Annotated in this window: 108 protein-coding genes, 6 pseudogenes and 1 riboswitch (2 of these 115 running past the window's edge); of the genes and pseudogenes, 37 read left to right on the top strand and 77 right to left on the bottom strand. The window is 50.2% G+C overall.

Annotation, left to right across the window (positions count from 1 at the left end; translation table 11 throughout):
- Window positions 1-60: the end of an LTA synthase family protein gene (locus EV294_RS04270; RefSeq protein WP_132304118.1), read on the top strand. It extends 2,013 nt beyond the left edge of the window; 60 of the gene's 2,073 nt are visible here — the last part of the coding sequence; its start codon lies beyond the left edge, outside the window; its stop codon occupies window positions 58-60.
- A gap of 75 nt (window positions 61-135) precedes the next feature.
- Here EV294_RS04270 and EV294_RS04265 read toward each other — a convergent pair whose 3' ends face one another.
- From EV294_RS04265 to EV294_RS04210, 13 genes are all read right to left on the bottom strand, one after another.
- On the bottom strand, window positions 136-1,560 hold the full coding sequence (locus tag EV294_RS04265; RefSeq protein WP_132304116.1) for a PDZ domain-containing protein: 1,425 nt from the start codon (window positions 1,558-1,560) through the stop codon (window positions 136-138).
- A gap of 201 nt (window positions 1,561-1,761) precedes the next feature.
- Entirely contained in the window at window positions 1,762-2,064 is a 303-nt protein-coding gene (locus EV294_RS04260) for an iron-sulfur cluster assembly accessory protein (protein WP_127496923.1), read from the bottom strand.
- 61 nt (window positions 2,065-2,125) lie between these two features.
- On the bottom strand, window positions 2,126-2,362 hold the full coding sequence (locus tag EV294_RS04255; protein ID WP_132304114.1) for a hypothetical protein: 237 nt from the start codon (window positions 2,360-2,362) through the stop codon (window positions 2,126-2,128).
- Between the two features lie 75 nt (window positions 2,363-2,437).
- Entirely contained in the window at window positions 2,438-3,334 is an 897-nt protein-coding gene (locus EV294_RS04250) for a M14 family metallopeptidase (RefSeq protein WP_132304112.1), read from the bottom strand.
- Between the two features lie 113 nt (window positions 3,335-3,447).
- Entirely contained in the window at window positions 3,448-4,680 is a 1,233-nt protein-coding gene (locus EV294_RS04245) for an MFS transporter (protein WP_132304110.1), read from the bottom strand.
- A 147-nt stretch (window positions 4,681-4,827) separates the two neighbouring features.
- A complete protein-coding gene (locus tag EV294_RS04240; protein ID WP_132304108.1) occupies window positions 4,828-5,307 on the bottom strand; it encodes a MarR family transcriptional regulator in 480 nt (159 codons plus the stop codon).
- A gap of 115 nt (window positions 5,308-5,422) precedes the next feature.
- Window positions 5,423-6,232: a glutamate racemase gene (gene racE, locus EV294_RS04235; protein WP_132304106.1), complete on the bottom strand. Its 810-nt coding sequence runs from the start codon at window positions 6,230-6,232 to the stop codon at window positions 5,423-5,425.
- Between the two features lie 180 nt (window positions 6,233-6,412).
- A complete protein-coding gene (locus EV294_RS04230) occupies window positions 6,413-6,820 on the bottom strand; it encodes a YtxH domain-containing protein (protein ID WP_132304104.1) in 408 nt (135 codons plus the stop codon).
- A 27-nt stretch (window positions 6,821-6,847) separates the two neighbouring features.
- Window positions 6,848-7,309 carry a DUF948 domain-containing protein gene (locus EV294_RS04225; RefSeq protein ID WP_165930572.1) on the bottom strand — a complete coding sequence of 154 codons (462 nt, stop codon included), beginning with the start codon at window positions 7,307-7,309 and terminating at the stop codon, window positions 6,848-6,850.
- A 112-nt stretch (window positions 7,310-7,421) separates the two neighbouring features.
- Window positions 7,422-8,102 (bottom strand): helix-turn-helix transcriptional regulator, encoded by a 681-nt coding sequence (locus EV294_RS04220; protein WP_132304100.1) that lies wholly within the window; start codon window positions 8,100-8,102, stop codon window positions 7,422-7,424.
- Between the two features lie 49 nt (window positions 8,103-8,151).
- Complete coding sequence (locus EV294_RS04215; protein ID WP_132304098.1) at window positions 8,152-8,598, bottom strand: DUF86 domain-containing protein; 447 nt, start codon at window positions 8,596-8,598, stop codon at window positions 8,152-8,154.
- A 4-nt stretch (window positions 8,599-8,602) separates the two neighbouring features.
- Window positions 8,603-8,725, bottom strand: coding sequence for a hypothetical protein (locus EV294_RS30880; RefSeq protein ID WP_015843681.1), 123 nt, complete (start codon window positions 8,723-8,725; stop codon window positions 8,603-8,605).
- A 25-nt stretch (window positions 8,726-8,750) separates the two neighbouring features.
- Window positions 8,751-9,038 (bottom strand): Dabb family protein, encoded by a 288-nt coding sequence (locus EV294_RS04210; protein WP_127496932.1) that lies wholly within the window; start codon window positions 9,036-9,038, stop codon window positions 8,751-8,753.
- 109 nt (window positions 9,039-9,147) lie between these two features.
- Here EV294_RS04210 and EV294_RS04205 point away from each other — a divergent pair, with 109 nt between their 5' ends.
- On the top strand, window positions 9,148-9,405 hold the full coding sequence (locus EV294_RS04205; RefSeq protein ID WP_132304096.1) for a hypothetical protein: 258 nt from the start codon (window positions 9,148-9,150) through the stop codon (window positions 9,403-9,405).
- A 46-nt stretch (window positions 9,406-9,451) separates the two neighbouring features.
- Here EV294_RS04205 and EV294_RS04200 read toward each other — a convergent pair whose 3' ends face one another.
- The 9 genes from EV294_RS04200 to EV294_RS04160 form a co-directional block, all read right to left on the bottom strand.
- Window positions 9,452-9,841, bottom strand: a complete 390-nt coding sequence (locus tag EV294_RS04200) for a cupredoxin domain-containing protein (protein WP_015843678.1) — start codon at window positions 9,839-9,841, stop codon at window positions 9,452-9,454.
- A 144-nt stretch (window positions 9,842-9,985) separates the two neighbouring features.
- A complete protein-coding gene (locus EV294_RS04195; RefSeq protein ID WP_132304094.1) occupies window positions 9,986-10,381 on the bottom strand; it encodes a YhjD family protein in 396 nt (131 codons plus the stop codon).
- Between the two features lie 74 nt (window positions 10,382-10,455).
- Complete coding sequence (locus EV294_RS04190; protein WP_243711582.1) at window positions 10,456-10,851, bottom strand: phage holin family protein; 396 nt, start codon at window positions 10,849-10,851, stop codon at window positions 10,456-10,458.
- A gap of 92 nt (window positions 10,852-10,943) precedes the next feature.
- A complete protein-coding gene (locus tag EV294_RS04185) occupies window positions 10,944-12,554 on the bottom strand; it encodes an extracellular solute-binding protein (RefSeq protein ID WP_132304092.1) in 1,611 nt (536 codons plus the stop codon).
- Between the two features lie 10 nt (window positions 12,555-12,564).
- Window positions 12,565-14,928 carry a helix-turn-helix domain-containing protein gene (locus EV294_RS04180; protein ID WP_132304090.1) on the bottom strand — a complete coding sequence of 788 codons (2,364 nt, stop codon included), beginning with the start codon at window positions 14,926-14,928 and terminating at the stop codon, window positions 12,565-12,567.
- A 210-nt stretch (window positions 14,929-15,138) separates the two neighbouring features.
- On the bottom strand, window positions 15,139-16,269 hold the full coding sequence (locus EV294_RS04175) for a glycoside hydrolase family 88 protein (protein ID WP_132304088.1): 1,131 nt from the start codon (window positions 16,267-16,269) through the stop codon (window positions 15,139-15,141).
- A gap of 42 nt (window positions 16,270-16,311) precedes the next feature.
- Window positions 16,312-17,193 (bottom strand): carbohydrate ABC transporter permease, encoded by an 882-nt coding sequence (locus EV294_RS04170; protein ID WP_132304086.1) that lies wholly within the window; start codon window positions 17,191-17,193, stop codon window positions 16,312-16,314.
- 11 nt (window positions 17,194-17,204) lie between these two features.
- Window positions 17,205-18,059, bottom strand: coding sequence for an ABC transporter permease (locus tag EV294_RS04165; RefSeq protein ID WP_243711581.1), 855 nt, complete (start codon window positions 18,057-18,059; stop codon window positions 17,205-17,207).
- A 116-nt stretch (window positions 18,060-18,175) separates the two neighbouring features.
- The gene (locus EV294_RS04160) at window positions 18,176-19,819 is read right to left on the bottom strand and encodes an extracellular solute-binding protein (RefSeq protein WP_132304082.1); all 1,644 of its coding nucleotides are present in this window, start codon (window positions 19,817-19,819) and stop codon (window positions 18,176-18,178) included.
- Window positions 19,820-20,172: 353 nt separating this feature from the next.
- Between EV294_RS04160 and EV294_RS04155 the strand changes: the two genes are divergently transcribed.
- Window positions 20,173-20,622: a hypothetical protein gene (locus EV294_RS04155; protein WP_132304080.1), complete on the top strand. Its 450-nt coding sequence runs from the start codon at window positions 20,173-20,175 to the stop codon at window positions 20,620-20,622.
- Between the two features lie 103 nt (window positions 20,623-20,725).
- Here the strand turns inward: EV294_RS04155 and EV294_RS04150 are convergent, their stop codons facing one another.
- From EV294_RS04150 to EV294_RS04080, 15 genes and pseudogenes are all read right to left on the bottom strand, one after another.
- Window positions 20,726-21,958, bottom strand: coding sequence for an ABC transporter substrate-binding protein (locus EV294_RS04150; RefSeq protein ID WP_132304078.1), 1,233 nt, complete (start codon window positions 21,956-21,958; stop codon window positions 20,726-20,728).
- A gap of 81 nt (window positions 21,959-22,039) precedes the next feature.
- On the bottom strand, window positions 22,040-23,644 hold the full coding sequence (locus EV294_RS04145) for a response regulator (RefSeq protein WP_132304076.1): 1,605 nt from the start codon (window positions 23,642-23,644) through the stop codon (window positions 22,040-22,042).
- A 15-nt stretch (window positions 23,645-23,659) separates the two neighbouring features.
- Window positions 23,660-25,486: a sensor histidine kinase gene (locus tag EV294_RS04140; protein WP_132304074.1), complete on the bottom strand. Its 1,827-nt coding sequence runs from the start codon at window positions 25,484-25,486 to the stop codon at window positions 23,660-23,662.
- 58 nt (window positions 25,487-25,544) lie between these two features.
- The gene (locus tag EV294_RS04135) at window positions 25,545-26,357 is read right to left on the bottom strand and encodes a carbohydrate ABC transporter permease (protein WP_132304072.1); all 813 of its coding nucleotides are present in this window, start codon (window positions 26,355-26,357) and stop codon (window positions 25,545-25,547) included.
- Window positions 26,358-26,367: 10 nt separating this feature from the next.
- Window positions 26,368-27,276 (bottom strand): carbohydrate ABC transporter permease, encoded by a 909-nt coding sequence (locus EV294_RS04130; RefSeq protein ID WP_132304070.1) that lies wholly within the window; start codon window positions 27,274-27,276, stop codon window positions 26,368-26,370.
- Between the two features lie 94 nt (window positions 27,277-27,370).
- Complete coding sequence (locus tag EV294_RS04125; RefSeq protein WP_132304068.1) at window positions 27,371-28,678, bottom strand: ABC transporter substrate-binding protein; 1,308 nt, start codon at window positions 28,676-28,678, stop codon at window positions 27,371-27,373.
- A 232-nt stretch (window positions 28,679-28,910) separates the two neighbouring features.
- Complete coding sequence (locus EV294_RS04120) at window positions 28,911-29,774, bottom strand: RNA polymerase sigma-70 factor (protein WP_132304066.1); 864 nt, start codon at window positions 29,772-29,774, stop codon at window positions 28,911-28,913.
- The gene (locus EV294_RS04115) at window positions 29,752-31,053 is read right to left on the bottom strand and encodes an NAD(P)/FAD-dependent oxidoreductase (protein WP_132304064.1); all 1,302 of its coding nucleotides are present in this window, start codon (window positions 31,051-31,053) and stop codon (window positions 29,752-29,754) included. The genes EV294_RS04120 and EV294_RS04115 overlap by 23 nt, the downstream gene beginning before the upstream one ends.
- A 126-nt stretch (window positions 31,054-31,179) precedes the next feature.
- Window positions 31,180-31,860: an HAD family hydrolase gene (locus EV294_RS04110; RefSeq protein WP_132304062.1), complete on the bottom strand. Its 681-nt coding sequence runs from the start codon at window positions 31,858-31,860 to the stop codon at window positions 31,180-31,182.
- The gene (locus EV294_RS04105) at window positions 31,850-32,149 is read right to left on the bottom strand and encodes a hypothetical protein (RefSeq protein ID WP_132304060.1); all 300 of its coding nucleotides are present in this window, start codon (window positions 32,147-32,149) and stop codon (window positions 31,850-31,852) included. The genes EV294_RS04110 and EV294_RS04105 overlap by 11 nt, the downstream gene beginning before the upstream one ends.
- 15 nt (window positions 32,150-32,164) lie before the next feature.
- Complete coding sequence (locus EV294_RS04100) at window positions 32,165-32,638, bottom strand: GNAT family N-acetyltransferase (protein ID WP_132304058.1); 474 nt, start codon at window positions 32,636-32,638, stop codon at window positions 32,165-32,167.
- 15 nt (window positions 32,639-32,653) lie between these two features.
- A complete protein-coding gene (locus tag EV294_RS04095) occupies window positions 32,654-33,106 on the bottom strand; it encodes an NUDIX domain-containing protein (protein ID WP_132304056.1) in 453 nt (150 codons plus the stop codon).
- 348 nt (window positions 33,107-33,454) lie between these two features.
- Window positions 33,455-34,192, bottom strand: coding sequence for a DUF3221 domain-containing protein (locus EV294_RS04090; protein ID WP_132304054.1), 738 nt, complete (start codon window positions 34,190-34,192; stop codon window positions 33,455-33,457).
- 394 nt (window positions 34,193-34,586) lie between these two features.
- On the bottom strand, window positions 34,587-36,449 hold the full coding sequence (locus tag EV294_RS04085; protein ID WP_132304052.1) for an ABC transporter ATP-binding protein: 1,863 nt from the start codon (window positions 36,447-36,449) through the stop codon (window positions 34,587-34,589).
- Window positions 36,446-36,766, bottom strand: a pseudogene (locus tag EV294_RS04080) (ATP-binding cassette domain-containing protein); the annotation flags it as partial. The gene EV294_RS04085 and the pseudogene EV294_RS04080, both read right to left, overlap by 4 nt.
- Window positions 36,767-36,788: 22 nt before the next feature.
- On the opposite strand from EV294_RS04080, the pseudogene EV294_RS04075 reads away from it, so the two are divergent.
- Both EV294_RS04075 and EV294_RS31060 read left to right on the top strand, forming a co-directional pair.
- Window positions 36,789-37,205: pseudogene (locus EV294_RS04075) on the top strand (ATP-binding cassette domain-containing protein); the annotation flags it as partial.
- Window positions 37,202-37,420, top strand: a pseudogene (locus EV294_RS31060) (ABC transporter ATP-binding protein); the annotation flags it as partial. The pseudogenes EV294_RS04075 and EV294_RS31060, both read left to right, overlap by 4 nt.
- 9 nt (window positions 37,421-37,429) lie before the next feature.
- Here the strand turns inward: EV294_RS31060 and EV294_RS04070 are convergent.
- Together EV294_RS04070 and EV294_RS04065 are read right to left on the bottom strand one after the other, a co-directional pair.
- Window positions 37,430-38,161: pseudogene (locus tag EV294_RS04070) on the bottom strand (ABC transporter permease); the annotation flags it as partial.
- Complete coding sequence (locus tag EV294_RS04065; protein WP_132304050.1) at window positions 38,155-38,640, bottom strand: MarR family winged helix-turn-helix transcriptional regulator; 486 nt, start codon at window positions 38,638-38,640, stop codon at window positions 38,155-38,157. The pseudogene EV294_RS04070 and the gene EV294_RS04065, both read right to left, overlap by 7 nt.
- Before the next feature lie 307 nt (window positions 38,641-38,947).
- On the opposite strand from EV294_RS04065, the gene EV294_RS04060 reads away from it, so the two are divergent.
- Window positions 38,948-39,436 (top strand): C40 family peptidase, encoded by a 489-nt coding sequence (locus EV294_RS04060; RefSeq protein WP_243711559.1) that lies wholly within the window; start codon window positions 38,948-38,950, stop codon window positions 39,434-39,436.
- A gap of 107 nt (window positions 39,437-39,543) precedes the next feature.
- A complete protein-coding gene (locus tag EV294_RS04055) occupies window positions 39,544-40,047 on the top strand; it encodes a GNAT family N-acetyltransferase (RefSeq protein WP_132304046.1) in 504 nt (167 codons plus the stop codon).
- Window positions 40,048-40,165: 118 nt separating this feature from the next.
- Here EV294_RS04055 and EV294_RS04050 read toward each other — a convergent pair whose 3' ends face one another.
- Window positions 40,166-41,095 (bottom strand): manganese-dependent inorganic pyrophosphatase, encoded by a 930-nt coding sequence (locus EV294_RS04050; RefSeq protein ID WP_132304044.1) that lies wholly within the window; start codon window positions 41,093-41,095, stop codon window positions 40,166-40,168.
- Window positions 41,096-41,309: 214 nt separating this feature from the next.
- Between EV294_RS04050 and EV294_RS04045 the strand changes: the two genes are divergently transcribed.
- The 3 genes from EV294_RS04045 to EV294_RS04035 all read left to right on the top strand — a co-directional run bounded on the left by EV294_RS04045 (window position 41,310) and on the right by EV294_RS04035 (window position 44,010).
- Window positions 41,310-42,086: a Cof-type HAD-IIB family hydrolase gene (locus EV294_RS04045; protein WP_132304042.1), complete on the top strand. Its 777-nt coding sequence runs from the start codon at window positions 41,310-41,312 to the stop codon at window positions 42,084-42,086.
- A gap of 331 nt (window positions 42,087-42,417) precedes the next feature.
- Window positions 42,418-43,305 (top strand): VOC family protein, encoded by an 888-nt coding sequence (locus EV294_RS04040; RefSeq protein ID WP_132304040.1) that lies wholly within the window; start codon window positions 42,418-42,420, stop codon window positions 43,303-43,305.
- Between the two features lie 12 nt (window positions 43,306-43,317).
- The gene (locus EV294_RS04035; RefSeq protein ID WP_132304038.1) at window positions 43,318-44,010 is read left to right on the top strand and encodes a metal-dependent hydrolase; all 693 of its coding nucleotides are present in this window, start codon (window positions 43,318-43,320) and stop codon (window positions 44,008-44,010) included.
- Window positions 44,011-44,338: 328 nt separating this feature from the next.
- On the opposite strand, the gene EV294_RS04030 is transcribed toward EV294_RS04035, so the two are convergent.
- Window positions 44,339-46,006 carry an ABC1 kinase family protein gene (locus EV294_RS04030; protein ID WP_132304036.1) on the bottom strand — a complete coding sequence of 556 codons (1,668 nt, stop codon included), beginning with the start codon at window positions 46,004-46,006 and terminating at the stop codon, window positions 44,339-44,341.
- Between the two features lie 14 nt (window positions 46,007-46,020).
- Window positions 46,021-46,320, bottom strand: a complete 300-nt coding sequence (locus EV294_RS04025; protein WP_132304034.1) for a phasin family protein — start codon at window positions 46,318-46,320, stop codon at window positions 46,021-46,023.
- Between the two features lie 195 nt (window positions 46,321-46,515).
- Between EV294_RS04025 and EV294_RS04020 the strand changes: the two genes are divergently transcribed.
- Both EV294_RS04020 and fabV read left to right on the top strand, forming a co-directional pair.
- Window positions 46,516-46,722, top strand: coding sequence for an alpha/beta-type small acid-soluble spore protein (locus EV294_RS04020; protein WP_132304032.1), 207 nt, complete (start codon window positions 46,516-46,518; stop codon window positions 46,720-46,722).
- A gap of 194 nt (window positions 46,723-46,916) precedes the next feature.
- Entirely contained in the window at window positions 46,917-48,107 is a 1,191-nt protein-coding gene (fabV, locus tag EV294_RS04015; protein WP_132304030.1) for an enoyl-ACP reductase FabV, read from the top strand.
- A 327-nt stretch (window positions 48,108-48,434) separates the two neighbouring features.
- Here the strand turns inward: fabV and EV294_RS04010 are convergent, their stop codons facing one another.
- Window positions 48,435-49,454, bottom strand: coding sequence for an LLM class flavin-dependent oxidoreductase (locus EV294_RS04010; RefSeq protein ID WP_132304028.1), 1,020 nt, complete (start codon window positions 49,452-49,454; stop codon window positions 48,435-48,437).
- Window positions 49,455-49,724: 270 nt separating this feature from the next.
- On the opposite strand from EV294_RS04010, the gene acnA reads away from it, so the two are divergent.
- The gene (acnA, locus tag EV294_RS04005; protein ID WP_132304026.1) at window positions 49,725-52,433 is read left to right on the top strand and encodes an aconitate hydratase AcnA; all 2,709 of its coding nucleotides are present in this window, start codon (window positions 49,725-49,727) and stop codon (window positions 52,431-52,433) included.
- Window positions 52,434-52,481: 48 nt separating this feature from the next.
- Here the strand turns inward: acnA and EV294_RS30875 are convergent, their stop codons facing one another.
- The 3 genes from EV294_RS30875 to aroC form a co-directional block, all read right to left on the bottom strand.
- Window positions 52,482-56,162, bottom strand: a complete 3,681-nt coding sequence (locus tag EV294_RS30875) for a rhamnogalacturonan lyase family protein (protein WP_132304024.1) — start codon at window positions 56,160-56,162, stop codon at window positions 52,482-52,484.
- Window positions 56,163-56,430: 268 nt separating this feature from the next.
- Window positions 56,431-57,120: a TerC family protein gene (locus tag EV294_RS03995; protein ID WP_481856029.1), complete on the bottom strand. Its 690-nt coding sequence runs from the start codon at window positions 57,118-57,120 to the stop codon at window positions 56,431-56,433.
- A gap of 102 nt (window positions 57,121-57,222) precedes the next feature.
- Window positions 57,223-58,278 carry a chorismate synthase gene (gene aroC / locus EV294_RS03990; protein ID WP_132304022.1) on the bottom strand — a complete coding sequence of 352 codons (1,056 nt, stop codon included), beginning with the start codon at window positions 58,276-58,278 and terminating at the stop codon, window positions 57,223-57,225.
- Window positions 58,279-58,385: 107 nt separating this feature from the next.
- On the opposite strand from aroC, the gene EV294_RS03985 reads away from it, so the two are divergent.
- The 5 genes from EV294_RS03985 to EV294_RS03965 all read left to right on the top strand — a co-directional run bounded on the left by EV294_RS03985 (window position 58,386) and on the right by EV294_RS03965 (window position 61,976).
- Entirely contained in the window at window positions 58,386-59,279 is an 894-nt protein-coding gene (locus EV294_RS03985; RefSeq protein ID WP_132304020.1) for a LysR family transcriptional regulator, read from the top strand.
- A gap of 189 nt (window positions 59,280-59,468) precedes the next feature.
- Window positions 59,469-60,389: an oxygen-dependent tRNA uridine(34) hydroxylase TrhO gene (gene trhO / locus EV294_RS03980; protein ID WP_132304018.1), complete on the top strand. Its 921-nt coding sequence runs from the start codon at window positions 59,469-59,471 to the stop codon at window positions 60,387-60,389.
- Between the two features lie 6 nt (window positions 60,390-60,395).
- Complete coding sequence (locus tag EV294_RS03975) at window positions 60,396-60,650, top strand: DUF1450 domain-containing protein (protein WP_132304016.1); 255 nt, start codon at window positions 60,396-60,398, stop codon at window positions 60,648-60,650.
- Between the two features lie 4 nt (window positions 60,651-60,654).
- The gene (gene trhO, locus EV294_RS03970; RefSeq protein WP_132304014.1) at window positions 60,655-61,539 is read left to right on the top strand and encodes an oxygen-dependent tRNA uridine(34) hydroxylase TrhO; all 885 of its coding nucleotides are present in this window, start codon (window positions 60,655-60,657) and stop codon (window positions 61,537-61,539) included.
- A 209-nt stretch (window positions 61,540-61,748) separates the two neighbouring features.
- Window positions 61,749-61,976, top strand: coding sequence for a hypothetical protein (locus EV294_RS03965; protein WP_132304012.1), 228 nt, complete (start codon window positions 61,749-61,751; stop codon window positions 61,974-61,976).
- A gap of 14 nt (window positions 61,977-61,990) precedes the next feature.
- Here EV294_RS03965 and EV294_RS03960 read toward each other — a convergent pair whose 3' ends face one another.
- A complete protein-coding gene (locus EV294_RS03960) occupies window positions 61,991-62,512 on the bottom strand; it encodes a GNAT family N-acetyltransferase (protein WP_132304010.1) in 522 nt (173 codons plus the stop codon).
- A 147-nt stretch (window positions 62,513-62,659) separates the two neighbouring features.
- On the opposite strand from EV294_RS03960, the gene EV294_RS03955 reads away from it, so the two are divergent.
- A complete protein-coding gene (locus EV294_RS03955; RefSeq protein ID WP_132304008.1) occupies window positions 62,660-63,034 on the top strand; it encodes a MerR family transcriptional regulator in 375 nt (124 codons plus the stop codon).
- Complete coding sequence (locus EV294_RS03950) at window positions 63,031-63,792, top strand: SDR family oxidoreductase (protein ID WP_132304006.1); 762 nt, start codon at window positions 63,031-63,033, stop codon at window positions 63,790-63,792. Before EV294_RS03955 ends, EV294_RS03950 begins: the two co-directional genes overlap by 4 nt.
- Window positions 63,793-64,082: 290 nt before the next feature.
- Here the strand turns inward: EV294_RS03950 and EV294_RS03945 are convergent, their stop codons facing one another.
- Together EV294_RS03945 and EV294_RS03940 are read right to left on the bottom strand one after the other, a co-directional pair.
- Complete coding sequence (locus EV294_RS03945; RefSeq protein WP_132304004.1) at window positions 64,083-65,696, bottom strand: response regulator; 1,614 nt, start codon at window positions 65,694-65,696, stop codon at window positions 64,083-64,085.
- On the bottom strand, window positions 65,693-67,525 hold the full coding sequence (locus EV294_RS03940) for a cache domain-containing sensor histidine kinase (protein ID WP_132304002.1): 1,833 nt from the start codon (window positions 67,523-67,525) through the stop codon (window positions 65,693-65,695). Before EV294_RS03940 ends, EV294_RS03945 begins: the two co-directional genes overlap by 4 nt.
- A 190-nt stretch (window positions 67,526-67,715) precedes the next feature.
- On the opposite strand from EV294_RS03940, the gene EV294_RS03935 reads away from it, so the two are divergent.
- From EV294_RS03935 to EV294_RS03920, 4 genes are all read left to right on the top strand, one after another.
- A complete protein-coding gene (locus EV294_RS03935; RefSeq protein WP_481856047.1) occupies window positions 67,716-68,543 on the top strand; it encodes a carbohydrate ABC transporter permease in 828 nt (275 codons plus the stop codon).
- Window positions 68,544-69,374 carry a carbohydrate ABC transporter permease gene (locus tag EV294_RS03930; RefSeq protein WP_132303998.1) on the top strand — a complete coding sequence of 277 codons (831 nt, stop codon included), beginning with the start codon at window positions 68,544-68,546 and terminating at the stop codon, window positions 69,372-69,374.
- A gap of 232 nt (window positions 69,375-69,606) precedes the next feature.
- Window positions 69,607-70,929: an ABC transporter substrate-binding protein gene (locus tag EV294_RS03925; RefSeq protein ID WP_132303996.1), complete on the top strand. Its 1,323-nt coding sequence runs from the start codon at window positions 69,607-69,609 to the stop codon at window positions 70,927-70,929.
- 140 nt (window positions 70,930-71,069) lie between these two features.
- Entirely contained in the window at window positions 71,070-72,014 is a 945-nt protein-coding gene (locus tag EV294_RS03920) for a ribose-phosphate diphosphokinase (protein WP_132303994.1), read from the top strand.
- A 256-nt stretch (window positions 72,015-72,270) separates the two neighbouring features.
- Here EV294_RS03920 and EV294_RS03915 read toward each other — a convergent pair whose 3' ends face one another.
- The 4 genes from EV294_RS03915 to EV294_RS03900 all read right to left on the bottom strand — a co-directional run bounded on the left by EV294_RS03915 (window position 72,271) and on the right by EV294_RS03900 (window position 76,576).
- On the bottom strand, window positions 72,271-72,837 hold the full coding sequence (locus tag EV294_RS03915; protein ID WP_132303992.1) for an NUDIX domain-containing protein: 567 nt from the start codon (window positions 72,835-72,837) through the stop codon (window positions 72,271-72,273).
- A gap of 249 nt (window positions 72,838-73,086) precedes the next feature.
- Complete coding sequence (locus EV294_RS03910; RefSeq protein WP_132303990.1) at window positions 73,087-74,073, bottom strand: Gfo/Idh/MocA family protein; 987 nt, start codon at window positions 74,071-74,073, stop codon at window positions 73,087-73,089.
- Window positions 74,074-74,149: 76 nt separating this feature from the next.
- Window positions 74,150-75,082: a DMT family transporter gene (locus EV294_RS03905; RefSeq protein WP_132303988.1), complete on the bottom strand. Its 933-nt coding sequence runs from the start codon at window positions 75,080-75,082 to the stop codon at window positions 74,150-74,152.
- Between the two features lie 179 nt (window positions 75,083-75,261).
- Window positions 75,262-75,423, bottom strand: a riboswitch (FMN riboswitch).
- 91 nt (window positions 75,424-75,514) lie between these two features.
- Complete coding sequence (locus EV294_RS03900) at window positions 75,515-76,576, bottom strand: LLM class flavin-dependent oxidoreductase (RefSeq protein WP_132303986.1); 1,062 nt, start codon at window positions 76,574-76,576, stop codon at window positions 75,515-75,517.
- A 568-nt stretch (window positions 76,577-77,144) separates the two neighbouring features.
- On the opposite strand from EV294_RS03900, the gene EV294_RS03895 reads away from it, so the two are divergent.
- The 5 genes from EV294_RS03895 to ptsP all read left to right on the top strand — a co-directional run bounded on the left by EV294_RS03895 (window position 77,145) and on the right by ptsP (window position 82,148).
- Window positions 77,145-78,005 (top strand): PRD domain-containing protein, encoded by an 861-nt coding sequence (locus EV294_RS03895; RefSeq protein ID WP_207918096.1) that lies wholly within the window; start codon window positions 77,145-77,147, stop codon window positions 78,003-78,005.
- A gap of 41 nt (window positions 78,006-78,046) precedes the next feature.
- Complete coding sequence (locus tag EV294_RS03890) at window positions 78,047-78,532, top strand: PTS sugar transporter subunit IIA (protein WP_132303984.1); 486 nt, start codon at window positions 78,047-78,049, stop codon at window positions 78,530-78,532.
- 24 nt (window positions 78,533-78,556) lie between these two features.
- Window positions 78,557-80,008, top strand: a complete 1,452-nt coding sequence (gene nagE / locus EV294_RS03885; RefSeq protein ID WP_132303982.1) for an N-acetylglucosamine-specific PTS transporter subunit IIBC — start codon at window positions 78,557-78,559, stop codon at window positions 80,006-80,008.
- A 100-nt stretch (window positions 80,009-80,108) separates the two neighbouring features.
- Window positions 80,109-80,372: an HPr family phosphocarrier protein gene (locus EV294_RS03880; RefSeq protein WP_207918095.1), complete on the top strand. Its 264-nt coding sequence runs from the start codon at window positions 80,109-80,111 to the stop codon at window positions 80,370-80,372.
- A 12-nt stretch (window positions 80,373-80,384) separates the two neighbouring features.
- Window positions 80,385-82,148 (top strand): phosphoenolpyruvate--protein phosphotransferase, encoded by a 1,764-nt coding sequence (gene ptsP, locus EV294_RS03875; protein ID WP_132303980.1) that lies wholly within the window; start codon window positions 80,385-80,387, stop codon window positions 82,146-82,148.
- A gap of 57 nt (window positions 82,149-82,205) precedes the next feature.
- On the opposite strand, the gene EV294_RS03870 is transcribed toward ptsP, so the two are convergent.
- The 7 genes and pseudogenes from EV294_RS03870 to EV294_RS03845 form a co-directional block, all read right to left on the bottom strand.
- Entirely contained in the window at window positions 82,206-87,953 is a 5,748-nt protein-coding gene (locus tag EV294_RS03870; protein WP_132303978.1) for a DUF7507 domain-containing protein, read from the bottom strand.
- Window positions 87,954-88,229: 276 nt separating this feature from the next.
- The gene (locus tag EV294_RS30595) at window positions 88,230-88,613 is read right to left on the bottom strand and encodes a hypothetical protein (protein ID WP_243711580.1); all 384 of its coding nucleotides are present in this window, start codon (window positions 88,611-88,613) and stop codon (window positions 88,230-88,232) included.
- 45 nt (window positions 88,614-88,658) lie between these two features.
- Window positions 88,659-89,612: pseudogene (locus tag EV294_RS30590) on the bottom strand (dihydrolipoyl dehydrogenase family protein); the annotation flags it as partial.
- 17 nt (window positions 89,613-89,629) lie between these two features.
- Window positions 89,630-90,655 (bottom strand): zinc-binding alcohol dehydrogenase family protein, encoded by a 1,026-nt coding sequence (locus EV294_RS03860; RefSeq protein WP_132303976.1) that lies wholly within the window; start codon window positions 90,653-90,655, stop codon window positions 89,630-89,632.
- A 191-nt stretch (window positions 90,656-90,846) separates the two neighbouring features.
- Window positions 90,847-91,287, bottom strand: a complete 441-nt coding sequence (locus tag EV294_RS03855) for a winged helix-turn-helix transcriptional regulator (protein ID WP_132303974.1) — start codon at window positions 91,285-91,287, stop codon at window positions 90,847-90,849.
- 607 nt (window positions 91,288-91,894) lie between these two features.
- Window positions 91,895-92,374: an AAA family ATPase gene (locus tag EV294_RS03850; protein WP_165930571.1), complete on the bottom strand. Its 480-nt coding sequence runs from the start codon at window positions 92,372-92,374 to the stop codon at window positions 91,895-91,897.
- Window positions 92,375-92,445: 71 nt separating this feature from the next.
- Window positions 92,446-93,417, bottom strand: a complete 972-nt coding sequence (locus tag EV294_RS03845; RefSeq protein ID WP_243866889.1) for a helix-turn-helix transcriptional regulator — start codon at window positions 93,415-93,417, stop codon at window positions 92,446-92,448.
- A gap of 91 nt (window positions 93,418-93,508) precedes the next feature.
- On the opposite strand from EV294_RS03845, the gene EV294_RS03840 reads away from it, so the two are divergent.
- Together EV294_RS03840 and EV294_RS03835 are read left to right on the top strand one after the other, a co-directional pair.
- On the top strand, window positions 93,509-93,988 hold the full coding sequence (locus EV294_RS03840) for a hypothetical protein (protein ID WP_132303969.1): 480 nt from the start codon (window positions 93,509-93,511) through the stop codon (window positions 93,986-93,988).
- Between the two features lie 27 nt (window positions 93,989-94,015).
- Window positions 94,016-94,495, top strand: a complete 480-nt coding sequence (locus EV294_RS03835) for a GyrI-like domain-containing protein (protein WP_132303967.1) — start codon at window positions 94,016-94,018, stop codon at window positions 94,493-94,495.
- A gap of 148 nt (window positions 94,496-94,643) precedes the next feature.
- On the opposite strand, the gene EV294_RS03830 is transcribed toward EV294_RS03835, so the two are convergent.
- The 10 genes and pseudogenes from EV294_RS03830 to EV294_RS03785 form a co-directional block, all read right to left on the bottom strand.
- Window positions 94,644-95,351 carry an AraC family transcriptional regulator gene (locus EV294_RS03830; RefSeq protein ID WP_132303965.1) on the bottom strand — a complete coding sequence of 236 codons (708 nt, stop codon included), beginning with the start codon at window positions 95,349-95,351 and terminating at the stop codon, window positions 94,644-94,646.
- Between the two features lie 98 nt (window positions 95,352-95,449).
- Window positions 95,450-96,178 carry a hypothetical protein gene (locus EV294_RS03825; protein WP_132303963.1) on the bottom strand — a complete coding sequence of 243 codons (729 nt, stop codon included), beginning with the start codon at window positions 96,176-96,178 and terminating at the stop codon, window positions 95,450-95,452.
- Between the two features lie 80 nt (window positions 96,179-96,258).
- The gene (locus EV294_RS03820) at window positions 96,259-96,900 is read right to left on the bottom strand and encodes a hypothetical protein (protein ID WP_132303961.1); all 642 of its coding nucleotides are present in this window, start codon (window positions 96,898-96,900) and stop codon (window positions 96,259-96,261) included.
- An 81-nt stretch (window positions 96,901-96,981) separates the two neighbouring features.
- Window positions 96,982-97,146 carry a hypothetical protein gene (locus EV294_RS03815; protein ID WP_207918094.1) on the bottom strand — a complete coding sequence of 55 codons (165 nt, stop codon included), beginning with the start codon at window positions 97,144-97,146 and terminating at the stop codon, window positions 96,982-96,984.
- A 136-nt stretch (window positions 97,147-97,282) separates the two neighbouring features.
- Window positions 97,283-97,735: a VOC family protein gene (locus EV294_RS03810; RefSeq protein ID WP_132303959.1), complete on the bottom strand. Its 453-nt coding sequence runs from the start codon at window positions 97,733-97,735 to the stop codon at window positions 97,283-97,285.
- A 625-nt stretch (window positions 97,736-98,360) separates the two neighbouring features.
- On the bottom strand, window positions 98,361-98,975 hold the full coding sequence (locus EV294_RS03805) for a methyltransferase family protein (protein ID WP_165930570.1): 615 nt from the start codon (window positions 98,973-98,975) through the stop codon (window positions 98,361-98,363).
- A 128-nt stretch (window positions 98,976-99,103) separates the two neighbouring features.
- Window positions 99,104-99,553, bottom strand: a complete 450-nt coding sequence (locus EV294_RS03800; RefSeq protein ID WP_243711558.1) for a GNAT family N-acetyltransferase — start codon at window positions 99,551-99,553, stop codon at window positions 99,104-99,106.
- Window positions 99,554-99,694: 141 nt separating this feature from the next.
- Window positions 99,695-99,877: a hypothetical protein gene (locus EV294_RS03795; RefSeq protein WP_132303955.1), complete on the bottom strand. Its 183-nt coding sequence runs from the start codon at window positions 99,875-99,877 to the stop codon at window positions 99,695-99,697.
- A gap of 209 nt (window positions 99,878-100,086) precedes the next feature.
- A pseudogene (locus EV294_RS03790) lies at window positions 100,087-100,389 on the bottom strand (hypothetical protein).
- Between the two features lie 41 nt (window positions 100,390-100,430).
- Window positions 100,431-100,886 carry a type 2 periplasmic-binding domain-containing protein gene (locus tag EV294_RS03785; RefSeq protein ID WP_207918093.1) on the bottom strand — a complete coding sequence of 152 codons (456 nt, stop codon included), beginning with the start codon at window positions 100,884-100,886 and terminating at the stop codon, window positions 100,431-100,433.
- Between the two features lie 79 nt (window positions 100,887-100,965).
- Here EV294_RS03785 and EV294_RS03775 point away from each other — a divergent pair, with 79 nt between their 5' ends.
- From EV294_RS03775 to EV294_RS03760, 5 genes are all read left to right on the top strand, one after another.
- Window positions 100,966-101,151 (top strand): hypothetical protein, encoded by a 186-nt coding sequence (locus EV294_RS03775; RefSeq protein ID WP_207918092.1) that lies wholly within the window; start codon window positions 100,966-100,968, stop codon window positions 101,149-101,151.
- Between the two features lie 296 nt (window positions 101,152-101,447).
- Entirely contained in the window at window positions 101,448-101,621 is a 174-nt protein-coding gene (locus EV294_RS30210) for a hypothetical protein (RefSeq protein ID WP_165930569.1), read from the top strand.
- Between the two features lie 626 nt (window positions 101,622-102,247).
- The gene (locus tag EV294_RS03770; RefSeq protein WP_132303953.1) at window positions 102,248-103,132 is read left to right on the top strand and encodes a pirin family protein; all 885 of its coding nucleotides are present in this window, start codon (window positions 102,248-102,250) and stop codon (window positions 103,130-103,132) included.
- Window positions 103,133-103,243: 111 nt separating this feature from the next.
- Window positions 103,244-104,509 carry an oxalate decarboxylase family bicupin gene (locus EV294_RS03765; protein WP_243711557.1) on the top strand — a complete coding sequence of 422 codons (1,266 nt, stop codon included), beginning with the start codon at window positions 103,244-103,246 and terminating at the stop codon, window positions 104,507-104,509.
- Window positions 104,510-104,575: 66 nt separating this feature from the next.
- On the top strand, window positions 104,576-105,280 hold the full coding sequence (locus EV294_RS03760) for a cupin domain-containing protein (protein WP_243711556.1): 705 nt from the start codon (window positions 104,576-104,578) through the stop codon (window positions 105,278-105,280).
- 98 nt (window positions 105,281-105,378) lie between these two features.
- On the opposite strand, the gene EV294_RS03755 is transcribed toward EV294_RS03760, so the two are convergent.
- From EV294_RS03755 to EV294_RS03745, 3 genes are read right to left on the bottom strand one after another with little or no spacing between them, the layout of a single operon-like run.
- The gene (locus EV294_RS03755) at window positions 105,379-106,464 is read right to left on the bottom strand and encodes an ABC transporter ATP-binding protein (RefSeq protein WP_132303951.1); all 1,086 of its coding nucleotides are present in this window, start codon (window positions 106,462-106,464) and stop codon (window positions 105,379-105,381) included.
- Window positions 106,461-108,155 carry an ABC transporter permease gene (locus tag EV294_RS03750; protein ID WP_132303949.1) on the bottom strand — a complete coding sequence of 565 codons (1,695 nt, stop codon included), beginning with the start codon at window positions 108,153-108,155 and terminating at the stop codon, window positions 106,461-106,463. Before EV294_RS03750 ends, EV294_RS03755 begins: the two co-directional genes overlap by 4 nt.
- On the bottom strand, window positions 108,155-109,294 hold the full coding sequence (locus EV294_RS03745; protein WP_132303947.1) for an ABC transporter substrate-binding protein: 1,140 nt from the start codon (window positions 109,292-109,294) through the stop codon (window positions 108,155-108,157). Before EV294_RS03745 ends, EV294_RS03750 begins: the two co-directional genes overlap by 1 nt.
- A 168-nt stretch (window positions 109,295-109,462) precedes the next feature.
- Here EV294_RS03745 and EV294_RS03740 point away from each other — a divergent pair, with 168 nt between their 5' ends.
- A complete protein-coding gene (locus EV294_RS03740; RefSeq protein WP_132303945.1) occupies window positions 109,463-110,350 on the top strand; it encodes a LysR family transcriptional regulator in 888 nt (295 codons plus the stop codon).
- Between the two features lie 66 nt (window positions 110,351-110,416).
- Here the strand turns inward: EV294_RS03740 and EV294_RS03735 are convergent, their stop codons facing one another.
- The 4 genes from EV294_RS03735 to EV294_RS03720 all read right to left on the bottom strand — a co-directional run.
- Window positions 110,417-111,274: a TolB family protein gene (locus EV294_RS03735; protein ID WP_132303943.1), complete on the bottom strand. Its 858-nt coding sequence runs from the start codon at window positions 111,272-111,274 to the stop codon at window positions 110,417-110,419.
- Between the two features lie 75 nt (window positions 111,275-111,349).
- Complete coding sequence (locus tag EV294_RS03730; protein WP_132303941.1) at window positions 111,350-111,955, bottom strand: pentapeptide repeat-containing protein; 606 nt, start codon at window positions 111,953-111,955, stop codon at window positions 111,350-111,352.
- A gap of 180 nt (window positions 111,956-112,135) precedes the next feature.
- Window positions 112,136-112,522, bottom strand: coding sequence for a GIY-YIG nuclease family protein (locus EV294_RS03725; RefSeq protein ID WP_132303939.1), 387 nt, complete (start codon window positions 112,520-112,522; stop codon window positions 112,136-112,138).
- A gap of 178 nt (window positions 112,523-112,700) precedes the next feature.
- A protein-coding gene (locus EV294_RS03720; protein WP_132303937.1) for an S-layer homology domain-containing protein crosses the window boundary here: on the bottom strand, window positions 112,701-115,343 show its 3' portion. 1,203 nt of this gene lie beyond the right edge of the window; 2,643 of the gene's 3,846 nt are visible here — the last part of the coding sequence; its start codon lies beyond the right edge, outside the window — the gene reads right to left on this strand; it ends in the stop codon at window positions 112,701-112,703.

The following is a 115,343-nucleotide window of genomic DNA, read 5'->3' as shown; positions in this document are numbered from 1 at the left end:
GAGGCAAGCGCGGATGGCGGCGCGGCAACCGCCGTGAATACAAACGGCGCAGGCAAGTAGCGCCGGCGCAAACGCAGCAAAGACAAAGGGCTGTTCCCTCGGGTCAATGGAGACCATGTGGGGACAGCCCTTTCCTTATTCCTTCGCGTGTGCCTTCAGCCAATCCAGCACCTCGTCAATGGTTCTCACCGGCACGATGTTAAGCCCCGGCGCCGCCTCCTTCGCTTCATCCAGCGATGCCGCCGGCACGAAGAACACATCGGCATCGGTGCGGCTGACGGCGTAAGCCTTCTGCGGGATGCCGCCAACAAGGCCTATCGAGCCGTCCGGCTCAATGGTGCCAGTACCGGCTACACGCACGCCATGCGTGACTCCGCCCGGCGTCAGCTGATCCAACAGCGCGAGCGTCAGCATCGCGCCATGCGAAGGTCCGCCGATATGCGCAATGTAGTGGTGGTACGCAATCTGGCGCGGGATATCCGCATGCCAATCATTTTCCGCTCCGATGCCAAATACGGCACGCTTCGGCAAGTCTCCCGACGCCTCGCCTTCACTCGTCGGCACCTGAACCTCGAGCGTTTCTTTGCCGCGCCGGAGCGTTACTTCAACCTGGTCGCCAGGCTTGACCTGGTTCACCATATAATCCGTCAGCTCGGCCATATTGCTGATTGGTTTGCCGTTTAACGCGATAATGACATCGCCGGCCTTAATCAAGGATTTAGCCGGGGCGTTGTCCGCAACGGCAAGCACGCGGGCTCCGGTTAGCTCAATTCCCTTGCCTATCCCCGCCTTGCCCATTGCGATAGCCCCCGCTACGTCATCGGCCCCTTGCTTCATCTGCACTACCTCGGTGTAAGATTCCGTTAACGGCGGTTCATTCCTGCTCCTCTTCTCGAAGCTGTACATCGGCAGCAGCTTGGCATACAGCCAATCCGCCGGCACGGCAATACGCTCAAAGACAAGCACGCCGCTGATGCTGCCTACCGGCTTGCCTCCGTCTACATGCGCGTAACGGTTCATGCCCATCGTCAGACCCGGATAAGTGACGTTATAGGACGTAGGAAATGCCAGCCCTGCAAACAGCGCAGCCGTCAGGACAAGTCCAGCCAGGCTCCGCCAAGGCCATCTCACACTCTCTCCCTTTCCCGCAAGCCTTCGGTATACGGCATCACTCCAGATCAGGTCAACGAACAGCAGAATCAGGCCAATTGCGAGCACGCCAAGCCCGATAAGGAGATCATCCGGTTTTACGAGCAGAAATGCTGCTCCCGCCGCGCTTACCGCAAGAAGCAGCATGCGGACGGTAAGCAGCAGCCTTCTTCTTTTTCTCCCGCCTAATCGGCCCTGCTCCGCCCGTAACCTTCTGATCCCGATCAGCGCACCGATGCCCCATAACAACGGGATAACGGCAAGCCCGTACAGCAGATCGTCGATCATATCGATCCAGAGCATGCCGGAGGAGGTCCGCAGCGGGGCCGGAAGCCAGATCAGCTCTGCGGCGAGGATAAACAGCATGACTGCAAGGATTCCGGCCAAATAATAACGAGCATGACGAACCATCTGTACGTACCTTCCCCTCAATTGAGAAAACCTCTATCGAGGCCTCTCGAAGATGAGCGACCGCGTTTATAGGTAGGTTTTATCGCCAAATTGAAATTCAGTTTTCAACTGTTATCCAAACTTTTAAATTCTATTGTGGTAATAAAAAGACTCAACATCTGATGTTGAGTCTTTCCAATCCATTCGTATCTATGCCGGCTCTTAGTGATCGCCGCTGTTGCCTTTGGACGGGTTCGTTACCGCAAAGCCTTCCTCCGGCACGTAGAAGTAATCAATACGCACGCCGTCGAGGAACTCGTTGTCCTTCTCGAGGATCACGTCGATCTCTTTATCCGTCGATACTACAACGTCCTTCTCGTTAGGCTCGTCAATCGCCATGCCGTAATGCGCATGGTCCCCATGCGAATGCGTTACGTATACGCGAAGCTTCTTGCCTTCGTTCTCGGGCTTGTCCAATTCCAGTTTCAGTACTTTTGCCGCGTTGCGCGTAATTTTGACATTCATTCTATTCCACTCCTAAAAAAGAATTTGATTTCGTAAACATCTGCCAACCGAATGGTTAACATTACCTGATCCTATTATACTTCTTCTCCATTCTCCGGGCAAACCATTCGGCGAGCAGCATCGTCACCGCAATATCGTCTATGGGGAGAAAAGGCAGCGCGTCGGGCAGCACCCAATAGAGAATAACCGGCACCAGAAATAATAATTTGTCGGTTATGGAAACCTCTCTCGAGATAATCAGCTTGTATATTCGGACAAATGTGCTCTTCCAATGCCGAAGCGATAACCATTTACGCATGAGGCACACCACCTTCATCAGCTTTTGCCGATCATTATAGCACAGGTGTGCCCCCGGAATCATCTTTGCGTCTCGTCAGCGGTGCAGCCGCAAAAATTCGGTCAGCAAGGGGCCGATCTTCGAATAGATGCCGTTAAATTCCCCGGGAGGCAGCGGATTCGCGCCGTAACCCGCTTCAACCGTAAAGCCCGGCCTGCGAAAACGTTGGATGAACCAGTCCTTGTACCCGGCATCGCTGCCCGTAAGCTTCACCGGCTTGTAGCCGCTTGCCTCGCCCAGACGTTCCGCAAGGCCTTCAGCGTGCTCCGGCTCGTATTCCCGGTAATTCCAGTAGATCTCCTCGCCTTGCGTATGCAAGGCAAGCACGGAGTCGAATTGCAGCGTTTGCGTCAGACGGGCAAGTGCCTGGGCTTCAGGCTCGCTTAACGGATACAGCCCCGGAAAGTCCCGGGGACCCGGCCCCTCCGTTCCTCTGCGAAGCCGCTCCTCCTCCCAGTGGGCAGGAAACTGGTCATTCAGGTCCACTCCGCGTATATTCGCCTTCCATTGATCGAACTGCCCGGAGCCTTTATTCCACAGCAAGAGCTGCTGCCGGAACGGATTCGCCTCATCAATGCCATCGAGCGCTAGCTGAACGCCGTCGGGATTCACCATCGGAACGATCCACGCTTCCGTCTCCCGGTACAGCTCACAGGCCTGTTCCCCGAACAGAGCGCCGTTTTGCACGCATGCCTCCGCCCATTCTTCAACAAACCGCATGAGCAGCGGAGTCGTAATCCATTCATTCGCATGGAAGGAAGCATTCAAATGGACCCGGCGTGCGCCCTCCCCGCATTTGAGCGCTACTATGGGTCTGCCCAACACGCTATGCCCTATAACGTATCCCCGGACAAAAGGATAAGTGCGCATCAGTCTGTCGCAATCCGCTACCGTTTCCCGGTACCCGTATTGCCCGTTTACGAGCTCTTTCATGCCGCTACTCCCCCTTATTATCGAACATTGGCTGTAATCTTTTATCATGCTATTCATGCGGACGGGTGCACATGCCAACGCCGGGGCTTATCATCCAAGCAAAGCAAAGATCGTCATGCAGCCTGCGTACTCCGATATAGAACGGGTATTGCCGCTGCTATAAGAAGCATCCCCATAAACGCAGGCGCGGCGTGGCCAAACGTCACATAGATTTGACCTCCGGCGATCGGGCCGATCACTCTTGCCAAAGCCTGAATCGATTGGCTGCCCCCCTGGATCCTTCCCTGCTCGCTGGCATCGACGGACTTGGAGAGCATCCCGTTGAAGGAAGGGCCGTAGATCGAATCGCCAAAACCGAATATGAACATGCCGGCGATAAGCAGAGGATAATAGGAGAATAATGCCGATGCTGCAATAAAGCCGTACCCGATCATCTCCGAGACCATCCCGAGGACAGCGATCTGTTTATCATGAAGCTTCTTCAAAAGCCTCGGCATGATGAAACCTTGCGACAGGATATCCTGGATGCCCAAAATGGAAAACATGAGTCCTATTACGGCGGGCTTCCAGCTGAAGGTATCCATCGTGAATTGCGAAAAAACGGCCTGCAAGGATCCGCTCGGGATCCAGAGCAAGAAAGCGGAGACAAGCAGCCTCTTTAAGTTTTTCACGCTTAGCAGATTTGCAAGCTGCATAAAAGGATTCAATCTGACAAAGGAAATCCGTACCAATCGATGATGCTTGTTAAGACTCTCCGGCATAAACAGGTATCCATACGCCACGTTCAACAAAGTAATTCCGGCTCCGAAATACATCGGGGCGGAATAGCCAAGCTTGGCCATCAACCCGCCGAGCGTCGGGCCAATTACGGTACCGGCTCCTACAACCGCGCTCACCCATCCGAAATATTTGGTCCTCTGTTCCGAAGGAATAATGTCGGCAAAGTAGGCGAAGATCGTGCTGATGCTCCCGCCAGTTATTCCTTCTATGATACGCCCGGCAAAAAGCACCCATAAGGCACCGCCTAAGCCAAATACGAAGTATCCGATTGCGGAACCGAGCAGACATAGCAAGAGCAGCGGACGACGGCCGTATTTGTCGCTCAAAGCGCCCAGCACGGGGGCCGCAAAAAACACGCAGACGGCGTAAACGGAAGTTAGAAGCGTAACATAAATCGCTTGTTCGCCTGGCGTGCTGGCGTAAGGCTGTACTAAGAATGGAACGACCGGCGTTATCATACTAAACCCTAAACCGCAAAGAAAGACGGATACAAGTCCGAATAGCAGGGCGTGCTTGTCTACGGCTGCTTCTGGTTTAGATGCTTGATTCGATTTGTGTATGGTCACTTGAATTCTCCTTGGCATGCGTATTATTTCTTCCTTGGAAGCAAAAACATCGTAACGCGATTTTGCTTCCTTGTCAACAAAAATTCGGCAATAAAAAAGCAGCCCGTTCTCGAAAGAACCGGACTGCCTGCGTTTGATGCTTCTTCTTTATTCATTTTCCGACTTCATATCCAACCCTTGTTTCTTTATTTCCGCATCCAAATGCCTGCTGTATTTTTCGACGAATCTAAGAACGCCATCGAACTGTTCGTCCGTAACCAACTCGAATACGGCTTTATCCCGCTCTTGAAATTCTTTATGAAGATCATAGTGGATTTTGTCAATGGCTTTTCCTTGCTCCGTAAGCCGGAAATAGATTTCCTTCTTGTTTTCCGGCTTCTGATAGCTCTCGATCAATCCCTTGCTCATGAGCTTCTTCGTCATTTTGCTTATGGCGCCGCTTGTCATATAAAAGGATTCCGCAAGCTTGGTCACGTTGGAATCCGGGTTTCTTCCAATATATTCGATGCAATGCACTTCAGAAGACTTGTAACCTTTAAGACTGACTTCCATCTTCGTTTTATTAAGCCAAGCCAGCTTGTTGTATAATTCTCTGAAACCCATTATGACCTGATCTTCCTTATTCATGGCTTGTCCTCCTATCCGTCGGTGCCTTCTCTATTAGATTATGTATGATTGCAATGGTTAAAGGCTGCCCTTATCGCTTTCGCCCGGGAACGCGAATCAGGACAGCCGTTATTTGTTATCCGATCTGAGGCACCTGCCATACGACAGGCGTCAGCTCAATTTGCTCCCCAAGCCACTGCTGGGCAATCGATTTGAACATTTGCGGCTCCCCGCTGCAGAAAAATTGATGCACCGGCAGCTCCTCTTCCTGGGCCAACATCCTTTTATCATGCAGGATAAGGCTTACTTCGCGCGCAGTCTCGTCGGCGGAATTGATCAGGTGAATGTCGGGACCAACAACCTCCTGAATGACATCGGCGAGAAACGGATAGTGGGTACAGCCCAGAATCAAGCTGTCCATCGGGAACTTGCGCAGGTGGCCGATCGAACTGCGGATGGTTTCATAGGTTTGCAGAGAGCGGAAATTCCCTTTCTCTACAAGCGGAACAAAAAGAGGGCACGCTTCGCTAATGACACGCACATCAGGAGAGATTTCAAGCAAAGCATGCTCGTAAGCGCCGCTATTTATCGTACCTTCCGTGCCGATTACTCCGATACAGCCTGTAATCGTCCGGCCAAGCGCCGCTCTTGCTCCCGGCTTAATGACGCCAACTACGGGAATATCCACGATTGCGCGTATTTCCTCCAAAGCAAATGCGGTTGCGGTATTGCAAGCAATAACAATCATTTTAGGACGAAAATGAACCAAATAATCAACGATTTCACGCGTAAAACGAGTCACAACCTTCGGGTCGCGCGGACCGTAAGGAGCTCTGGCGGTATCGCCAAAATAAACGATTTTTTCACGCGGCAGCTGGCGCATGACCTCTCTGGCAACGGTAAGGCCGCCTACGCCTGAGTCTAGTATCGCAATCGGTTGCTGCACAAACACACCGCTTTCTTGAACTTAAGATGTAAATGAGACCTTAAAGCTTCAATACTATATGAAACGAGGCACGAAAATGTACCTCCATCATCTTATCTCAATTCCATATAAGGTTCAAGGAAATCACAGGGATGCCAGAGGTGATTGCAGCAACCGATTCCGGTACGTCTTAAGGTTTAATTAGTTGATGGTTTGAAGCTCTTTTGCGTCTTCGAAAACCTCTTCCGCCGCTTCTTCAAAAGAATCCGTTACTTCATCGGCAGCTTCATCGGCAACTTCATGTGCAGCTCCCGCCAGCTCGGCCCGGCGTTCTCTCACGCTCGATACGGCCGCTCCGGCTGCTGCTTTTGCCGTATCCGCCAGCTCAGTCGCCTGATTGCCGATTTGCTTCGCGATTCTAACCGTTGTATCGGATACTTGACCAGCCGCTCTAACCGTCTGCTCCTGTACTCTTCTTGCGCCTTCCGAAATGTCATGACGCAGCTCCTTGCCCGCTTTGGGCGCGAACAATAATGCCGTCACCGAACCAATGATGCCTCCCGCGATTGCGCCCAGCAGAAACCCTTTTGTTTGTTTACTTGATGCCATAAAAAAATCGCTCCCTTCAAATTAGAACTATTCACCCTGCCCGTTGTTGGAGGGTTCATAACGTTTACGGTTAGTCTGCCATTGCTGCCAGAAAGCCATACCAAGCTCCATCCATTCCAGCACGGAGCTCGCCTGCCGCTCTGCCGCCGCACTTTCCGCATGCTTGACTGCGGATTGCGAAATCACGCTGGACACGCGATGAATCGCCGTTGTCGTATGCCCGATCGTATCCCCGATCTGTCCCGCCGCTTCAAAAAGCCGGTTCGCCTGCTGCAGTTGAAGATGCGCGGTGCTCAGCGTTTGCTGGGCCGTATCGGCAAATACTCCCACTTTGGCGGAAGTCTGCCGGATATCCGCCTGCATCGCTTCCGCCTGAAGCTGCAGCTGCGACAGTCTCACTAACGCAGTACGGACGCCGATCAAGAGGCCCGCAGCAAGAATTACAAACGTGATGGCAGCAATCAGCGCACTCCATTCCATAACCGTCATGACCATTCCCTCCTTTTGCTTAAGCGGGCGAATGCCCATTTCGTATTGCCATTATAAGCAGCATGGGCTTGACCTGACACAAGAAAAGCAAATAAAAAAGGCTAACGGTCCGTTAAGAACCGTTAGCCTGATGTTCAACTCCAATGGTATAGCTGCATCTTCCCCCGCCTTTGGCAAGGCATTCCGTCCGCTCCACCTTCGTCTGGAGCAAGGACTCGAACAAGGAAAGCTCGCAGCTGCAAGCCTGCTCGTATTTGCCCGCAACTTGCGCAATCGGACAGTTATATTCATGGAGAACGAATTGACCGTTATCCTTGTCTTCTACCTTAGCCATGTAGCCGCCGGCATTTTGAATTGCTTCCAGCTCCGTTACTTTCTGCGCAAGGTTTTTGCCGGTCATCCTTGGCTCATACCGGTCAAGCAGCTTCTGCTGGCGTCCCTCGAACATCCGGGTAATAAGCCCTGCTGTCTCGGGGTTCTCCGCCAGCTCCTCAAGCAGATCAAGCGCAAGGACATTATAATTTTTCGGAAACCGGTCATCGGAAAGCCGCGTCAGCTCGTAAGCGTGAACCGGCCGCCCCATCCCCTGCTTGACGGAGACGATGCTGATGCTGCCTTCACGCTCAAGCGCGTACATATGCCGCCTTACTGCCATTTCGGTTATTCCAAGCTCTCCGGATAGCTGTCCCGCACTCAAACGACCGTTTGTCTTCAGCAAGAACAAGATCCGGCCCCGCGTTGTTCCTTCCACGCTGCGGGATTCCGCTTCCATCGCGCGCTGCTTCTCCAGCATCAACCCATCACCACCTTTGCAGGCATTGTTAGGGTCATTGTAACGTATTTCAATCTTTTCGTAAATCGGATTCGCCTGGCAGCTCGCGTTCCAAATACTGCTGAACAGACCGACCGAACAAACGAAGCTGCTCCGGAATCTCTCTCGTCAGGGGATGCAGCTCGGCTCTTGGCCAGCTGTAATAATCCTGGACAAGCGGCTTGCGAAGCTTGACCAGCTCGATCAGCAGCGGCTGCATCGCCTCCGGGAAAGCACCCGCTTCCCCGGAAATCTCTACAATATCCTCGTAGCTGCTTGCGTCCCTTAAAATAAATCCGTCAATCAGGTAACTGCCTACATCGGTGACGGTCTCAATCGCAAGGTGCAAAGCACGCTCCTGGGCCAAGCCTTCGAGCAGCGTTCCTTGCCAGCTTGATGCCAATGCTTCTAGAGCCGATGCGATATCCGGAATAGCCTTTAATCTGACTGCAATTTGTTCTTGATTCACATAATACATGCTTTTATTCGCCCGCTTTCAGCCTTGCTTTCTTCTTTTTCCCTTTTTTCTTCAACCATGCCACCATCACAACGCTGCTGATGAGGATCACGATCAAATAAGTCATAATCTCAAAGACGTCTCCCATGAACGGTTCGCGCTCCCCTGTCCCGTTAGCTTACGAAGTCAACGGCGACAACAGCTTCGCGAACTTCGTTAATATGCTCGATAACCTTTTTATGTACGGGATGAACCTGGTACGCTTCAAGAGCCTCCATCGATTCGAATCTCGTGATAAGAGCGATGTCGTACGAGCGTGCCGAATGAATAACGTCAAGCCCAACCTCGATCGATTTCAGCTCGTCTATTTTGCCTTCCATATCCCGCAATACCTGAGCCGTGCGTTCCACGTTTTCGCTGCTTCCGTCCTTCAGCTTGAACAATACGATATGCGTAATCATAAATGGTCATGCTCCCTTCAACTTGTCGAATGACAAATATCCTTTTGTCACATAATAACCCAAGCAGTCGCATCACGGCAACATTAGCCTGAGAAAGGATCGGTACGTTATGCGCTATCCCGTTATGTTTGTGGCTACCTTCATAGGTCTTGCCCTATGCGTTTATAATTCAACCGGCTACGACCCGCATAATTTCGTGTTTTTTATGTTTAGCCCTCCGGCATGGATCGCGGACATGTTCGTTGACATCCATAAGGTAAACGTTCTTCTTATGTACGTACTCACCGTCGCGACATGGGCCCTTCTCGGGTATATTGCCGACAGACTGATTGAACGCGGCAGAAGCCGCGACCGCGATACAGCGTGAATACAAATCGAAAGAGGAGCCCTCGGGCTCCTCTTCCTTATGATCATTATGCCGCGTCTACAATAAGCTTCGCTTTCATATCCGCATGACCTGCGCCGCATGGGACGGAGCAATGCATCACGTATTCGCCTGGCTTGTCGAACTCCAGGTTGGTCTCGAGATTGTCGCCTTCGAGATCTACGTTCAGATCTTCGATCTTCAAACCATGGATACCGCTTTTATTCTGCAGCTTCAGGATAACTTTGTCGCCAACCTTCACATGGTATTCCTCTTGACCGTAAGTAAAGTCGCTGTTCGCTTCAACTTTAACGAGTACCGTACCTTCAGGAAGTGAAGCAGATTCGTCTACCGGTTTGGCTGGGAGGCCGAATGTCAGCAAGTATACCCCGAGAAGAGATGCCGCTGATAATAGTACGAACATGATCCATTTGTGCATTGCTACGTGCTCCCCTTTGCGATCTTATTGTCTTAGTGTTTAATTCTTATATTACATAAGATCGTCCGAAGTTCTCAACATTAAACTGCAGATTCAGGAAAAGTTTTTTCCCGAATATGACAAAACAATGAACTTTTTGTGACTTTAACTTTTAAAGTATTGCTTGATCGCCTGCTCCGATTCCGCCTTCAAATAGCTCCATGGCAGATAGCAGCGCTTTGTGCTGCCTTGGCATATGTAGACCGTCTCCATGCCATCCTTCAGCCTGCGTTCCTCCATCAGCTTGATGCCCGCCTTCCTGAACCGCAGGCGCAGCGCGGCCTGCTCCAGCAATACCCGATCCTGTATGCCGCGGAGCAGCGATTCATACAGCCTCGGAAGCTTTATAGCCCCCGTACCCATTACCCTTATATCATGATCCAATACGAGCATCACGATTCCAAGCAGGATATAGCGCTGCACAAGCGTTGTTTCGTCCTCTGCCGAATAGCCCGGAGCTTCGCGCTCGCGCACCTGCTCATCAGCATACCGGATAGCCATTTGCTATCGCCCCCTATAAATCGAACATTTGTTCCCATTATAGCGAAAACCGCTTGTACAACGCAACCCTAATGTTACTTGCCTTTATCCTTCAGCACTTCAATGATTTTGCGGATTCGGTCGGGAAGAGGAAGACCAATCCGGCCATAGTTCTCTATAATTGAAATGATTTCATTTGCTATATAGAAATAGATGGCTGCCCCCATGGTGACATTATCCAGCTCAAGCAAAATATCGATGCGATGCGCAAGAAGAATGACGAGGAGCATCATGCCTTTGCGCGCCAGCCCCCAGGCTCCGAAGAAGCTGTTCAACCCTCTCCCTTCTTTAATTGATGCGGTTATGCCTGATACGTAATCAATGCCCATCGCCACTACCAATAGAGTTAATGATTCCATCCATCCGCCGAATGCAAACGTAATCACAGAGCCGATAATCCCGCTAACCGAGCAAACCATGACTAACTGCAACACTCGCCACCCCTTTCTGCAAGTAATCTATCTATCTTATGCAGCAATAATAGGGGGTGACTGTTCAAATGTTATACATTCTATCAAATGGGCTAATTGGCGTTGTAGCGGTCAAGCGCCGCCTTCTGGATGGCAATCGCCCGGTCGATATTCAGCGCTTTTAACTGGGCAACATCATCCTCGAACGAATCGAGAGGATCAATTCCCAGAATAATGCGCAGGGACATTTCGTCCACGAGCGTCGTCGCATCCTGCATAATAGCCGAGAATTCAGCGCTTTCCCTCTCGGTCTTCTGTATCGGCGGCAGCATGTATTTCCCGGCATCGGTATCCGACCATATATTCACGGCTTCCTTCTGCTCGGGCAGCATGTAATACTGCTCCATGTACTCCACGTCCTGGACAAACGGGCCAAAATAACTCGCCCTGCTGTACATCGCGATCGCCTGTGAGGGAGCAAGCTTATCCGGATTATGAAGAATCAGATCCGTGTAGATCGGCTTACCGTTCCGCATCGTATAACTGATGCCTTCAATCCCGAAGTTAAAGAGCAGATGCCCTTCTTCTCCATAGCCGTAATCCAGCATCCTGACCGCCTCTTCCGCATGGCTGCTTTTCGTCGAGATCGCCACTCCGCCGCTGCTCATGTAAGGATTCACCCTTTGGCCGAACATCGGCCGATCCCCTTGATGAAGGACCGGATAAGGCGCAGCCACAAATTCGGCCTTCGGGTCCTTCTCCTTAAGCAGCGGCAGCCACGTCCCGATGCCGGACCCGGCATTCCAGATGCTCGCGCCGCTTCTGCCGTTCAGCATGCTGGAATCGATCGTCCTTGTGTCAACCGTGGCAATGTTGCGGTCTATAAGCCCTTCGGCGTACCAGTCGCGGAACAAAGCAAGGAACTGCTTGTATCCCGGCTCGATTGGGCCGAATTTGACCTGCCCATCCTTCAGATAGAACCCTTTCTTCACGCCAAACGCCCCGACAAAGGCGCCGTTCTCCACGCCAAAGAGCGGACTAGGCGTGCTGAGAAACGTGAGCGGCGCCTGCACGCCTTTCTTTTCCTTGAATGCCTTCAGCACCGTATGCCAGTCGTCAATCGTCACCGGAACGGACAAGCCCAGCTCGTCCAGCCAATCCTTGCGGATAATGGGGCCTTGGTAAGTCTGCAGGCGGGCATCTCCCTGAATAAACGGGAACACGTAATAGCTGCCGTCGGCCGTCTTGATCTGCTTGTCAATGTCCGGATGCTCGCTTAAATACCGCTTCAGATTCGGAGCGTATTGATCGATCAGATCGTTCAGCCTCAGGATATAACCATCTTTAATGGCTTTTTCCGGCCCGCCCGGAAAGGTTGCCCATTCGTATTCGATCATGTCCGGAAGCTCTCCCGATGCCAGCATGACATTCAAAGCCTGCTTCGCCTGATTGGCGGGGGGCTGAATAAATTTCAATTTCACTCCCGTACGCTTCTGCCATTCCTGGAAAAAAGGAATGTCCTGAAACCGCGGCTTTACGCTGGCCGCGTTGCCGTTTAATTCCGCCCAATACGTCAAGGTATCGCCTACGGCCGTAGATTGCTTTTCCTCCATCTCGCGGGCGGCGGCATGTTGTCCGTTATTGCCCGTCTGCTTGCAGCCGGCCAGACAGCTAAGCGATATGGCGGTGATCAGGAGGATGGGAATGATGCGATAGTTCTTCATTATGAGCCCCCTAATTCATTTCCTTGTATTTGCCTGGTGTTATGCCTTCGTACTTCTTGAATACCCGGATAAACGTTGCGGCATCGTTATAACCAACCGCGCGCGATACTTCATTGACGGATTCCTGAAGCTCCGTCATCCGCCGCTTGGCTTGTACAATCCGGTATTTGTGCAGATAGTCCAGCAGCCCTTCGCCCGTCTGCGTCTTGAACAGCTTGGACAAATAGCTGCCCTTCAAATCGAAATGCTCGCCTATCGTATTTACGTTCATATTGGTATCGCCGTAATTCTCTTCAATGTAACCGGCCACGCGGGCCGACAAATCGCGGATGGATTCGGCACGCTCATGCGTCATGTTGGATTCTAGCCTTGCCGAGGCGAAAGCGCATACATCCCTTAACAAAGCATGAAGCTCCTGCCGCATCTCCTGAACCGTGTCGCAAGCCATAATGCTGTTCATCCAATTCGGATTATCGTTCAAGACGCTGCCCTTGCCGTCGCCAAGCTCGTTAATGGCCTTTACCATCGTGCCAACCAGGTTAAACATAAAGCATTTGGCGAGCGTCAAATTCATCATCGGCTGCTGGAAGTTGCGGTCCGTGATCTCGTTCATAAAAGCGGAAGCCTGTTCGAAATCGCCAATCTTGATCAGATTAATCAATTGCTGCTCGGCCTGAAGCGGGTAATAATATCCGAACTGCACGGCATCGGACGGCTTAGTCCGGATATCGTCATAGGCGATAATGCCTTTTTTGCCGAGCACCATTTTGTATTCCATCGCATCCACCGCTTCGCTATAAGCGGCTGCAATGCCCGGTAAAGTGCCGTGCTTGCCGCTGATCGCCACCGTAAGATCCATATCGTAACGCTTCAGGAAGCGCTGCGCCTCCGTCGCGATCTCGTGCAAATCCTGCTTATAGCTCTCTTCCTCCCCGCTTCCGCAGGACAAATTCACGAGGCAGACCATCATGTCGTCCATTTCCGCCACGTAGCCCGCATGATGGTAACGTCCGGCAAGCTCCTCCACGACATTGCTGATAATGAATTGGAGAAATCTTCTCCGTTCATTGTCGTCAATGCCCGGCAGCTTCTCGTAAAGGCTTTCATCATTCTCGACGACAAATAAAATAACGGCGTAATCATCGGAGATTTGCTCCATCCGGTACGTTCTGAAGGCTTCCTCGTAAGGTATCGGCGAATCCAGCCTTCCTTTCAGCAGCCTGCTCAGCATATTCGACCGCAGCACGTTGTGGTGCATCTGGAGCTGCATGACGATTTTATCCTTCTCGCTTCGCGTCCGGCTGACCGCCCGCTGAATGAAATTCAGCTCGTTCCATTCCGTGTGCTCTTCGTCGGTATTCTTGTCCGTTAACGACTCTACAAGCTTCTGAATCGGCGAATAGTTGCGGCGCATGAAGAACCAGGTCAACACGCCCGCTCCCATTACGCTTATCAGTACGCTCACCAGCGTCAGCTTCCGGACATATTCGGCCTTCTGCCAATAGATGCTGCTCGGGATCACCAGCGCATATTTCAGATCCGATACGGACGACTGCAGGTAAAAGATTTCCGATTCACGCGATTTCATCGAAGTCGGCATCTCTTTCCCGCCGCTCCGCACCTTCTGCAGAATGACCTCTTCGCCCTGCTTCTTCGGCAGATTGGACAGCAGCACCTCATTATTCCGGTTCAGAATTAGAACATAGCCCCCGCTGAAGCCGGAGATGCTTTTTATGGCATTCTGGAATCTGGCCAAATCCGACATGACCACTACCGTGCCGGCTTGCCTGCCGTTCAAATCTTTTGGCAGATGAGTAATATAAGCAATGGATGACTGCGTGGCTCCCGCATCCATAAGCGGCAGCAGCGTAAACTGATTATGCTCCGAGGCCTCGACAGCCGAGAGCCAATCCTCGTAGCTCATGTGGCCGGTGTCGTGCAGAGTAGCAAACGCCGTCTTCATATCGCGGACATTGCCGGAGCGCAATACCGCATGCTCCCGCTCCCAGGTGACGTAAAATTCGTCGATCGAAGCGTAAGAGGTCTGATAGGTCTGAAATTCCTTCACGAGCTGATAAGCGTCGAACTGCGCATCGGCTTCCGTCCTGCTCGAATACATCAAGGTCTGAAGCCTCGCATTCCAGGTCAGCTCCATGGTGAGACGCTTCATCTGATCCACCTGATTATCGATGGTATAGCCAACCTGCTTGAGCAGCGAATCGTTGGCACGGTGAATCTCGCTTCGGAGCGCCGCGCTCGACTGCGAATATACAATTAAGCTAATTAGAATCGGCACGAATAATACCGCGCAATAGGAAATCAGCCAGGTTACGATGATGCTCTTCCGTTTCTGCCATATGGACCGAATATTCAAACCAAGATCTCCTCGCCTGTATATGAATGTTAGGATAGCTCATGTTGTTTGCCAGCTTTAGAACCCTATTATACGCATACAAGCGGCGGCAGAGGAAGTTGCAATATGTGCAAAACGATTGACGATAGCTCTACTGAAGCTCGAAAACAGCACAAATAGCCCGTCGGAATGATCCAATCGGGCTATTTGTGCTGTTAAGCGTAATCGGTATTAGAACATGCGCTGCTTCCAGCCGTTCAGCTTCGCGATCGCCTCAACGAAGAAATAATCTCCGTAAATGAGAGACACGTCGACATTTTGACCGGCTGGTTTGTGACCCGTGCCATGCTTCAAGATGGCTTCATGCGAAGGCTCATCCCAGGTCCCGTAATCGGAATAGAGCGATCCCAGAATCCGCTCCGCCGCTTCGCGGTACACGCGGCCTTCTTTCTCGGTCAGCAGAGCCGCCAGCTCGATCAGGCCGGAAGCCGCAATCGCTCCCGCCGACGTATCGCGCGGCTCCTCCTCCATCTGCTCCGACGCGCGGAAATCCCAATGCGGAACATGATCCTCCGGCAAATTCGCGATAAAATAATGCGCAACGCGCTGAGCCGCGCGCAAATATTCGATATTTCCGGTATAACGGTACGTATTCGCCATTCCGTACAAGGCCCAGGAAGCGCCGCGGCTCCAGCCGGAATTCGGCGCTGCTCCCTGCCCGCCGCGCACCTGGTCGAATTCGCCCGTCTCCGGATCGAAGCAGACGATATGGTTCACCGAGCCGTCCTCCCGGATGAAGTATTTCAATACCGTATCCGCATGCGCGCTTGCGATATGGGCAAACCGCGGATCATCGCTCTCGGCCGATGCCCAGTACAGGAGCGACAGATTCATGCAAGTATCGATAATCGACCAGCCATGCATGTCGCCGTTCCAGGCGCGGATGAACCGGCCGTTCAGATTAAAGCGGCCCGCCATGAAGTTCGCGGCGAACAAGCCGCGGCGCTGCGCGTCTTTATCTCCGGTAATCCGGTATTTGGCAACCGCTGTCGGCAGGAAGTGGAAGCCTACGTCATGGTCGAACGAGTTCGGCCGGAGCATGTGCTCCGCCAAACGCTCATCCCATGACCATGCCGCTGTCTTATAAGTTTCATTGCCGGTCACTTCGTTCATCAGCCACAGAATACCCGGCCAGAAGCCCGAGGTCCACCAATCGATTCTTTGATCATCGTAAATGCCGTCCGCCTTGGCCACATGAGGGGATTTATCCCCGATTTGAACGATCATGCGTTCAACCTTATCTTCAAGCTGCTTCCAAATGCGCGTAACATCCAATTTGCTTTGTATCGAGCTTGCTTGCATATTCCCTGCCTCCCGGATTATTCTCTATAACTATGGAATAAATCAGCCTTTAACCGAGCCTACCATAACGCCTTTGACGAAAAAGCGCTGCACAAACGGATACACGCATAGTATCGGAACCGTAGCGACCATAATGGTCGCGTATTTAATCGTTTCGCCGATCTGGAACCGGTCTCCTGCCGAAGCGCCGGACGCCATGCTGTCCGTCGAATTCGCAATCAGAATCTCGCGCAGCACCAGCTGCAGCGGGAACAGCTCGCGGCTGCGGATAAAAATCGATGCGTAGAACCAGCCGTTCCATTTGTCTACGGCGTAGTACAGAATCATAACCGCGATAACCGGCATCGAGAGCGGAATGATAATCCGGAACAAAATCGTAAAGTGGTTGGCTCCGTCGATTTTGGCCGATTCCTCCAGCGCCTCCGGAATGCCTTTGAACGCGGTGCGCATAATGATCAGGTTAAACGTGCTGATCGCAAACGGAATAATCGTTGCCCACAACGTGTTCAAGAGGCCTACGCCTTTAACAACGAGGTAAAGCGGAATCAGACCGCCGCTGAAAAACATCGTTAACAGAATCATGCCCATGAACAAATTGTTCCACATGACTTCCCGGCGGGATAAGACATACGCCCCCAGCGCGGTCATAATCAGATTGAGAACCGTACCGCATACCAGAATAAACAGCGTATTTTTGTAACCGGTCGTAATGCCCGGATTTTTGAACACGCTCGTATACGCATCCAGGCTTAATCCGAGCGGATGCCATAAGATGCCTTTATTGGCTACAAGCTGCCCCGCGTCGCTGAAGGAAGCGAACAATACGTACAGCAGCGGGTATAACGTGGACACGATGAGGAGGATCAAGACGGCGTATACAACGACATCGAACACTCTCTCGGATAAAGTCGCCTTCATTTGCATGGATTCTCACCTCACCATAAACTGCTTTTATTCATCTTGCGGCTGATATAATTGGCGGTCACGAGCAAGGCAAGGTTAACGACGGAGTTGAACAATCCGACTGCCGAGCTGTAGCTCCATCCAAATTCCAATAAACCTTTCCGGTAGACGAAGGACGAGATGACATCCGCCGTATTGTAGGTAACCGGGTTGTACAACAGAATGATTTTCTCGAAGCCAACGTTCAGCATATTGCCCATCCGCAGGATGAACATGATCGTAATCGTCGGCAGGATGCCCGGAAGCGTAATGAAGAAAATCTGCTTTATCCGGCTTGCGCCGTCTATTCTTGCCGCTTCATACTGCTCCTGGTCGATACTCATCAGCGCCGCGATATAAATAATCGATTCCCAGCCGATCCGCTGCCAGATCTCCGACAAAATGTAAATCGGACGGAACAGCTCCGGCTTCTGCAGCATCGCTTGGCCGTCATAGCCAAACAGCATAAACAATCTATTGATAATGCCGTCAGCGTTCGTAAAGTCCGTAATGATCCCGCAAATGACTACGAGGGAGATGAAGTAAGGCATATACGTAATCGTTTGGGCTACCCGTTTGAATGTCCTGCTCTGAACCTCGTTAATGAGCAGCGCTAATATAATAGGTGCGGGGAACTCGAAGATTAACGAATACAAGCTGATGACAAGCGTATTCTTAAGGATCCGTGTAAAGTAATAGCTGCCGAAGAAATCATGGAAATGCTTGAGGCCAACCCAGTCGCTGTGCAGGACGCCCTTCATCGGAGAGTATTCCTTGAAGGCGATTAACGCCCCGTACATGGGAATATAGTGAAAAATAAGGTAATACGCGATGACGGGAAGCATCATCAGATAGAGCAGTTTATTTAGCTTAAAATCGCGTATAAAGCGGTTTTTCCCCACATGCCTCACTCCTTATTGAGGGAGAAGGAGAAGACCTTGGCCCTCTCCTCTCTTGCTGTCTATTAACGGCTGTTGTAACGGTCAAGCGCCGCTTGCTGAATTTCGATCGCGCGGTCCAGATTGAGCGATTTCATTTTATCCACGTACTTGCCGAACGCATCAACCGGCTCTGTGCCCAGAATGATCTTCAGAGACATTTCGTCGATCAGCGTGTTAATGTCGTTCATGATTGCCGCATACTCGGAAGCTTCTTCCGGCGACGGCGTGATCGGCGGCAGCTGGTATTTCGCCGCGTCCGTTTTTTGCCATGTGGTTACCGCATCGCGCTGCGACTGTAGAGCAAAGAACTGCTCGGCATAACGTTTGTCCTGAACAAACGGACCGTTGTAGCTGCCCCGCGCATACAGCGAGATCGCTTGCGCGGGAGCCAGCTTGTCCGGATTCTTCATCAGAAGATCGGTGTAAGTCGGATAGCCGTCCTTCATGTTGTAGCTGACGCCTTCCGTGCCGAAGTTGAAGAACAAGCCGCCTTCCTCGCTGTAGCCGTAGTCGAGCATTTTGACCGCCAGCTCGGGGTCCTTCGCTTGCGTCGTAATCGCTACCGTTCCTTCGGATGCGTAAGCGGTGTTATGCTGGCCGAATTTCGGCGTGTCGCCTTTCTTCAGGACCGGATAAGGAGCGCCGACCAGAACGGCTTTCGGATCCTTTGCTTCAACAAGCGGCTGCCATTTGCCGATACCGCCGCCGGCATTGCCGATCGATGCGCCCGTAGCGCCGGATGCAATATTGCCGTCAACCGACTTGGTGTCAGCCGTTGCGACGTTCTTGTCGATCAGGCCTTTCGAATACCAGTCGCGGAACAGCTCCAGGTATTGCTTATAGCCCTCTTGCTCCGGACCGAACACGACCTTGCCGTCTTCCTGGTAGAAGCCGCGGGTTACGCCAAACGCGCCCATAAAGGCACCGTTGCCGCCGTCGTTAAAGAAGCGTGGCTTGCTGTTGAACGTAAGCGGTGCCGCCGCGCCTTTCTTTTCTTTAAATGCGGTAAGCGCCGCGGTCCAATCGTCGATCGTTTCCGGTACCGGCAAGCCAAGCTCGTCCAGCCAGTCCTTGCGGATAATCGGACCCTGGAAGACGCGCAGGTATTCGTCGCCGCGGATGAACGGGAACGCGTAGTAGCTGCCGCTGTCGGTCTTCACCATTTTGTCGACATCCGGATTTTCCTGCAGATACTTCTTCAGGTTAGGCGCGTATTTATCGATCAGATCGTTCAGCTTCACGATATAGCCGTCCTGGATCGCTTTCTCGGGGCCGCCCGGGAAGTCTCCGATGAAGTTGTACTCGACCATATCCGGCAGCTTGCCGGATGCGAGCATGACGTTAAACGCTTCCTTTACCTGCCCGGTTGGCGGCTCCGTAAACTCCAGCGGTACGCCGGTTTTCTTCTGCCATTCCTGGAAGAACGGAATATCCTTGTGCGATTCCTTCACGCCGATCAGCTGACCGTTAATTTCGCCCCAATACGAGAGCGTCTTATCCGTCTTGATCGGATACGTTGTTGCTTCTGCCGGCTGTTCCGAAGAACTGCCGCCGCCGTTGCCTGCGTTTGCGTTGCTCTCGCTGTTCTTATCATTATTGGAAGAACATGCGGCGAGCATTGTTCCCAGCAATGCGATGCTGAGCGAACCTGCTACCCATTTTTTCATGACCCTACCTCCGTTTAATTGTGTAGTGAAAATGGCTACATTCACAGAGTAAAGGAGAGAGGTTCGAGTCGATATGGGCAAAACGCGCAATGGAATAGTGATTTGAGAAGGGGGAATTGACGAAACGGGAAATGGGATTGATGGGCTGCACGCAGAGGGAGTGATGATTTGAACAATGCAATGGGGAAAATCGAGAATTTGGTGGAACAGGCGGTAGAGACTTTACTTCCTTAGGGCATGGATTCTATGAATCTATTAAATAGGTGATTTCACTCCTTCATTCGCACAGGTGAATCTATGAAAACGCAAATACAATATATGAATTACAGTTTGAAGGAGTGGTTAGTTTGAAAATGAAAAGATTTAAAAAAACAACGGCAAAGAGAGTGACCAAAAGCAGCAAAATGAATTCGCAATTAGTTGCGTTGCTGCAGAAAGAGGCGAATATTAAAAGCAGCTCCACCGCATTGAGCACGGGCGTCATTAACAAAAGCACAGCCGTCACTATTGCCCATACCGAAATATTGAATCGCCGAAATTCAGCCATTACGGTAAGGGTCATCGTCATTAACTGGGATTCCGGCTCACCTGTCGTACTGAGTACTACGAACCGTACAATTCCGGCCAACAGGTTTAGCAGCTTTTCGACCAATGTCGGCGGTATCCAATTTCATTACGAGGTTGTCGTTGTAACCTCAAGAACTACAAATGTCATTATCAACAACTTCGGCACGAACGCCGCTTTTGTACCGCAAGAGGGCAGTACGGTATTAAATAATGACTTAGTTAGAATCCGTTTATAACAGCAAAGTCCGAAAGGAATGAAAAAAGCCTCGCATCAACCATAATGGCTGACGCGAGAGCTACATAAAACGAGCCTATCGTGTTCCCGATTAACGAATCCCTTCAACTGGCCAACAGTTCGTTTAACTTTTGCTCCAGCTCAACAAGGCCTTTCGCGGGATCCTGACGATTGGCAATGATATTCTGAAGCTCCTCCGACAGAACAGTGTAGAGGGCAGAATATTTGTCCGTGTTTGGCGCCAGCTTCACATGCTGCGCCGCTTCCAGGAACAGCTTGCGGTACGGAAGATTCTGATAGCGGGAGTCGTTTTGGACCGTACTGTTTGCAGGCACATGCCCCGCTTCCCCCCAAGTCAAGCTGCCCACCTCCGAGAAGTAGCGGATGAATGCCATCGCGGCAAGCTGCTTCTCCTTTGTGGCATAGTTTGGAATAATCAAGGTATGCGAACTGCCCCATTGCTGATTCCCGCCGAACAAGGACGGCAGCTCCATAATGCCGCTCCGAAACGACGAATCCTTGAGATGATGCCCGGCTTCCCATATTCCTCCCATCCAGAATACGGCCCGGCCGTTATGGAAGGTATCCCACGGGGTTTTATCGTTAAGATCGCTCAGGCCGCTGGCGAAGAGCTGTTGGTAGAACCGGAGCACCTCAAGCGCCTTGTCGTTATTAATCGCCGCATGCTTCGAATCGGGAGTGAGCAGCTCGCCCCCGGCTTCGTAATACATATCAAGAAACGGCTCCTGGAAAAAAGGCGTATTCACCGCAAGCGGCTGTACGCCGGGCAGACGGTTCTGAAACATAGCAAGGAAATCCATAAACTCCTGCGGCGATAGGCGGCGGAGCTTGGAGACAACCTCATCTTCGTTCATTCCGGCTTTTTCCAGCAAATCCTTGTTGTAATACAGCATGTGAAAATGCGTATCAATCGGAACCGCATATGTCTGACCGTAATACACGACGCTATTTCGGTTTGCCGCTTCGATATGACCGAAATCCAATCCGGCAAGCTGCGCCAGCCCGTCGAGCGGAATAATCTGCTTCGCCTTCACAAACGGCGATACCCGGTCCGCATGGGCAACGGCCACATCAGGGCCTTTCCCGAAAGACAAAGCCGTGCTTAGCCGGACGTAATATTCGTTGGACTCAAGTCGAAGCTGTCTGACGACGACTCCCTGCTGGGACTCGTTGAAATCCTTGATGATTTGACCAACGTAGTCCCCTTCCCCGCCGCCGAACGGATTCCAGAACAAGATTTCGACCGGAGCTTTAACCGTTTTGCGGACCGGAGCTTCAGCTTTATCCGAGCCGTCGCATCCTAATAGCAATCCCATGCATGCCACCATAACGAACAACCATGCAGAAAGCCTTTTCCCCACGCTTTCACCTTCCGCAGTCATAATTATCGCCCTGTTTCAGAGCGTATCTTTATTCTCTTTACTCTCTTTATTCTCTTTAACCAAACTTCTATATTCCGACGGAGTTGCTCCCGTAATCTTCTTGAATACCTTCGAGAAATATTTCGGGTCCTGAATACCAACCATCTGTCCCACGTCGGCTGCTTTCATTTCGCCGGCCAGCAATACCTTTGCTTTCTCTATCCGTACCCTCGTTACGTATTCCAGAAAGCTCTCCCCGACTTCCTTCTTGAACAGATTCGCGAAATAATTTTTGCTCAGATGAACGAAATGACTGATGGACTGCAGGGAGATTTCCTGCTGGTAATGCTGCTGGATATATTGCGTAGCCTTTATTATACTGTTCCGATCGCTGTTATAAATACGAATCATATGTTCCAGAAGCTCGGCGAAGGCTTGGAGGAACCATTCACGGCTTTGCTCAATGGTCTCCAGCTTCGATAGCTGGTCGAAATACTGCTTTTTCAGATGGACCACATGGTGCTGATCGCTCGATACATCCGGCCATACCGCCGTTAGAATCATAATCAATTCAAGAGAGATAAGCTGCACCAGATCCGGATCCTGCCGTCTGTTCAGCTGATCAAACAAGCTGCTTACATAATCGTGAAGCTCCTTGGACTGCAGTCCATACAGCAAAGTATGAATATGGGACTGGCTTACCTTGATTGGCGCGGCGTCCGCTTCCTTGGCTCCGGCAAGCTCCGAATGCGAGATCGCTTTCCCAATCCCGGCGAACATGCTTTGCTTGGCCGCCGCCAAAGCCTCGCCGTATGCCTTGCTTAGCCCGGTCCAATCGCTTACTCTTCCGCTTAACCCGATCGTGCATACAAGACCGTAAGCCTGCGACAGATGGAAGATGATCCGTTCTGCCAGCTGCTTTATCCCGTCCGATTCGGCAGCCTCATGATACGCAACCGGAAGCAGGACGTTAATTTCCCCTTGCTTATCCGCAAACACAACGAAGCTTCGATCGCTTCCGATATGCTCAAACGTTTCATGAATAACCTGCTGCTTCTCCAACAACCCGCAGTCTCCCGTGTGAATAAGAGTGTACAAAAGGTAGGCGGGCAGCTGCATACCTTTAAGCACCGCTTCTTCCGGGATAGACCCGGATTCTCCGTCTCCCGGCCGGCTTCCTTCAATCAGCCCCAGCAGCAGCTTTTCCTTGCGTGCCGGTTCCGCAATAGACGCTTTTGTATTCATTTCGGGATCCGGCTCGGCTGAATCCAATGAAGCTTTGACGTTCGTTAATGCTTTTTCAAAGTCCCTTGGCATCATGTCCGACTTGATCATATACTCCGAAACCCCGTATCGAATGGCTTTTTGGGCATATTGGAACTCTTCCAGATTGCTTAAAATAATCACCTTCATCATAAATCCGCTGTTTCGGACTTCCTCAATGAGCTGTATCCCGTCCATAACCGGCATCTTGATATCCGTAATCAAAATGTCGGGAGGATCCCGGCGAATCAGCTCCAGTGCCTCTTTTCCGTTGGCGGCTTCGCCCGTAACTTCCAATCCTATCTTCTCCCAATCGATCATAGAGCGGATACCGTAGCGTACGATAAACTCATCCTCGACAATCATCACCCGGTACATCAGCTATAACCTCTCCTATTCCAAATACGGAAGCTTGATCGTAATCGTCGTTCCCGCTTCCGGCTCGCTTGCAATATCAATGCCATACGCTTTCCCGCTTATGAGCTTAATTCGCTCATCCACATTCGCGAGCCCGATTCCGCCCGTCTTGCCTTCCTCCCCATGATCGCGAAGAAGGCTCCTCGCATAAGCGGGATCCATTCCTCTTCCGTTGTCGGCAATCTGAAAGCGTATCCCGCCGTCGGGGCTTCTGGTGCAAGAAATATGAATGTGGCCCTCCTGTTCCGAATCGGAAAAAGCATGCAGGATCGCATTTTCGACAATCGGCTGAAGAATCAGCTTAGGGGTCTGCAGATGACGGACATCGTCTTCTACATGGACCTCCGTTTTGATTTTATAATTAAACCGGAACTTCTGGATCCCCAGATAACACTGCACATGCTCGATCTCCTCTTCCACGCTGACCGTCTCTTTCCCTTTGCCGAGGCTAATCCGCAGCAGACGGGATAGCAGGCTGACCATCTCCGCGGCGTTATTCGCCTTCTGGATCAAGGCCGTCCATTTGATAATATCGAGAGTATTATACAGGAAATGAGGATTGATCTGCGCTTGCAAGGCTTTCAGTTCCGCCGTTCTTTTCTGATTTTGCTCCTCATACACCGTCTTCAGCAGCTCATCAATCCGGGCAACCATGTAATTGAAATTATTGCCCAATATATCAAACTCGTCGCTATGCTTCTTGACCCGGAACCGGACCGTCAGATCTCCGGACATGACCTGTCTCATCAGCCGGATCATCTTCAGAATCGGATTGCTGATCGAGTTGGCAAGAAAGATGGCCGTAATAATAGAAAAAACGATGCAGAGCAGCGCTATGATCCAAATCGTCCGCAGCAGGCGGTCGGAATCCTGATACAGAATCGATTCGGAGATGACGTTTACGACTATCCAGTCATTGGTATGAAGCTTCTTGTAATTAACAATCAGCTTCTTTCCTTGTTCCTTAATGGGGAAGCGGAACTCCTCCAGGCCGGAGTGGACAATTTGATTGTAGCCTTTTTCCCCGAGCACCTCTTTAACATTTTTCCCGATCATGTCATTATCGCCATAAGAAACGATCTGGCCTTGACCGTCAATAACGAAGCTTTGAATATCCCGGTTGTTGTTGGTTGAGCTTAAACCAAGCTCCTTCAGTACTTCGCCGCGAATATCCAATACGGCTATAATCCCTACCGGGCTGTCGTCCGAAGTCTTGTAAATCTGCTTGGAGAGCGAAAAAACATGGACGTTTTGCGTGTTCAAGCTGTCTACGTACGTGTTAAGCCGGGTCGGAAACCATCTGAAGTTGCTTCCGTCCTCAAGCGTTGCCAGGAAACCGCTTACCTCTTCCGGCGTGCGGTTCTTCCATCGGTATATCCCTTTTATATAATGATCCTTGGAAATAAACGATATGGATTGAATATCCTGATTAATCGCTATAATCGTGGACAGCTTTGTCGTCAGCGACAAGCTGTCGATATCGTAAGGCTTAGCCACGCTTGTCTTATCCAGATCCCGCAGCATCCGGATAATTTCACCGTTATTCACGACCTGCATCATCAGGTCTTTATAAATACCAAGACGGGTATCGATGTTATCCGCCGTCTGCTTGAGCAGCTGCTCCGAATACTCCGTTACCTTCTCGTTGATGGTCGATTTGGAGAGCGAATACGAGATCGTGCCCATCACCATTAACGGCGTCAGGGAAAATAGAAATAAGAGCAGCATCCATCTATAGCGTATGCTGCTCTTCCATATATTCATTGAGGGCAAAAACCTTGCCCAGCCGGATTGTTTTCTCATTGTACCTCGCTGCTCCTGCCGGACATGCCGTTTTTATTGGCAAGCGTCTACCCGATCATTAGCCCTTCACACCCGACATTGCCACACCTTGCACAATATGGCGCTGTAGAATCGCAAAGACCAAGATCGTTGGAATAGCCGCAATGCCGCTTGCCGTCATAATCATATTCAAAGACATATTATTATTCGATAAAAACGTAGGCAGTCCTGCCGACAATATCATATTTTCCTCCGAGGTAATCGTTAGATAAGGCCAGAGGAAATTGTTCCAGGATAAAATCAGAAAGAATATGCCAACGGAAACCATCGCCGATTTCGTCAGCGGCAGGCAGATGTTCCACCAAATCCGGAAGGTTCCGCTCCCGTCAATTTGAGCAGCTTCAATATAATCCTTCGGAACGCCGTCCATAAATTGCTTCAGAAGAAGAATGCCAATCGGATTCGTAAGGCCGGGAAGAATAATAGCCCACTTATTGTCAATCAGATTCAGATGCAGCGTCGTTTCGTATAATGGAATCAGTATCGCTTCTGTCGGAATAAGAAGTCCCGAGGTTATTAGAACAAATAAAAAGCCTTTGCTCTTAAACGGCATTTTGGAGAAAGAGTAAGCTGCCAGAGAGCTGAGCAGTATGGATAGCAGCGTTGTCATGACGCCGATCACCGTGCTGTTCCAGGTCCATCTGAGAATCTCGGAGCCGGTTATCACCTTCTTGTAATTGCTAAACGTCAAATCAGCGAAATGAACCCAGTCGGACATGGCATAAACGTTCGTTCCGTCCGGCTTCAAGGAGACAAGCAGCATCCAGATGAGCGGGAACACGAAAAGAAACGCCAGTACCGTTGCAATGATGTTAAGAGCCCACTTGTTCATGTTAATCCCCTCAATCCTTTCGATCCGTAAGTTTAAATTGAATGACCGCAATGAGCAGCATGATGACGCAAAATACGATGGACTGCGCGGAAGCCAGGCCAAACATGTCCTTCTTGAAGCCCGTCACGTAAATATAACGGATCATCGTATTCGTCGAGTCACCCGGACCGCCGCCCGTCATAATCTGAACTTGACCGAATAATTTCAAGCAGCTGATCACCTGATAGAAGATTTGAATTTTCATGACTCTCGACAAGCCCGGTATCGTAATATGCCAGAATTTGCCCCATGCCCCAGCCCCGTCGATCGTAGCCGCTTCATAATGATCCTGGGGAATTTCCTGAAGACCCGCCAGAAACAGCACCATAACGAATCCAACCGTCCACCAGTCGGTCGCAATCGTAATCGCCCACCATACAAACCGGTGGTCCGTCAGCCAATTGATGTCCTGAGGAAAGCCAAGTAGCCCCAGCAAGCCGTTGACCGGACCGTTCTTCGGATCAAACAGCTTCAGCCAAATAAAGCTGATGACCGAAACCGACAAAACATAAGGAAGGAAATAGACGGAACGAATCAAAGTTCTCAGCCAGATCCGTTGATTAATAATGAGCGCCAGAACTAGCCCCAATACGAGAACCGTCGGAGCGCAGATGAGCACAAAATAAAACGAGTTCCATAAATAGTTGTAGAAATCGCTATTTTCGAAAATCCGCTTGTAATTGTCTAACGCCACGTACCGCTGTATCCCTTGAATATTCCAGACATGCAGGCTAATCCAGGTGCCGCGCAGGACGGGCCACAAATAAAATAGGGCGAACGGGATCAAAAAAGGAACAATATACAGGATCGCTTTTAGCTCGGCTTTTGCCCGGTTGCCCGACACTCTCTTCTTGCGCAGTTCAATCGGTTTGGTATCCATATGTGTTTCTCCCTGCTTCTCTACGTCATTCTTGTATCAAGAGTCGGCCGGACAGTAACGCCGTACCTGCCCAGCCATCCAATCAAGAGCTGTATTAGTTAGCCAAAATCTCGTTAATCTGCTTCTCCAAATCCTTCAATCCGTCCTCAGCCGATTCGTTATGGAAAATGATGTTTTGCAGCGATTCGGCAATCGTCGTAATGATCGTCGTATAATTATCGGTTTGCGGCGCGAATTTGACGGTCTTCTGCGCTTCGATAAAGAACTGGCGATATGGCAGCTTATTGTACTCTTCGCTTGCCGTTACCTTGCTGTTCGCAGGTACATGACCGGCATTGCCCCAAGTCTGTCCGCCCACTTCGGAGAAGTATTTCATAAACTTGGCAGCGGCCTCTTGTTTCTCCGCTGAGACATACGACGGAATTACAAGCGTATGCGAGCTTCCCCAATGCGTCTGGCTTCCGAAAATCGCCGGCAGCGGCATTGCGCCGATATGTTTCGAAGCATCGCCAAGCAGCACGCCAGCTTCCCACACCCCGCCAAACCAGAAGGCGGCTTTGCCGTTGCTAAACGTATCCCACGGGTTTTTATCGTTAATGTCCGCATACTGCTGGGTATAAATATCGTCATAGAATTTCAGTACGCTCAGCGCTTTGTCATTGTTAATAGCGGCTTTCTTCAAATCCGATGAGAGGATATCGCCGCCGGCTTCATAGTACATATTCAGGAAAGGCTCTTGGAAATACGGCGTGTTAACGGCCATCGCCTGCACATCCGGAACGGCTGTTTTAATTTGTGCCAACGTATTCAAATAACCTTCCGGACTTACATTATCAAGCTTCGGCGTCTCATCCTCCTTTAACAGATTCGCTTTTTTGAGAATGTCCTTATTGTAATAAAGCATGTGGAAGTGGGTGTCGAGCGGTACCGCGTAAGGCTTGCCTTCATAAGTGACGCTTGTCATATTCGATTCGCTGATCTGACCGAGATCAAACCCGACCTTGCTTGCAAGCTCGTCAACGGGCACAATTTGCTTCGCTTTCACAAAAGGAGAAATCCGGTCAACGTGGGCTACGGCTACATCCGGACCCTTGGAAGAAGAAAGCGCCGTGCCTAGCTTCGCGTAATATTCGTTCGATTCCAGACGCAGCTGCTTCACGCTCACCTCTTGCTGCGAATCGTTAAATCCTTTAATAATCTGATCGACGAAATCCCCTTCGCCGCCGCCGAACATATTCCAGAACGTAATTTCCACCGGACTACCGCTCTTGCCGCCTGCGTTCCCGTTATTCGTTTTGTTATCCGTGTTATTGCCGCCGTTGGACGAGGAACATCCCGTTACGGCTAATGCCAGCGCCATCCCGGCGGTCAGCATCATTCCGGCTTTCTTCTTTGCTCTCATGTTTCGACTACCCCTCTCTTATTGGAGAAAGCGCTTCATGCAAAATGTAAGTGCTTTCTTTAATCCTTACTTTATCGTGTTTGCTTACCCAGCCAAACCGATAAAACGCTCTATTTAGGGATACAAAAATAAGGTCTGCTAAGTAGGTGAGGTAGACGATCTTACGATAGGTGTCAAAATGAAAGAAAAAAAGACCCCCTCCCCAAAAAAACGGAGATAAGGGTCAATATTTCTAAAGATGGCGTAACTTTTCCGGATTGGCGACAGCATAAATTTCTTCGATCTTATGATCCCGATAAGCAAAAGAATAAACGTATTGAATCCCTTCATCCGAATGAAGGAGGATTCCAGGGAGCCCATTCACCATGAGGAACGAATACGTAATCTTACCCCCATGCAGGTTGATCGAATATTGATGCAGCTTCAGCACTTGCTCGAATCCGACAACAGGCACTTGCGCCGCTCTTACTTTGCCTCCGCCGTCCGAGTAGAACACCACGTTTTCGCTTACCAATTCAAGAAGCTTTGCCGTATTTCCTTGCAAGAGTGAATTCACAAACTCTTTAATATTCTCCTCCGCAACGGAAACCGACGGTTGCTCATCCGGGTCGAAATGGATGCTTTTTTTGGCGCGGTGGAAAATTTGCCTGCAATTCGTACTGCTTTTCCCGACCATATCGGCAATCTCTTCAAACGAATAATGAAAAATCTCCCGAAGAAGAAAAACCGCCCTTTCCGTTGCGCTCAGTTGCTGCAGAAGCAGAAGATAAGCCGTGGAAATCGACTCGGACCGCAAATACTTATTGGATGGGTCGTTGTCCGGGGTCCCTTTATCGAGGAGGGGCTCCGGAAGCCAAGGACCAACGTACATTTCCCTTTTTTTGGCCGACGAGCGCAAAAGATCAAGACAGCGATTCGTGACGATTTTGTATAAAAATGCCCTTTCGTTTCGAATGGTCCCGGCATCAGACAGCCCGTTATAGCTCAAAAAAGCATCTTGTACGATATCTTCCGCATCCATGACGCTGCCGAGCATCCGATAGGCTAACGAAAACAGCTCCGTTTTATAACGTTTATATAACTCCTCTATGCTCATAAAAGGCATTCCTCTCCTTACCCTCAAGGGAGAGCATGTGTTGTACGGCTCTTTTGGCGCTTGCCGTCGCCGCATCGGCCAATACTTCACCATGCGACGCCCATTCTCCTGCTACATACAATCCTTGTATTTCAGGGACAGCGGGTCCGGGATTCTCAAGACGTTTCATATGCATAAAGTCGTGACAAACCGTCATTTTTGGAAGGTATTGCTTGACAATCAATTCTTCCCGCCATCCCGGCTGCATTAAATCCAGCACGCCTTCCAGTTCTTTCAAATCTTTATCCGGGTCCGGTTCTTTCCCTTGGTACTTAATAAGCGATATGACCTGCGCTCCATCATCGCTTAGATAAGCAGCACGAGAATAATTGCTGAAAAGCACGGTCTGATCAATCCCGTAAGCAAATTGTTGTTTAGGCTCGGGAAGCCGCTTCAAGGCCACATCGAGGCAAGCCGCGGTGACCTCAATCGCTTGTTCTTTCCAAGTATGAAGGGCGGTTTTTTCCGCAAAGGGCACCAACTCATTGGCTATGGAAGGCGCTGTGGCAAGGATAACATGGTTCGTATCGATTTTCGTTCCGTCTGCGCAGAGCACCTGCCGTACGATACCTCCATGGGTATCGATGGACGAGACTTTGCTATTGGTTAAAAACGTTACGCCCAGATCGGATGCCTTTTGATGCAATTCTTCAACCATTTCGCCCCAGCCGCGATCCAGGTACAATGCGCCTTTAAGGGCATTCTGCAGCTGCTTCAACACGGGACCAGCGGCTGGCAAATCAGGCCCAACCACATAACTGGCGGCACGCAAGAGCGAATAAAAGATATTGCGTACCATCGGATCTCGCATATTCCCTTCTACCCATTCGCGGATACTGATTCCGTCAAATTGACGAGTATCCGCTTTTTTAACTTTCATAAGGCAGGAAGCAAACTCCATCTTTCCTTGCCAGGACAATAGCGGGGTTGTAAACAAGGATTTCATATCCGAAGGCAAGGGGCTTAATTTCCCTTTCCAAACGCCATAAGCGAACGATGAAGGCCGCTTTCCTTGTAAGGCCAATCCCAGTTCCCTGAAAGTCGCATACGCGTCCCCCTGATACAAGGCATGCGCGCCCAGATTAAAGTAAGCACCTTTTTTCTTGTTGGAAACGGCTCGGCCGCCCAAGCGGTTCTGTTTTTCAATGACCACCGTTTGTTTCCCGGCTTTGGCTGCGTAAATAGCAGCGGTTAACCCCGCAATTCCTCCACCAACCACAACAACGTCAACCTTTTGCATCGCACATCATCCCTTCGCCATTTTTATCTGTATGACGGGGAGGGGATATGAAGTGTGACACCTAAGCAAAAAAATTTTTAAGGCGAATCTCTTCGCCTAACTCACCTTCATGTTCTTGATCGAATATTACTTAAACGATAAACCGGCAGCTGGAAATACAAACTTGAGTAGTTCATCCAAATCATGAATAACGCCATCCGCCTCAACATCGGGAGAAAAGTAAGGGTTGTACTTCCACACAGCCTTCATGCCAACCGCACGGCTGCCTCTTATATCGCTATCCGGGTGGTCGCCGACAAAAACGGCATCCTTCGCCTTCACGCCAAGCTTGTCCAAAGCTCTTTGAAAAATAGCCGGATCCGGCTTGCGCAGCCCTTCCCATTCCGAGATAAGAACCTCGTCGAAAAAGGGACTAATGCCTAATGCTTTGAAATTATCGTACTGAAATTGGCCGTAACCGTTTGAAATAAGGGCGATTTTGATTCCGCGGCTTTTTATAGAGGACAGCATCTCAATGAGATGAGGGAACCCGACGCAATGCTGTTGAAACGACTTCAAATAATCGTCCAGCAGCTCTTCCCACCGTAAGCCTGGAATCTGGAATTCCGCCAACAGCTGCTGATATACCTTATCCTTCCACACATAGCCATGCTGATCAAGTTCAATGAACCGCTTCGCAAAAATATCCTTGGCTACCTTCTGAAACGCCGGATAACGTTCATATTGATCATCGATAAACAAAGCCAATGAGGCATCGCGGTCGAGCAACGTCCCGTCCAGATCAAAGAGTACCGCTTTAATCCGCATGGTCAGCCGGCTCCCGTCCACGGCCAAACGAGATCTTCCTTGGCAGCTTGCCCGTATCAAGCGCAGTATAAGCATCCATGATACTAGGCACATTTTTCTTCGTTAATACATACCCGCGAACGATATCTCTCATAGGCATCAATTGTTCCAGAGGCATGGAGGCCAATGCTTCCTGCATCAGCGAAATTTCAGTTTTAAAAGCCTTCGATAGCAGCCTGATTAATTCATCTTGTTCTGCCGCCGCTAGACTGTTGTACAATTCAGAAATCTGATGTTCTTCAAGTCTCATGGCATCCCCTCCTCTTTAATCCAACATTAATATGTATAACTGCCTGCCGCCGCCTTCCGGTCCACGCGGAATGGGATCTTCTTGAGGTACAAAACCAAACTTTTCGTACAGCTTTCTTGCCGGAAGTCCACCCTCCAAATCTTCGCCAAACGTAACGACTGACACCTCTGCCGGGGATTGAAAAAGTTCAAGGACATGCCTCATAAGCGCGGAGGCCGCTCCTTGATTTCTTGCCTTTTCAGATACTGCCAGCCAGCCTATCTTATAGGAAGGAGCATTTCTCGTTGAGATCAGGATGCCTCCAAGCAACGGTTCTCCAGGCACCCCGTCATTTTCCCGTATGCAAAATGCCCTGCCCTCGCAAATATTGCGTTCAAGCGTCCGAACAAACAATGGATCATTCACCATCGGTCCAAACAACTCTTCCACTTCAGCAGCCAATATCAACCACTGCTTTATATCCTCTTTCGTTGCGTTTACGACCTTCACAATCCATGCTCCTATCTAATTCACATCACCCAGATAATGCCTGCTTTTATCTTTATTTTTAATTCTCTTCCCTAACTCGCTTGGGTAGAATCGGATCTCATCCAGCCGTTTAATTTCCATCCATTCAACTCCTACTTGATGTTCATCCGGAACAGACACATGCTCAAAGGTTGGATTTGGGGAAACCAGATCACACTCGAAATAAAATTCAACCTGATGCATTCCTGAATCGCCGTCATTGTGGTTCCTGCCGATATATTCACGTATGTAGACAAGATCTTGAACCTCTACCTCTTCTCCAATCTCCTCGAGACATTCTCTTACTACCGCTTGCCTCAAACTCTCGGAATGCTCTTGTCCGCCGCCTGGACACAAATAGAAAAGCCCCTCATCATCCTTATTAACCGTCAATAATATTTTCTGGTCCTCCATAATAATAGCTTTAGCTGAGTTTCGAACTGGCTTCATCTCTTGCTCTCACTCCCCTATTTATTTGTTAGTAAGGTAATCTCTTTAGCTGTACATTCTCATGTATACGGCATAAGTATCCGATTGAGTCAACTTGCGTCTCGCCCCTGCTTTCCGTTGCTATATTTTAATTCTCGCGAAGAACCGATGTAACTATTTTATATCCAAATACACATACGAGAACGAAACCTATCGTTCCCAAAAGTTTATGAATTGGACCGTCAATGATGTCTCCCCCGCTTAATGCATTCAACAAATCGCTAATAACGAAAATATGAGGCTGAGGTAGTATCATTAGAATTACTCCAACGATAAACCCAATAAATAGATTTATAGTTCTGGACACGCCTACCATCCTCCTTTCAATCTAATAATCTCTTCGGCTACCGCTTGAGGCGGCTGCGATTGCATGATATACCCCGCTGCTTTTACCATTACCTTCTCGCCAATATTAAGGTCATTATAAAGCTGAATATCTTTTACATGGTAGATCATCACATCGTCCTTATCCTCATTCGTCAAAAAGTCAGAAAGGGACTTTGTCCTTGCTTCTTTTTCCGAGATATTATGTACGACGTAAATTTTCGGTATGTTACTATCGACTGTTTTTCCAACAATAAAGTCGCCTTTATCCGCTTCTAATTTCTCCGTCCCGTGTTGATTTCTTTCCGATACAACAGTCTTTTGAAGATCACGAATGGATGGTAATGTTCCGTTTGGCGCCGTTGTTATTTTATATAAAGTCCATTTAGGAAAAAGCTTATGGTATATGGAGTTGGTAGCCGATGTCATATATACATGAAGCGGCTTGGTCCCAACCTTGCTAACCAAATAACCCACTTGTTTTGAACCTCCTTGAAAATCCGTTGCAGATTCAACTTTTGTATCCATCGGCAACTCAAGTAAATATTCCATTGTTGGTTTGTCTAATGAAAGAGCTTGAATAGATACTTGATCATGAACTTCAATAATCTGTTCCAATTGTTTTTTCAATGCATGCTGTGGCGACAATGGTCCAAAACGAAGGTACAGATACGAGCCTCCCATTAAAACAACCACAACAATGAAAATAAAGGTCTTTCTCACATGGTGTACCCCCACTTATCATTTTCCTATCTTTGGAATTACCTATTAAGACGTCATCCGATAACATTTGTTGCGCATCACTGCCTTTTATGACCTTAAAAAACAAAAAGAGAAAGCGCAGCTTAAACGCTTTCTCTTTTAATCGTCTTCCCTCAACCAATAGCCATTACGGGGAGGCTAAATTTGAGGCTATTGTAGTCTAAGGGTATAGGGGGATGGAGGGTTTGTATCTCTGGAGGAAAGCATATGCTTTCGAAGCAGCTTTCTTGCAGAAAGCTTGTAAGCGTTCGCCTTTGCCATTCGTGAAATCTCGTTGAAAACGAGTTAATTCAAAATTTCACGATGGCAACAGCGGCCGGAAGAGATACAAACCCGTAATCCCTTGCTTTTAAAACTACACAGCCTCAATCGCCTTCCCCGTAAACTGGCTATTATACAAATCCGCATAGAAGCCGCCCTGCTCCAGAAGCTCCTCATGCGTACCCTGCTCGATAATCGAGCCTTGGTTCATGACCAGAATCAGGTCCGCGTCGCGGATAGTGGACAGACGATGCGCGATAACGAAGCTTGTACGGCCTTCCATCAGATGGCCCATCGCCTTCTGGATGTAGACCTCTGTCCGGGTATCGACGCTGGAGGTCGCCTCATCGAGAATCAGAATGGACGGATCGGCCAGAATTGCCCGGGCAATAGTGAGAAGCTGCTTTTGTCCTTGCGAAATATTGGACGCCTCTTCGTTAAGAATCGTGTCGTAACCGTCTGGCAGCGTCCGGATAAAGTGGTCGGCATGGGCCGCTTTCGCTGCGTTAACGACATCCTCCTCGGTAGCCCCTTCACGGCCATACGCGATATTGTCGCGGATTGTGCCGTTAAAGAGCCATGTATCCTGCAGCACCATACCGAACATGCCGCGCAGATTGCTGCGCTTCAAATCCGTAATATTAACGCCGTCAATCGTGATTTTCCCGTCATTCAGCTCGTAGAACCGCATGAGCAGGTTTACGAGCGTCGTTTTGCCTGCCCCCGTTGGACCTACGATCGCCACGGTCTGACCGGGCAGCACATTGATGTTCATGTTATCGATCAGGGTTTTATCGGCTGTATAACCGAATTTCACATGATCAAAGTGCACGGAACCGCTCGGACGGGTTATCGTTTTCGCGGGATTTGCTTCCGTCACTTCTTCTTCCTCGTCCAGAAGCTCGAAGACGCGTTCCGCGGAGGCGATTGTCGATTGAATAACGTTCGAGATATTCGCCAGCTGCGTGATTGGCCAAGTGAACTGTCTGGTGTACTGAATGAAGGCCAAGATATCCCCGACTTCAATCGCGCGTCTAGTCACGAGGATACCGCCGACGATGCTGACAAATACATATCCGATATTTCCGATAAAGCTCATGATCGGCATAATAATGCCGGAGATGAATTGGGCGCGCCACCCTGCATCGTACAACTGCTCATTCATCTTTTCGAACTTTTCCATGGATTCGCGCTCGCGGCCAAAAGCTTTAACGATCTTGTGTCCGGTATACATCTCTTCCACGTGTCCGTTTAATTTGCCAAGCTCCGCCTGCTGCTTCACGAAATATTTCTGCGAGCGCTTCGCGATAACGGCCGTCGCTGCCAAGCTGAGCGGAATCGTCAGGAAGACGATCAAGGTCATCAGCGGGCTGATGGTGAGCATCATAATAATAATGCCGACAAGCGTAATAACGGACGTAATCAGCTGAGTTAAGCTTTGCTGCAACGTATTGGCGATATTGTCCACGTCGTTGACGACCCGGCTCAAGATCTCGCCATTGGATTTGGAGTCGAAATATTTCAGCGGCAGCCGGTTGAACTTCGCATTCACCTGCTTGCGCAAATCGTAAACCGTATTCTGGGCTACGCCCGCCATCAGATACTGCTGAATGTAGCTGAATACCGAACTGATGATATAGAGAACGACGAGAATAAGCAGAATCTGGTTTATCGCATCAAAATCGATATGCTTGGCAATAAAGCCTTCGGCCAGCTTGGTCATCGCATGACCCATGATTTTCGGGCTTACGATACTGAATACCGTACTCAAAATCGCGGTAAGCAGCACCAGCAACAGCTTCGTTTGATGCGGCTTCAAATAAGCCATTAAACGAAACAGGGTTCCTTTGAAGTTTTTCGCCTTTTGCACCGGCATCCCGAATCCGCCGGGACCACCCATGCCCGGGCCTCTGCCGGGTCCGCCTGGAGGGCGGCCGTTTCCTTTTTGCTGGCTCATGCAATCTCCTCCTCTGACAGCTGCGAAGATACAATTTCCTTGTAAACCTCGCAAGTTTGCATAAGCTCCTTATGGTTGCCAATCCCCGCGATGCGTCCTTCATCAAGAACGATAATGCGGTCCGCATCCATAACCGTGCTTACCCGCTGCGCAACCAGCATAACGGTCGAATGGCCTACTTCAGACTTCAGTGCCGCCCGAAGCTTCGCATCCGTCTTGAAGTCCAGCGCCGAGAAGCTGTCGTCGAACACGTAAATCTCCGGCCTTCTGACCAATGCCCGCGCAATGGACAAGCGCTGCTTCTGCCCGCCGGATACGAAGAAAAACAACGGCAAAGAAGGCTATCTGGAATTCCGCGGGGTGACTTTCAGCTATCCGGGCGCGGAACAACCGGCGTTGTCGGATATTTCGTTCCAGGCGGGCCCAGGCGAAATCACTGCCATAATCGGCGGTACCGGTGCGGGTAAATCCACGCTGGTCAGCTTGATTCCGCGTTTCTATGACGTGGATGCGGGTCAGATTATGGTTGACGGCATGGACATTAGAGATATGTCCCAAGAGGATCTCCGTCATAAAATCGGCTTTGTTCCGCAAAAGGCGGTTCTCTTTACGGGAACGGTAGCGGAAAATATCCGTTACGGGCAAGAGGATGCAACCGATGAGGAAGTTGCCCATGCCGCGGCTATCGCGCAGGCGTCCGAGTTTATCGGCCGGATGGAGCAGGGCTACGATTCCATGATTGCCCAAGGCGGATCATGAACATTTCGACGATCGTCATTATTGCGATCGGCGGTATCCGCATTGACCATGGCAATATGCAAATCGGTTCGCTGATGGCTTTTATCCAGTACGGCATGCAAATCATGTTCTCGCTACTCATGATGTCGATGATGCTGATTATGATTCCTCGCGCGCAAGCATCGTCTGTCCGTATAAATGAAGTGCTCGATATGGTGCCAACGCTGTCCGACAAAGAAGTGCATCATCAGCGGCATAAGGACCGCCATGATTTTATTTACGCGCACTGCCGTATCCGTCAGATCGGCGTTTGCCGCGTCGAATTTCTTACTCTCGTGGCTGATCCGGTCAAACGAACGGATAACGCGGATACCCGTCAAGCCTTCGCGCAATACCAGGTTCAATTTATCGATCTTCACTTGCATCGCTTTGAACAACGGAATGCCTTTGCGCACGACCAGGAAGATCGCGCCTGCCAGTACCGGAATAACGACAACAAAAACAAGCGACAGCTTGGCATCCTTCGAGATCGCCATAATGATCCCGCCGATACACATCATTGGCGCGGTAATCATCATTCGCAGGATCATGATAAGCACTTGCTGTACCTGCGTAATATCGTTTGTTGTCCGCGTAATCAGCGAAGCTGTGCCAATCTTGTCGAACTCCTGCAGCGAGAAGTTCTCGACATGCTTAAACACCTTGCTGCGGACATCCCGTCCGAAACCCATTGCGGATTTCGAGGAGAAATAACTGGCCAGCACGGAGCAAATGCCGCCTCCTGCCGCAACAAGCAGCATGAAGCCTCCGATTTTCCAAATATAAGACTTGTCGCCTTGGGATACGCCTTTATCCACGATATCCGCCATCAAGGTTGGCAGGTATAAGTCAGATAAGGTCTGCAAGAAGACAAAGACCAAGACACCGATTACAAAAAGCCGAAACGGCTTTAAATAGCGGAATAATTTCAGCATTTGTTAACATCATCTCCATTTGAATCGTTCAGATTCATTTGTTCGAAATAAGTAGTTGTCTGCCTGAGCAGACGGATTAATTGCTCCGTATCCTCGTCGCCCAAAAAATCAACGAGCCCGTTCATCCGCTGCATAAAACCCTGCAGCGCCTTTTTGGCGGTCAATTCACCCTCTTCCGTCAGGGACACGCGGACCGCTCTTCTGTCTCTCGGATCCTCTTTGCGGACAATAAGCCCCATCTCTTCAAGCCGGTTAAGCAGCTGCGTAACCGTTGGTGACGTCACCTTTAGAAATTTGCTTAAATCGGATACCTTGACCCCTTCTTCTCCATTGCCCATACGCTTGATTACAACTAGCAGCCGTAGCTCGCTGTGCTTCTGCTTCAGATCCATCGGCTGATGGTTCCAGTTCATCTTGTTGAACAGCATAAATACTTCAATCAGTCTTCGTGCTGCGGTCTCTTCTCCACCGCCGGCCATTTGATCACCTCACCCTTTAAATAAGTAAGCCGCTAATTATTTTAGTACTCTTAATAATAGGCTACCTAATTATATTTCACTCCGCTATGACTCGTCAAGAAGATGAGATTTTTCTGAGGAGACTTTTCTGAGAGCTTTTCTAAAGAGATTCTCATTTATTTCTCATAAAGGTGTCTTTCTTTACAATTCATTGATCTTTCGCTCTAATTGTAAAATTTTGTGCGGTTTCGGTTATGTTATAGTAATTTCAGCGAAAGATGGAATCTATATTCGAATGAACTTCCAAGCGAAAGGAAACCATACTACCATGAAAAACACATTCAAGTCCCTCAAAAAATTAATGACATTTAGCCTGGTTGCAACAATCGCTGCATCGGCCTTCACTCTTGCCACTACAACAAATCATGCAAACGCTGCAACGGAGAAAACGCTGGCATTGATCAGCGAAGGTAAAAATTACTTAGGCGTGCCTTACAAATACGGCGCTCCAGTCGGAATTACATATGCCTTTGACTGCTCGTCCTTTACGAAATTCATGTTTGCAGGCCTTGACGTTAACCTGCCACGCACAGCGGCCGAGCAAGCAACGGTCGGCAAAAAAGTTCCAAAGACGGAATTAAGCACGGGCGATCTTGTATTCTTCCGCACAAACGGCATCAGCATCAGCCACGTGGCGATTTATGCCGGCTCCAAAAAAATTCTTCACAGCTCCACAAGCCAAGGCGTTACCGTATCCGACATGACCAGCTCTTACTGGTCCAACAAATACGTAACCGCACGCCGTGTCGTTAACTAACTGAACTTTAAAAATGGTTGAGCCTAAAGCTCAGCCATTTTTTTATTGGCATGGCGAAGGAATGCTCCCCTCCTCATGGAATTTCAATCAATAGTGGAGGTGTCATAGTGGACATTAGAATTTTAACCGAAGCCGATGTTGAAGCCTATCATGAGCTTCGTCTGCAGTCCCTGCTTGAAAGTCCCGAAGCGTTCCTGACCACCTACGAAATTCAGGTCGTAAGATCGCTTACCGAGATCGCAAGCGGGCTGAAGCCGGATGAAGGACGCTTCACGTTAGGCGCGTTTCTAGAGGGCAAGCTGGTAGGTATGGTTACTTTTGTAAGAGAGAGTAAACCAAAGATCCTTCATAAAGGGAATGTCTACGCGATGTATGTCGCACCGGAGGCACGCGGTCAAGGGACTGGCAAGCGCCTGATGATGGAGCTGATTCATAAAGCCGTAAAGCTGGATGGACTCGAGCAGATTAATCTGACCGTTATTTCGAAAAATGCGGCGGCCAAAGCGCTTTATGCCAGCTGCGGTTTTGAGGTGTTCGGCATTGAACGGAATGCCATGAAAGCGCAGGATCAATATTGGGATGAAGAAAATATGGTGCTGAGGCTGAAGTAGCGGCGACGGCAGCAAGAAGAAACAAAGAGGTTGTTCCACTAGGGACAACCTCTTTCTTCTATTATATTGCGTATTACTTGCTCAGCGTTTCGGTTAGAACCAGAAACGATTCGCTGCATTACTTGCTCAGCGTTTCGGTTAGAACCGGAACGATTTGCGATTTGCGAGATACAACGCCTTTCAGAAGTGCTTTGTTGCCTTCCAGGGTAACGTTGTAAGCCTGCTCGACAGCGCTCGCTTTTGCACCCAGCGTCAGAGCGATGGAATCGCTGTTCAGGATGTCGGTAACAACGAATACGAACAGGTCCAGACCTTTTTTCGCGATCGTTTCGTTGATTGCTGCTTCCAGATCCGCTTGACGCACCAGAACGTCGTTAGTATCCACCGCGTTAACCTGAGCGATTTCAACTTTCGCGCTGCCCATCGAGAATTCTTTCGCGTCAAGCGACAGAAGCTGCTCGATTGTTTTATCGCGGAGATCGGCGCCGGCTTTCAGCATTTCCAGACCGTAAGCTTCAGCGTCAACGCCGGCGATTTCAGCCAGCTCGCGGGCTGCCGCGACGTCTTGCTCCGTGCAAGTAGGCGATTTGAACAGAAGGGAGTCAGAGATGATAGCGGACAGCATCAGGCCAGCGGCTTCTTTGCTGATCGCAACGCCGTTTTCTTTGTACAGCTTGTTCAGGATTGTCGCTGTGCAGCCTACAGGCTCGGCACGGAAGTACAGGGGAGCCGCGGTTTCGAAGTTAGCGATACGGTGGTGGTCGATAACTTCAACGACGCGAACTTGATCAATATCGGAAACGCTTTGCTGGCGCTCGTTATGGTCAACCAGAATAACGTTGTTTACTTCGCCTGCTACGGTCTCAACAAAACGCGGAGCTGCAGTCTTGAAATAGTCGAGAGCATATTGCGTTTCGCCGTTAACGTCGCCAAGGCGTACGGCTTCAACGTTAAAACCAAGTTTCGATTTCAGTTCGGCATAGGCAATCGCGGAGCAGATTGTGTCCGTATCCGGATTTTTGTGCCCGAAAATCAATGTTTTTTCCATTGCGTGCATTCTCCTTATTTCCCAATTATAGATACCCATCTGATTATATCGCATAATGCGCCTAACTCCTACTTCTTTGCGCCGATTCATTTAAAATGTTCACATTGCTCGGCGCGGTCTCCCAGCCTTTAAAGCTTGCCTAATCGCGGAATTCGGTGTTATAGTACGTCAATATATAGATGAAACCGCAAATAGGGATAGGAGAGGTTAGCTTATGCCATACAAAATTGCTTTCTTTGACATCGACGGCACATTATTGGATGAAGAAAAACAAATACCGCAGGATACGATCGATGCGATTCGCGACCTGCAGGCGAGCGGCGTTCCCGCTGTTATCGCAACGGGCAGAGCGCCATACTTTTTCGCTCCGATTGCCGAGCAGCTTGGCATTGATTCTTATGTCAGCCTGAATGGCGCGTATGTCGTATACAAAGGAGAAGCTATCTACCGGCGCCCTATTCCGCGGGAAGACGTGGAAACCCTGGTCAGCCATGCTTCCGCTCACAATCATACCCTTGTATTCGAAGGACATGATTCGTTCTACCGCAATACGGAATCCCACCCGCATGTGTTTAATTCCGTAGCATCGCTGCGCGTTGCGCAGCCGGGCTTTGATCCGGACTTCTGGCAGAAGGAAGACGTCTATCAGATTTTCCTGCATTGCACCGCTGATGAAGAGCATCTATACGGCGAAGCCAATCCGGGACTCCGCTTTATCCGCTGGCACGAGACGGCAATGGACGTGCTTACGGTTGACGGCTCCAAGGCGCAAGGCATTAAGGCCTTGCTGAAGCTGCTCAACATCGCTCCGGAAGAAGCGGTTGCGTTCGGCGACGGTCTGAACGATAAAGAAATGCTCGAGGTTGTTGGCCTTGGCATTGCGATGGGCAACTCCCATGAAGAGCTTAAGCCATTCGCGAATTACATTACGACGCATGTAAGCGACAGCGGCATCCGCAACGGTCTCGTTCATGCCGGACTCATCAAATAAATAAATTCCGCCAAGCCCGCCATTGCGCGGGCTTTTATATTTAGCGCCGCATGATAGCGGACGCTCCCCCCCGCTTAACGCCCCTCCAGCCTCCCCAAACCTCGCTGTAACAAGATTTTCCCTCTTATTCGGCGGTCTTCCCCAACCGGATCAAGCACGGCCGCGTATCTTATTCGCGATTTTATTCCACACTAACACAGGTACATAAGCTGCCTCCGGCGCACCTACCCCTCGACCGTATCCTGGTTTTCATTAACTCATAACTTGACAACACTAAATATATTATTTATATTTATTTACAAAAAGTAACTAGGCGAAGGGGGGCTACATCATGTCCACAAGCATCCATCCGGATACCGTTCTTGGCGCTGTAAAGCTCAAGATCAGCAATCTGGCGCAATCTCTCGGCTTCTACACCGAGGTTATTGGCCTGCGAATTCTGGAGCAGGCGAGCACGACTGCCGCGTTAACGGCTGATGGCAAGACAGCTCTCGTTCTGCTTGAGCAAATACCGGATGCCGTCGTGGCGCCTGAGCGCAGAGGAACAACCGGGTTGTACCACTATGCCCTGCTGCTCCCAAATCGCAAGGAGCTTGGCCTCGTCCTTAAGCGGTTGCTCGCTCACCGCATCCCGCTTGGTCAAGCCGACCACCTGGTCAGCGAAGCGCTGTACCTATCCGATCCCGACCACAATGGAATCGAGATTTATGCCGACCGTCCAAGATCCGAATGGAAGCGCGACGCTAACGGAGATTACGTAATGGCAACCGATCCTATCGACTGGGAAGGTCTATTGCAGGAAGCCGGCGAAGAAGATATAGCGAAAGGTTTGCCGCCTGAAACCGTCATGGGCCATGTTCACCTTCACACGGTGGGCATTCCGGAATCGAGAGCCTTCTACAACGGTCTGCTAGGCTTTGATACTGTCGGCGATTATGCCCAGATGCGTGCGCTGTTCGTGTCTGCAGGAGGCTACCATCACCATATCGGGCTCAACGTATGGGCTGGCATCGGAGCTCCCGCCCCGTCCCCTCAATCAACCGGACTAGACTATTTCACGATCGTGTATCCCGATTCCGGCGAACTGTCGTCGGTTCTTGAACGGCTTCTTGCCGCGGGCATTTCCGTTGAAGAGCAGGAAGGCGCTGCCTTCGTCACCGATCCATCCAGCGTACGCGTTAAACTTACCACGAGACTTGTCCAACAAAACAACCATTAAGGAGCTGCTACAATGACTGATATTATTTTTCACGGCCATTCCTGTGTCCAAATTACTTCCGGCGAAAACTCGCTTGTAATCGATCCGTTCCTTCGAGGCAACGAGCTTGCCGTAACGAAGCCGGAAGACATTAAGGTCAACACGGTCCTGCTGACGCATGCCCATATGGATCATATCCTGGATGCGGAGCCTATCGCCCGCGCGAACAAAGCGCCCGTTGTTGCGAACGTCGAGCTTGCCACCTACATGTCCTGGAAAGGCCTTGAGACGATTGGCATGAACATCGGCGGAACGGTCGACCTTGGCTTTGCCAAAGCCAAAATGATTCAAGCCTTCCACAGCTCGGGCATTACAATCGCGGAGGAGCAGCGCATTATTTATGGCGGCATGCCGGGCGGCTACATCATTACCGTAGACGGCAAAACGATTCTCCATGCCGGCGATACAGCGTTGTATGGCGACATGAAAATGATCGGCGACCGCCATAACATTGACGTTGCCCTTATCCCAATCGGCGACCATTTCACGATGGGCCCCGAAGATGCCCTTCAAGCGGCCGAGTGGTTCGGCGCCAAGCTGACAATCCCGGTTCATTACAATTCCTTCCCGATTATCCGCCAGGATGCGGAAGCCTTCGTTCAGGCTTTGGAAGCAAAAGGACTGAAAGGCCAGCTCCTCGAGCCCGGCCAGAAGCTGTCCATCTAATATACGGCAATAGGCCAGCCGCCGGATGGCTTCTAGGCGGCGGTTTCGGCGGCATGGGCATGGGCAACCAGCCTATGCAGGATAACTCTAAAGAAGCCATTACGGCCGGCATCGCAATCCTTGTCTTGCTTCTGGCTTGTCTGTTCATCAATTATTTCAACCGCAGAAGAGTATAATCTTTTCTCAAAAGCAAAGGAGCAGGGAATCCCCCCTGCTCCTTTTTATGCTTTGCCACGCACTTTACCCTCCTTTAAAAATTGTTAAAGGTAAGGGCTGACAACAGCGGCTGGAAGGAGATACATTCCGTTATTCCTAATCAATAAATAATCTACCGACTCCGTATGATAGCAACAATTAACCACACAAACAGAATCGAAGCAATCCCGAATCCGATCTCAATCGCCGGAATATCCCACAGCAGCGTGCTTTGATGCCCCATTGATGAGCCGATAATGAGGCCCACCATAATAATGCTGAACGAGAGCAGCACAATGCTGAGGCTGAGCCGGTTGCTGATCTGATCCAGCTTTTTCAGCACGGCATTTAGCTCCGGAATGGCAAGATCAAGCCCCAGCCGGCCCCTTCGCATCATATTGAGCACGCTGCGCAGGCTTAGGGGAACATCCGAGAGCAGCTCCAGATAGTCCGGAATATCATCCAACCATTTGCGAGCGATCCGCCGCGGATCCAGCTTCTCGATGACCAGCTTCCGGCCAAACGGCTCGGCCACGTCAAACACGCTGAAGTCCGGGTCAAGCGCCGTCACTACCCCTTCCAGGGTGAGAAACGTTTTTCCTAGCAAGGTAAGCTCGGACGGAATTCGTATTCCATGGCGGAAAGCAAGCGCGAACAGCTCATTCACCGACTCCCCGATTTTGACCTGGCTAAGGGGAACCTTGTAATATTTGTCCCTCATTTCGTCCACGTCAGCCCGGAGTGCCTTCCTGTCCGTATGGTCGGGAATAAAGCCCATTCCGTTAATCGCCCGGATGATTGTACTTGTGCTTTGATTGCGCAAACCGATGACAAAGGTAGCGAAATGCTGCTTCATGTCCGGTGTAAGCCGTCCAACCATCCCGAAATCAAGAAAAGCCAGATTCCCGTCAGGCAAAGCCAGCACATTACCCGGGTGCGGATCCCCATGGAAAAAGCCGTCCACCAGCACCTGGTGAAAGATCGCTTTGGAATACCGCTCCGCCAGCTTTTTATGGTCATAGCCACCCTGCTCGAGACGCTCGCTGTCGGATAGCTTGATGCCTTCCACATAATCCATCGTCAGAACCAGTTTGCTTGAATACTCCCAATAGACGGCAGGAATAATGATACCGTCAAGCCTGCTGCTCTGGGCCGAGAAGCGCTCCGCGTTCCGCGCCTCCAGCCCGTAATCGAGCTCTGCGCGAAGCGCCCGGGCAATCTCATCGATCATGTCGCGGACCCGGTAGCTGCGGGCCCATTCCAGGCGATGCTCCGCTACCCTCGCCAGCTCCGACAGGATATCGAGATCCGTCTCGATGACCTTTTGAATATGCGGGCGCTGCACTTTGACCGCTACTACCGTACCGTCGGCCAGCTTGGCCCTGTACACCTGCCCAATCGACGCGGAAGCCAGCGGCTCTTCGCTGAATTCGGCAAATAATTGCTCGAGCGGCGAACCCAGCTCATCTTCAATAATATGTACGGCTTCCAAATACGAAAAAGGCTGAACATGATCCTGCAGCTGCTCCAGCTCCGCAATAATGCCGGCAGGAATCAGGTCGGGACGTATGCTCGCCATTTGGCCAAGCTTAACGAAGGTTGGACCAAGCTCCTCCAGAATCATGCGAAGCCGTTCTCCGACTCCGCGTTTGCGAATGCCCTGCCTTTCACCGCCGCGCAGCACAAGTCCCGTATCCGGCAGTCCCAAATCCTTAGCGATATACCCGAAGCCGTTTCGGACAAAAGCAATCGCGATCTCCCGATAACGCTGCAAGTGACGGAATTTTGATCTCACGCTCATACATCCGCCTCAGATCAGTCCACTGGTGTTTCTTTATGCTCCAGCGCCTTTACCCGCTGCTCCAGCTGCTCGTATTGCTCTCTTGTTACGTATTTTTCGCCAATGATGGATTGAACGCGTTCGCGGATCATTTCTTCGATTTTATTGCGTGTTTCCTCGCCTTTTTTCAGCAGTTCATCGACATAGACGGATGATTCGGCTTTGGTGATTTCGCCTTTTCTCACCCATTCCTCCGCCAGCTTCTCTACTTGCTCCTTGCTTGTCACCGCAAACCCCAGTCCAAACGATACGGCTCTTCCGAACAAATCCTTCATCTGTATCACATCTCCTACAGTATGGAATATATCCAGTTTATGCAACTTGGCCGGATTACAGTCATTGCCCTGTATAAACCATTCCTGCGAAGGTAAAGAATGGAGGAATTTACGGATAATTCTTACTTTTGCATCGCATAATAACAAAAATAAACAAACGTCTAATTCCGACCATTTTTTAGGAGGCATGATCGAATGGCTAACCGCAAATCCTTATTGGTTCCGAATGCACGAGCAGCGCTTGAACAGCTAAAGTTCGAGATCGCGCAAGAGCTTGGCATCCAGCTTCCCGCTGACGGTTACTACGGCAATATGACTACTCGGGATATGGGATCTATTGGCGGAACGATTACCAAACGCTTGATTCAAATGGCAGAGCAGCAAATCGCCGGCCGATACTAGATAGCCGTTCATTACTTACACGCACAGGGCTGAACCCGCAGCATTCGCTGTTTCAACGGGTTTAGCCCCGTTTTTTATGATTTCCTTTGTGCGTGAACTTCCCTTTAGAGCTAAAAATCGGTAAAATGAGAAATGGCTTGTCTTATTGGACTGAATCTATAATTATGATTTTAAGGAAGAAAGGATTTTACCATATGATCATTAAACCGAAATCCCGCGGCTTTATTTGCACGACCGCCCATCCGGCTGGATGCGCGGAGCAAGTTAACCGCCAAGTGGAATACGTACAGTCTCAACCGAAATTAAAAGGGCCTCGCAATGTGCTTGTTATCGGTGCGTCTACGGGTTACGGCCTTGCTTCCCGTATCGTTGCGGCGTTTGGCGCTGGCGCGAATACGATTGGTGTCTTTACCAGCAAAGGCGCGGAAGGCAACCGCACAGCAAAGCCAGGCTGGTACAACTCCGCTGCCTTCGAGAAAGCTGCCGCGGAAGCCGGCCTCAAATCGTTTAGCCTCACCGGCGATGCATTCTCCGACGAGACCAAAGCAAGAACAATCGATCTGATCCGCACCGAGCTTGGCTCCGTTGATCTGGTTGTCTACAGCGTTGCGGCTCCGCGCCGCGTTCATCCGAAGACCGGCGAAGTGTTCAATTCGGTGATCAAACCGATTGGTCAATCGTATTCGAACAAAACCGTTAACTTCCATAACGGCGTTGTATCCGAAGCTACGATTGAGCCGGCTACGGAAGAAGAAATCAGCCAGACGGTTACCGTTATGGGCGGAGAAGACTGGCAAATGTGGATTGATGATCTGCAGGCGGCGGGCGTTCTGGCTGAAGGCGCCACTACGATTGCTTACTCGTACATCGGCCCGGAAATTACGCATGCGGTTTACCGTGACGGTACCATCGGCCGTGCCAAAAACGATCTGGAAGCTACGGCGCATAACCTGACCGAGCAGCTGTCCTCTACGGGCGGACGCGCTTATGTAGCCGTTGCCAAAGCACTCGTTACGCAATCCAGCTCCGCCATTCCGGTCGTGCCGCTGTATATCTCCGCGCTCTTCAAAGTGATGAAGGAGAAAGGCATTCACGAGGGCTGCATCGAGCAAATGTACCGCATGTTCGCTACCCGCCTGTATGTTGACGGCCCTACGCCGGTTGACGAAAAAGGCCTCATCCGCATGGATGACTGGGAGATGCGGGAAGACGTGCAAGCTGCCGTAGACAAGCTGTGGAGCGAAATTACCTCGGAAAATGTTTACGAGCTTTCCGATCTTGAAGGCTACCGCCGCGAATTCTTCCAGCTGTTCGGCTTCGAGACCGACGGAATCGACTACGAAGCAGACACGAATCCGGAAGTTGATGTTCCCAACCTCCGTTAGACGATAATAGAAAAGCAGCAGCAGGCTAATCTGCTGCTGCTTTTCTGTTTGGGGGAAGCTTTATTTTGTTACCTGTCCTTACGATGCGGTGCAGCATTAAGCCCCCGCCTGCTGGCCCTTTTGCGCCTGTTTCACCATTTCCCGCTTCTTAACGATGCGCCACATCGTTAAGACCACCAGCATCGCCCTTTCGCATGCCTTAACGATGCCGTACATCGTTAAGCCCCCGCATATTGCCTATTTTACGCCTATTCCAAGCCTTTTCCCGCTTCTTAACGATGCGGCAAAGCACAAAAAAAGAGCAGCCCAGAAGGCTGCTCTCACCGCTTATTCCTTGCTTCCGATTAACCCGAGCTGAGCAATCAGCTCGTAGGATTTCAGCCGCTCCTGATGATCGTAAATCGCGCAGTTAATGATCACTTCATCCGCATCGGTCTGCTCGATAAACGCGTTCAGCTTTGCTTCAACCGTCTGCGGACTGCCTTTGATCGCCGTGCGAAGCTGATTGCGCACGGCCGTAAGCTCATACGGATTCGCGAAGCCTTCCAGATCGGCCGGCGGCTGAATCTTTCTTGGCACGCCGCCGCGGATCAAATTCAGGAACTGCTGCTCGAGCGTTGTGCCAAGCCATTCCGCATGCTCGTCCGTATCGGCCGCGATGGCGTTTACGCCAACCATCGCGTACGGCTTATCCAGATAAGCCGACGGCTTGAAGCTGCTGCGGTAAATATCAAGCGCCGGCAGAGTAAAGTCCGGGGAGAAATGGCTCGCGAAGCCAAACGGCAAGCCTAGCTCGCCGGCCAGCCTTGCGCTGAAATCACTGGAGCCCAGCAGCCAGATCGGCACATCCAGGCCTTCGCCCGGCACCGCGCGTACCGCCTTTTCCGATTCCGGACCGCGGAAGTAGCCTCGGAGCTCCTCCAGCATCGCCGGGAAATTCTCCCCGCCGTGCAAGTCGCGGCGAAGCGCCATCATCGTCTGACGGTCACTGCCCGGCGCGCGGCCAAGCCCAAGATCAATGCGCCCAGGATACAATGACTCCAGCGTACCGAATTGCTCCGCGATCACAAGCGGCGCATGGTTCGGCAGCATAATGCCGCCGGAGCCGACGCGAATGGTCGATGTGCCGCCCGCAATATGCCCGATTACTAATGACGTCGCCGAGCTGGCAATTCCCGGCATGCTGTGATGCTCGGCTACCCAATAACGGGTATAGCCCCATTTTTCGGCATGCCGGGCAAGGTCGAGGCTGTTGCGCAAGGCATCCGAGGCCGTGGAGCCTTCGACAATCGGCGCAAGGTCCAATATAGACAGCTTGACGTTGCCAAGCTTTTTCGTTGTTGTCATGTCCAACTCTCCTTCTCATGAAGACATCATGTCCATTATAACGAAGTTCTATCGCAACTGCTATACAATAGTAAGTGACTAGGGAAAGCAATGATGCATTCCGCCGGCTGCCCGCTCGAAAAATCCGTGAATTTCCGCGATTGTCGGTCTGAATCTGCTTTACGAACCTCACATCTCGAGCTATAATAAAGACATAACGATTTTTGAAATAGAGTTTCACAGAATGAAACAACAAAATCGTCAACTTCATTCAAGGAGGAATACCCGAACATGGCAAATCAAGACCATTACTCCGTACGGTCCAGCCTGGAAGTCGGCGGCAAGTCCTACGCTTACTACAGCCTGCCGGAACTTGAAAAGCAAGGGCTCGGCGACATTTCCAAGCTTCCATTTTCAATCAAAGTATTGCTCGAAGGCGCTGTTCGTCAATTTGACGGCCGCGGCATCACGAAAGAGCATGTCAAACAACTCGCAGATTGGGCGGCTAACCGCGACGACAAAGAAATTCCTTTCATCCCATCCCGTATCGTACTGCAGGACTTGACTGGCGTACCAGTAGTCGTTGACCTTGCGGCAATGCGCGAAACGGTTAAAAAAGCAGGCGGCGACCCTAAAAAAATCAACCCGCTTGTACCTGTCGATCTCGTTATCGACCACTCCGTCATGGTTGATGCATTCGGTTCCCCGGACGCGCTTGAAATCAACCAACGCATCGAGTTCGAACGGAACGCTGAACGCTACCGGTTCTTCCGTTGGGCGCAAACAGCATTCGATAACTTCCGTGCGATTCCGCCGGATACAGGTATCGTTCACCAAGTAAACCTCGAGTATCTGGCCTCCGTTGCGGCTACAAAGACGGTTGACGGCGAAACTTTCGTATTCCCGGACTCCCTCGTTGGTACCGACTCCCACACAACCATGATCAACGGTCTTGGTATCGTTGGCTGGGGCGTTGGCGGTATCGAAGCGGAAGCCGGCATGCTTGGCCAACCGCTCTACTTCGTAACTCCTGAAGTTATCGGCTTCAAACTGACTGGCAGCCTGGCAGAAGGCGCTACGGCGACTGACCTTGCCCTGACCATCACGCAATTGCTTCGCAAAAAAGGCGTTGTCGGCAAATTCGTCGAGTTCTTCGGTTCCGGCTTGTCCAACATCAGCCTGTCTGACCGTGCAACGGTTGCGAACATGGCTCCTGAGTACGGCGCAACAATCGGCTTCTTCCCGGTTGATGCAACTACGCTCGACTACCTGCGCCAAACAGGCCGCACAGAAGAGCAAATCGCTCTTATTGAAGCTTACTACAAAGCTCAAGACATGTTCCGTACGGACGCTACGCCGGACCCTGTCTTCACTGAAGTGGTTGAACTCGACCTGTCGACTGTGGTTCCATCCCTTGCCGGTCCTAAACGTCCGCAAGACCGTATCGAGCTGACTTCGATGAAGGAAGCTTGGAACGAAATCGTTCGCAAGCCAGTGGACAAAGGCGGTTATGGCCTGACTGAGGAGAAAACGGAAGAAGTCGTTACAATCAACCACGCTAACGGCAAAGTAAGCGAGATGAAAGCTGGCGCAGTTGTACTCGCCGCGATCACTTCCTGCACAAACACTTCCAACCCTAGCGTAATGGTAGGCGCAGGCCTTGTAGCGAAGAAAGCTGTCGCTCGCGGTCTCGTGAAGCCTGAATACGTGAAGAGCTCGCTGACTCCAGGTTCCCTGGTTGTTACCGACTATCTCGTAAAAGCTGGCCTGCTCGAGTCCCTCGAAGCACTCGGCTTCCACGTTGCCGGTTACGGCTGTGCGACATGTATCGGTAACTCCGGTCCATTGCCGGACGACGTAAGCCAAGCGATCGCTGACAACGACATGACGGTAGCTGCCGTATTGTCCGGTAACCGTAACTTTGAAGGCCGTATCCACGCCCAAATCAAAGCGAACTACCTGGCATCGCCGCCGCTTGTTGTTGCTTACGCGCTGGCTGGTACAGTTAACATTGATTTCGCTAGCGAGCCAATCGGCTTCGATCCGCAAGGCGAACCTGTCTTCCTGAAAGACATCTGGCCAACAAACCAAGAGATCGCCGATGCCATCAGCGCATCCCTGACTCCTGAAATGTTCCAGGCGAAATACGAAAACGTATATACGCAAAACGAACGTTGGAACGCGATTCCGGTACCGGAAGGCGAACTGTACGAGTGGGATCCGAATTCGACTTACATCGCCAACCCTCCGTTCTTCGACAGCCTTGCTGACGGCATCCGCGACGTTGAAGACATCAAAGCAGCGAAAACTTTGCTTGCTCTTGGCGACTCGGTTACAACTGACCATATCTCGCCAGCAGGCAGCATCCGTCCAGATGCTCCAGCCGGTAAATACCTGATCGCTAACGGCGTTGAGAAGAAAGACTTCAACTCCTACGGCTCCCGCCGCGGTCATCACGAAGTTATGGTTCGCGGTACATTCGCGAACATCCGTATCCGCAATCACATCGCTCCTGGTACAGAAGGCGGCTTCTCGACTTACCAGCCTACAGGCGAAGTGACTTCCGTATATGAAGCTTCGATGAAATACCAAGCGGACAAAACAAACCTGGTTGTACTCGGCGGCAAAGAGTACGGTACAGGCAGCTCCCGTGACTGGGCAGCTAAAGGTACGTTCCTCCTCGGCGTTAAAGCCGTTATTACGGAGAGCTTCGAACGTATCCACCGTTCCAACCTGGTTGGCATGGGCGTACTTCCGCTCCAGTTCCAAGCTGGCCAAGGCTGGCAGGCACTTGGTCTGACTGGCTTCGAAACCTTCGATATCGTTGGTCTTTCGAACGATGTTCAGCCTGGCGATCTCGTTTCGGTTATCGCTACGAAAGAAGACGGCTCGACAGTCGAGTTCAAAGTTATCGTACGCCTCGACTCCCTCGTGGACGTTGACTACTACCGTAACGGCGGTATCCTGCAAACGGTTCTGCGTCAAATGATCAAGAACTAATTCCTTCTATAGCAAGAAAGGTGAGCCCCCGGGCTCACCTTTTTTATTTTATCCCCTATTGCTCGATTGATCGTGAGGGACCGTAACCGTAACGGATTTCTCCGCCGCGTTGCCCGCTTTGTCTTTTGCCGTGTACTTAATCGTATACGTTCGTCCATCCTTATTGCCGGACTTCTCTGCCCTCAATTTAAACGCCACGTCAAACGTACCAAATTCGGCGCCTTGAATATCTCCGTTCGTTCCTTCCGCAAGCTTCTCGTTGCTTGTAATGGAGGTTAATACGACCGAATCGATGCCTGACAAAAGGTCTGTGCCTTTCACTACCGCTGTTACGTCAACCAGCTTACGATTAGCCGGCCAGAGCTCTGATTTATCCAGAACGACATTCAGTTCAGGAGCTGTCTTATCAATCTGGATCTTCACCGTACGGGGAACTTCTGCATTCCCTTTACGATCTTCACTCCAATAGACAAGGGTATGGACACCTTCCTCCGTCACTTGAGCGGTAGTCCCCTTCTGTACATCTCCTCCGTCTAACGTGTAATAAGTCGCGTCAACGCCGGAAATAATGTCCTTCGCCGTTAAGGTTACCGTCACATTATGATTCATCCAGCCTGATGGCGCATTATCGGTTGTAGTTGGAGCCGTATTGTCCACGAGGTAAATGTTAGGAGCATCCGGCTTCTCCATTCCGTTCCCCAGGTAAAAGCTTGTATGCGGCGGCTGGTTATAGCCGGTGTTCTGCCAAGCTACGCCTAACCGGTATACCGGATCATGCATCAGCGTGCGGATCTTCTGATCCGTTACGTCCGTCGTTGTATAGATGCGAAGCGCACTGCTGTCTTCGGTTCTCACAACGACCTCTTCTCTCCAGTCGCCCAGCAGATCGGCTTGCAGAGACAGATTGCCTTTTGTTCCGTTATTGGAATACGTACCGGTAAACGTCTCTAACCGAATTAGCGAGTTATTCTCGTAATCCCATTTATCAATTCTCGGAACACCGTTGCCGGTTGCGGTATTCCAGTTATGATCCAGCAGTTCTCGGCTTAGGTCGCCGTCCCACCAGATCGCAAAGTTGGAGGTCGGGATTTGGGTAGAGATCTTGGTACCTTCCGAGTTAAACATAAAGCCGTTTAAGTTATTTTCCGTTGCGGCCGACTTTGTCGCGTCAATGGCCCAGGACTCTTCGCCCTCGTATCTTGGATCCACGTCCGCCGACAAGCCCCTGCCCGTATCCGCGCCAACCTGGGGCTGACCGTATAACGGCTCTCCCGTCCGCGCGTCAAGCATGGTAGCCGAATACGGAGCTCCCGTCTCCTCCTGCACCGTCCATAGCTCAAGTCCAAGATGGGAAGGATTCAGGTCCCCGAGATGCATAGCGTCGCCATGTCCCAGCTTCGTACTCCACAGTAAAGTTCCGTCATCATTAACCGCCGTGTTGCCGGTTACAATCTCATCCTTGCCGTCCGCATCGATATCCGCCACGCTCAGCTGATGGTTGCCTTGTCCGTAACCAGGATTCGGAGAATCAAACTTCCACAGCTTGCTTAGTTCCCCGTCTCTCCAGTTGTACGCTGCCAGCACCATCCGCGTGTAATACCCGCGCTGCAGAATCAGGCTTGGATGCACCCCGTCCAGATAGGCAATCGCTGCGCCAAACCGATCAATCCGGTTGCCGTACGTATCTCCCCAATCTCCGATATTGCCTCTTGGCGGATCATAATCCTCCGTTTCCAGCGCCTTGCCTGTCACGCCTTCAAAAATCGTGAAGAACTCCGGCCCGTCAAGCACATAACCGCCGGAATTGCGATAATCGGCATTAGCGTCGCCAATCACGTTTCCCATACCGTCAACCGTTCCGTCGGCAGTACGGGCTGCTACCTCCGCCTTGCCGTCTCCATCCAGGTCGTAGACCATCGGATGCAGGTAGTGGGCTCCTGAACGAATATTTGGACCCATGTCGATTCTCCACAAGCGTGTACCGTCCATTTTGTAAGCATCCAGATACGTATTGCCGGTAATGCCTGCTTGGGAGTTATCCTTGGAGTTGCTTGGATCCCATTTCAGCACGATTTCGTATTTGCCGTCCCCGTCCAGATCGCCTACGGATGCGTCATTCGCCCGATACGTGTAAGCTTCTCCCACGCTTGTTACGCCATCGGCAGGCTTGTCGAGCGCTACGCTCAAATAATTCGTATTCCAAGGCCGCACCGTTTCGGAAGGCTCTTGCTCCGTTCCGTTCACAACCGCCCGGATATAATAGGACGAATCTGCCGTTCCGGTTTCATCCACATAGTTCGTACTGGATTGAACCGGAGCGGAGCTGATTTTCACCCCGTCACGGTATACGTTAAAGCCGATATGATCCGGTTCAGTGCCAAGGAACCGCCAGGAGAGGAAGACATGGCCTTCCTGCTCGACGGCAACCAGACCACGATCCAAGTCCTCCATCTGCCGGGCCGGCAGCAGCTGCGGTGTGGCCGTCACGGTTACAGGAGTTGACTCTGTCAGTTCTTCTCCCTCGTAGGCATAAACCCCCTTGACGTGAAACGTATACTCCTTGCCATTATCCAGACCGCCAACGGAAGCGATATACGTTCCTTTCGGTACCGTTGCGGCCAGTGTTTCCGTACCGTCTTCCTTTACATTGTAGATGTTGGCTTCTTGGTAAGCCGGATCGACCGGAGCCTTCCAGCCAATCAGTACCTTTCCGTCATGGCCTTCCGCTGCCAAATGCGTAACATCGGGAGCCTTGTCCAATTTTTTGACATTAATTGTGTAAGTACGGGCTACATCCGTATATTGCTTGGAAGCAACCGTAATGCTTACGGGCGATGAAGCACCGTTAATCGGCACATCAACCGAGGAACCGCTTTCAACCGAAGAGTCGCCAACCTTCAACTGAACGCCTTCCGCATAACTCGCCGTTGGCGTTACGGTAAGGACGTTTGCGGAATAAGGCATATCGATGGAGTAGTTATCATTTGTCGGGTCAAAAGCAAAGGAAGGAGCATAATCGCCGGCTTTAAGCTGAACACTCGCCAAAGCCAGATCAAGCGCCGTTACTTTCATATTCGCCAGATTGTAGCGTCCTCCGCCCGCATTGGTGAAGAAGCCGATGCTGCTGATCCGTTCTCTGGCGCTGTAGAAATTTTCGCTTGAGTTAACCGTACTTCCTGTATTTAAGTCCTTGATCGATAAGGTGTATCTTTTCTGCGGGATATTATAAACGAACGTAAACCGGTACCAATGCGTCGTGTCATACGAGACGAGGGTTGGTCCGTTCTGCATTTTGATCACGCCGCCATCCATCACCATGCGGGTAACGGCTGCGTTTGTCGCATTGACCTTCCCTTCCATCACCCAGAAGGTTCCGCCTTTGCTCGTTGGCATATTGACGTCAAACTGCAGAATCATTCCTCCGGTCTGAGGCGTAAAGCGTTGTCCGAAATAAGAGGAGCCGGTCAGATCATGGCTGATTGAAGCGTATTGCTGATTGGTATCCGGATTGTTAACAACCTCGATGACCGGGGCCGTCCCTTCCTTTGTCCAGTTGTTACCGCTTCCAATTGTAAGCGCCCCAACAGGATAGGCAGAGAAATTTTCATCGACAACAGCCGTGTCTGCGGCTAGTACTGGAGTAATATGCAGCGGTAAGAGGAAGGTAGAGAGTAAGCATATAAGGAGAAGCTTTGCCAAAGGATTTTTGCGGCGTATGGCCTGCATCATTTTCAACCTCCAATTCATAGTAACAATCATAGGTAAAGATGGGGAATCCGTCTGCTCCTCCTTTCTTATCCTGTTGACTTGTACCTGTTACCTGAATATCACGGTATGCTTGTCTTGTTGAAATCCGAACCATGCCCATTGTAAGGGAACAACTGGTAAACCGCTATGCAAATATCCGACTTAAAGGTATAAATATCAGTGAACTCTTCTTTCGAAAAAACAAAAAACCGACGTTAGAGCTTGTCCGCTCCAACGTCGGTTTTTCCGCTTATTCGTGTGCCGCTTGCGGATGCTTCTTCTTCCATTCGTTCGTCCAAAGTCCCGCGCCAAGCACCGCAACAACCGCAATGGCGATCACGAGCCACTTGACGACCTGGTTTTCTTCGAACCAAGCCTTCCACGCCGGCTCATGGGTAATCATCTTTGATGCGGTATAGGCCAGCACGGCCGAGCCCGCGTAAATGATCCAAGGGAATTTGCTGAGCAGCTTGATAAACAAAGTGCTCCCCCAGACCACAATCGGAATACTGATAATCAGACCTATAATGACTAACAGCGTATGTCCCTGAGCGGCGCCCGCAACGGCAATGACGTTATCCAGCCCCATTGCCGCGTCCGCTACGATAATCGTCCACACGGAAGCCCAAAGCGTGTTTCCCGCCTTAATGTTCTCATGATCCTCTTCCTGCACAAGCAGCTTGTAAGCGATCCAGAGAAGAATGACGCCTCCGGCAACAAGCAGCCAAGGAATATTAAGCACATACACAACCAGCACGGTTGCAACGATCCGAAGCAGAATGGCTCCGCAGGTTCCGTAAAGGATAGCTTTCTTCTGCGTCTCCTTCGGGAGCCGTTTTGCCGCCATCCCAATCACAATCGCATTATCGCCGGCGAGAATAAGATCAATAAATACAATGGACAGTAGTGTGGTCAAAAATTCAAACGGCGTCAAGTCCAATGTCCAATTCCCCTTCTTTCTTGCATAATAAACAATAACATCAATTATTATAGTTTATTTTTCACGAGGGATGTAATATTTATTGATAAAATAAAATTAATGTTAATCATGCAAAGCCGTATGGCGTTTGTACAAGTCCTCCAGCACCATGCAAGCCATCGCTTCCACGACCGGCACAACGCGCGGGCAGATGCACGGATCGTGACGTCCAAGCGTTTGGATCGTATGCTCGTTGCCTTCTTCGTCAACCGTTTGCTGCGGAAGCGAGATCGACGACGTTGGTTTTACCGCGATACGGAAAACGATATCCTGACCCGTGCTAATGCCGCCAACGATCCCGCCGGCATTATTGGTCAAAAAGCCGTTTGCGTCCATCTCGTCGTTATGCTCGCTGCCGAACATGGTTGTTGCCGCGAATCCTGCGCCAAACTCGATGCCTTTAACCGCTCCGATGGACAGCATCGCTTTCGCAAGCTCCGCGTCCAGCTTGTCGAACGCCGGCTCGCCGATACCCGGCTTCACGCCGCGGATGATGCATTCCACCACGCCGCCGCAGCTGTTGCCCTTCGCCGCCAGATCCTCGACGAGCGTTACCATTCTTTCCGCTGCGTTTAGATCGGCTGCGCGCATCGGATTCTTCTCGATAACGGATTCGTCAAACGTCTCGCATTTAATGCCTCCCGCTTCTTTCGTGTAGGCTACGATGGAAACGCCGCGGCGTTCCAGAAGCTTGCGCGCGATAGCGCCTGCAGCCACGCGGCCCGCGGTTTCGCGGCCCGAAGCCCGGCCGCTTCCGCGGTGATCGCGATGGCCGTATTTTTGCACGTAAGTGAAATCGGCGTGACCCGGACGGAACAACCGGCGGTTCGCCTCGTAATCCTTGGATTTCATGTCGGTATTGTTCAGCATGACGGCCAAGGGAGCACCTGTTGTTTTGCCTTCGAAGACACCCGACAGAATGCGGATAATATCGTATTCCTTGCGCGGAGTCGTAACCGAGGATTGACCCGGCTTGCGGCGGTCCATCTGTATTTGAATATCCGCTTCCGTAAGCTCTACTCCCGGCGTAACGCCGTCAATAATAACGCCTACAGCCTCGCCGTGCGATTCGCCAAACGTGGTCATTTTGAAATGTGTGCCAAAGCTGCTTCCTGACATATGAAAAACCAACCTTTCTCTTTTGACTATCTCGATTAAATTCATTATAATTTCAAATGTGCAATAAATGAAATCATAATTCAATAGCCTTGCGATAGAGAGGGTTTATGTCAAACAGATTAAATAGCTTGGAAAGCTATCGGATATTTTTGTACACGGCAAGAACGGGCAACTTCACGAAAGCTGCCGAGTTTCTTCACGTTACGCAGCCATCGGTCAGCTATGCGATCAAGCAGCTGGAGGATTGCTTTGGCGTGAAGCTGTTTGACCGCGGCTCCAAGGGCGTGAAGCTTACGATGGAAGGGAAAGCGCTGCTGGACTATATCGAGCAATCCTTCCATCTGATCGAGCGCGGCGAGCGCAAGCTGCTGGAGCTTGCCAACTTGCACGGAGGCGATCTGCGCATCGGAGCGAGCGGCCCGATTATCAAGCATATCCTTCTTCCTTATATAGATAAGTTTCATGCGGAGCATCCGAATGTGCGGATCCGCCTCCAGCAAAGCAAGACAAACGAAATCTCCAAGCAGCTGAAGGAAGAAAATATCGACCTTGGCTTCGTCCACCTGCCCTTTGACGATCAGGAATTGGCGATTCAGCCGTTGATGTCCATACAGGACTGTTTCCTTGTTGGCGAGGCATACAAGGAGCTGGCAAGCCAAGCGGTCTCGGTCCGCGAGCTGCTAAAGCTTCCTTTATTATTGCCTACGGCGGGCAGCAGTACCCGGCTTTTTGTCGAGCAATGGCTCGCCGGACACGGTATATATAAGGAACCGGATATTGAGCTGACCAGCACGGAGATGATTATCGAGTTTGCGCAGAGGGGCTATGGGATGGCCTTCCTTACCCGCCGGTTTGCCCAGCAGGAGCTGAATAGCGAAACGTTGTTCGAGGTGACATTGACGGAGGCCTTGCCATCCCGAGCGATCGGCGTCGTTACCCGTAAAGACGCTACTTTGCCGACCAGCTCGTCCGTTTTTCTCAAAGACGTCATGAATCAATGAGGCTATGCAACCGCATTTGGAGGTTCGGTTTATGCCTAATCGAATCCCTTTTTCGAATGCTTGGAAACAAATATTTCTATTGCAGGAAATAGGCGCAATTGTTCAACGGAATGTCCTTGAATCGTTGTTGACTTGCGTGTTTAAGAGTTTTAACATATAGTGATAATCTTATATAATGGAGCGTTAGACATGAGCGAAAACAAACCTTACCGTATTCTTTTGTACTATAAATATGTTCACATCGACAACCCTGCCGAGTTTACCGCGGAGCACCTTCAATTCTGCAAGGACCTTGGCGTTAAAGGCCGCATTCTCATCTCCGAGCAAGGCATCAACGGTACTTGCTCCGGTACGGTTGAACAGACGGATGCCTACATCGCGCATATGCGCCAGAATCCGCTGTTTGCCGATATGGTATACAAGATTGACGAATCCGAGGGTCATGTATTCAAGAAGATCTTCGTCCGTCACAAGAAAGAGCTTGTTACCCTTCGTTACGACAAGAAGCTGGATCCGAACGTCCGCACGGGCAAGCATTTGAAGCCGGTAGAATTCTACGAGCAGCTGCAGCGCGATGACGTTATTATTATCGACGGCCGCAACGATTATGAATACGATATCGGACATTTCCGCGGCGCCATCCGCCCTACGGTTGAGTCGTTCCGCGAATTCCCGGAATGGATTCGCAAGAATCTGCCCGAAGACGCGAAGAACAAAAAGATTCTGACGTATTGCACGGGCGGCATCCGCTGCGAGACGCTGACCGGCGTTCTCCTGGAAGAAGGCTTCTCGGATGTTAACCAGCTGGAAGGCGGCATCGTCACTTACGGAAAAGACGAAACCGTTAAAGGCCGTCTGTGGGACGGTAAATGTTACGTATTCGACGAGCGTATTTCCGTGCCGATCAACCGGACGGAAGAAGATATTATCGTCGGCAAGTGCTACCACTGCGGCAAGCCGGAAGACCGCTATATTAACTGTGCCGACGATCTTTGCCATCGCAAGCATATTTGCTGCCCGGAGTGCGAAGCGGAGCATGAAAGCTACTGCGCGCCGGAATGCAAAGCGAATGACGAAGCACGTAAATTGAAAGTTATTTCTGGTCGGTGATTAGCAATGGGACTAGGACTGGTTGTTGTTGAGGTATGCACCCGCAACGAAATGGCCCTTCTGCCTCTTGAGGAGCTGGAAGAGAAATTTCCGGAAGCGGCGGTCATGCGAACGGATTGCCTCAATATGTGCAATCTGTGCCGCGCAAGACCTTATGCGATGGTGAACGAAACCCGGATTTACGCGGGCACCAAGGAAGAATGCCTCAAACAGGTTGAGGCAGCCGTGCAAGAGGAAATCAAACAGTTTTTTGGAGAATAACCAAATGAGCGAAAATAAACCATACCGAATTTTGCTTTATTATAAATACGTGCATATCGAGAACCCCGAGCAGGCAACGGCCGAGCATCTCCGCTTCTGCAAAGAGCTTGGCGTTAAGGGCCGTATTCTCATCTCCGATCAAGGCATTAACGGTACTTGCTCCGGCACCACCGAGCAGACCGATGCTTACATGGCGTATATGAACGAGCATCCGCTCTTCAAGGATATCACTTACAAGATCGACGAGTCCGAAGGACATGTGTTCAAAAAGCTGTTCGTCCGCCACAAGAACGAGCTTGTCACTCTGCGCTATAAGAAAAAGATGGATCCGAATGTTCTGACAGGCAAACGGCTGTCTCCGAAGGAATTTTACGAGCAGCTTCAGCAGGATGATGTCATTATCATCGACGGACGGAACGATTACGAATACGATATCGGACATTTCCGCGGCGCAATTCGCCCTACGGTTGAATCGTTCCGCGAATTCCCCGAATGGATCCGCAAGAACCTGCCGGAGGATGCAAAGAACAAACCGATCCTCACCTACTGCACCGGCGGGATCCGCTGCGAGACGCTGACCGGCGTTCTGCTGGAGGAAGGCTTTACGGATGTAGCCCAGCTGGAGGGCGGTATCGTTACTTACGGCAAGGACGAAGAAGTAAAGGGCCGTTTATGGGACGGCAAATGCTATGTGTTTGATGACCGGATTTCCGTGCCGATCAACCGGACGGAAGAGGATATCGTTATCGGCAAATGCCATCATTGCGGCAAGCCGGAGGACCGTTACGTCAACTGCGCGAATGTGACCTGCGACAAGCGTCATATCTGCTGCGAGGAATGCGAAGCGGAGCATAATCGTCATTGCTCGGAAGAGTGCAAACCGCATTAATCCATGAGCGCCGCAGGATGATTCCTGAGGCGCTTTTTTTTCGTCTAAAGACCGATTCAACAACCGAATAAGGTATAAAGCTCACTCAATAGCATTGCCGTTAAGGCAACTGTTATAATAGAAAATGGAAAATAATTACTCGCGATGCGGCTGACCATGCTCACAACATCTACATAGGTAATCAAACGGGTACGGCTGAACAATTCTTATTGGCTTCGTTGATTTTTGAAGAGAGTGAAGTACATATTACGCATAAGGACAAAGAGATGGAGGCAGAGGTATCGGCCTTTATCGGTGATCGGCAATGGAGATCGGAAACTAAACAGACGATTACGGTTCACTATCGCTTCGATACGTCCAAGCAACGCTGGGAGGTTAACGGGTTAGATGTGAATAACCCCGTTATTCCAGTCAAGCTGCGCTCGGATCCGGCATAAAAAGGACGGTGACATCATTTGGCTAGCTCTTTGACCATGTAGATCAGCAGCTCATCATCCACAAATACGTCTGTGCCGGGTTGAACCTCGACATTATTGCAGGTCAGCCCGTTGCCGTCCATGACGTATCCCCGTTTGCCATACAACCTTTGGGCATTGCCGTAATCCTTATATAATCCGACGCCAAGCCCGATAGTCCTGAACGTTTCTGATGCTATGCGCTCCAGCTCGCCCAGCAGTTCGCTGGCGATTCCCTTTCTCCTGTACTCCTCAAATACGCTCAAATCATTTACTTCCGGTATCTTCCGCTCGGCAAAATACGGGTATTTGGATTCATAGATCAGATGACAACAACCCGCCACCTCATCTCCGTAAAAGGCTATCAAGGTTATTCGTTTCCCTGCGCGGTTCTCTTCCAAGCATCTGATATAATATTCGCCTTGCCGGTACCACGGAAAATGCGCGGCAAATTCCTTATTCAACAGTTCGGCCTCGTCCAGGCTGGATAGCTGTCTCAGCGAAATCCGATTGATCAATGGATACACCTCCATTCGAAATAAAGCGATATGGAGTATTTTACCACGCAGATAAAAGGCACAATAATTTTATTTTCAATCCGCTTGACTTAAACCAAGGTTTAAGTCGTATGATATTCCCGTCGACAACAAATTGGAGGACTCCAGATGAACTATTATTCCATTGGCGAAGCTGCTGCCAAGTTAGACATACCGGAATCAACGATTCGTTATTATGAGAAAAAAGGGCTGCTGCCGCTGATGGAGCGTGATCATGCGGGCAGAAGGTTGTTTTCGGAAAATCAAATGGCATTGCTTGGAACGGTCATGTGTTTGAAAAACACGAATATGCCTATTCATGATATCAAGCAATATATCGATTGGGTCGTTGAAGGCGCCGGCACGGTTCCTCTTCGGCTTGAGATGCTGAACAGGCATAAGCAGGCTGTGCTGGCGCAAATGGCTTTAATGACCGAATCCCTCGAGGGAATCGAAGTAAAAATACAACGTTACATCAAACAAACGCAGGAGGCGCTAATATGAAACTTTCAGGAAACACGATTCTCATTACGGGCGGAAGCACGGGGATTGGATTGGCATTTGCGGAACGCTTCATGAAAGCCGGAAATACGGTTATTGTAACCGGACGGCGTGAACAAGTCCTTCAGGACGCGCAAGACAAGCTGCCCGGCCTCATAACCAAAGTCAGCGATTTGAGCAATGAAGCCGAGCGGATTGCCCTGTTTGATTGGGTCACGGCAACTTACCCGGACATCAACGTATTGGTGAACAATGCGGGGATTCAGCAGCGGTTCAGCGTGATAAAAGCGGATGCGAAAAACGACTGGGCGTATTTCAACAAAGAAATTTCCACCAACATTGAAGCCCCCCTTCATCTTGCGATCCTGTTTGCTCCGTTTTTTGCGGAAAAAGAGAACGCGGCCATTATCAATGTGACATCGGGCCTAGCCTTTACGCCGTTCGCCATCGCACCGATCTATTCGGCTACAAAGGCAGCTCTCCATTCCTTTACGATAAGCCTGAGACATCAGCTCTCGGAGACTTCCGTAGAGGTCATCGAGGTTGCCCCTCCGGCCGTTAATACCGACTTGGGCGGCACGGGTCTCCATGTCCATGGCGAGCCTCTCGACGCCTTTGCCGACGGTATCTTCCAAGGACTTCGGGAAGGCAAATCCGAGATTGGCTACGGCACCTCCGTCGACCGTCTCCGCATGTCCCGCGACGATATCGACAAGTACTCCGAAAGCATGTATCAAGCCACCAAAAACATGATCGATTAACCAACCGATCCTGCTATCCCACTATAACTAACTAACACAGCAAAGGAGCTGCCGCAATGGCCAGCTCCTTCTTTCTTTTTATTCTTTTTTTGTGATGGCTTTTTCAAATTTCAAAATGGTTGGTAAAACGAAGCTGCTCGAATGATTCTGGAAAAGCGGAGCGTTCGCCTTTGTTCCCTGATTCCCACCGTTACAATATTAGTTCAAGGAATCCGGGAACAACAGCGATTGGAAGAACATTCGACTGCGCAGTTTTACAGTACCATTTGATCATAATTTGACCATGCGCATCACAATTTCCTGTACTGGTTAGGCGACTGCCCCTCAAACTTCTTAAACACCTTGCTGAAATATTTATCGTCGTCATAGCCGACCATTTCGGCGATCTGCGCGATTTTGAGATTCGGATTTTGCAGCAGCAGCTTTGCTTTCTCGACGCGGATGCGGCCCAGGTAATCAAAGACATTCTCGCCCATCTCCTGCTTGAAGCGGCGTGAAATATACTCTCTGCTCAAATAGAATCTTTCGGAAATGTCCTGCAAGGTAACCTCCCGGTTATAATTCTGCTCCATGTATCGGGCGATATCCCGCATAATGCTATGCTCTTTATTGCCGCCTGCCCCGGTTAATGCCGCAAACGCCATCAGCCCGTTCAACAGCTCACGCCTGCAGAGCTCCAGCGATAATCTGCCCTGCTCGTCCAGCAATACGACTAACGGCAGACCGGGAGACGGCTCCGCTCCTGCCTGAATATCCTGCTTGGCCGCAAGCTCCTGCCGCCAGCGGCTCAGCATGGATTCATATTCGAAGCGCCACAGCTCAATCTGCTCTTGGGTGATGACCGGCAGCTGCCGAGCCGCCTCCAGGAAGCCCTCGACGGCCGTTTCGATCTCCTTCTCCTTGCCGCTCCACACCGCAAGACGGAACCGCTCTTCATAAGCGGCAATGCTTAAGGAATGAATACCCGATTTATACCCCTTCTCGCTGTAATGGATATAGCTGTTGTCCTCGAGCAAGTTGCGCTGCTTCAGCGCGGCTCTTGCCTCCTGGTAAGATAACGATAACCCGGCTGGAAAAGCCTGCTTATGCCCCACACCGTAGTGGAATCGGCCATGAATCGAATTCACGATTCCTTCCGTAATAAGCGCCAGCAAGTCCTCCCATTCTGCCAGCCGGTCCCACAGCAGGATAATAATTTCATTCTCGCTGTTCCAATAGCGGAACGCAAAGCCGCCATTTTTCTGCTTTAATATTTCGTTGCACACATTGATCAGGCAAAAAGTGAGCAAATCGCGGTTTCCGTCAAATTTGCGGGAGATTTGAGTCTCCAGCATTCCCGTGCTGAGAATAATAACCCGGCAATCTGTGGCGCAGTCAAGCCGAAACTCCTCCTTCAGCACGGCCGGAACGGCCACTTGCCCGCCGGCCCCGGCTTCGCTGATCATCGTCGAGAACAGCTTATCCCGGTATACGGGCTTAATCTGGTTGATCTCGATGCTGCGCTGCTGATCAAGCCGGCGGGCCCGATCCTCCTGCTCCCAGCTCTGCTTGGCTTTCTGCAAAGCTTCCGTCAGCTGTTCCGGATCAATCGGCTTGAGCAAATAATCTTGTCCGCCGTATTTCATCGAGCTGCGCACCAGGTGGAAATCATCGTAGCCGCTGATAACGATCGTTTTGCTTTTCCGCCCTTGCTCCTTCATCCAGGCCAGCAGCTCTACCCCATCCCGATTGGGCATTCGCATATCGGTAATGACGATTTCCGGCTGCATGCTCCCCAGCATTTCAATGGCGGAATCGCCGTTATCGGCTTCATAAATTTCCTTGATTCCGAGCTGCTCCCAATCAATCAGCAGCTTGACCGCTTCGCGCACATGCTGTTCGTCGTCTACAATGAGTATTTTCATGCTCGTTCCTCCAGCTCTTGCACAGGTATTCGCAAGGTCACGGTAAATCCGCCCGACGGCGAAGAGTCCATGCTCATTTCCGCTTCCTCGTTGTAATAAAGCTTCAGCCTCATCCATACGTTGCTGATGCCGATGCTCTTCTGCTCCTCAAGCAGCGCTCCGGTGGAACGGAATAACAGCTGCCTCAGTTCCCGCAGCTTGTCCGGATCCATCCCGCTTCCGTTATCCTCGATCCGAACGGTCAGCCATTTGCCTTCATCCGTCACTTCCGAGAACAAACGCAATACGCCGTTCCGCCCGGAGGTTTCATAGCCATGCTTGAAGTAGTTCTCGACGAGCGGCTGCAGCAGCATTTTGGGCACCTGCACCGGAAGAGAAGCCGGATCGATATCGTAATGCACGGTCAGCTGTTCATTGAATCTTTGCTGCTGCAGCTCAAGATAGGCCTTCGCGTGATTGAGCTCCGTGGCAAATGGCACGATCGACTCGCTTGTGTTCATATTGTACCGCATCATTTTGGCAATGGAAGTGATAAGCGAATACACCTTAGGAGCTCCGGCATGAAGAGCCAGCGTTCCGATGGACTGCAGGGCATTGTACAGGAAATGCGGATTGATCTGCGCCTGCATGGCCCTTAGCTGATTCGTCTTGTTGGCAATTTCAAGCCGGTATTCGCTGTTGATCAATTCCCGGATCGTCTGGATCATCGTGTTGAAGCGCCTTGCCAATATGCCGATCTCATCCTTCCGGTCCACCGGCACCACGACATTGAAATTCCCGGACTGCACTTGATTGATATGCCCGATCAGCCGCTTGATCGGCTTCGTGAACTGATAGCTGACGAGGAAGCTCGCGATGACGGCAAGCACCATAAAGATCGCGATAACCGACGTATTGATCGTCCGGATCGCCGTTGCGCTTTCGTACAGATACGAGTACGGAAGCTGCTTTACGACAACCCAGTCCATGTAATTGGTACTGAGTGTATCATAAATGACAATGCCGGAAAAAGACTGGTCTTTCCATTTGATCACGCCATTCTCCTGTTGGGAGGCAAGTACCTGGTCCGTCCATTTGAGCTGGGCCTGGTCCTCCTGCCCATTCACCGAGCATACAAAATTGCGGCTGCGATCGATAATATACAGCTGCTCCTCGGCCGACATCGTTAGCTGCCTGCAGATTTGATTCAACTCATCCGACTTGACGTCCATCGACAAATAACCGATCACTTCGTCGCTTGGCGTCCTGATAATCGGCCGACGCAGAGTGAAAACGCTTTCCTCTTTGACGGCATGGCTCCAATCCAGATTGTAATGCTCGCTCGTGTGCGTAGCCTCCACAAACGGCTTCGGGCTTGCACCATGCTCCGTTGGCCATTCCAGCGGCTGATTGATTCCTCTGCGGAAAAATCCGCGGGCCATCAGATACGTCAGCTTGCCATCGCCGATCTGCAGCTGGATTTGATGAATCCCGTTCGTAGACTGATATATGTTCAGCATATGGGAGTAAATCTGCAAATTATTTTTTTCGTCGAACAACGGTACGTTTACGCTTGGCGACTGGCCCCGCTCAATCAAGGCATAGAGCGAATTGGACTTGTTGATGTTCAGGTACACGTCGAGCGAGTTCTCGTTGATCTTGTCCATGTAGCCCAGGATGTTGTTTTTGCCCAGCGCAAGCAGGTTCTGATTCTCGTGAATCGATTGCTGGGTCACCTTATCCTTGATGTAATAATTCGAGATAATCATCGATACGGTAATCGGAATAATCGTGACGGCAAGCAAGAGCGCCATCAGCTTCCGGTTAATGCTTGTTGCGAACGCAAACATGACGTCCTACCCCCAAGGTCAATATATTACACCTAACCCATCATATCTATCGGTGGTTCAAATTTCAATAACTGTTTATAGTCTAGCTATACACCGATGCTGATAGCCGCATTACGAAGGGGGACTCCAATTGAACTTACGAAAAAGATCAAACGAATGGATACAGCAGCTTGTATTTGTCGGACCGGGCATGATCGTCTTCACGATTATCGTGCTTATTCCGTTCCTGCTTGGCTTCTACTTTTCCTTCACGGAGTGGAATGGCCTGGATCTCGACAAAGCGAAATGGATCGGCATGGAAAACGTCCACCGCATCTTTACGAACGACGACAAATTTTGGGCATCCTTTAAATTCACGCTGAAGTTTACCGTCGTTACCGTGGTCGTGACCAATATTCTCGCCCTTATACTAGGACTTCTGCTGACCCGGCCGATGCGGGGACGAAATACGCTCCGCACGATATTCTTCCTGCCGAACATGATTGGCGGCATTCTGCTTGGTTACATCTGGCAATTCATTTTCACCAAAGGCTTCAAAACCATCGGCGAAATGACCGGCTGGCATTTCTTCGAGCTTCCTTGGCTCGGTACGCCGGAGACCGGCTTCTGGGGACTCGTTATCGTCTTCGTCTGGCAGACGACCGGCTACATGATGGTTATTTACATCGCGGCGATCGTCGGCGTGCCGAAGGACTTGATGGAAGCCGCAACGATTGACGGAGCGACCTATTTCCAAACCGTCCGCAAAGTGATCATGCCGCTTGTGATGCCGGCCATTACCGTCTGCTTGTTCCTGACGACATCCGGCGCGTTCAAAATGTTCGACCTGAACCTTTCGCTAACCAAAGGCGGTCCGGGCACTTCCACCCAATCGCTTGCTTATAACATTTATGCCGAGGCGCTTGTCAACAACCGTTACGGGCTTGGCACCGCCAAAGCGATGCTGTTCTTCTTTGCCGTATCCATCATTGCCGTCACGCAAGTGTGGCTGACCAAACGGAAGGAGGTAGAAGCGTAAATGACAGCTTCCCGTTCCCGGCTTTGGGCCGTTGCAGCTGCAGCTATTCTGCTCGCTCTGCTTTTCATAGCTCCTTTTTACTTCGTCCTTGTCAATTCGGTAAAAGCGCTTGGCGAGATTATGGTAGACGCCGCTTCTCTTCCGGACAAGTACCTGTTCTCGAATTACTCGAAGGTATGGGATATTATTAAATTCCCGAAAGCCTTGCTGAACTCGGTCCTGATTACCGGTATCAGCGTAACCGGCATTGTGATCATCAGCGCCATGACGGGCTACCGGCTTGTACGCAAGCCAACCGTGTTCAACAAAATCCTGTTCACGGCGTTTATCTCGGCCATGATCATTCCGTTCCAGTCGGTCATGCTGCAGCTGGTACGCGTAACAAGCTTCCTGGAGCTCCGGGCCAACATGTTCGGGATTGTCATCTGTTATCTCGGCTTTGGCTTATCGCTTTCGGTCTTCCTGTTCCACGGCTTTATCAAAAGCGTCCCGCTTGAGATTGAAGAAGCGGCTGTCGTTGACGGATGCTCGCCATACGGCGTATTTTGGCGGATCGTGTTCCCGCTGCTGCGTCCGATTATGGTAACTGTCATCATTCTGAACGGCCTTTGGATCTGGAACGACTACCTGCTGCCGGTGCTGATTATCGGTTCGAATAAAGATCTGACGACCATCCCGCTTGCGATTACCCGCTTCTTTGGGCAATATACGAAGCAATGGGATCTGGCTCTCGCCGGTTTGACCATGGGCATTACGCCTATCATTATCATGTTCCTTATGCTGCAAAAGCATATTATCGAGGGGATCTCTTCGGGATCTCTCAAAGGGTGAGAAAACCTCTATCGAGGCTTCTCTAAGATGAACGACCGCGTTTAGAGGTAGGTTTTATCGCCAAATAGAATTTATGTTTCGAGTTCTCCGAAACGTATAAATTCTATTTTGGTAATATCAATATTTTGCACTTTTCATGACAAAAACGTCTGTGTTTCTTGGCTTTAAGCTTCCATATAATCAAACTTGTAAAGAGAAACAACCTTTTGACAAAAACGGGGAGGTTAACAAAATGAAAAGGCTTTCTATTTTTCTCGCCGCGGCGATCCTGACTTTGACAGCAGCCGGCTGTGGCAACAACGGCAACAACGGCAACAACGGCAATAATTCGGGCTCCGAAGCAAGCAATAAGCCTGCCGAATCCGCCAATGCGACAACGGAGGCTTCCACGGCTCCAAAGAAAGACGTAAAAATCAAAGTATTCCAGTTCAAAGTGGAAATTGCCGACGCGCTTAACCGCATGGCTGAAGAATATGAGAAAGAGACCGGCGTTAAAGTCGAAGTCGAAACGCATGGCGGCGGCGAAGACTACAATGCCCTGCTCAAGGCTGAAATCGCTTCCGGCTCCGAGCCGGAGATCTTTAACTCCGAAGGCTACGCGGCGCTTGAAGCTTACTATGACCGCGCGACGGACTTGTCCGGCGAGCCATGGGCGAAAGACGTTATTCCGGCAGCGGCCGGTCCTGCCCAAGTGGACGGCAAGCTGCTCGGCATGCCGATGAACATCGAAGGCTACGGCATTTTCTACAACAAGGATTTGTTCGAGAAAGCCGGCATCACTACTCTTCCCAAGACGTTGACCGAGCTTGAAGATACAGCGAAAAAGCTGCAAGCGGCCGGCATCACGCCATTCTCGACAACAAACGAATGGTGGTCGATCGGTCACCACACGATCAACGTTGGTCTCGCCGAGCAGCCGGATCCAATCGCCTTCATTAACGGGACAAAAGACGGCAGCGCAAACTTCAAAGACAACGATGTCTTCAAGAAATGGATTAATTACGTTGACGTGGTCTTCAAATACAGCCAAAAAGACAAGCTGACAACGGACTATGCGACGCAAGTGGCTAACTTCGCATCCGGCAAGGCAGCGATGATTCAACAAGGTAACTGGATCCAAGGCGACGTGGACAAAGTAGCGAAGCTGAACGTCGGCCTGCTCCCTATTCCGATTGACGACAGCGGCAACGCGCATATCTACACGGGTCCTGCTAACTTCTGGATCGTAAACAGCAAATCCAAAAACGCCGAAGAAGCGAAAAAGTTCCTGAACTGGATGGTTACTTCGGACACGGGCAAATCGTACCTGACAAAAGAATTCAAATTTATCCCTGCTCTGACCTCCATCAAGCCTACGGCGGATGAAATCGGTCAAATGGGCGTTGCCGTATCCGAGCAAGCAGCAACGGCCGGCGGCTGGCATTGGGGCCGTTACCCGGACGGCGTACCGCAAGGCTGGGGCGCTGCCATGCAGGAGTACCAAGGCGGATCGATTGACAAGGACCAGCTCCTCGACAAGCTGGAAAAAGCAATCCAGGATATCGTAGCGAAATAAACGGCAAACCGTGGTCTTGAGAGGTCCAAAGCGGACTTTTCAAGACCGCTTTTCTTTTTTGGGCCTATCGCAATTTTGAATTTGCCTCGGGAAAAGCTATAATGGGACTATCTGTACAATGAACGTAAGGAGACAAGCGGATGCAAAATGTAAAAATCTTTTCCGGCTCCTCGAACCGCCCGCTGGCGGAAGAGCTATGCCGAAAACTTGACGTTCCTCTAGGAGACATTGAGATCTCCAGGCTGGCAAGCGGAGAAATCAGCCTTCGTTACATAGAGTCGATTCGCTCGGCCCATGTTTATATCGTTCAATCCCTGTCTCATCCGGTGAATGAGCATCTCGTTGAACTTATGATTATGATTGATGCGGCCAAACGGGCTTCCGCAAAAACCATCAATATCATTATGCCTTATTACGGTTATGCCCGTCAGGAACGGAAATCCGCTCCGCGCGAGCCGATTTCCGCCAAGCTGGTTGCCGATGTCCTGACAACCGTTGGCGCCGACCGTCTCATTACGGTTGACCTGCATGCCGATCCGATCCAGGGCTTCTTTGAAATTCCGGTCGATCATATTACCGCCCTTGATCTGATCACGGATTATTTGAAGAGCAAAAACATCAAAAACCCCGTCGTTGTCTCGCCGGATGCCGGACGCGCAACAACGGCGGAGAAGCTGGCCAACTACATGGATTGTCCGTTCGCGATTATGATCAAGAACCGTCCAGCCCACAACACGTCGAAAATTACGCATATTATCGGGGAAGTCGAAGGCATGACGCCGATTATCATCGAGGACTTGATCGATACGGGCGGCACTATTATCAAGGTTGTGGAAGCCTTGAACAAGCGCGGCGCCAACGACGCCTTTATTTGCGCCACGCACGGCCTGTTCTCGGAAAATGCGCTCGAGAAGCTGACGCATCCTTTCATTAAAGAGGTCGTTATTACGGATACGATCGCGATTGACCCGAACCATTCGGACAAGTTTATCGTTCTGCCGATGGCGGATCTGCTGGCGAATGCTTTGCGGATCATTAATAATGGCGGATCGATAAACCGGTTGTTTAAGACGAAGCAGATGTGATTTAGTAGGAGCATGCTACAGGAAAACATCTTCTTCCGGTTGCTGTTGGTCTCGTGGGATTCCGAATGAAATTTATTAAGGTATTCCCACGAGACCAAAGGCAAGCGCTGCGCTCCTCCAGAAGATATGTCCCTTCCGCACTACTAAAATCACAAATGCTTCTTCTCACACCTGTTTATCGGGTGTGGGGATGGGAAGTGGGAATAAAGCAAGAGCCCCGGAAATTAATCCGGGGCTTTTTGTTGCCTGAACCGGCTTACTTGGCACGGTAGAGGCCGTATTTCTTAAGGCTTTCGCGGATGGGTTTGGTGTCCTCGGTCAAGCCGCCCCCGCTGCCGTTCAGAGCGAGAGCCACCTGCCAGGCGGTCAAGTCGGCGACGTTCATGGTCTCCATTTCCTCGAGGCTGAAGAAACCTGCGCCGTCTACTTCCACGCCGTCCGGGCGAGGTTCCCCGTCTATGTACTCCATCTCGAAGGTAATGTAGACGTCATGCACCGAATGCGGCCGGTCGCGTATGCCGATAATTTTGGACACGATCGCGCGGACGCCCGTTTCTTCCCATACCTCGCGGGCAACCGAGCCTCTAATCTGCTCGAACTGTTCAATATAACCGCCCGGCGTTGTCCAATAGCCTTTCCCCGGCTCGTGGGCGCGGCGAACCAGAAGCACCTTGTTCTCTTTAACGACGCATGCTCCTACTCCGATGCTGTAGTTTCCCCAATGAACGAAGCTGCAGCTTGGGCAAGCCTTGCGGTCCTCCCCGCCAATCTCTCTAACTTCCAGCTTATCTCCGCAAGCCATACAAAAATTAATATTTTCCATCTGGATTTTCCCCCTCCGGCTTAATGGCAAACAATATAGAACTCATTATACCTTAGCGCAATGGACAATAGCCCTTATTTTTTATGTGAAACTAATGTACTTTTCAGCTTTGTTTAATCTTGGGAGAACATAATGACCATACTCCCTATTTGATATAGCTTGTCTCTTGGGCCCGTATCCCGAATGCGGGCCGCTTTTTTTTATTCTAAAACAAAAAGGACCGGTTTACAGAACCAGTCCTTTTATTTATTATTCGAATGGATAACGCAGTCCCCATTGACCGCGGATTTCGTCCATTGTCCGCATCAGCTGCAGGGTTTCGTCCAAAGGTACAACCTCGCTCTCAACCTTGCCTTCACGAAGATATTGTCCGGCTGCTTCGGCCTCGTATACATAACCAAGCGTCGTGCGATCATCCGAGAACGTTTCTTCCGTACCGTCCGCGGCAACAAGCGTTGCGGATTTGGCATTAAAGAAGGAAGGAATTTTAATGGAGCCCTCCGTCCCCATTATGTAAGCATCGCTGCCCGAGCTGAGACGGATCGCCGAGCTCAGCATGGCGGTTCCGCCGCCTTCATAGGATAGCAGAATGCTGTTTTCCTCGTCTACGCCAGTCTCGCCGAGATGAGCGGTGCTTAGAATCTGCTTCGGCTTTGCGCCAAATAACATGGAAGCGAAGGATAGCGGGTAAATGCCGACATCCAGCAGCGCGCCGCCAGCCAGGGCCGGATTAAACAAGCGTCCTTCCGGATTAACGCCTGTACGGAAGCCAAAGTCCGCCTTCAGCAGCCGGACCTCGCCGATACGTCCCTCGGCGATCCATTCACGGACCTTGCGGATGACCGGCAGAAACCGCGTCCACATCGCTTCCATCAAGAAAATGCGGTTATCTCTTGCGTATTGCACGACTTCCTCTGCTTCTTTTACATTGACCGTAAACGGCTTCTCGCATAATACCGCTTTGCCTGCGCGCAGACATTGCAGAACATGCTCCTTATGGGACGGATGAGGAGTCGCGACATAAATAATGTCGATCTCGGCGTCGTTCACCAGCTCCTCATAGCTTCCGTACGCGCGTTTGCCGCCGAATTTGCCGGCGAACTCTTCCGCTTTCGCCAGCGAGCGGGAGCCTACCGCGCGAAGCTCCGCATCCCGGGCAAAAGCCAAATCGCGTGCGAATTGGGAGGCAATCCAGCCGGCGCCAAGAATGCCCCATTTGATCGTTCTATTCTCCATTGTTTCCTACACCTCCAACCGCAGTATATCAGCAATCGCCCAGATGTGAAAGCGGTTAAAGGAGAAATATCCACGCTTAATTCTGCTGCCTGGAAATGAAAAATAACGTAAACCAGATAAACACAAAGCCTGCGATCTGGGCGCTAGTGATCACTTGGCCGAATACCGTCCAATTCAGGAGAACGCCTACCATCGGGAAGCTTAGCTCGGCGATTGTCGCGTAAGAGACCTTGATCTTGCTTAGACCTTTATAGTAGACAAGCAGGCTGACCAACCCCGGAAGCAAGGCCTGAAGAAGCAGATTAACGATAACGGCTACCAGGTCCGTCCCTTCCGCCAGCTTCCATGCCGCTCCTTCCGACCAGGTAATTACAAGCAGCAGCGGCAAAGCCAGCATAAATCGCAGGGATGTAACCGTCTCGTACTTCATGCTCCCGAGCAGATAACGTCCCATAACCGTCGATCCGCCCCATAGAGCAGCCGCTCCCAGCGACAACAGGCTGCCAACCTGGACAAATTCATTGACATGGCCAAAAGGAAGCGTAAAGCCAAACGTCAGCAAATAGGTTCCGACAATGGCAAGAACGAGTAAAGGTCCGATTTTTTTGGGCAGAAGCTCCTTCAATAAGATTCTTGCCATTACAATGGCGAAGAGCGGCTGCAGCTTCTGCAGCAGCAGAACCGCATTGGGATTGCCGTGAACCAGACCTTGCGTGAAAAGAATCGTGGCAAGCGCCGAGCCGCCCCACGAGACAAACAGCAATGCGCCAAGCTGGCGGAGACGAACGCCGCGTAGATCCGCACGGAACTTCCATAACACGGGAGCTGCGGCAATGAACAAAATGATATGCTCCAGCAGCACGATCTGGGTAGAGGTTAAGGTTTTCAGCAAGATAATGCGGAATACCGGATCCACGCCCCATAGCGCTGCTCCAAGGACAACCAGCCAGAACTCCGGCCGAACGGGAGATTTGGTGCGGATAAGTGGTGATGCGGTAACATTGCTCATAATAAGTACCCTTTCTGAATACAGGACGGAGCAAGCGTTACGGCTGCGCCTTCAGCCGGAAGGTCAGCAGTCGGTTTCGCTCAAATAAAAAGCCCCAATCCGCTTGGTTAGACGCGAATCGGGGCCAACTCAAATAAACATGCATATCGGCGGTTTTCCGCCTTCTGCAGGCTTACTTCAGCGATCTTCTATCATCCGGACTATACCGTCGGCCTTGGAGTCGCACCAAGTCAGTCCCCTTGCTGTTTGTCAGCTCAGGGAGTCGCGGGCTTTGTTATCCTGCCAGGCAGGGATTAACGATTACCGCCGGTCAGGAGTTTCACCCTGCCCCGAAGATCCTTATTCCATTAAATTTTTAAAATGATTGGATTGAGTATAACGCTGTTTTTCCGAGTTGTCTAGTGTGAATAGTCAACTTTTAACAATCTTGAGTTAGACCTTTACTTGCAGGGCTTCCCGGACAATCGGCGCAACTTCCTTAGCAAGCAATCGGATGGATGACTCCACCTGTGCGGCAGGCATGCCTCCAATGTCCATCTGGGCCATAAAGCGGGAATGGCCAAACAGCCTGTGCTGTTCGATAATCTTCCGCGCGATCAGCTCCGGACTTCCAATCGCAAGCGAACCCGCAAGCTTCTCGAAATCCCCCCGCGAGAGCGGAGTTCCGTTCTCCTTGCCGCCCATGAACTGGGAATAGTATGCCGAATAGCCGGCATAAAATTCGTCCAGCGCCTGCTCGGTTGTCTTTGCAACATAGCAGTGGCCGGTAATCGCTACCCTCAGCTCTTCACTCCGATAGCCTTCTGCGATGCCCGCTGCCTTGTAACAATCTACAAGATGCTTGTATTTCGACGGTTCTCCGCCAAGCAGCGCTAGTGCCATGCCCGCCCCATGCCGACCGGCCAGAGACGCGCTTTCCGCCGTGCTGCCTACGCCAACCCAGACCGGGATCGCAGACTGCGCCGGACGCGGTGCGATTTCAGCATTCTCCAAAGGACTGCGAAGACGGCCGCTCCATGTAATCCGTTCCGATAAATTGAGCTGCCTCATTAATTCAAGCTTCTCAGCGAACAATTCTTTATAGTCATCCAGCTCAAAGCCGAAGAGCGGGAAAGATTCGATATATGCGCCGCGGCCGGCGATAATCTCCGCACGCCCGTCCGAGATGAGATCAAGCGTCGCAAAGTCTTCGAATACCCGTACCGGGTCCGCGGTCCCTAGTACCGTAGTTGCGCTTGTAAGACGAATGCGCGAGGTCGCCTGCGCGATTGCGGCAAGCAAAACCGGCGGCGAGGATAAAGCAAAGTCCAGACGGTGATGCTCGCCTACTCCGAATACGTCAATGCCCGCCTCATCCGCAACTTTGGCTGCCCGGATAATTTCCTTCATTCGTTCTCCCGCGTTTTTGAGCCCGCCCGTACGGGGATCCACCGCAAGATCGCCTAATGTGTAAATGCCGAATTCAAAATGACCGTCATACCCTGATGAACCCATCCATATGTCCTCCTCAGCAATGCCACCGTGCTTCGATAGTCTAATGATTGACATTGCTTCCATTCCTATTCATGTACGTAAAGTAAGTAATATACGTATAGTAAGTGAAGTATCTAGTAAGTAATTGTGCCTAATTATATAGCAAACGTCAAGCTTGCCTGCAAAAAAAGACCCTTCATTTATGACAGGGCAGCAGCATCTGCCGTTAAGCTTGGTTCGAATACCATTTTACGGTTCCGACTCCTCAGCGCCAAATCTGATGTTCGTCACCCTCTCAAACTTAGAGGATACGTTATCTATTATTATATGAAAGCCAGCTGCGAGGGTTCTTCCAGGGTAGGTCTCAAGAATCACCGCGAAAAATTAAAGGGATGAATAATTTTCAATTGACGTAAACGTTTGCATGATTTATAGTGATAACGAGCCAAATATATAACAAGCCTTTTGGCATGTTACTAGTTCGACTAGGCATGAGCCAAGGAGAGTATCCGCCCGAATGACGGCGGTGTCTTTTCTTGGTTTTTTTGTGCTCAAAATGGGGAATTTACTACTGAGAGGAGGGATTGACGTGGGACTCACGGGACAACTTCGGATCGATCGGATCGTTGGCAACAATGTCATCCTAACGATGGAGCCGAACTCATCGAGGGAATACGTGCTGTTTGGCAAGGGCATTGGCTTCTCATGCAAAGGCCGGAAGTTTATCGATGCCGAAGACCCGCGAATCGAGAAGCGGTACCGGCTGGACGACCGGGATAAAGCGCTGCATTACCATTCTCTGCTTGAGGAATTGGACCCGGAGGTGGTGCAAATCTCCGAGCAGATCATTGATGAGATTCGGGAACGGCTGGGAACGCCCGTCGATCCGAAAGTGTATTTCGCCTTACCGAGCCATATTCAGTTTGTCGTCTACCGGTTAAGAAACGGCATGGAAATCGTCAATCCTTTCCTGTACGAAACGAAGATGTGTTATCCCCAAGAGTTCAAAATCGCCGCCAAGGCAGCCAAGATGATCAGCGAGAAATTCGACGTCATTATCCCTGAAGATGAAATCGGCTTTCTTACGTATCACGTGTATTCGGCAGCAGGGTCCGTTACCGCGGGACAAATGGTTCAGCTGACGGAGCTGATGAACGAGATCGTAGAGCGGATCGAGGGCTGGCGGGAAGCGCCATTGTCCAAGAAGAGCTCGGATTATGCCCGGCTGATTATGCATTTGCGTTATATGATGGAACGAATTTTGCAGAATAAGGAATCTGAAAATCCGTTCTCCGCAGAAATTAAACACAAAATACCTGCCGAGCATCAGAAGGCGGAATTAATCGCGCAGATGATTGGAGAAAGACTAAACGTCAAGGTCTCCTCCGACGAGATTGGTTACCTCGCCATGCATTTGTACCGGTTGTTCCGTTCGGAGAATGCAGAATGAACATAGACAGACAACAACATGGATAGCAAGGAGTAGATCATATGAAATGGTTTGGCAAAAAATCGAATTCCGTTAGCGTAGCCGCACCGATTAGCGGCAAGCTTGTTCCGCTCAGCGAAGTACCCGACGAAGCGTTCGCGCAAGGCTTAATGGGCGAAGGCGCTGCAATCGAGCCGACGGAAGGACGCGTCATCGCGCCGTTTGACGGCGTTGTGAGCCATTTAATCGACACGCATCATGCCTTGATCATCGAGCATTCGTCCGGACTGCAGCTGCTTATTCACGTTGGCATCAATACCGTTGCCTTAAACGGCGACGGCTTCAAAGCCCTTGTAAAGACAGGCGATTCCTTCAAGGCTGGTCAAACCCTTCTCGAATGCGATCTGGACAAAATCCGCGATGCGGGTTATCCGGTAGTCACGCCGATCATCGTTGCGAACGAAGACGGCGCGGAGAAAGTGGAATGCACCTTCAAAACCGTAACTGCCGGAGATCCGGATACGATTAAGGTTGTTCTGAAAACCTAAACTATGGACATGGAGTGAGATAAGATGCTCGCATTTTTGCAAAAGATCGGTAAATCTCTAATGCTTCCTGTCGCAGCTTTGCCTGCGGCAGCCCTCTTATTGCGTTTCGGCAACATCGATTATGTAAAGGATTTCGGATTCGGCCAGTTCGGCGACTTCCTCAACCATTATATCGCTCCGTTCCTTGCGGCGGGCGGCTCCGCGATTTTTGACAACCTGCCTCTCATCTTCGCGATCGGCGTTGCGATCGGGATGGCCGGCGATGCGGTTGCAACGCTTGCCGCCGTTATTGCGTATCTTGTTCTGACAAACGTGCTGGGCAAAATCCCAACCGTATTCTCGGGTCTCGTGGATAAAGACACAACGCTTAACATGGGTGTACTGGGCGGTATCATTGCGGGTCTTGTCGCTTCCTACTTCTATAACAAGTACCACGACATTAAGCTGCCGGATTGGCTCGGCTTCTTTGGCGGCAAACGTTTTGTTCCGATTATCACCTCGTTTGCGATGGTTATCGTCGGTCTGATCTTTGGTCTCATCTGGGGGCCCGTCCAATCGTGGCTCGATACGTTCGGACGCTGGATTGTTGATCTTGGCGGCGTCGGCGCGTTTATCTTCATGACGGCCAACCGTTTGCTTATTCCATTCGGTCTGCACCATGTTATCAACGCGATCGCCTGGTTCCAAATCGGCGATTACACGGATGCTGCAGGCAACGTGGTTCACGGCGACCTGCACCGCTTCTTTGCAGGAGACCCGACTGCAGGCATGTTCATGACAGGCTTCTTCCCGATCATGATGTTCGCTCTTCCGGCTGCCGCCTTCGCGATTATTCATACGGCCAAACCGGAAAAGCGCAAGCTTGTTTCTTCGATCTTTATCGGTTCCGCTCTTGCTTCGTTCCTGACGGGTATTACGGAACCGCTTGAATTCGCCTTTATGTTCGTGGCACCGGTCCTGTACGTGATCCATGCCGTATTAACGGGTATCTCCGCTTGGCTCGTCGTTGAGCTTGGCATTCACCACGGCTTCGGCTTCTCGGCCGGCTTCCTTGACTACGCGATCAACTATCCGCTCTCGACAAAAGGCTGGATGATTATCCCGATTGGTCTCGTATACGCGGTAGTGTACTACGTCCTGTTCCGCGTCGTAATCGTGAAGCTGAACCTGAAAACGCCTGGCCGCGAAGACGATGATCTGGTTGAAGAAGGCGGCAAGGACGGAGCGCCGGCGGGCGCAGGCGACGATAAAGCGAGTCAAGTTCTCGCGGCGCTTGGCGGTTCCGGCAATATCGAGAGCATTGACGCTTGTATCACCCGTCTCCGTCTGATCGTGAAAGACGAGAAAGCAGTCAATGACGCTGAACTGAAGCGTCTTGGCGCGGCAGGCGTTATGCGTCTTGGCAAAGGCGCCGTGCAGGCGATTTTCGGTACGCAGTCGGAACGGTTGAAAGAACAAATCAAAAAACGCATGTAGTCAGATAAATAGGATGAACAATAGCTTAAACTTACGAAGTAAGAATTACGACGAATGGCCCAACAAGGCCATTCGGGCGGCAATTCCTTTAGGAGGACTTATGGTGGAGAAAGCATACGTGGTTATGAACCCGACGGGCGTCCACGCCCGTCCCGCTAAAAAAATCGTTGAAGCTGCTAAAATTTGCGAAGGTACGGTTTATATCGAGAAAGGCGGCCGTAAAGTCAGCGCAAAAAGCCTGGTTAACGTGCTGTCGATCGGAGCCAAGCACAACGATACGGTTACTGTCAGTGCCGAAGGAGAGAAAGCCGAAGCTGCGGTTGACGCTATTGGCGCTGTGCTGGCTTCTGTGGAAGCAGAGTAAGGAGGCACGCTAATGATGGCAACCGAGATAAAGGGGATCGCCGCGTCGGAAGGTTATGCAATCGGCCGGGCGGTTATCCTCCGCGAAGAGGCTGTTCCTCAAGGGGTAACTTATGTCGAAGCAGGCGAAGAAGCGGCTGAACTCAGCCGCTTCGATGCAGCTGTGGCGGCAGCGCGCAGTGAGCTTGAAGAGCTTCATGCCCGCATGATTGCCAGCGGGCGCGAGAAAGAAGCCGAGATTTTCGAAGCGCATCTGATGCTGCTCGAAGACGAAGAATTGATTGGTGCGGCACAGGAGCGGATCCGCGGACAACGCTACAAGGCGGAAGCGGCAATAAACGAGTCCGGCGAAGAAGTAGCGGCAATGCTCGCCTCCCTCGATGACGAATATTTGCGGGAGCGCGCGGCGGATGTCCGCGATGTCAGCCGCCGCGTCATCCGCAAGCTTGGTCACGACACCGACGCCGATGCCGTTCCGGCCGCAGCAACAGCTGCAACAAGTTCAAACGAGAAGTCTATCCTGTTCGCCTTCGATCTGACGCCGTCGGATACGGCTCAGCTGGATCCATCGGTCATTGGCGGATTCGTTACGGCTGTTGGCGGACGCACCTCCCACTCCGCGATCATTGCCCGCTCGGTCGGCATTCCTGCGATTGTTGGCGCCGGAGACAAAGCACTGCGTATCGAGGACGGTCAGCTGGTTATCGTAGACGGCGCTGCCGGACTTGTTCTGGTGGATCCCGAAGACGAAGAGCTTGCCCGTTATCAAGCTTTGCAAGAACAGGCGGCGGGTCAACGCGCGCTACTTGAGCAATTCCGCGGACAGCCTTCGGTCAGCGCGGACGGACATCAGGTGGAGCTTGTGGCCAACATCGGCTCCGTGCAGGATGCCCGTCAAGCGCAGCAGCAAGGCGCCGAAGGCGTGGGGCTCTTCCGCACCGAGTTTCTGTATATGGGCCGTCCTGACCTGCCAACGGAAGAAGAACAGTTCACGGCCTACAAAGAGGCAGCCGAAGCATTCGGGCAAGCTGCTCCCATCGTTATTCGAACGATGGACATCGGCGGCGACAAGGAGCTGCCAAGCCTGCAGCTCGAGAAGGAAGACAATCCGTTCCTCGGCTACCGCGCGATCCGGATTTGTCTGGACCGTCCGGACCTGTTCAAGACGCAGCTGCGTGCCGTATTGCGAGCAAGCGCGTACGGAAATCTGAAGATCATGTTCCCGATGATTGCGACGCTTGGCGAATGGCGCCAAGCCAAAGCTCTGCTCGAGCAGGCCAAGCAAGAACTCAGAAGCGAGCATGTCGCCTTTAACGAACGGATTGAAGCCGGCATCATGATCGAAATCCCGGCAGCCGCCCAAATGGCGGACCGGTTCGCCCGGGAAGTCGACTTCTTCAGCATTGGCACCAATGACCTTGTCCAATATACGATGGCGGCAGACCGGATGAATCCCAAGCTTGGCTATTTATCCGATCCGCTCCATCCTCCCGTCCTCCGGCTGATTCATCAGGTTATCCGAGCGGCTCATAAGGAGAACAAGTGGGTTGGCATGTGCGGCGAGATGGCCGGAACCCCTATCGCGATTCCGATTCTGCTTGGGCTGGGACTAGACGAGTTCAGCATGAGCGCATCCGCCGTCCTTCCCGCCCGCGCCCTTCTCTCGCGCCTTGACCGCGCGAAGCTGTCTTCCCTCGCGGAAGCCGTGCTGGACATGGACGATGCGGAAGCCGTGCGGTCCTACGTGGAGCGGCAGGTTCCGGAGCTTCGGGTTTAAATCAATAAAGATGTAAAAAATCGCCCTCCTCTTTTCAGAGAGTTGGGCGATTTTTTTCTATTCTTCCTCTACAATGATCGTTACCGAGGCACTTGCTTGCCTAGTAGGACCGTTGTCGGATACGAGCGTTGCCGGACTTACAAGGACGGTATCTTCCTCCACCTCAGGAAGCACAAACGGGATCCGAATCGTCTCGCATGCGCCCGCCTCGAATTCCACAATACGTACCTCGATGCCCAGTAGCGGTGCGTTCAACTTTACGTTAAACAGAGAGACGTTCCCCGTGTTGCAGAACTTAATGGTGAAAACCACCGTCTCGCCCGGTTTTCCGATTGACGGATCAACCGACTCGGTCAAGGATGCGTCAGGGATGGACTGCACCTCGATATCAACCTCTTTTTGCTGCTGAGGCGTTTGGTCGGAGAAAATAGTGACAATGTTTCTGAAGCGGGTACCGCCCCGTGTTCCAGGCGCGATTGGCAGCTGAAGGGTGAACACCCGTCTCTCTCCGGGCGCGAGCGACGGTATTGTCGTCTGGAAACGAAGCAGCGTATCGAAGACGCGAACATTGGTCAGCGTGTTATTGGTGACGTTCGTGACGGTAATGGTCTTGGTTACCGTCTCTCCGGGCTTCGGCAATTCCGGGGTTGCTTCGACTTCCAATTCCGGCAGTTCTACGGGATCAGCCACAATAACTCTTTGTTCATCCACAACAGGCAGGGAACCAGGAGGCTTTTCCGTCCAGGTAACGGTAACGCGATTCGCGATTACCGTTCCTTGCGTTGTTCCTGGCGGCACCGCGAACTCGAAACTCACCCTCTCCGTCCCGCCCGGCGCAATCACCGGAATGGTGAATGATTGACCGGTTAGCGAATCATTTACAACAACGTTGGTAGCCGGTATTACACCGGTGTTGGTCACTTCGATTGTATATCGAATGGTATCGCCGGGTAATGCGGAGCTCCGGTCGGACCGTTTGCGAACGATAAGCGTTGTTTCCGGTCCAGGCGAAGACTCGACTTGAACCTCGGCAATGGTCTCAAGCTCCGGCGATTGATCCGACGATACGATAAACGTATTCCGGACGACACTTCCAACGACGGCGTCCAAAGGTACGGTGAGCGGCAGCGTTAGAGTAATTGAACCGTTCGCCGGCAAGGTCGGAATTGTCTCAGAGAGCCCAAGCAAGGCATCGGTCAATACGACATTCGTCTGCGGCACGTTCAGCAGATTCGTAACCGTTAGCGTATACGTAATCGTATCGCCCGGCACAGCGGTATTGCGGTCGGCAACCTTTTGAATTTGAAGCGTCTGGCCCGGCGGTTCTTGTACTGTCACTTCCGCAACCGTCTCCGCTTCCGGCGATTGATCGGAAGCGGCTGTGAACGTATTTCGGATCGTGCTGCCAAGCACGGCATCCAAAGGAACGGTAAACGTCAACGTCAGGCTGACGGATCCATTGGCAATGAGTAACGGGATCGTCTCGCTAAGCCCCAGCAATACATCCGTCAACACAACATTCGTTTGAGGTGTGCCAAGCAGATTTGTAACGGTCAGCGTATAGGTGATCGTCTCGCCCGGCGAGGCCGTATTGCGGTCGGCAACCTTGCGAATGAATAGAGCGGGTCCCGGCGGATTTTCTACGATGACCTCTGCAACCGTCTCTGTCTCCGGGGATTGATCCGAAGCGGCTACAACGGTATTGCGAAGAATAGTGCCGGGTACCGCACTCAAAGGAACCGTAAACGTAAAGGTCAGTGTTACCGTTCCGTTCGGCGGAAGTACCGGGATCGTCTCGTCTACACCTAGAAAAGGATCGATTAACCGGACGTTATTCTGGGGGACATTAAGCAGGTTCGTAACCGAAACGGTGTAGGCAATCGTCTCGCCCGGCGCCGCCGTATTGCGATCGGCAGCCTTTAGAACAAGCAGCAATGGTCCGGGAAACGCTTCTACAATAACCTCGGCTGCCGTCTCCTGTTCAGCCGATTGATCCGAAAAGACCCTGAATGTATTGCGGATAATGCTGCCGATTGCCGCATCGACGGGAACGGTAAACGTCAACGTAAACGTGACGGTGTCATTTGCGGGAAGTAATGCTATCCTCTCATTCAGCCCCAGCAGTTCGTCGACAAGAATGACATTCGTCTGCGCAATATTAAACAAATTCGTTACGGTTAACGTGTAGGTGATCGTCTCGCCCGGATGCACCGTATTCCGGTCAGGGAGCTTTTGAATTAATAATGCCGGCCCCGGCGGCAGTACAACGACAACATCGGCATTCGTCTCCTGCTGCGGCGATTGGTCCGATTCAACGATTAAGGTATTGCGGATAACACTGCCTTCCAATGCGTCCACGGGAACGGCGAACGTCAGAGTCAGGGTAATGGTTTCGTTCGGTTGGAGGACAGGGACCGTTTCGCTTATCCCAAGCAGCGAATCGCTTAATACGACATTCGTCTGCGGGGTGTTTAACAAATTCGTAACCGTAAGCGTATAGGTGATCAGATCGCCCGGAAGGGCAATCGCTCGATCAGGCTCCTTCAGCAGCGATAGACCTACCCCCGTTACCGAGATAACGGATTCCGCTTCTTGAGGACCGGTCTCGGACGTTTCAACGGTCAGGAGGTTCACGATATCCGTTCCGATCGAAGCTTCCCTTGGAACAATAAATGAGAAGACATGGTGTCGAATCTCGCCTACTGCCAGATCGGGCACAAATTCATCAATGCCAAGTAGCGGATCGATAATGCGAATTCCGGTAAGCGGCACGTTGCCGATATTCTCCAGAACTACCGTGTAAAGAATCGTTTGCCCCGGCGCTACGCTTGACGTCTCCGGAAATTTGATGATGCCAAGCCTCGCATCGGCGAGTACGTTTACCTCCGCACTATCGAAGACGGGTTCCCCCGTTTGGTCGCTGATAGCCGAAGCCGTGTTTATATAGATTTGAGGCGGCATTTCAAGCGGAATGTCAAAGACGAAATCGATTGTTCTGCTCTCCCCGGTAAAAAGCACCGGAATGAAAAATTCCGATCCGGTAATATCATCGAATATCCGGATGTTCGTAAGCTCCACATTGCCCGAATTGATAACGGTGATGAAAAAACGAACGCTTTCTCCAGGAAACACGATATTCCGATCCGCTTCCTTAATCATCTCCAGTCTAGGAACAGGCAGCACTTCAACTACGGTTCCCACTTCCTCCGGCTGAGGCAAATTATCCGAGGTGATCGTCATGAAATTCGCGATGGACAGTCCAGCCTGCGCTTCGGGAGGAATTACAAACGGCCAATCTATATCATAGATACCGCCCGGCGGAATATCGCCGATAAATTGATCCAATCCAAGCAGCGGATCCACAATATGGACGTTTAACAAATCACTATCTCCGTGATTTTCGACAATAAGGGTGAAAATAACCGTATCTCCTGGAAAGGCTGCAGGCGGATTTACTTTTTTGCTGGCGACAAGAAGCGGGGTTCCCGTCACAAGAACTTCCGACTCGGCCGTAAGAGGCGGTTCCGAGAATTGATCTGAGGTTACAAACACCGTATTGGTAATCGGCCCCAACGGCTGATCAAGAGGGACATTATATACAAATTGGACGATATGATTGGAGAACGGCGGAATGACGGGAATGACTTCGAATAGGCCAAGGAAAGGGTCATGAACAACCACATTCGTGAGTGTTGCCGCACTTGGATTTTGAATATCGATTGTGTAGACGACTTGCTCTCCTCTAGCCACTTCGAACCGGTCCGGAAACTTTTTTACTATCGTTCCAAGACTCAAGCAGAATCGCAGCACGAAGGCATCGCTGCCGCCACGCAAGAACGGTTGATACGCTCCCGGCGATACCGGAAAATTGAAAGAGGAAGTTTGACCGGTCAAGAAGATGCAATCCGAATTGTCGACAGCGACAGCATTGCCGACATCGCTTGCGTTGCCGCCCAGGTAAGTGGAGAAGACAAGCTCGTTGCCCATAATATTCAGCTGCGTAAGGAATGCGTCTCCCCCGTCCGCTTGGAATGGCTGGAACGCATCGGGAGTGATTGGAAAATTAAACGATCCCGTGCTTCCCGTCACATAAGCAAAGCCCGATCGTACCGCTATGCCATTGCCGGCATCGGACTCGCTTCCGCCGAGGAAAGTGGAATAGACCAAATAATTGCCGTCTGGGCTTAACTTCGTTACAAAAGCATCAGATGATCCGCCGCCGTAGAAAGGTTGAAAAGAATTGGGGGTAATCGGAAAATCATGCGAAGTTGTGCTCCCCGTAACGTAAGCCTGACCAAAGTCGTCTACCGCAATGCCGTTGCCCTCGTCATCTCCCCCGCCGGTCAGATAGGTAGAGTATAATAGCGATCCATTGTTGTTTAATTTGGACACGAATGCGGCAATTACCCCGGTTAATGAAATCTGAAAGGCTCCCGGCGTCGTTGGAAAATCTACCGAAGTCGTAGATCCTGTCACGTACGCGCTGCCGGCTCCGTCTACCGCTACGCTATGCGCTTCATCAAGCCCGTGTCCGCTAAGTAAAGCGGAATACTCAATGGCGCTGCCGGTCGTGTTTATTTTCGTAACAAACGCATGCTCATTTGCAATAAAGGATTGAACCACGCTCGTATTCGGAAAATTGGACGAAGAAGTTCCACCGGCAATATAGGCGTTGCCTATGCCGTCCAACGCAATGCCGAACCCGGTATCTACTCCCTCTCCGCCAAGATAAGAAGAATAGACTAAAGAGCCGCCGTCCGGACTTAGCTTGGTAACGAATGCATCTTGACCGCCGCTTAGAAAAGGCTGGAACACCCCCGGCGTTGTGGGGAAATCCGGGGAAAGAGTTTGCCCTGTAACATAGGCTTGACCGGATGCATCAACGGCAATGCCGCGTCCCTGATCCGAGCTGCTGCCGCCAAGGAAGGTTGAGTAAATAAGCGCGGAGCCTTCCGGATTTATTTTAGTGACAAATACGCTCGAAGAGCCGTCTTTAAAGGGTTGAAAGGCTCCCGGCGTGACCGGAAAATCCAGCGATAACGTTTGACCGGTCACATAGGCATTGTCCTGACCATCTACCGCGATGCTAGAACCGATATCCGTATCGCTTCCGCCTAGGTAAGTGGAATAAGCAAGTGCCGGATCAATGATTAGTTCATAGTCCGGCCGATATTCTTCGCCAACCTCAAAGCCATAGATAGCAGCATCCTCCTGTAGAAGGAATCGGCCTGCCACTTGCACTTTCTGACCATCAATGATTTGGTGGCAAACGGGCCTCTCTTCTGTCAGAAGGCCAAGCGAGGTGCGAATGTGAAGATTTCCTTCCTCACTTAGCATGAGTCCTTCCGAACCCTGGTACTCAAATCGGATATCGCTGATTCTAGCGCCGGGCTTTACCGCAACATCATACTTGAAATTCCCTTTATCTTCATAGAAGACCAAGTCGATCCCAGGCCACAGCTCACGATACATAATTTCCTTGTAAGCCGAAAGGCCGGTATGCCACTTTCGAGGGTCGTTTCCGACAAGATAATGAACCTTCTCTGAAGTTTGATGAAGACCATCAAGGAGTACATCCTTGTTCGCATTAAGAAATCGGAGAGATAGCGCCATGCCTACCTGTTGTTCTTGCATGTTACCGGTGAAAACAAAAAGCACCTGATCAGAGGAGAACGCAATCTGGCTTCCGGACTTATTGGAATAATAACAAATGTCACCACGGGTTTGTCCTTCGTTCCGCACAAAGGTCCGTGGAGCGTTCCAGTGGCTCATAACGGCTTTACGCTTCGTTTCGATGGGTATCAACCTCTTCCCTCCTGTAATAGCAATCTATAAAACACTCAGTCATAACTGTATGCGCCTAACCTTTCTATATTGCTTTTCCAAATTGTTAAAAATATACAGCTGTCTAACAAGTGGCGGCCTGTTGAAAAAAATATAGCCGTCCTGAAATGGACGGCTATATGAACATTATGCGCTCTCACTCGAAAATTCCCGGTGGCAGCAAAGTAAAAAGGGGCTGTCCCCATAAGGCATTAATATGCCACAAATGGAACAGCCCCTTCATGTTTGCACAATGGTTTAGATCGTACTCAAAAGATCATTCAAAATTTCGGACATGGAAGGATGCGTAAAAATCGTATCTCGAAGCACCGTATAAGGCTGCCCGGTGTTCATAAAGGTAGAAACCGTATTAACGACCTCGCTTGATTCCGCAGCAAACATTGTGAATCCAAGCAGCGCATTGGTCTCCACGTCGATTACGGCTTTCAACAAACCTTCGGTCTGTTTGAACTGACGGGCTCTCGGCGAGGCTGCGGCAGCAAGCTTTGCCGCTTTTACGGAATATCCCCTTCTTATCGCTTCCTCTTCCGTTAATCCGACATGCGATAACGGAGGATCAATAAAGACGGAATACGGGATGTTTTTACGATCCTCCGTTGTGCGGAGATCCTTGCCATACAATTGATCCTTTATGATGCGATAGTCATCAAGAGAGATATACGTGAACTGAGGTCCTCCGTTAACATCGCCGATCGCCCAGATGTGCGGAACATTTGTCCGGAGTTTATCGTCAACTTTAATAAACCCGCGGTTCGTAACTTCCACGCCTGCAGCTTGGAGGTTTAACCCTTCGGTATTGGCCGAACGTCCCGTTGCCGTCAGAACGGCTTCCGCCTCCAGTTCTCCCACTGTTCCATCGGCAGATTTCACAATTAGCTTCGCCGTCGGTCCCGTATCTACGATCTCGCTAACTTCTGTCTCTAATAAGACTTGAACGCCTTTGTTTTCGAGAGTGCGCCGCACTTCCGTGGCTATGTCGGAATCCTCTTTGGGCATGAAGCGATTACCTCTTATCAGGAGCGTCACTTTCGAACCAAAGCCCGCATAAATCGAGGCAAATTCCATTCCGATGTAGCCACCGCCAATGATGGCCAAGCGAGCAGGCCATTGATTTAAATCCAACAGCTCCGCACTTGTATAGACAAGATCGCTCGTAATGCCAGGGATTCCCGGTACGTCCGGCTTAGCCCCGGTATTAATAAAGATTCGGTCCGCTTCCACAATTATTGTTCCATCAGTCGTATCGACTTACACTTCATTAGGCGACAAAAAAGAAGCCGTACCGGTTATTACCGTTACTCCTGGCTGTTCGTTTACATTGTTGAAATTCTTTGTGCGGAGGAGGGAAACAAGAGCATCTTTCTCCTTAATCGCTTTGGCATATTTACTCTTCTTTTCATCGAGGGTATGCTCTTCGTTCAGCGAAATGAAATGGGCTTCATGCGCCAATGCCTTAGTCGGAATGCAACCCACATTAATGCAAGTTCCTCCATACATCGTCGGAGATTTTTCTACGAGAGTTACCTTTAATCCTTGCGAAGCCAGGAATGGCGCCAGCGTTTTTCCGCCCTTGCCAAATCCGATAATTAAAGCATCAGCCTTATCTCTTTGAGTATCCATGATCAGGTCACCTCATATCACTTTTGCAAAACAATCTTCCCAACGGTACGGCCTGTTTCCAATAAAGCGTGCGCCTTGCGCAGGTTCGTCGCATTGATCGGGGACAGGATTTCGTTAGTGGTCGTCCGGATGATACCTTGATCGATGAGTGCCGCTACTTCGTTAAGCAGTTTGTGCTGCTCAATCATATCGGGCGTCTGATACGTCGGACGGGTAAACATAAGCTCCCATGCAAAGGTTGCGCTTTTATTTTTAAGCAATGTTAAATTCAACAATTCGTCTGTCTCTACGATAGAGCAAATCTTGCCTTGAGGGGCAATCGCCTCAGCCATCTCTTTCCAGTGTTTCTCCGTGCTGTTCAAACAGAGGATGTAATCAACATTCTCGTACCCAGCTGCTTTCAATTGGGGAACGAAGGGTTCAAAATGGTTAATCACTTTGTCCGCACCGAGATTTTTGACCCATTGGACGGATTCAGGTCGGGAAGCGGTTCCGATGGCCGTAAGACCCGCATGCTTCGCTAACTGCGTTGCAATCGATCCTACACCGCCAGCCGCTCCGATAATCAGAATCGTCTTCCCGCTGTTATTGCCAGGGACAGTAGAAATTCCCAGACGGTCGTATAAGCTTTCCCAAGCCGTAATCGTGGTCAGCGGAAGAGCTGCGGCTTCGGCAAAATTCAGGCTGGACGGCTTCCATCCAACAATTCGTTCGTCTACGAGATGAAATTCGCTGTTGCCGCCGGCCCTCGTGATGCTACCGGCGTAATACACTTCATCGCCAGGTTGAAACAGCGTAACCTCCGCTCCTACCTCTTCAACGACACCGGATACATCCCAGCCAAGCACGCGAGGAACGCTTTCCGTACGCTCCTTAGGGGCCCGAACCTTATAGTCAACCGGATTTACGGAAATCGCCTTGACCCGCACAAGCAGGTCCTTACCCGTAGGTTTAGGTTTTTCCAATTCAATGTCCATTAAACTTTCCGGATGCTCAATCGGCAAATATTTGTAGAGTCCTACTGCTTTCATTTTTTCAGTCATATTCGTCTCTCCTTAGAATTAATAAAATATACTTAGTTACAATAATTAACTTACAGATCAAAAAAAAATGTATATGCAAACTTACCATTTTTCCCATCTCGCTAAAGTCAATTTATCATACCAAGTTAGTTTTTACAACTTACTTTTTGTAAAAATTGCCGGGTTTAAAATAGCCCGACTCATTTACTCTATCAAGTGCAGCTTCCCGCAATTCGCTCGACTGATATATTATCCACCAAGCTTTCGCATTTGGGACAATAATAACGCAGCTCGATTTCATGGCCACAGTCTGCGTGCTTCATCACTTTATAGCTTTTGTCCAAATGTTTTCTCCCCCACAGAAGATAAGCATTCAGTACCATCTCCAAGTCATGTCCGCTTTCCGTTAATTCATATTCGTAACGCGGGGGGTGCGCGGAGTATAGATTGGAGGCAATAAGCCCGTCTTCCTCCAATTGCTTTAACCGTTCGGATAGAACGTTCGCCGAAATCGTCTTCAGTGCTTGCTTGATTTCGTTAAAGGTCTTCTTTCCCGTCATTATTTCATGGATTACCAGCAGGGTCCAGCGGTCCCCTATAATATTGAGGGTCTGTGCTATGTTACAGTCCAGTTGATAAATGCTCTTGGACATCGTTCTCCTCCTTAAGACTTCGTTTCATTAGTTACATTGTAACAATATCGACTAAAATAAATCAATTGCACTAGAAGCCGCAACGCAAAGCTCGAAGCCGTCTGGATCGTATTTCCCCAAAACTAAATAACCGATGGCTATTCTGTATAATACTTACATTTTTTAAGTAGTCATGATATACTACCCTATATCAAAATTTAACAACTATAGGGGGATATTTTTGAGTAATAGAATCATGATAGACAACACCCGGTATTCGTTACATCTGGATCATGATCTGACAAACGCTGCAGCTGACATTTTGTATTCCATCAATGGTTGCCAGGTTTTACAGGTTAGTTTCGAGGCATTAGAGATCGATAATATTCACGATGAAGCATTAAGGCCATTTTTTGGTCTGATCGATTTCCGCATAGTAAACAACAGCATAACTCTGGAAAGGATTCTCGAAATTCTAAACCAAGAGCTCCTTCCTTCTCTTGAGATAACAGATCATAAAATCTAAGAAAGCAATTTCTGAAAAAGCGGCTATATAGTTTATGTTCAACACAAAAATCCAGTTCAGCGCGGCTGAACTGGATTTTTTGCTTTGACGCAAGGGCTAGGTTTATATAACGTTTAAAAACTCGCTTCGCCTGGTAATTTCCGCGGATAAGCTTGCCGTCATGCTGAAGCCTACGCAAATAAACTGAACATCCGTATTGATATTTATATATCTGAATAGCTCGAATATCTCAGAGATATTCGTGCTGGCTTCTAATTCTTGAATATCATCAAAAACAAAATGAGAGATCTTCTTTTTCGCGATTTCCGAACATAACAAGTGAACTAAGTAATCATTTTGATATTGCTTTACAAAAGGAACTTCTATCGCATGCAGCAATTGAAGAATTAACGTTTTCGTGGATCTAGCAGACTTTAAATTCATATAAATGGCATGCCCATTATCCTTACAATATCTCTTTAGCACAAAAGAATTTCCGGTTGTATGCTCCGCTTTCAGAAAGCAAAACACCTTATCGTTACTCTCATTCAGAAAGTTTGATATGATAAGATGGGTCTTGTCATAGCTTAGTTGTTGACTCACGAAAATAACCTCCAAATATACCAGATATTTAGAAGTATCGTCACTGCAGCTAACTTTTATACAATAGTAGATTAGATAGGAAATCTTAGATTGGTTAAGCGATCCTCCAAAATCAGGCGCAGCTCTTCCGGAATCCGCTCGAACATAACCCCCTTCCCCAAGAACAAAAGCCAATCCGCGTAATAAGCCAGCTCCTCAACGTCAGTCACATCCAGCTGAGCATTAAAAATCCCGCTCGATTGAAACATTCCGGTAAAGGACAAAATAATCCCCGGCGGGTGCATGCGTTTGAAACGCTGAATTCCGACCGCGTCAAGCTTTACAACCAGATTGGACTGACGCGCACCCATCCGTTTTTTGCTTAAAATCTCTTGCTCGGAGTACTTCATCTCATGATCGGAAATAGCGGAATCCCGAAGCAAATCAACAGGCAAATAACGAAACTCATCCGTATCAAAATCATATACCTCTACTAGCCACTGCGCGTTCGAGTTGAAAATGTGAAGCAAAAAAACGTCCAGCAACTGCGGCCAGCCAGGACTCGGCTCATACGTCACGCGTAAATGCTTATCTCGCACAGCTAGCGAAATCAACTGGTTTAGCTCCGCAGGCGCCGCATCATCGAGCTCCAAAAGATTCGGATTAGCAGGATTCGTATTTTCAAAAAGCAAAATATGATTCAGCTCGATCAGCTCGTCTTGCTGCGTTTGCGACGCGATGCCGATAAGCTTTTCCGTGATCGAGCGGCGGTTTTGCAGATAAGGCAGCTGTGAATTTTTCGAGGCGATAAAACTGATGAAAATCGCCTTCAGCTCATCCGGCGTAAACCGTGCCGCCGGCAAATACTGATTTTGCAGGACATTGTAGCCCCCGCCGCGCCCCAGCTCGGTCGTCAGCGGAAAACCCATCGCTTGAATCTCATTAATGTCGCGGATCGCCGTCGCGCGGGAAATCTTGAACTCCCGCTGAATCTCGGCAATCGTAAAATGCGCGCGGTTATTGATGTAGCGCATGATTAGGTTTACTCGTTCTGTTTTCTTCATGATTTTATTGTATCAAAAAAGTATCATTTTTTGATACATTCGGCCAATAGAATCGATCTTGTAAAAGTAAATCCGCAAAGGAGAGAACAAAATGTCTAACTACTCCATCAAAACGATCTCGGAAAACTACAAAATGACTGCTTTCGGTGTTTCATTTGAGGACTTTAACGACTGGGCAGGCAATGCGGCAAAAACGGCGGCGAAAAAGGCTGAAATCACTGAAAATGGCAAGCTTGCCGAGCTTCTCGCGCTGGCTGACGGGCAGGAATATCAAATCAATTATGTGCTCGACGGCAAGGCTTGGCGCGGCTTCGGCGTGATGGGAGATTTCAAGGTGGAAGACGCGGTCGTCCTCGATTTCCTCGCTGGCGACTACCTCGTTGTACCTGGCACAGGCGCTGACAAAGACAGCCTCGCGGATCAAATCACAGGCCAAGTGTTCGGCGGTTTGCTGCAAGAAATTACAGATTACAAATACGTTGGCCCGGGTAACTCCACATTCGTCAAAGCGGCTGAAAACGGTGAATTCTACGGCGAAATGTGGCTTCGCGCAAAAAAAGTGGAAAACTAATCTTTGTGGAATGCGAAAGGAGCTCATATGGCAGCAGAATACACAATTGAACACAAAAAATCATTCACATTAACCGCGTACGGTTTCTCAATCCAGTCCAATTTTCAAGACATGACAGCATTGCAAAAGGAAAAAGCCGAGTTTTGGGGCAAACTCAAGGCTGACGGGCGATTTGCCAAGCTCAAAGACGCCGCAAAGGACGATCGTGAATGGTCAGTGAACGAAGTTTATCAGGGCAAGCCGTGGAATTATTTCGCGGTAGAAGCCGGAAAATCAGTTGCTGACGCAACTCGCCTTATCGAGTTTCCGGAGAGCGAGTACATCGTGGTCGCGGGGAATGGCGACAAGGAAACCTTGTTTGATCAGTTGACGTACCTTGCTTTCGGCGAAGTCCTGAGCCAAATCACCGATTATGCTTACATCGGCGGTCCAAATGCGACCTATCGCGAAGATAACGGCGAGGGCAGTTTTTACGGCGAATTCTGGGTACCCGTGGTTAAAAAATAATTTTCGCGGAATTATGGGCTGAAGCTGCCGAAAGTGTCGGCAGCTTCATTTCGGTTCCGATGGCTAGTCCAATCTCAAGATCGCCTCCGAAGAATGATTTGTCCGACATTAAAAATTATCCAACTTATCAACTGTTTCTTTTTTCTCATTAGGATAAAGCTTCCATTAATTTGATGTACTGCAAATCTCCTAAACCGTAGTGAGGGAATCGATGAAATAAGCGCTGCAATAATTCATCCTGCGTCTTATCTTTATGCTTCTTAATAAACGCGGTGATTTCGTTATCTACTTTTATATATTCTAGATATAAACGGATTCCCTGGTACATCACAGGCATTAAATGGGCTTCGGGTAAACGATGATGAATCAAAACCTGTTGGTAAATTTCTTGATAGCCTTCCAGCCTGATTTCCGTTTCTTCCACTTCATAAGTCATTTCCTTCACCGTATGGAAATACACTTTCCCATCGTATCCCATTTGTTCTAAATACGCCAATACGGTCAGTAGATTGATTTGACAGAACATGTCATCTCCGAACCACAAAACGATGCATTTGTATTTGTTCTCAAACAGGGATATCAAAGGAGTCACGGTAATTTTCTCATACTCCTCTAAAGGCACTTGATGTCCGGATGCTCTTATTTGTTTAAATTCATCGCTGAAGATCGCAGCGGTCGTATCGTTTGAACACATGGCTTCATTGAAAGGAACATAGTCGCCATTTTCCATTAACTGATGACGATAAAATTCTTCAAACATCATCTGTCCATTTAAGATGTTTAAAATATCTTGACCAAATTGATCCTTAATCTTATTTTTCAGTGCCCCAATCTTTAATTTCTGCGAGATGTCCACCGATCAGCTTTCCTCCCAACGATTGATTTTTTATTTCCCAAAAGTTCAATTCCCAAATTTTTTGCATCAAATTCAGTGCGTTAAAACATTTTAGAGATTTATCTATATGACTTAATGCTCCATTCTTTGTTTTTATATACGAGCCAATATTCCAACCTGGCCTTTGCTTTATATCTTTCCATGTTAGTATAAACATCGTCAAAGTCGTATACCTTACCAATAACGTTAAATGGAATTTCTACGCCGTTTCTAGATTTGATTAATTTGTATAAATCAATCAATATTCCATCTCTGGCCATTTGAGCCAGTTCTTCTGCAACGTCTACATTCAGTGACCTTACATTCTTCTTATAAGACTTCAATCGAAATGAAATCAAATGCCGCAATACTTCAATGTAATTATTTATATCTTTGTAAAAAATTTTGTTGAACCAACCATCATCATGTGCCAAGTATACAATTTTATTGTCAAGTTTATCGAAAAAGGGGCTTGCTAATGGTTGTTTATAATGACTTAAATACAACAATTCTGCTTTCTCTTGTGGTACTAGATTATCAAGGGCACTAACCGTATTAAAATCTACCCAACAAAAATCACCATAGGAATATACATTCTCATTGTAAAGGTCATTTAAATTTTCACTTGTAACAAACTCTAATCCGACACCAGAATGAAAATCTTCACCCGCATATCCAGATGCAAGAAGCAAGATATAGTTTAATTCAAAAGTAAAACAATTGATAAAATCAGTAAACTCGATTCCCATTGATGTAACAGACTGTTCATCCTCATTATAAATCATGTAAATGATATCTTTTGATTTCATGTGAAAGCCCCTCGAAAAATTAGCTTAGTGAGATATAGTACCACCAAAGAAAGTACTAGCGCCTTGAGAAAACGGCCTCACTAACTCCTTAAGCGTAATAACTCTAACTCTTGAAGAACTTCCTTTACATCACAGCCGGGATTTAAGATATTGATTATCTCTTCCGTAATGGGGAAATCATTATAAATTTTTGCAACAACCTCTAATGATGGCGATAATTCAAAATAGCCTTCTGCAAATTCTACAAAGTCCTCCGGTGTATGGAATATACAGCCGATTAAAAAATCGGAACCATCGCTTACACCCAATGGAATTTCAACTTTTCCCTTGTGCCAGTTAACGTCACTGCTTTTACGCCATATACAAAAAGTCACATCGTCTTTTTCAATTGCATCATCTTCAAGCAAAGATACTAATTCCTTAGGAACGTCATCATAAATCCCTTGCAATACTTGATGTTCATCTTGAGCATACGGGCTTAATTCAGATTCATGATCGAAGCCTTTTATGATGGAGCCTTCAGGGGAAAACAAAATAATTAGATGGTCACCCGCTCCATTATCTATTTTCGCCATACAAACACCTTCATCCCAATCTTGAACAAAACTATGGTAACGAAGCCATTCATCTCGACAAAGAATAATATTTAATGACGCTTGGACTTTCATTAGCTTTTTTAAGATTATTGGATTTGGTAAACGCTCTAACACATTTACTTCCATGAATCCTCACCCTTTCGTCTTTTCTTGCAAAGATGCCATTCAAATGCCCTCTTTTTGCACACATCCTACGCTAGTTGAACGCTATTTTAATAGCCAGTTGACAGCGTCTAATAAATCCTCAGCTATGTAGTCTGGAGTAGCTTCAAGCCATTCATCAAAATATTGATGATTAAGGTATCTCGCCGGCGCTTTCTCGCCAGAACCTGTTTTTACTAACACTTTGGTACATCCTGCATTTGGCAGCAATCATATCGGTCCACCTATCACCAATAACAACGCAACGCTTTAAATCAAGATCATTAAAGTAAAGCCGCCTCTTGAAGAGACATGGCTTTTTGAACGATCGTAATGTACTTTCCAGTTAAGTCTTCTTTCAAACCACTTATTTATTACCGAGCTGTTCCGCCAAACCGATTAGAAGCCCTTCAGTACCACGCATGTAGCAGAGCCGGTACGAGTCTCCGTATTGAACTACTTCGCCAATGAGCTCAGCACCACGCTTAATAAGTCTGGATACCAATTCATCAATATCTTCAACGGTGAACATGACGCGTAGATAACCGAGGGCATTTACTGGCGCTGTTCGGTGATCTGATATTGTAGGTGGAGTGAGAAATCGCGAAAGTTCAAGACGGCTGTGGCCATCTGGGGTAACCATCATAGCAATCTCTACACACTGCGACCCTAGCCCGGTTACGCGACCCGCCCACTCACCTTCGATAGTAGCCCGCCCTTCCAGCCTCAAGCCAATCTCTTCGAAGAAAGAGATTGCTTCGTCAAGGGACTCAACAACGATGCCAACATTGTCCATTCTTAGCAATTTGTTTTCTGCCATTAGTCTATCTCCTTATGTGTAACTAGTTTATTACCTGTCATCTTCTATTCATTCTATCAGGGACTACTATTTCCTTCCAAAAGCGCGCGTTCTCAATAGTAGATTTATATGCGATCGAACGATACATTAAATTATTATCTTGACAATATTTCATTAATAAATAAATCTTCCCTGCACCAGAAATTAATTTTGATTCGTCCCGATGATAGTCATTTCTAGATTGTGTGTTTGTGCTGTTGATTCTTACCATACATATCGAATTCTTTAATCTTGCATGTGCATTTCGTTGTTGAATCCAGGCATTATAACCGTTGGGACCCGAATGCGCTTCATCCGGTTGATGCCACGCTCTTGCCCATACATTTTTCATGCCTGGCGCTTTGAAATCAATCGTTACCGTTCCGGAGACCACTCATAGTTATTCCTTCAATTCTTGAATGATGGAATTCGGGCAATATCTTCATCTCTTTTAGAACTCTATAATTCTTAATGAATCCTGTCCTCGCCCTTTAATTCAATAAAGCCGCAGCAGATCCTCCGATCTGCTGCGGCTTTATTGATTGAATTATAGTGTCCCGTTAGCGGAATTATCTGCGCGGGTCTCGCTGAGCATTAAACGAACGATTTACCAAATGAACGGGATCAATCTATACGTTTTTGAACAATATTCGTCGAATTCCTTTTTGAATTGTTCACGTAATGCCTTTTCTTCCACTTTAATTCTAACATGAAGACATAGTGTAAAAATAAACGTTGAACAAATAATGGCGAGTACGTTACCCAAAGAAAATGCAACTCCGACCGAAATAAATAACAAACCTGTATATGATGGATTACGCAAGTGCTTATAGACGCCGCTTTGTATGAGTTGATGATTTTTCATAGTTTGTACGGTAACAGTGAAATACTTTCTTAAAGTTAAGACGGATGCAACTCTGAGAACAATTCCGAGGATTATAAGAATAATCCCAAAAAAATAAAATAGATGTGGCAATTCTAGTTGTTTAATAAAAACCGGCATAACATCGCTTGCAAGAAAAAAACTCAAACAAATAGTTCCGGAAAGTCCTAAAACTACAATAAAGATCGAACCTGAGTCCGACCTTTTGCTATTTCTGCGTGATCGATATGAATTAAGATCCGCATAAATTCGAATTGCCAACTCACATCCAACAGCCAGAGCAATTATACAATAAAAAGCTATTTGTTCCGGTGCGTTTGCGAAATAGGCTGAATCCATATACATCACTCCATTTCTCAGCGTCACAAACTAAAGTAGAAAATACAAGCACACAAGAAACAATGATAACTCGTTCATCTCCCCTAGTTTATTCTTCATTCCAAAGATATTGCAACTAACGTTCTCCGTTAGCTGAACTTCACAAAGTGAGTATCATTTTGTGAATCAGCCTTAACAGAAAATCCAATAGATTGATAAAACATATCTGCATTTGGATTATCTGTCTTTAATACAAGCATCTGATAGTAATTTTTAGCCTCCGTAATAACTGAATCCATCAGCAAGCGTCCTATCCCGAAACGACGGACACTTGGTAAGACATAGAGGCGACGAACACGACCAACTGCTTTACTACCTGTGTGAGGGTCTTGGTTTAACCCGCAAACCCCAACAATATCGCCGTCTTTAATAGCGATGAAGAGTGCTTCCCCGTCCCCGTCAAATTTATTGGTTCCTGCTTCATAGTCGATCACTAATCGTTTGATGTGACGAAATCCTTCGCTCGTACTTTCTTCAACGAGTCGCATTATCTTAGTGGTTTCTAGATGATTAACTTTTGTGATGATACATTCATTCACTTAACCACCCCCTTGAGTTAAAACCCTTTCTAGTCCAGTCTCCAATCTCAATTATATTGGAAGTACCCTGCCCTTTCGACAAAAAGCAACCAGACGTTATAGGCCGGCTGCTGTCGTGTTATTCTGAACTAACGTTCCCCGTCAATCATCGACTTTGCGTTTCTTTAAATAATATTCAACTAAGGCCACGCCAGTTGAGGTACCAAATGCTACTAAGAATGCTGTTCTAACTTCCAAATCCGGTTTAAATATCGCGTTTAGAATAAGGTTTCCGATAAAGAAGACCGAAAACAAGGCTAAAAATCTAATTCCTTTTCGCTTCAAGAAGTAGCCTCCATAAGGTATCATCAAGTTGTTCTTAAAAATATTACCACATATTAATGTAACTATGCTGACCTTACTCAAACAACAAACCGGCAGCGGATCTCTAATCCGCTACCGGTTTGTTGTATTTGAGCTAACGTTTCCCGTCCCTCCATGCATCTATATCTGCAAATTAATACGTTCTTTCATGGTAGTTCAGCTAACTTTAGCTACTCTAAAAGGACAAATGTATTTTCAAGTCCCATCCTATCTTTAAGGGTTTTACCCAATGCATAATGATTCGGTATATCTTTCTTAATAACACAAATAATATTACCTGCCTTACCTTGCGAGAGGTTGGTTAGTTGAAGATACTCTACGTTATCATAGATAAAAGACACCTAATAATCATAATAGTCATCCGCCTTATCAATAACATTCAACCCAACATTATAAAGCCTAACCTTTGTCCCAATCCAAATCTTTTCATCATCACTTATGTTCCGTAGTGGGATCCAGTTAGCTCTTTCCATAATACACCTCCTAGAATTTTCGCTATAGTTTCCCCGTCCCCCTATTTGCTAGCATTCATTTCTTTTATGATCTCTATAAATTGATTGACTGCCTCCGATGGATGTAATGAATATAGCAATCCATACGGAACTGCAAAATCCAAATCACTTGGGATCGTCGCCAAGGATGGGTGAATATCCGCCCACGCCTCCAATGTCAGCATAACCGTATTACTTTCCTCGCAGCGATTAAACCCATCAAGGTCGTAGAGTCGCGGAATCTCTTTAATTCGTATTTGAGGATGATTTTTTATCAAAAAATCACGTATATCATGAATAACTGAGCAGTTCCCGCCATTCACCACGGCCAATCTTTCCCCATACAAATCTGTGACAGAAAGTGTTTTCTTAGAAGCCAGCCTATGGTGCCGAGAGACGGCAAAACAAAAACGGTAACTCCCCAATTCAAGCGCACGGTAGTATTCTTTCCAACGTTCTGCAAGTAATGGCCCTACCATGATAGTTCAACTTCTTGCGCGAGGCTATCGAGCAGAGCTTCGACCGCCCATTTGGAAGCGCAATAGAAGCCGATGAGCGGTGACTGAACACCGAGGCGATCCGCGGGCAACAGCCGAAGCGATTCTTCAAATCGTAGACGCCCAGGATCCGCCTCTGCGGTTTGCAGTCGGCGCTGGAGTCTTGCCTTTGGTACGCGGAGCCTATGCCGATCGATTAGCCGCTTGGGAGGCATGGGAGGCTGTAAGCGCAAGGCAACCCGACTGACCCTTTGCTTAATTCCGATACCTCAAAATAGCACTGTATTCGCGTATAGCAAAAATATAGAAGGTATCGTTATAATGGCGAATCAGTTGCTTAGCTGCTAACGTTCTGAATTGAAAGGCAAGCTGTAAGACCATGCCCAACACGATGGTGAAGCGTAACATAAATTCAGCTGCCATTTTGTTCTTCTCGACGTTTCCGGGTAGCACAGCCGATTTGCAAAAAACGCAAGTTGCATAATTTATCCGAACAATGATAAACATAATGCTTGCCGTTATTGAGCATAAGGAGGTGCTAACATGACCAATAAGCAAAACGAGGTATCAAAAGCGGAAGTGCAGAGTACGAAGATGAACAGAATGCCGGTGCCAGGTTCAAACGACACGGAATTTTCCGCCGAGGAAGCTGCAGAGGTATTTGAGCAAAATCAATCTGTAGAGCGCTCAGCCCGTGACTTGAAGAAATTTGAGTAAATGCAGCGCAAAAAAACGGAAGCCCGGTTCCACCCAGGAACCAGGCTTCTTATAAGATCAAAATCTGTCCGATCATTCTATCCCTCCATTCATTGATGTTAGTAACCACTTATTTCTACGTTTTCCTGCCTCAATTGCTCCGAGAACAGCAAGTCTCTTTATTGCACACCTGATCGTTGGAAACGGGCATATGAAAAACCACCACGGCATAATGCCTTGGCGGTATATTTATCGTTGATCTAATGTATATTCTTTGTCAGCACCTTCAGACGGTCCGACGTGCACAGTTTAGTCATGAATATCAGTTAAACACAATCGATAGTTATTTTTATAGTTTAACCATTATAACAATTTATAAACCTCTACCATCTACTTATTGAACTATCGTTCCCCGTCCATCTTTTCTTGCATAATTATACAATTACATGTATATAGACTTTCTTGAAACAAAACATACAGGTTAAGTTGAAACATTTACAGCTATTAATGAAAAATAACATAACAAAGAAAGCTTCAATCGCTTTTGCTTCCAACCTCTTTACACACTTACTTTTTTATAGTATAATATCTTTAAATTAAGATAATTATTAATGAACAGAATTCAAATATAAGGAGTTGCATCGATCATGACAACAACATTCCGGGCGGTAGAAGGCGTATATCAAGGGGCTCCATTCCATATGGTTGGCAACGGATTCCGGGTATCGAATTATTTCCCCGGCGGCACGAACTTCAGCGAACGCTTTAGTCCCTTTATTCTGATGGATTACAACGCGCCGTTTGTTTTCCCGCCAAGCAATGAGGTAAAAGGCGTTGGCGCGCATCCGCACCGCGGCTTCGAGACGGTTACCATCGCATACGACGGTTACGTCGAGCATCATGACAACAAAGGCCATCACGGGATTATCGGCCCCGGAGACGTGCAATGGATGACGGCAGGCTCCGGTCTGCTGCACAAGGAATATCATGAGACAAACTTCTCCCAACGCGGCGGATTGTTCCATGTCATTCAGCTGTGGGTCAACCTCCCCCGCGCGCACAAAATGCACGCGCCGAAATATCAGGAGCTTCTCAAAGCGGATATGGGATATTCGGAGCTTCCTGACGGCGGCGGTACGGTTCGCGTTATCGCCGGCAGCTTCAACGGCGTAACCGGCCCTGCCCAAACCTTTACTCCGGTTGACCTGTTCGATATCTCGTTCAAAGCCGGCGGCCGGGCAAGCTTCGAGCCCCCTGCGTCCTACAATACGGCGGCGATGGTGCTGAAAGGCAGTGCCGTCATTAACGGAGAGCGAAAAGCGGCCGAGGGAGATTTCGTCCTCTTCACCAATACGGAAGGAACCATTCAGATTGAAGGCCAGACCGACGATACGCTGGTGATCGTTCTAAGCGGTGAACCCATCGATGAGCCGGTCTTCCAGCAAGGACCGTTTGTCATGAACAGCCGGCAGGAAGTTTTTCAAGCCTTCGTTGACTTCCAGGACGGTAAAATGGGACCGGCCGACTTCTAAATCGCATGACAGCCGGGCAGATTGCCCGGCTTTTTTTCTGCCAGCCTGCCTCATAAAAACCAACCCTTCCGTCATATGTTTGCTTGAAGAGCTTATATAGGAGGGAAAGGAATGAACGATTCGAACGCCGGCAGCCATGCCAACGCTTCTTCTAATATGCAGCCTGCTGATTCCAACAACCTGTCGCCTGACGTTAAGGATGGGAAAAGCGAACCGTTTGCCGTACCTCAGCCTTACCGGCCTAGCGATTGCGCGGGCGGACCCGACTTGGGTCCGCGCGATATTATGAGGGACTTGGAAAATCCCGATATGCTTCGTCCCCCGATAACCGATAACGGACTGGTGCCTAACCTGAAATTCTCGTTCTCCGATACGCATATGCAGCTCAATCAGGGAGGCTGGTCCCGCGAGATTACGCAGCGCGAAATGCCGATTGCCACAACGCTGGCGGGGGTAAACATGTATCTGACGCCCGGCGGCGTCCGAGAGCTGCATTGGCATCAGCAATCCGAGTGGGCCTACATGATATGGGGAAGCGCGCGGATTACATCCGTCGATCAGGACGGACGCAATTTTATCGCGGACGTGGAAGCGGGCGACTTATGGTTTTTCCCGGCGGGACTGCCGCATTCCATACAAGGGCTTGAGCATGGCTGCGAGTTCCTGCTTGTTTTTGACGACGGCAAATTTTCCGATCTGAACACGCTGTCGATTTCCGACTGGTTCGCCCATACGCCAAAAGACGTGTTATGCGCTAACTTTGGCGTACCGGAGTCTGCCTTTGATTCGATTCCGACGGATCAGCTTTATATTTTTCAGGATAACGTACCCGGCCCGCTCGAAAGCCAACAGGTTCATTCCCCTTACGGTACGGTGCCGCAAAGCTTCAAATACCGCCTTCTTGCCCAGACGCCTATCGTGACGCCCGGCGGTACGGTTCGGATTGCCGACTCCACCAACTTTCATGCCGCCAAAACGATTGCCGCAGCGCTTGTCGAGATCAAGCCCGGTGCGATGCGGGAACTGCATTGGCATCCGAACAATGACGAATGGCAATATTATTTGACCGGACAAGGACGGATGACCGTCTTTGCCGGAAACGGTGCCGCAAGAACGTTTGATTACCGGGCCGGGGATGTCGGTTACGTGCCGTTTGCTTATGGACATTACATTCAGAATACCGGCGATGAGTCCTTATGGTTTCTGGAGATGTTCAAGAGCGACCGGTTTATGGACGTCTCCCTCAACCAATGGATGGCGCTTACGCCAAGGGATCTTGTAAGAGATAATCTGCATGTCGGTCCCGAGCTTCTGAACGCGCTGCGCAAGGAGAAATGGCCGGTCGTGAAGTACCCGGGGAAGTCCTATTTGAAATAGGCGAACGTCCTGCCGGGCGAAGGCATAGGATATCCCATTAGTCCAAGTAAGAGAGGCGGAGAACTAGTGGCGGTATCCTATATGGATTTCACATCCCCTAATGTGCAATTCTGGTACGACGTGAACACAAACACAACGTTCAAGAAAGACAACCGAAACTTTATCAATACCTTGTCGATTGAACAATTAAATACGCTTGGCAATGTTTCCTTGCTGGATATTTACCTAAGCCGTTCGAATGTGGTTGAGCCTCATATTCACCAGAACGCATCCGAATTGGTCTATTGCATTGCCGGTTCGGCCGTTGTATCGATCATTAATCCGTTTACGAAAAAGCTGCTGAACTTCCAGATTCAGCCCGGCCAAGTCGCCAACGTGCCGCAAGGCTGGCCGCATTACGAAATCGCTACGGTGGATAACACCCACCTCCTTGCAATCTTTGACGCACCGGTTCCGGAGTTTATCGGTTATTCCGATATGCTGCGCCTGACGCCTCCCGGCGTGCTTGCCCATACGTACTGCCTGAACGAGCAGATGGTCAAAGAAACGCTGGCACCGATTACGGATACGACGGTCATCGGCCCGCCGGCCAATTGCCATCCGCAGCAAATGACGCGCGAGCCGGAAGCCGGGCAGCCCTATTATCCCTATCCCAATGAACCGCAGAACTACGGCCCCTTCGGCCCGTTTGGATCCCAGCCTTACCCACAGCAGCAGCATCCGAAAGCCTTCGGCCATCTCCAGCAGCCCAACCCGCCTTATTTCTTCTAATCCGCAATTGTGGTGTTAACAAGGTGAAACGGCTATCGGCGACCAATCTTTGAATTCAAAAAAGAGACAACCGCATGGTTGTCTCTTTCCTGATGCCTTTATGCCGATTGCTGAGGATACACAAACGCGTCCGAAGCGTTGATCTGCAGAGTGCCTTCCTCACCCGCATCCAGATATTCATCATGCAGGAAGGAGATTGGCTGCCCGTCGGATGTCTTCGCCAGCACCCGCCAGCGCTTGCCTTCGAATACGCTATGCAGCACATGAACGGGCAGCTGGTTCGCCGATGACGCCGGTACGGGCTGCCATTCAGCCGAATCCGGGCGGAACAGCAGGTCAACCTGCTCGGTTGCTTGCACCTTCGGGGAGCCTGGCAGCGTTCCTACGATTTCTTGCCCCGCAATTCGTACGGTCGTATGCTCCCCAACCCGCACCAGCTTGCTCTTCAAGCGATTGCCCGCTCCAAGCAGCATAGCCGCGGACAGGGTTGCCGGGCGATCGTAGCATATTTGCGGACGGTCAATCTGGTCAACGGCGCCTGCCCGCATAATCATCAAACGATCGGCCATGGCAAAGGCTTCATCGGGATCATGCGTAACGTGGAAGACGGTTGTGCCCAGCTGACGGAACAGATAAGCCATCTCCGAGCGCATCTCGATGCGGAGGCGCATGTCCAGGTTCGAAAGCGGCTCGTCAAGCAGCAGCAGGTCGGGCCTAGTCGCCAGAGCGCGCGCGATTGCTACCCGCTGCTGTTGTCCGCCCGACAATTGCGGCGGAAGCCGGTCCTCCAGCCCTTCCAGATGCAGCAGTGCTACTAGCTCCGCAATTTGTTCGCGGATTGCCCCTGCCGCGACCTTTTGCCTGCGGAGCCCGTAAGCGATATTGTCATAGATCGTCATATGCGGCCATAACGCGTAATCCTGAAACACCATGTTGATGCCGCGTTTCTCCGGAGCGACAAGCTTGGATACCGACGCAACCGTTATGCCGCGCAGGCGGATCTCGCCTTCGTCCGGCTGCTGAAGCCCGGCGATCAGCTGAAGCAGCGTAGATTTGCCGCAGCCGGACGGTCCAAGCACGCTTATAATCTCCCCTTGCTTTACCGAGAAATTAATGTTCCGCAGCGCGGTATGGGAACCAAAGGATTTGCCCAGCCGTTCGACTTCCAGTATCGTATTCGTCATGATTTTACCCGCTTTCTTGAAGGTTTAATAAGCAATTCCATTACGGCAATGATCAGAATGACAATTCCCCCGCCGGTCAGCGTTGCGGCTGCCGCGTAACCAAACTGGAGATCCTCGAATGCCTTGTTGATGACAACCGGCAGCGTCATAAAGTTAGGCGGATACAGAATGGACGAGATCGCCAGATCGAATACGCTAGCTCCAAACGCGGCCAGACCCGCGTACAGGAGCGCCCCTTTGATCAACGGCATCAGAATCGTGGTCACTCTCTGGCTGAACGACGCCCCTTGCATCTGCGCCGCCGACAGCAGCTGTCTCGGCACCTTCGCCATTGCCCCGACAACTACGCGAGTAATAACCGGAATCACGCCGGCCACGCTTGCCAGAATCAGAATCCACGGCGTTCCGTACAGCAGAAGTCCAATCTTCTCGAGCCAGGCCTGATTCCAGATGAAGATATACCCGATCCCGAGTACGATACCCGGTACGGCAAGGGATACAAGCGAGATGACGTCAATGGTTTTGCGCAGCTTGAACTGCGAATACGTCAGCACATACGCGACAAGGAATCCTACAAGCAGACCGATACCGGCTGCCACGGCGGCAATCTCCAGCGAATGGACAAGGCCTTCGAGCAAATTGCGGTTATTTCCGGTAAATAAAGCTTTATAATGTTCGAACGTCAACTCGCGCCCCTTGCCGGCGGTCGAGCTGCCCGAAATAGACATTAGCAGATTGGAGCCAAACGGAATGCCGATGACGATGGCAAGAAACACGATATTGCCAATAACAAGGTAAATCCCGCCCTTTCGCGGTTTCTTCGGTTCCGAACGCGTTGCTCTCGAAGACAGGAAATCATAACGCGACTTGCGCATGGCATACAGCTGAACGCTCATCGCCAGGGCAATGAGCAGCACGAGATAAAACGATAACGCCCCGGCCATATCGAAACGGATCGGCGACGTGTATAACGCGGAATAAATCGAATAAGGCAAGGTTGGAAAACGGAAAATGGTCGCAATGGACGCCGGAAGACCAAAATCGCCTACCGTATCCATAAATACGAGCATGGCTCCGGAACAGATAGCCGGAAGCAAAAGCGGAGCTTGAATGGTACGCCATACCGTCCAGCTGGACCCCCCGGACAATCGCGCCGCCTCGCTCAGCCGCTCAACCTTCCACTCCAGCGCGGAATAAACGGTTAGATAAGCAAGCGGGAACTTGCTGAGCGTCATGACGACAATAAGTCCGATTGGCTGAAAAATAAAAGAATGAAGACTATCCCAGCCCAGCCATTTGGCTGCAAGTCCGTCCGCCGAGGCAAACATGACCCAGCCCTGCGCCAAAATGAAGGATGGCGTAATAATCAGAATCCATACGGCAAAATCAAGCAGCTTGGCTCCGCGGAAGGCCCAGTTCGATCTGGCCATCGCGATGGCCGTGCCGATAATGGTGGCGAGAACCGTTGTTCCAATGCCAAGCATGACCGAATTTTTCAACGAAACATACCAAAGCGGCCGCCGGAATACATCCAGCAGAAGCGATAGATCGCCAAGCTCGAAATGACCAAAAAATACTCCCGGGAGGAGTACTTGAATAACGACGGCAATAAGCGGCAGCAGAATAAGTAGAAACAGGACGGCCAGCACGAGCCAGCCAGTCCGGTTTCCTTGAGTCCCGAGTCGCAGCATTATTTCACCGCGTTATCCGCGAACCATTGTTTGATTTCGCCTTCATGCTCGCCCGCCCAGCCGGCTTCCGCTACAACCAGCTTTGCGTCTGCCGCACGGTCGGCTTTTGCGTTAACGCCTTTTACCGATGGCTCGAAATAGCTCTCGTCGCCTTTATCGATAAGCGCTTGCTGGGTTGCCGGATCAAGCAGGAATTCAACGAATGCTTTTGCCGCTTCCTGATGCTTGGACTCCTTCTGAATCGCGGCCACGCGAACCGATGCCGGTGCACCCTCCGCCGGCCAGATAATATCAACCGGTTCGCCGGCATTTTTCAGCGTGTACGCATTGCTTTCTTGAAGAGCTGCCGCTTTGATCTCGCCGTCGGTCAGCGCTTTAGCTACGTTAGGGTTCTTCGGATAAACGTGAACGCCGTTTTTCATAAGGCTTTCGAAATAGGTTTTGCCCTGATCCATGCCTTTGGATTGGAAGAACCACGCTACGAACGGATACGCAGGTGCGGCTACGGCCGGATCGGCCATGCCTACTGCGCCTTTATATTTCGCGTCAAGCAGGTCATCCCATGTTTTGGGAGCGCTGCTTGCGTCAAATGCTTTCGTGTTATAGACGATAACGGATGCTGCATGAGCGCCAGTTGGGAAGTAAGTATTGTTGGAAGGAACAACCGTCTTGGCAAAATCCGTCAATCCATCCAGATTGCTTGGCGTCCAGTTGTCGAGCAGCTGCCCGTTTTTGCCCATTTGGTCGATGGTTGGCATCGAGTCCATCCAGACCACATCCCAATGCGGGTTGCCTTTTTCCGCTTCGATCCGGGAAGCGATCTCGGCGCCGTTGCCGGATACGATCTCCAGCTTATAGCCTGTCTTCTCTTCGAACATTGGTTTTACGATATCGTCGAAATCATTCAAATATACAACGAGAGGCTCATCCTTGCTTGCGTCCGCCGCAGCCGGGCTTGCCGCAGCATCCGCTGATGGTTCCGTGCTTGCTTCGGTTGTCGCCGAAGCATTCGCTGCACCGTTGCCTGCCGCTGCCGTGTTAGCCTCGTTATTGCCGTTATTTCCGCATGCCGAAAGTGCTGCTGTTGCCGCCAGGACGCTGACAAGCATAAGACCCTTCCATTTATATCCGTTTGCCATTTCTCTTACCCCTCCAATGTCTTTTTCTTTCATTCTCAGATTAACGACGGATTGTAAATGGAAGATTAAGTGAATGATAAAGTTATATTAAATAATATCTATTCATATTGATAGGTTCATCGAAATTATCTATAGTATGACAAGGATAGTTAAGGAGATGAGCCAATAATGAATATTCAGCAGCTTCGCGTATTTGCCCACGCCGCACGCCTGTCTACCTTAACCGAGGTTGCAGCCGAGCTTCAGCTTAAACAGCCAACGGTCAGCTTTCATTTAAAAAAACTCGAGGAGGCGCTTGGCGTTGAGCTGTTCTATAAGCACCCCCGGCAGCTGCGGCTGACGGATGCGGGACAAACCCTGCTGCCCTATGCCAAACGGATTTGCGCGTTACTGGATGAATCCGGTCAGCTCATGAAGGAGCACCGGGAGCAGGGCCGGGGGCATCTGAAGATAGGGGCAAGCTACACGCCGGCTACCTATTTCCTGCCGCCCTATCTGGCTGCCTTTCAAGCCGAATACGACAAGGTTATGCCGCAAATGACGGTGAAGCAGGCCGGAACCGTCATTAATCTGCTGCGAGATTTCGAGATTGACGTCGCGGTTGTATCGCTAATCGTCCGGCCCTTTGACGATCTCGAAATTATTCCGCTGGCTGATGACGACTTGAAGCTGGTGCTCCCTTATCATCATCCGCTCGCCCACAAGGAAACCATTCTCGTTGAGGATTTGAGGGATCAATCCTTCCTCCTGCATGAACACGGTTCAACCTCCAGGGAGTTGTCCGAGCTATGGGCGAGGGATAACGGCCTGGAATGGACGGTTATTATGGAGCTTGGGGCGATTGAGACGATTAAGGAATCCGTCAAGCACGGAATTGGCATTGGGATGCTGCCTTGGCGCAGCGTGACAAGAGAGGTGCAGGCCAAGGAGCTGGTGCTTCGCGAGCTGCCGGGAAACGTACAGCAGCGCCATATTTGCCTGGCCTTCCGGAAGGCCGATATCCTGGCATTCCATGTCCGTTCCTTTATCCAGTTTATGAAGCACTCCTGTCTGTAGCAGACAGAAAAAGCCGCACTACGCGTTGCCTTTCATAGGCAACCGAAGTGCGGCTTTTCCGTGTGACTAGGCTTCCAAACGATAGCTGACAAAAGCGAGCTTCCGGCTGTCCGGGGACCAGGAATTAACGTTAATCGTCCCCTGTCCGCCAAAGAGCTCAACAAGCGTGCGGTATTCGCCGCCATCGCTGGACATGATACGAATCTCTACATTCTTGTTCGGCGGATGATCTCCCGGCGCCACATCGCCTTTTCGATAAGTGATATAAGCAACCTGCTTGCCGTCCGGCGACACATGAGGGAACCAGCTGTTGCTCTCGTCAAACGTCATTTGCGTCTGCTCGCTGCCGTCGGCCTTCATCCGCCATACCTGCATAAGACCCGTTCTGACGGAGTTGAACCAGATATAACCGCCATCGGGCGAGTATTCGGGACCGTCATCGAGTCCCGGCGTATTCGTCAGCTGCGTCTCCTCGCCGCCAATCGCCGGAATCGCATAAATATCGTACTGGCCTTTCCTTTCCGCGCAATAAGCGAGGGTTCGGCCGTCCGGCGACCAGCCGTGCAGATAGCTTGGTCCCATCGGCGTGACAAGAACGGGATCTCCTCCCTCCAGCGGGAAAATATAAATACGGGATTGTCCGTCTTCTCTCGTATGATGGCTGACGGCAAGACGGGAATTGTCCGGAGACAATACATGGTCGTTATTGCAATGCACCGCGAAGGAGGACGGGATTTCCGTGCTGGTCCTCTTTTCTATATCAAAACGGTAAATGCGGCCTTTGCTGTTATAAATAAGGGTCTTGCCATCGCTTGTCCAGTTCGGAGCTTCAATCAGATAATCGAATGCTGCAAGAATGCTCCGTTCGCCGGTTTCTACATTCACTGTCTCAAGAAAGCTCGTAATGCCCGCAGATTGCGCCATTTCCGCTTCTCCCCTTCGGTATGATCAATAGATTAGTACTCCTGATTATCCTAGCAGATTTCCAATGCGCTTTCATCATTCTACCTTTGCGCCTAGCGACCGGAGCAGCGTAATAGCCTGTACGGTGTCCATCCGCGCTCCTTTTAGATTAACCGTCTTCCAAGGCACGCCTTCCAGCTCCGCACCCCGCAAATCCGCGCCGCTTAAATTCGTTTGCGTCAAATTTGCCCGCGTCAGATCGCATTTGCGAAGATCCGATTTCTCGAGCGACGCTCCCATCAGATCGGCCTCTACGAAGCGAACCTCCCGAAGATTCTGCTTGTCCAGCTTTACGTGCCGAAGATTGGTATAGGACCAATCGCCTTTCACGATCGTAATCCCGCTCAGCTCGGCGCCTGCAAAGTCGGAACCGGTCATTTTGCAAGCGTTGAACTTCGCCACGAACAGATTCGCTCCTTCAAACAGACCGTTCGTAAACGCCGTCTCCGTATGCTCGGAAGCATTCAGCGCGGCGCCATGGAAATCGCATAATTCGAACTTGCAGCCTATCGTAATCGCTTCCTCCAACCGCGCCCCGACAAACCTGCATTTTATAAACGTACAACGCGTAAGCTCGGCTTCCCTGAAGTCTTCCCCGCTGAAATCAACGCCTTCAAACTGCTGGTCGGTATAAGTCTGCATGGCTGTTCCCCCTCTTCTCTCGTTATGCGGCAATAACGTCCTACCTTCGATTGTAGGTGAACCTTGATAGAGTCGCAAGTTAACATCGTCGCAGGCTTATGAATATCCGTAATGACCCACCGGTCTTCTTCCAGATAAAAAAAATAACAACCTGCCTTATCGGTGACAGGTTGTTATCATCTAGTTCGAACGCGGCCGACGGTTATAGCCTTGTTCATCATAGGGCTGGAGCTTTTCAATCCAAAGCTCGAGCAGAGCGTCGACTTCCGCCTGATATTTTTTCAGCTCCGAACGGTCCGTCACATTCTCTTCGCGCGGCTTGATCGAATCCAGCTCTTCAAAGACAAAGCAGCCTCCCCCGTACTTGTTCCAATCCTGCTGCAATTCGAAGACGGTGTTCATATTGGTCTGCTGCATGAAAGCCAGCCTGTTCTTTGCTCCGTCCAAATCCATCGTGCCCAGCACGAGAATTTTCTCGTTCTCCGTATTCCGAATCTGATAAACACCCATTCTCCGGAAGGTTTGGGCGTAAGCCGTCCCTAATTCGCGCTTGCGCTGTTTCTCCATTGCTCGTCCTCTCCTTCATACTTATTTACTAATTTACTAAATAAGTAACGTAGTCAACATTAGCATACGATGGAGTTCGGCGTCAACCGTTGAGGAAAACGGAGCGCTGACAGCATACCATGTTCTCTATATTACAATTAATGCCAAAAACCACGCCCGCGGGCGTGGTTTTTCTTGTCTATCGCTCCAGAAGCCGGAGGAGCAGCACGGCGGCTTCCGCACGCGTAGCCGTGCCGTTTGGCGCAAACAGATTGCCGCCGCGGCCGTTAATCAGTCCTTCTTGCTTTAAGGCTTCTATCGCCTCTTTCGACCATGCAGGAATTGTTGCATCATCGCTGAAGCCTGTAGTCCCGGAGGAGGCTGCCGGCAATTGCAGGATGCGCGCAATCATAACCGCTATTTCTGCACGGGTAATGGTTACGTCCGGACGGAAGGATCCGTCGCCATAACCGTTAACGATACCGGCATTTACGGCAATTGCAATCGCATCTGCTGCCCATTCCTGTATGCTTGCTCCGTCCGTAAACGTCACCGCCTTGCTCGTGCCCGGCAGCTGCAGCGCATTGACTAGCATAACAGCGAACTCGGCACGCGTGATCGTATTATCCGGACGGAACGTGCCGTCCGCATACCCGTTTACAATCTTTTTCTCCGCCGCCTGCTTGATCAGTTCCTCCGCCCAATGTCCCTGGAGATCGGTAAAGGCCGGAGCCGGAGAAGCTACGCGGGTAACCGTCACCTTATACGTTTTGGTATTGCCGTTCTCCGCAGCTACCGTCCACTCCAGCACGTTGGCTCCAAGCGCCAGATTAACAGAGCTTTGCGATGCCGGAACCTGGCCGTTGACTCTGAGCCCCACTCTAGCCCCGGAATCCGAAGCTGTCGCGCTGACAGCCACTTGATCGGCTTCGGTCTCAACCGTATAAGCGTCCGTAGCCGGACTGAAGGCAGGAGACAAAGCGATAGCCTGCCCTTTTGCCGATAGGCTGATTGCTTTCAGATTCGCATCGCTGGAAAGCGATGGACCGCTGGTCACTGGAGGCGGAGCTATTACCCGCACGATACGGCTGACTTGGTCGGCGGCATTGCCGGCATCGTCGCTAACATCATAGAGAATCGTATAAACGCCAACGGCATTTGCATCAACCGTATCGCCGGAAACGCTAACGTTTAAGCTTCCTTGTCTGCTGTCCGTTGCCGTTGCCCCCTGATCTTGATACGCAGTGCCTATTGTGATCCGAATTTCCGCATTGCCGTTAAGCGTAATAACCGGCTTGACCGTATCAATGTCCCAGTTATATTGGGCAGGCGTCTCATCGGTATTACCAAATAGATCTACCGCGCGGACATACAGCGTATGAGAGCCGTCCGCAAGCTTCGGTAAAATAACCGGCGAAGAACATGCCGCGTAAAATTCGCCGTTGTTATCCAGGCTGCACTCAAAGGTTGCCCCCTCTTCATTGCTGCCGAAGGTAAACGACGGAGTACTGTCATTCGATACGGATGCCGGAGAAGAAGCAATGGTGGTATCCGGCGCGGTTGTATCCACCTGCGTATTCTTGTACGTGCCGTATACGTTAAATTCATTGATGGACCACCAGCTGCTGGATGTACCGGTCTGAACGATCTTGATATAGCGGACGCCGGAAGCCGCGACGTTAATCGTTGTTGCTCCGCTTGTTCCGTTGCCGCTGGCAACGCTGCTTCCCCAATTCGTGCCGTCCGCCGATACGTAAACCTCATAGCTTTTGGCAAAATCCGATCCGCTTGATTCCGTTACGATCTTCGTAATATCAGCTTCCGTTTTCATATCCACAAGGATATACTGGCCATTAGCCATCGGAACTCCCGCGCTCCAGCGCGTGCCCGCCCCATCAAACATATTGGCAGGGGCATCCCCGCTAGCTGGCGAAGATTCGGCCGTCCAGCCCGTACGGTCGAGCGCGCCGCCGGATATTTCCGGCGTAACGGCTGTTGCCGGGCTGCTGGACGCCGACCGGTTGCCGCTGCCGTCCTTTGCTACGATTTTATACGTATAGCTGGCGGAAGCCTTTAATCCCGTACTGTTGTAAGTCGTAGCGATCGTAGACCCGATCAGCGTATTGTTCCGGTATACCTCATAGCCTTCAACGCCAACGTTATCCGTTGAAGCCGTCCAGCTGAGGTTGATCTGGCTGCTGGATACCGGCGTCGCCGTCAAGCCTGTTGGAGCGGTTGGCGCTTCCGCATCTCCTCCAACGAACAGCTTCATCGTTTGTCTCATGTTGCTGCTGGAGGTTACGCTTCCGCCGTTGCCGTTCACGATATGCGTAATTTCGCTTCCTGCGGTTCCGTTCAGCCAAATCGTCGTCAGATTATGCAATTTGATGCCCGGATTAGCCGGCGCTTCAATCGCGTTCTCCAGCTTAACCGCCGCATCCCGGAAGTACGAATAAATGCCAAGCCCCCAAGCTTCATGGCTTGTAACCTCATCGCCGATCTTGTAAGAGGCGTAACCGTTAACCGTTCCGTCATGGCTCATCCACGATTGCTGGTCCGGAACATCGTAAGGAATCTCCGATTGATAGAAGTAAAGCCGTCCGCCGTTACCGTTCCAGACCGTCTGGTATTCATTGTGATGCTCGTTAAATAGACCGTATATGGTAACGCCGTCGCCATTGACGACAAGTCCGTTCTTCGAGACATTGGATGTCCACGCCGCTCCGGCGCCGTGATCGGCGCGCCAGATCCAGAAGTGATCGCCGATAACATCGTTGCTGTTAATCTCCAGTGCCGTACCGTTGCTGCCGTTCACATGTCCGCCTGTACGGAAGAACACATC

The sequence above is a fragment of the Paenibacillus sp. BK033 genome, from assembly GCF_004345425.1.
In the GTDB taxonomy this organism is placed as follows: Bacteria; Bacillota; Bacilli; order Paenibacillales; family Paenibacillaceae; genus Pristimantibacillus.
The sequence above is the reverse complement of the archived record's forward strand: the minus strand, read 5'-3'. Positions and strand labels throughout refer to the sequence as shown.

Coding starts and splice junctions, on each gene's coding strand:
- EV294_RS04010 (WP_132304028.1), bottom strand. CDS start 49,454: ATGACAACAACGAAAAAGCTTGGCAACGTCAAGCTGTCTATATTGGAC.
- EV294_RS04065 (WP_132304050.1), bottom strand. CDS start 38,640: ATGGCCGGCGGTGGAGAAGAGACCGCAGCACGAAGACTGATTGAAGTA.
- EV294_RS30210 (WP_165930569.1), top strand. CDS start 101,448: ATGACCAATAAGCAAAACGAGGTATCAAAAGCGGAAGTGCAGAGTACG.
- EV294_RS04185 (WP_132304092.1), bottom strand. CDS start 12,554: ATGAAGAACTATCGCATCATTCCCATCCTCCTGATCACCGCCATATCG.
- trhO (WP_132304014.1), top strand. CDS start 60,655: ATGAGCGAAAATAAACCATACCGAATTTTGCTTTATTATAAATACGTG.
- EV294_RS04085 (WP_132304052.1), bottom strand. CDS start 36,449: ATGAGCCAGCAAAAAGGAAACGGCCGCCCTCCAGGCGGACCCGGCAGA.
- EV294_RS03860 (WP_132303976.1), bottom strand. CDS start 90,655: ATGACTGAAAAAATGAAAGCAGTAGGACTCTACAAATATTTGCCGATT.
- EV294_RS04140 (WP_132304074.1), bottom strand. CDS start 25,486: ATGAGAAAACAATCCGGCTGGGCAAGGTTTTTGCCCTCAATGAATATA.
- EV294_RS04095 (WP_132304056.1), bottom strand. CDS start 33,106: ATGAAGCCAGTTCGAAACTCAGCTAAAGCTATTATTATGGAGGACCAG.
- EV294_RS03765 (WP_243711557.1), top strand. CDS start 103,244: ATGAACGATTCGAACGCCGGCAGCCATGCCAACGCTTCTTCTAATATG.
- EV294_RS03820 (WP_132303961.1), bottom strand. CDS start 96,900: ATGGAAGTAAATGTGTTAGAGCGTTTACCAAATCCAATAATCTTAAAA.
- nagE (WP_132303982.1), top strand. CDS start 78,557: ATGCTCGCATTTTTGCAAAAGATCGGTAAATCTCTAATGCTTCCTGTC.
- EV294_RS04035 (WP_132304038.1), top strand. CDS start 43,318: ATGACTGATATTATTTTTCACGGCCATTCCTGTGTCCAAATTACTTCC.
- EV294_RS03930 (WP_132303998.1), top strand. CDS start 68,544: ATGACAGCTTCCCGTTCCCGGCTTTGGGCCGTTGCAGCTGCAGCTATT.
- EV294_RS04025 (WP_132304034.1), bottom strand. CDS start 46,320: ATGAAGGATTTGTTCGGAAGAGCCGTATCGTTTGGACTGGGGTTTGCG.
- EV294_RS04255 (WP_132304114.1), bottom strand. CDS start 2,362: ATGCGTAAATGGTTATCGCTTCGGCATTGGAAGAGCACATTTGTCCGA.
- EV294_RS03900 (WP_132303986.1), bottom strand. CDS start 76,576: ATGGGTTCATCAGGGTATGACGGTCATTTTGAATTCGGCATTTACACA.
- EV294_RS04165 (WP_243711581.1), bottom strand. CDS start 18,059: ATGATGCTTCCCGTCATCGCGTATTACCTTATTTTTCACTATATTCCC.
- ptsP (WP_132303980.1), top strand. CDS start 80,385: ATGATGGCAACCGAGATAAAGGGGATCGCCGCGTCGGAAGGTTATGCA.
- EV294_RS03835 (WP_132303967.1), top strand. CDS start 94,016: ATGGCAGCAGAATACACAATTGAACACAAAAAATCATTCACATTAACC.
- EV294_RS03905 (WP_132303988.1), bottom strand. CDS start 75,082: ATGAGCAATGTTACCGCATCACCACTTATCCGCACCAAATCTCCCGTT.
- EV294_RS03845 (WP_243866889.1), bottom strand. CDS start 93,417: ATGAAGAAAACAGAACGAGTAAACCTAATCATGCGCTACATCAATAAC.
- EV294_RS04265 (WP_132304116.1), bottom strand. CDS start 1,560: ATGGTTCGTCATGCTCGTTATTATTTGGCCGGAATCCTTGCAGTCATG.
- EV294_RS03915 (WP_132303992.1), bottom strand. CDS start 72,837: ATGGAAAATATTAATTTTTGTATGGCTTGCGGAGATAAGCTGGAAGTT.
- EV294_RS03785 (WP_207918093.1), bottom strand. CDS start 100,886: ATGGTAGGGCCATTACTTGCAGAACGTTGGAAAGAATACTACCGTGCG.
- EV294_RS03735 (WP_132303943.1), bottom strand. CDS start 111,274: ATGGCGCAATCTGCGGGCATTACGAGCTTTCTTGAGACAGTGAATGTA.
- EV294_RS03920 (WP_132303994.1), top strand. CDS start 71,070: ATGCAAAATGTAAAAATCTTTTCCGGCTCCTCGAACCGCCCGCTGGCG.
- EV294_RS03935 (WP_481856047.1), top strand. CDS start 67,716: ATGATCGTCTTCACGATTATCGTGCTTATTCCGTTCCTGCTTGGCTTC.
- EV294_RS04020 (WP_132304032.1), top strand. CDS start 46,516: ATGGCTAACCGCAAATCCTTATTGGTTCCGAATGCACGAGCAGCGCTT.
- EV294_RS03840 (WP_132303969.1), top strand. CDS start 93,509: ATGTCTAACTACTCCATCAAAACGATCTCGGAAAACTACAAAATGACT.
- EV294_RS03730 (WP_132303941.1), bottom strand. CDS start 111,955: ATGCAGACTTATACCGACCAGCAGTTTGAAGGCGTTGATTTCAGCGGG.
- EV294_RS04045 (WP_132304042.1), top strand. CDS start 41,310: ATGCCATACAAAATTGCTTTCTTTGACATCGACGGCACATTATTGGAT.
- EV294_RS04135 (WP_132304072.1), bottom strand. CDS start 26,357: ATGAACAAGTGGGCTCTTAACATCATTGCAACGGTACTGGCGTTTCTT.
- EV294_RS03855 (WP_132303974.1), bottom strand. CDS start 91,287: ATGTCCAAGAGCATTTATCAACTGGACTGTAACATAGCACAGACCCTC.
- EV294_RS04120 (WP_132304066.1), bottom strand. CDS start 29,774: ATGAGCATAGAGGAGTTATATAAACGTTATAAAACGGAGCTGTTTTCG.
- EV294_RS03890 (WP_132303984.1), top strand. CDS start 78,047: ATGAAATGGTTTGGCAAAAAATCGAATTCCGTTAGCGTAGCCGCACCG.
- EV294_RS04210 (WP_127496932.1), bottom strand. CDS start 9,038: ATGATTACGCATATCGTATTGTTCAAGCTGAAGGACGGAAGCAGCGAA.
- fabV (WP_132304030.1), top strand. CDS start 46,917: ATGATCATTAAACCGAAATCCCGCGGCTTTATTTGCACGACCGCCCAT.
- EV294_RS04260 (WP_127496923.1), bottom strand. CDS start 2,064: ATGAATGTCAAAATTACGCGCAACGCGGCAAAAGTACTGAAACTGGAA.
- EV294_RS03940 (WP_132304002.1), bottom strand. CDS start 67,525: ATGTTTGCGTTCGCAACAAGCATTAACCGGAAGCTGATGGCGCTCTTG.
- EV294_RS03925 (WP_132303996.1), top strand. CDS start 69,607: ATGAAAAGGCTTTCTATTTTTCTCGCCGCGGCGATCCTGACTTTGACA.
- EV294_RS03750 (WP_132303949.1), bottom strand. CDS start 108,155: ATGCTGCGACTCGGGACTCAAGGAAACCGGACTGGCTGGCTCGTGCTG.
- EV294_RS04240 (WP_132304108.1), bottom strand. CDS start 5,307: ATGAATAAGGAAGATCAGGTCATAATGGGTTTCAGAGAATTATACAAC.
- EV294_RS30875 (WP_132304024.1), bottom strand. CDS start 56,162: ATGATGCAGGCCATACGCCGCAAAAATCCTTTGGCAAAGCTTCTCCTT.
- EV294_RS03755 (WP_132303951.1), bottom strand. CDS start 106,464: ATGACGAATACGATACTGGAAGTCGAACGGCTGGGCAAATCCTTTGGT.
- EV294_RS04170 (WP_132304086.1), bottom strand. CDS start 17,193: ATGCAAATGAAGGCGACTTTATCCGAGAGAGTGTTCGATGTCGTTGTA.
- trhO (WP_132304018.1), top strand. CDS start 59,469: ATGAGCGAAAACAAACCTTACCGTATTCTTTTGTACTATAAATATGTT.
- EV294_RS30880 (WP_015843681.1), bottom strand. CDS start 8,725: ATGGGAGACGTCTTTGAGATTATGACTTATTTGATCGTGATCCTCATC.
- EV294_RS04145 (WP_132304076.1), bottom strand. CDS start 23,644: ATGTACCGGGTGATGATTGTCGAGGATGAGTTTATCGTACGCTACGGT.
- EV294_RS03825 (WP_132303963.1), bottom strand. CDS start 96,178: ATGAAATCAAAAGATATCATTTACATGATTTATAATGAGGATGAACAG.
- EV294_RS03770 (WP_132303953.1), top strand. CDS start 102,248: ATGACAACAACATTCCGGGCGGTAGAAGGCGTATATCAAGGGGCTCCA.
- EV294_RS04205 (WP_132304096.1), top strand. CDS start 9,148: ATGCGCTATCCCGTTATGTTTGTGGCTACCTTCATAGGTCTTGCCCTA.
- EV294_RS03725 (WP_132303939.1), bottom strand. CDS start 112,522: ATGGAGAAACAGCGCAAGCGCGAATTAGGGACGGCTTACGCCCAAACC.
- EV294_RS04115 (WP_132304064.1), bottom strand. CDS start 31,053: ATGCAAAAGGTTGACGTTGTTGTGGTTGGTGGAGGAATTGCGGGGTTA.
- EV294_RS04175 (WP_132304088.1), bottom strand. CDS start 16,269: ATGCAAGCAAGCTCGATACAAAGCAAATTGGATGTTACGCGCATTTGG.
- EV294_RS04105 (WP_132304060.1), bottom strand. CDS start 32,149: ATGAGACTTGAAGAACATCAGATTTCTGAATTGTACAACAGTCTAGCG.
- EV294_RS04030 (WP_132304036.1), bottom strand. CDS start 46,006: ATGAGCGTGAGATCAAAATTCCGTCACTTGCAGCGTTATCGGGAGATC.
- EV294_RS03910 (WP_132303990.1), bottom strand. CDS start 74,073: ATGGAGAATAGAACGATCAAATGGGGCATTCTTGGCGCCGGCTGGATT.
- EV294_RS04200 (WP_015843678.1), bottom strand. CDS start 9,841: ATGCACAAATGGATCATGTTCGTACTATTATCAGCGGCATCTCTTCTC.
- EV294_RS03985 (WP_132304020.1), top strand. CDS start 58,386: ATGTCAAACAGATTAAATAGCTTGGAAAGCTATCGGATATTTTTGTAC.
- EV294_RS04220 (WP_132304100.1), bottom strand. CDS start 8,102: ATGCTGGAGAAGCAGCGCGCGATGGAAGCGGAATCCCGCAGCGTGGAA.
- EV294_RS04215 (WP_132304098.1), bottom strand. CDS start 8,598: ATGTATTATGTGAATCAAGAACAAATTGCAGTCAGATTAAAGGCTATT.
- EV294_RS03805 (WP_165930570.1), bottom strand. CDS start 98,975: ATGGATTCAGCCTATTTCGCAAACGCACCGGAACAAATAGCTTTTTAT.
- EV294_RS04110 (WP_132304062.1), bottom strand. CDS start 31,860: ATGCGGATTAAAGCGGTACTCTTTGATCTGGACGGGACGTTGCTCGAC.
- EV294_RS03810 (WP_132303959.1), bottom strand. CDS start 97,735: ATGGCAGAAAACAAATTGCTAAGAATGGACAATGTTGGCATCGTTGTT.
- EV294_RS04225 (WP_165930572.1), bottom strand. CDS start 7,309: ATGACGGTTATGGAATGGAGTGCGCTGATTGCTGCCATCACGTTTGTA.
- EV294_RS03955 (WP_132304008.1), top strand. CDS start 62,660: ATGAACTATTATTCCATTGGCGAAGCTGCTGCCAAGTTAGACATACCG.
- acnA (WP_132304026.1), top strand. CDS start 49,725: ATGGCAAATCAAGACCATTACTCCGTACGGTCCAGCCTGGAAGTCGGC.
- EV294_RS03745 (WP_132303947.1), bottom strand. CDS start 109,294: ATGGCAAACGGATATAAATGGAAGGGTCTTATGCTTGTCAGCGTCCTG.
- EV294_RS04195 (WP_132304094.1), bottom strand. CDS start 10,381: ATGGCTATCCGGTATGCTGATGAGCAGGTGCGCGAGCGCGAAGCTCCG.
- EV294_RS03740 (WP_132303945.1), top strand. CDS start 109,463: ATGAATATTCAGCAGCTTCGCGTATTTGCCCACGCCGCACGCCTGTCT.
- EV294_RS04160 (WP_132304082.1), bottom strand. CDS start 19,819: ATGAAAAAATGGGTAGCAGGTTCGCTCAGCATCGCATTGCTGGGAACA.
- EV294_RS03975 (WP_132304016.1), top strand. CDS start 60,396: ATGGGACTAGGACTGGTTGTTGTTGAGGTATGCACCCGCAACGAAATG.
- EV294_RS04125 (WP_132304068.1), bottom strand. CDS start 28,678: ATGAGAGCAAAGAAGAAAGCCGGAATGATGCTGACCGCCGGGATGGCG.
- EV294_RS04230 (WP_132304104.1), bottom strand. CDS start 6,820: ATGGCATCAAGTAAACAAACAAAAGGGTTTCTGCTGGGCGCAATCGCG.
- EV294_RS04040 (WP_132304040.1), top strand. CDS start 42,418: ATGTCCACAAGCATCCATCCGGATACCGTTCTTGGCGCTGTAAAGCTC.
- aroC (WP_132304022.1), bottom strand. CDS start 58,278: ATGTCAGGAAGCAGCTTTGGCACACATTTCAAAATGACCACGTTTGGC.
- EV294_RS04060 (WP_243711559.1), top strand. CDS start 38,948: ATGAAAAACACATTCAAGTCCCTCAAAAAATTAATGACATTTAGCCTG.
- EV294_RS04250 (WP_132304112.1), bottom strand. CDS start 3,334: ATGAAAGAGCTCGTAAACGGGCAATACGGGTACCGGGAAACGGTAGCG.
- EV294_RS03950 (WP_132304006.1), top strand. CDS start 63,031: ATGAAACTTTCAGGAAACACGATTCTCATTACGGGCGGAAGCACGGGG.
- EV294_RS04150 (WP_132304078.1), bottom strand. CDS start 21,958: ATGGGATTGCTATTAGGATGCGACGGCTCGGATAAAGCTGAAGCTCCG.
- EV294_RS03945 (WP_132304004.1), bottom strand. CDS start 65,696: ATGAAAATACTCATTGTAGACGACGAACAGCATGTGCGCGAAGCGGTC.
- EV294_RS03880 (WP_207918095.1), top strand. CDS start 80,109: ATGGTGGAGAAAGCATACGTGGTTATGAACCCGACGGGCGTCCACGCC.
- EV294_RS04130 (WP_132304070.1), bottom strand. CDS start 27,276: ATGGATACCAAACCGATTGAACTGCGCAAGAAGAGAGTGTCGGGCAAC.
- EV294_RS04155 (WP_132304080.1), top strand. CDS start 20,173: ATGAAAAGATTTAAAAAAACAACGGCAAAGAGAGTGACCAAAAGCAGC.
- EV294_RS04050 (WP_132304044.1), bottom strand. CDS start 41,095: ATGGAAAAAACATTGATTTTCGGGCACAAAAATCCGGATACGGACACA.